The sequence below is a fragment of the Herbiconiux flava genome, assembly GCF_013409865.1.
Lineage (GTDB): Bacteria > Actinomycetota > Actinomycetes > Actinomycetales > Microbacteriaceae > Herbiconiux > Herbiconiux flava.
On the sequence record NZ_JACCBM010000001.1, the window covers coordinates 3,319,397 to 3,431,451 of the forward strand.

General features: G+C 71.7%; 109 protein-coding genes and 1 tRNA gene (2 of these 110 running past the window's edge). 57 read left to right on the top strand and 53 right to left on the bottom strand.

The genetic code is table 11. The annotated features are described in order from the left end of the window. The 3 genes in view from BJ984_RS15835 to BJ984_RS15845 are tightly spaced (at most 30 nt apart) and all read right to left on the bottom strand, a layout consistent with a single transcriptional unit that may run on beyond the window. Positions 1-537: the 5' portion of a TIGR03842 family LLM class F420-dependent oxidoreductase gene (locus tag BJ984_RS15835; protein ID WP_179548807.1), read on the bottom strand. Its footprint begins 480 nt before the window's first position; the window shows 537 of its 1,017 coding nt (coding positions 1-537); it begins with the start codon at positions 535-537; its stop codon lies beyond the left edge, outside the window. Positions 538-567: 30 nt separating this feature from the next. Beyond that, complete coding sequence (gene hydA / locus BJ984_RS15840; protein ID WP_179548808.1) at positions 568-2,001, bottom strand: dihydropyrimidinase; 1,434 nt, start codon at positions 1,999-2,001, stop codon at positions 568-570. Between the two features lie 19 nt (positions 2,002-2,020). Next, on the bottom strand, positions 2,021-2,869 hold the full coding sequence (locus BJ984_RS15845) for a nitrilase-related carbon-nitrogen hydrolase (protein ID WP_179548809.1): 849 nt from the start codon (positions 2,867-2,869) through the stop codon (positions 2,021-2,023). A 151-nt stretch (positions 2,870-3,020) separates the two neighbouring features. Here BJ984_RS15845 and BJ984_RS15850 point away from each other — a divergent pair, with 151 nt between their 5' ends. The 5 genes from BJ984_RS15850 to cofD are packed head-to-tail and all read left to right on the top strand — an operon-like array spanning position 3,021 to position 7,264. Then, positions 3,021-4,370 (top strand): aminotransferase class I/II-fold pyridoxal phosphate-dependent enzyme, encoded by a 1,350-nt coding sequence (locus tag BJ984_RS15850; RefSeq protein WP_179548810.1) that lies wholly within the window; start codon positions 3,021-3,023, stop codon positions 4,368-4,370. A 39-nt stretch (positions 4,371-4,409) separates the two neighbouring features. Continuing rightward, entirely contained in the window at positions 4,410-4,691 is a 282-nt protein-coding gene (locus BJ984_RS15855; protein WP_218870096.1) for a FitA-like ribbon-helix-helix domain-containing protein, read from the top strand. After that, on the top strand, positions 4,688-5,107 hold the full coding sequence (locus tag BJ984_RS15860) for a type II toxin-antitoxin system VapC family toxin (protein ID WP_179548811.1): 420 nt from the start codon (positions 4,688-4,690) through the stop codon (positions 5,105-5,107). Before BJ984_RS15855 ends, BJ984_RS15860 begins: the two co-directional genes overlap by 4 nt. 44 nt (positions 5,108-5,151) lie before the next feature. Beyond that, complete coding sequence (locus BJ984_RS15865; protein ID WP_179548812.1) at positions 5,152-6,246, top strand: hypothetical protein; 1,095 nt, start codon at positions 5,152-5,154, stop codon at positions 6,244-6,246. Positions 6,247-6,271: 25 nt separating this feature from the next. Then, positions 6,272-7,264 carry a 2-phospho-L-lactate transferase gene (cofD, locus tag BJ984_RS15870; RefSeq protein ID WP_271206523.1) on the top strand — a complete coding sequence of 331 codons (993 nt, stop codon included), beginning with the start codon at positions 6,272-6,274 and terminating at the stop codon, positions 7,262-7,264. 31 nt (positions 7,265-7,295) lie between these two features. Here the strand turns inward: cofD and BJ984_RS15875 are convergent, their stop codons facing one another. Together BJ984_RS15875 and guaD are read right to left on the bottom strand one after the other, a co-directional pair. Further along, complete coding sequence (locus tag BJ984_RS15875) at positions 7,296-8,285, bottom strand: antibiotic biosynthesis monooxygenase (RefSeq protein ID WP_218870098.1); 990 nt, start codon at positions 8,283-8,285, stop codon at positions 7,296-7,298. 2 nt (positions 8,286-8,287) lie between these two features. Next, positions 8,288-9,682 carry a guanine deaminase gene (gene guaD, locus BJ984_RS15880; RefSeq protein ID WP_179548814.1) on the bottom strand — a complete coding sequence of 465 codons (1,395 nt, stop codon included), beginning with the start codon at positions 9,680-9,682 and terminating at the stop codon, positions 8,288-8,290. Between the two features lie 211 nt (positions 9,683-9,893). Between guaD and BJ984_RS15885 the strand changes: the two genes are divergently transcribed. Further along, the gene (locus BJ984_RS15885; RefSeq protein WP_179548815.1) at positions 9,894-12,566 is read left to right on the top strand and encodes a bifunctional FO biosynthesis protein CofGH; all 2,673 of its coding nucleotides are present in this window, start codon (positions 9,894-9,896) and stop codon (positions 12,564-12,566) included. A gap of 56 nt (positions 12,567-12,622) precedes the next feature. Here the strand turns inward: BJ984_RS15885 and glpK are convergent, their stop codons facing one another. The 3 genes from glpK to BJ984_RS15900 are packed head-to-tail and all read right to left on the bottom strand — an operon-like array spanning position 12,623 to position 16,757. Further along, positions 12,623-14,146, bottom strand: coding sequence for a glycerol kinase GlpK (gene glpK / locus BJ984_RS15890; RefSeq protein ID WP_179548816.1), 1,524 nt, complete (start codon positions 14,144-14,146; stop codon positions 12,623-12,625). A 57-nt stretch (positions 14,147-14,203) separates the two neighbouring features. Further along, positions 14,204-14,974 carry an MIP/aquaporin family protein gene (locus tag BJ984_RS15895; RefSeq protein WP_179548817.1) on the bottom strand — a complete coding sequence of 257 codons (771 nt, stop codon included), beginning with the start codon at positions 14,972-14,974 and terminating at the stop codon, positions 14,204-14,206. A gap of 40 nt (positions 14,975-15,014) precedes the next feature. Continuing rightward, positions 15,015-16,757, bottom strand: coding sequence for a glycerol-3-phosphate dehydrogenase/oxidase (locus BJ984_RS15900; protein WP_179548818.1), 1,743 nt, complete (start codon positions 16,755-16,757; stop codon positions 15,015-15,017). Between the two features lie 104 nt (positions 16,758-16,861). On the opposite strand from BJ984_RS15900, the gene BJ984_RS15905 reads away from it, so the two are divergent. Continuing rightward, positions 16,862-17,824 carry a sugar-binding transcriptional regulator gene (locus BJ984_RS15905; protein WP_173181563.1) on the top strand — a complete coding sequence of 321 codons (963 nt, stop codon included), beginning with the start codon at positions 16,862-16,864 and terminating at the stop codon, positions 17,822-17,824. Here BJ984_RS15905 and cofC read toward each other — a convergent pair. Next, positions 17,807-18,469: a 2-phospho-L-lactate guanylyltransferase gene (cofC, locus tag BJ984_RS15910; RefSeq protein WP_179548819.1), complete on the bottom strand. Its 663-nt coding sequence runs from the start codon at positions 18,467-18,469 to the stop codon at positions 17,807-17,809. The two genes, BJ984_RS15905 and cofC, sit on opposite strands and share 18 nt — an antisense overlap. An 86-nt stretch (positions 18,470-18,555) precedes the next feature. On the opposite strand from cofC, the gene BJ984_RS15915 reads away from it, so the two are divergent. The 4 genes from BJ984_RS15915 (at position 18,556) to BJ984_RS15930 (ending at position 21,783) form a co-directional block, all read left to right on the top strand. Beyond that, positions 18,556-19,011 carry a hypothetical protein gene (locus BJ984_RS15915; protein ID WP_179548820.1) on the top strand — a complete coding sequence of 152 codons (456 nt, stop codon included), beginning with the start codon at positions 18,556-18,558 and terminating at the stop codon, positions 19,009-19,011. A 138-nt stretch (positions 19,012-19,149) separates the two neighbouring features. Beyond that, the gene (locus BJ984_RS15920) at positions 19,150-19,500 is read left to right on the top strand and encodes a DUF6412 domain-containing protein (RefSeq protein ID WP_179548821.1); all 351 of its coding nucleotides are present in this window, start codon (positions 19,150-19,152) and stop codon (positions 19,498-19,500) included. Positions 19,501-19,654: 154 nt separating this feature from the next. Next, on the top strand, positions 19,655-20,539 hold the full coding sequence (locus BJ984_RS15925) for a YidC/Oxa1 family membrane protein insertase (protein ID WP_179548822.1): 885 nt from the start codon (positions 19,655-19,657) through the stop codon (positions 20,537-20,539). Between the two features lie 95 nt (positions 20,540-20,634). After that, on the top strand, positions 20,635-21,783 hold the full coding sequence (locus BJ984_RS15930) for an epoxide hydrolase family protein (RefSeq protein WP_179548823.1): 1,149 nt from the start codon (positions 20,635-20,637) through the stop codon (positions 21,781-21,783). A 71-nt stretch (positions 21,784-21,854) separates the two neighbouring features. Here BJ984_RS15930 and cofE read toward each other — a convergent pair whose 3' ends face one another. From cofE to BJ984_RS18760, 5 genes are all read right to left on the bottom strand, one after another. Then, positions 21,855-22,784, bottom strand: a complete 930-nt coding sequence (gene cofE, locus BJ984_RS15935; RefSeq protein ID WP_179548824.1) for a coenzyme F420-0:L-glutamate ligase — start codon at positions 22,782-22,784, stop codon at positions 21,855-21,857. A gap of 2 nt (positions 22,785-22,786) precedes the next feature. Next, complete coding sequence (locus BJ984_RS15940) at positions 22,787-23,815, bottom strand: TIGR03557 family F420-dependent LLM class oxidoreductase (RefSeq protein ID WP_179548825.1); 1,029 nt, start codon at positions 23,813-23,815, stop codon at positions 22,787-22,789. Then, positions 23,815-24,306, bottom strand: coding sequence for a pantetheine-phosphate adenylyltransferase (gene coaD, locus BJ984_RS15945; RefSeq protein ID WP_179548826.1), 492 nt, complete (start codon positions 24,304-24,306; stop codon positions 23,815-23,817). The genes BJ984_RS15940 and coaD overlap by 1 nt, the downstream gene beginning before the upstream one ends. 127 nt (positions 24,307-24,433) lie before the next feature. Next, positions 24,434-25,183, bottom strand: a complete 750-nt coding sequence (locus BJ984_RS15950; protein ID WP_179548827.1) for a hypothetical protein — start codon at positions 25,181-25,183, stop codon at positions 24,434-24,436. A gap of 133 nt (positions 25,184-25,316) precedes the next feature. Beyond that, the gene (locus BJ984_RS18760) at positions 25,317-27,878 is read right to left on the bottom strand and encodes an ATP-dependent DNA helicase RecG (RefSeq protein ID WP_179548828.1); all 2,562 of its coding nucleotides are present in this window, start codon (positions 27,876-27,878) and stop codon (positions 25,317-25,319) included. 50 nt (positions 27,879-27,928) lie between these two features. Here BJ984_RS18760 and rsmD point away from each other — a divergent pair, with 50 nt between their 5' ends. After that, the gene (gene rsmD / locus BJ984_RS15960) at positions 27,929-28,507 is read left to right on the top strand and encodes a 16S rRNA (guanine(966)-N(2))-methyltransferase RsmD (RefSeq protein ID WP_179548829.1); all 579 of its coding nucleotides are present in this window, start codon (positions 27,929-27,931) and stop codon (positions 28,505-28,507) included. A gap of 94 nt (positions 28,508-28,601) precedes the next feature. On the opposite strand, the gene BJ984_RS15965 is transcribed toward rsmD, so the two are convergent. After that, on the bottom strand, positions 28,602-29,705 hold the full coding sequence (locus BJ984_RS15965; RefSeq protein WP_179548830.1) for a thiamine-phosphate kinase: 1,104 nt from the start codon (positions 29,703-29,705) through the stop codon (positions 28,602-28,604). Positions 29,706-29,729: 24 nt separating this feature from the next. On the opposite strand from BJ984_RS15965, the gene BJ984_RS15970 reads away from it, so the two are divergent. After that, the gene (locus BJ984_RS15970) at positions 29,730-30,299 is read left to right on the top strand and encodes a DUF3515 family protein (RefSeq protein ID WP_179548831.1); all 570 of its coding nucleotides are present in this window, start codon (positions 29,730-29,732) and stop codon (positions 30,297-30,299) included. 25 nt (positions 30,300-30,324) lie between these two features. On the opposite strand, the gene BJ984_RS15975 is transcribed toward BJ984_RS15970, so the two are convergent. From BJ984_RS15975 to BJ984_RS19130, 12 genes are all read right to left on the bottom strand, one after another. Further along, positions 30,325-31,218: a hypothetical protein gene (locus BJ984_RS15975; RefSeq protein ID WP_179548832.1), complete on the bottom strand. Its 894-nt coding sequence runs from the start codon at positions 31,216-31,218 to the stop codon at positions 30,325-30,327. A gap of 130 nt (positions 31,219-31,348) precedes the next feature. Further along, positions 31,349-32,440 (bottom strand): D-alanine--D-alanine ligase family protein, encoded by a 1,092-nt coding sequence (locus tag BJ984_RS15980; protein ID WP_179548833.1) that lies wholly within the window; start codon positions 32,438-32,440, stop codon positions 31,349-31,351. Further along, on the bottom strand, positions 32,352-33,485 hold the full coding sequence (locus BJ984_RS15985) for an NAD(P)H-dependent glycerol-3-phosphate dehydrogenase (protein ID WP_271206522.1): 1,134 nt from the start codon (positions 33,483-33,485) through the stop codon (positions 32,352-32,354). The genes BJ984_RS15980 and BJ984_RS15985 overlap by 89 nt, the downstream gene beginning before the upstream one ends. Next, a complete protein-coding gene (locus tag BJ984_RS15990; RefSeq protein WP_179548834.1) occupies positions 33,482-34,330 on the bottom strand; it encodes a lysophospholipid acyltransferase family protein in 849 nt (282 codons plus the stop codon). The genes BJ984_RS15985 and BJ984_RS15990 overlap by 4 nt, the downstream gene beginning before the upstream one ends. A gap of 11 nt (positions 34,331-34,341) precedes the next feature. Beyond that, positions 34,342-35,712 carry a UDP-N-acetylglucosamine 1-carboxyvinyltransferase gene (gene murA, locus BJ984_RS15995; protein WP_179548835.1) on the bottom strand — a complete coding sequence of 457 codons (1,371 nt, stop codon included), beginning with the start codon at positions 35,710-35,712 and terminating at the stop codon, positions 34,342-34,344. A 23-nt stretch (positions 35,713-35,735) separates the two neighbouring features. After that, positions 35,736-36,332: a 3-isopropylmalate dehydratase small subunit gene (leuD, locus tag BJ984_RS16000; RefSeq protein WP_179548836.1), complete on the bottom strand. Its 597-nt coding sequence runs from the start codon at positions 36,330-36,332 to the stop codon at positions 35,736-35,738. 3 nt (positions 36,333-36,335) lie between these two features. Beyond that, positions 36,336-37,790, bottom strand: coding sequence for a 3-isopropylmalate dehydratase large subunit (leuC, locus tag BJ984_RS16005; protein ID WP_179548837.1), 1,455 nt, complete (start codon positions 37,788-37,790; stop codon positions 36,336-36,338). A gap of 138 nt (positions 37,791-37,928) precedes the next feature. Next, positions 37,929-39,233: a cell wall-binding repeat-containing protein gene (locus tag BJ984_RS16010; protein WP_179548838.1), complete on the bottom strand. Its 1,305-nt coding sequence runs from the start codon at positions 39,231-39,233 to the stop codon at positions 37,929-37,931. Between the two features lie 31 nt (positions 39,234-39,264). Then, a complete protein-coding gene (locus BJ984_RS16015; protein WP_179548839.1) occupies positions 39,265-40,284 on the bottom strand; it encodes a TerC family protein in 1,020 nt (339 codons plus the stop codon). 160 nt (positions 40,285-40,444) lie between these two features. After that, the gene (locus tag BJ984_RS16020) at positions 40,445-41,035 is read right to left on the bottom strand and encodes a PadR family transcriptional regulator (RefSeq protein ID WP_179548840.1); all 591 of its coding nucleotides are present in this window, start codon (positions 41,033-41,035) and stop codon (positions 40,445-40,447) included. Further along, positions 41,032-41,928 carry a DUF4097 family beta strand repeat-containing protein gene (locus tag BJ984_RS16025; protein WP_179548841.1) on the bottom strand — a complete coding sequence of 299 codons (897 nt, stop codon included), beginning with the start codon at positions 41,926-41,928 and terminating at the stop codon, positions 41,032-41,034. Before BJ984_RS16025 ends, BJ984_RS16020 begins: the two co-directional genes overlap by 4 nt. Positions 41,929-42,027: 99 nt before the next feature. Next, on the bottom strand, positions 42,028-42,756 hold the full coding sequence (locus tag BJ984_RS19130) for a M23 family metallopeptidase (protein ID WP_179548842.1): 729 nt from the start codon (positions 42,754-42,756) through the stop codon (positions 42,028-42,030). Between the two features lie 65 nt (positions 42,757-42,821). On the opposite strand from BJ984_RS19130, the gene BJ984_RS16035 reads away from it, so the two are divergent. The 4 genes from BJ984_RS16035 to BJ984_RS16050 all read left to right on the top strand — a co-directional run bounded on the left by BJ984_RS16035 (position 42,822) and on the right by BJ984_RS16050 (position 46,657). Then, on the top strand, positions 42,822-44,603 hold the full coding sequence (locus BJ984_RS16035) for a glycoside hydrolase family 15 protein (RefSeq protein WP_179548843.1): 1,782 nt from the start codon (positions 42,822-42,824) through the stop codon (positions 44,601-44,603). A 107-nt stretch (positions 44,604-44,710) separates the two neighbouring features. Continuing rightward, on the top strand, positions 44,711-45,886 hold the full coding sequence (locus BJ984_RS16040; RefSeq protein ID WP_179548844.1) for an inorganic phosphate transporter: 1,176 nt from the start codon (positions 44,711-44,713) through the stop codon (positions 45,884-45,886). Next, the gene (locus BJ984_RS16045; RefSeq protein WP_179548845.1) at positions 45,886-46,119 is read left to right on the top strand and encodes a hypothetical protein; all 234 of its coding nucleotides are present in this window, start codon (positions 45,886-45,888) and stop codon (positions 46,117-46,119) included. The genes BJ984_RS16040 and BJ984_RS16045 overlap by 1 nt, the downstream gene beginning before the upstream one ends. A gap of 43 nt (positions 46,120-46,162) precedes the next feature. After that, the gene (locus BJ984_RS16050; RefSeq protein WP_179548846.1) at positions 46,163-46,657 is read left to right on the top strand and encodes an FBP domain-containing protein; all 495 of its coding nucleotides are present in this window, start codon (positions 46,163-46,165) and stop codon (positions 46,655-46,657) included. A 50-nt stretch (positions 46,658-46,707) separates the two neighbouring features. Here BJ984_RS16050 and BJ984_RS16055 read toward each other — a convergent pair whose 3' ends face one another. The 3 genes from BJ984_RS16055 to BJ984_RS16065 form a co-directional block, all read right to left on the bottom strand. Further along, entirely contained in the window at positions 46,708-46,935 is a 228-nt protein-coding gene (locus BJ984_RS16055) for a hypothetical protein (protein WP_179548847.1), read from the bottom strand. A gap of 116 nt (positions 46,936-47,051) precedes the next feature. Next, positions 47,052-47,124 (bottom strand) — tRNA-Glu (locus BJ984_RS16060). Positions 47,125-47,189: 65 nt separating this feature from the next. Beyond that, complete coding sequence (locus tag BJ984_RS16065) at positions 47,190-48,134, bottom strand: diacylglycerol/lipid kinase family protein (protein WP_179548848.1); 945 nt, start codon at positions 48,132-48,134, stop codon at positions 47,190-47,192. Positions 48,135-48,192: 58 nt separating this feature from the next. Between BJ984_RS16065 and BJ984_RS16070 the strand changes: the two genes are divergently transcribed. From BJ984_RS16070 to BJ984_RS16080, 3 genes are all read left to right on the top strand, one after another. After that, positions 48,193-48,843: an MBL fold metallo-hydrolase gene (locus tag BJ984_RS16070; protein WP_179548849.1), complete on the top strand. Its 651-nt coding sequence runs from the start codon at positions 48,193-48,195 to the stop codon at positions 48,841-48,843. A gap of 76 nt (positions 48,844-48,919) precedes the next feature. Further along, positions 48,920-49,426 (top strand): sigma-70 family RNA polymerase sigma factor, encoded by a 507-nt coding sequence (locus tag BJ984_RS16075; RefSeq protein WP_179548850.1) that lies wholly within the window; start codon positions 48,920-48,922, stop codon positions 49,424-49,426. Beyond that, a complete protein-coding gene (locus tag BJ984_RS16080) occupies positions 49,423-50,214 on the top strand; it encodes an anti-sigma factor family protein (protein WP_179548851.1) in 792 nt (263 codons plus the stop codon). The genes BJ984_RS16075 and BJ984_RS16080 overlap by 4 nt, the downstream gene beginning before the upstream one ends. Before the next feature lie 3 nt (positions 50,215-50,217). Here BJ984_RS16080 and BJ984_RS16085 read toward each other — a convergent pair whose 3' ends face one another. Then, entirely contained in the window at positions 50,218-50,997 is a 780-nt protein-coding gene (locus BJ984_RS16085; protein ID WP_179548852.1) for an SDR family oxidoreductase, read from the bottom strand. Positions 50,998-51,085: 88 nt separating this feature from the next. Between BJ984_RS16085 and BJ984_RS16090 the strand changes: the two genes are divergently transcribed. The 3 genes from BJ984_RS16090 (at position 51,086) to BJ984_RS16100 (ending at position 52,601) form a co-directional block, all read left to right on the top strand. Continuing rightward, positions 51,086-51,574, top strand: coding sequence for a MarR family winged helix-turn-helix transcriptional regulator (locus BJ984_RS16090; RefSeq protein ID WP_179548853.1), 489 nt, complete (start codon positions 51,086-51,088; stop codon positions 51,572-51,574). 56 nt (positions 51,575-51,630) lie between these two features. Further along, on the top strand, positions 51,631-52,284 hold the full coding sequence (locus tag BJ984_RS16095) for a class I SAM-dependent methyltransferase (protein ID WP_179548854.1): 654 nt from the start codon (positions 51,631-51,633) through the stop codon (positions 52,282-52,284). 146 nt (positions 52,285-52,430) lie between these two features. Next, positions 52,431-52,601, top strand: a complete 171-nt coding sequence (locus tag BJ984_RS16100; protein WP_179548855.1) for a hypothetical protein — start codon at positions 52,431-52,433, stop codon at positions 52,599-52,601. A gap of 3 nt (positions 52,602-52,604) precedes the next feature. Here the strand turns inward: BJ984_RS16100 and BJ984_RS16105 are convergent, their stop codons facing one another. Then, the gene (locus tag BJ984_RS16105; RefSeq protein WP_179548856.1) at positions 52,605-53,543 is read right to left on the bottom strand and encodes a 5'-3' exonuclease; all 939 of its coding nucleotides are present in this window, start codon (positions 53,541-53,543) and stop codon (positions 52,605-52,607) included. A 118-nt stretch (positions 53,544-53,661) separates the two neighbouring features. Between BJ984_RS16105 and BJ984_RS16110 the strand changes: the two genes are divergently transcribed. Together BJ984_RS16110 and BJ984_RS16115 are read left to right on the top strand one after the other, a co-directional pair. Further along, the gene (locus tag BJ984_RS16110; RefSeq protein WP_179548857.1) at positions 53,662-54,498 is read left to right on the top strand and encodes a class I SAM-dependent methyltransferase; all 837 of its coding nucleotides are present in this window, start codon (positions 53,662-53,664) and stop codon (positions 54,496-54,498) included. Between the two features lie 63 nt (positions 54,499-54,561). After that, complete coding sequence (locus tag BJ984_RS16115) at positions 54,562-55,113, top strand: ribonuclease H family protein (protein ID WP_179548858.1); 552 nt, start codon at positions 54,562-54,564, stop codon at positions 55,111-55,113. Positions 55,114-55,171: 58 nt separating this feature from the next. Here the strand turns inward: BJ984_RS16115 and BJ984_RS16120 are convergent, their stop codons facing one another. Then, positions 55,172-56,062, bottom strand: coding sequence for a helix-turn-helix transcriptional regulator (locus BJ984_RS16120; RefSeq protein WP_179548859.1), 891 nt, complete (start codon positions 56,060-56,062; stop codon positions 55,172-55,174). Positions 56,063-56,163: 101 nt separating this feature from the next. On the opposite strand from BJ984_RS16120, the gene BJ984_RS16125 reads away from it, so the two are divergent. Continuing rightward, entirely contained in the window at positions 56,164-56,856 is a 693-nt protein-coding gene (locus tag BJ984_RS16125; RefSeq protein WP_179548860.1) for an SDR family NAD(P)-dependent oxidoreductase, read from the top strand. Between the two features lie 59 nt (positions 56,857-56,915). Here BJ984_RS16125 and BJ984_RS16130 read toward each other — a convergent pair whose 3' ends face one another. The 4 genes from BJ984_RS16130 to BJ984_RS16145 all read right to left on the bottom strand — a co-directional run bounded on the left by BJ984_RS16130 (position 56,916) and on the right by BJ984_RS16145 (position 60,088). Beyond that, positions 56,916-57,326, bottom strand: coding sequence for a hypothetical protein (locus BJ984_RS16130; protein WP_179548861.1), 411 nt, complete (start codon positions 57,324-57,326; stop codon positions 56,916-56,918). Between the two features lie 74 nt (positions 57,327-57,400). Beyond that, on the bottom strand, positions 57,401-58,999 hold the full coding sequence (locus BJ984_RS16135) for an ABC-F family ATP-binding cassette domain-containing protein (protein WP_179548862.1): 1,599 nt from the start codon (positions 58,997-58,999) through the stop codon (positions 57,401-57,403). An 85-nt stretch (positions 59,000-59,084) separates the two neighbouring features. After that, complete coding sequence (locus tag BJ984_RS16140) at positions 59,085-59,444, bottom strand: SpoIIAA family protein (protein ID WP_179548863.1); 360 nt, start codon at positions 59,442-59,444, stop codon at positions 59,085-59,087. 41 nt (positions 59,445-59,485) lie between these two features. Further along, on the bottom strand, positions 59,486-60,088 hold the full coding sequence (locus BJ984_RS16145) for a uracil-DNA glycosylase family protein (protein ID WP_271206520.1): 603 nt from the start codon (positions 60,086-60,088) through the stop codon (positions 59,486-59,488). Between the two features lie 81 nt (positions 60,089-60,169). Here BJ984_RS16145 and BJ984_RS16150 point away from each other — a divergent pair, with 81 nt between their 5' ends. From BJ984_RS16150 to BJ984_RS16185, 8 genes are all read left to right on the top strand, one after another. Then, positions 60,170-60,505 carry a biopolymer transporter Tol gene (locus BJ984_RS16150; protein ID WP_179548865.1) on the top strand — a complete coding sequence of 112 codons (336 nt, stop codon included), beginning with the start codon at positions 60,170-60,172 and terminating at the stop codon, positions 60,503-60,505. A 48-nt stretch (positions 60,506-60,553) separates the two neighbouring features. Continuing rightward, positions 60,554-61,597, top strand: coding sequence for an NAD(P)-dependent alcohol dehydrogenase (locus BJ984_RS16155; RefSeq protein ID WP_179548866.1), 1,044 nt, complete (start codon positions 60,554-60,556; stop codon positions 61,595-61,597). Positions 61,598-61,640: 43 nt separating this feature from the next. Next, positions 61,641-62,435 (top strand): GNAT family N-acetyltransferase, encoded by a 795-nt coding sequence (locus BJ984_RS16160; protein ID WP_179548867.1) that lies wholly within the window; start codon positions 61,641-61,643, stop codon positions 62,433-62,435. A 33-nt stretch (positions 62,436-62,468) separates the two neighbouring features. Continuing rightward, positions 62,469-63,185 carry an MSMEG_4193 family putative phosphomutase gene (locus BJ984_RS16165; protein WP_179548868.1) on the top strand — a complete coding sequence of 239 codons (717 nt, stop codon included), beginning with the start codon at positions 62,469-62,471 and terminating at the stop codon, positions 63,183-63,185. 88 nt (positions 63,186-63,273) lie between these two features. Next, complete coding sequence (locus tag BJ984_RS16170; protein WP_179548869.1) at positions 63,274-63,849, top strand: DUF3090 domain-containing protein; 576 nt, start codon at positions 63,274-63,276, stop codon at positions 63,847-63,849. A 104-nt stretch (positions 63,850-63,953) separates the two neighbouring features. Further along, on the top strand, positions 63,954-64,688 hold the full coding sequence (locus BJ984_RS16175; protein ID WP_246306828.1) for an SCO1664 family protein: 735 nt from the start codon (positions 63,954-63,956) through the stop codon (positions 64,686-64,688). A 21-nt stretch (positions 64,689-64,709) separates the two neighbouring features. Beyond that, a complete protein-coding gene (locus tag BJ984_RS16180) occupies positions 64,710-66,434 on the top strand; it encodes a cation:proton antiporter (protein WP_179548871.1) in 1,725 nt (574 codons plus the stop codon). 71 nt (positions 66,435-66,505) lie between these two features. Continuing rightward, the gene (locus BJ984_RS16185; RefSeq protein WP_179548872.1) at positions 66,506-67,867 is read left to right on the top strand and encodes an HNH endonuclease signature motif containing protein; all 1,362 of its coding nucleotides are present in this window, start codon (positions 66,506-66,508) and stop codon (positions 67,865-67,867) included. Positions 67,868-67,978: 111 nt separating this feature from the next. Here BJ984_RS16185 and BJ984_RS16190 read toward each other — a convergent pair whose 3' ends face one another. Then, positions 67,979-70,021 (bottom strand): vWA domain-containing protein, encoded by a 2,043-nt coding sequence (locus tag BJ984_RS16190; RefSeq protein ID WP_271206518.1) that lies wholly within the window; start codon positions 70,019-70,021, stop codon positions 67,979-67,981. A 110-nt stretch (positions 70,022-70,131) separates the two neighbouring features. Next, a complete protein-coding gene (locus BJ984_RS16195) occupies positions 70,132-71,514 on the bottom strand; it encodes a magnesium chelatase ATPase subunit I (protein WP_179549521.1) in 1,383 nt (460 codons plus the stop codon). 200 nt (positions 71,515-71,714) lie between these two features. Between BJ984_RS16195 and BJ984_RS16200 the strand changes: the two genes are divergently transcribed. The 4 genes from BJ984_RS16200 (at position 71,715) to BJ984_RS16215 (ending at position 77,013) form a co-directional block, all read left to right on the top strand. Next, positions 71,715-72,737 carry a 3-oxoacyl-ACP synthase III gene (locus BJ984_RS16200; RefSeq protein WP_173181612.1) on the top strand — a complete coding sequence of 341 codons (1,023 nt, stop codon included), beginning with the start codon at positions 71,715-71,717 and terminating at the stop codon, positions 72,735-72,737. Further along, positions 72,734-75,490, top strand: a complete 2,757-nt coding sequence (locus tag BJ984_RS16205; protein WP_179548873.1) for an alpha/beta fold hydrolase — start codon at positions 72,734-72,736, stop codon at positions 75,488-75,490. Before BJ984_RS16200 ends, BJ984_RS16205 begins: the two co-directional genes overlap by 4 nt. Further along, positions 75,487-76,464, top strand: coding sequence for an NAD-dependent epimerase/dehydratase family protein (locus tag BJ984_RS16210; RefSeq protein ID WP_179548874.1), 978 nt, complete (start codon positions 75,487-75,489; stop codon positions 76,462-76,464). The genes BJ984_RS16205 and BJ984_RS16210 overlap by 4 nt, the downstream gene beginning before the upstream one ends. Positions 76,465-76,614: 150 nt before the next feature. Then, positions 76,615-77,013 carry a hypothetical protein gene (locus BJ984_RS16215; RefSeq protein WP_179548875.1) on the top strand — a complete coding sequence of 133 codons (399 nt, stop codon included), beginning with the start codon at positions 76,615-76,617 and terminating at the stop codon, positions 77,011-77,013. Between the two features lie 137 nt (positions 77,014-77,150). On the opposite strand, the gene BJ984_RS16220 is transcribed toward BJ984_RS16215, so the two are convergent. Genes BJ984_RS16220 through BJ984_RS16240 form a run of 5 tightly spaced genes read right to left on the bottom strand, consistent with a single transcriptional unit; the run spans position 77,151 to position 80,183 of the window. Then, positions 77,151-77,483, bottom strand: coding sequence for a hypothetical protein (locus BJ984_RS16220; RefSeq protein ID WP_179548876.1), 333 nt, complete (start codon positions 77,481-77,483; stop codon positions 77,151-77,153). Continuing rightward, on the bottom strand, positions 77,480-78,904 hold the full coding sequence (locus BJ984_RS16225) for a DUF1254 domain-containing protein (protein WP_179548877.1): 1,425 nt from the start codon (positions 78,902-78,904) through the stop codon (positions 77,480-77,482). Before BJ984_RS16225 ends, BJ984_RS16220 begins: the two co-directional genes overlap by 4 nt. Then, positions 78,904-79,251, bottom strand: coding sequence for an SHOCT domain-containing protein (locus BJ984_RS16230; protein ID WP_179548878.1), 348 nt, complete (start codon positions 79,249-79,251; stop codon positions 78,904-78,906). The genes BJ984_RS16225 and BJ984_RS16230 overlap by 1 nt, the downstream gene beginning before the upstream one ends. 3 nt (positions 79,252-79,254) lie before the next feature. Further along, entirely contained in the window at positions 79,255-79,680 is a 426-nt protein-coding gene (locus BJ984_RS16235) for a DUF6325 family protein (protein WP_179548879.1), read from the bottom strand. Between the two features lie 8 nt (positions 79,681-79,688). Then, positions 79,689-80,183, bottom strand: coding sequence for a DUF1269 domain-containing protein (locus tag BJ984_RS16240; RefSeq protein WP_179548880.1), 495 nt, complete (start codon positions 80,181-80,183; stop codon positions 79,689-79,691). Positions 80,184-80,368: 185 nt separating this feature from the next. Between BJ984_RS16240 and BJ984_RS16245 the strand changes: the two genes are divergently transcribed. From BJ984_RS16245 to BJ984_RS16270, 6 genes are all read left to right on the top strand, one after another. After that, positions 80,369-81,091 (top strand): GAP family protein, encoded by a 723-nt coding sequence (locus BJ984_RS16245; RefSeq protein ID WP_179548881.1) that lies wholly within the window; start codon positions 80,369-80,371, stop codon positions 81,089-81,091. Positions 81,092-81,183: 92 nt separating this feature from the next. Continuing rightward, positions 81,184-81,945 (top strand): mechanosensitive ion channel family protein, encoded by a 762-nt coding sequence (locus BJ984_RS16250; protein WP_179548882.1) that lies wholly within the window; start codon positions 81,184-81,186, stop codon positions 81,943-81,945. A gap of 8 nt (positions 81,946-81,953) precedes the next feature. Next, complete coding sequence (locus tag BJ984_RS16255) at positions 81,954-83,615, top strand: SulP family inorganic anion transporter (RefSeq protein ID WP_179548883.1); 1,662 nt, start codon at positions 81,954-81,956, stop codon at positions 83,613-83,615. 22 nt (positions 83,616-83,637) lie between these two features. After that, positions 83,638-84,309, top strand: a complete 672-nt coding sequence (locus tag BJ984_RS16260; RefSeq protein WP_179548884.1) for a GAP family protein — start codon at positions 83,638-83,640, stop codon at positions 84,307-84,309. After that, positions 84,309-85,601: a DUF1254 domain-containing protein gene (locus tag BJ984_RS16265; RefSeq protein ID WP_179548885.1), complete on the top strand. Its 1,293-nt coding sequence runs from the start codon at positions 84,309-84,311 to the stop codon at positions 85,599-85,601. Before BJ984_RS16260 ends, BJ984_RS16265 begins: the two co-directional genes overlap by 1 nt. Beyond that, the gene (locus tag BJ984_RS16270; RefSeq protein ID WP_179548886.1) at positions 85,601-86,422 is read left to right on the top strand and encodes an alpha/beta hydrolase; all 822 of its coding nucleotides are present in this window, start codon (positions 85,601-85,603) and stop codon (positions 86,420-86,422) included. The genes BJ984_RS16265 and BJ984_RS16270 overlap by 1 nt, the downstream gene beginning before the upstream one ends. Positions 86,423-86,537: 115 nt before the next feature. Here the strand turns inward: BJ984_RS16270 and BJ984_RS16275 are convergent, their stop codons facing one another. Both BJ984_RS16275 and BJ984_RS16280 read right to left on the bottom strand, forming a co-directional pair. Beyond that, positions 86,538-87,584: a helix-turn-helix transcriptional regulator gene (locus BJ984_RS16275; protein ID WP_179548887.1), complete on the bottom strand. Its 1,047-nt coding sequence runs from the start codon at positions 87,582-87,584 to the stop codon at positions 86,538-86,540. Between the two features lie 173 nt (positions 87,585-87,757). Next, positions 87,758-88,288, bottom strand: a complete 531-nt coding sequence (locus BJ984_RS16280) for a GNAT family N-acetyltransferase (RefSeq protein WP_179548888.1) — start codon at positions 88,286-88,288, stop codon at positions 87,758-87,760. 182 nt (positions 88,289-88,470) lie between these two features. Between BJ984_RS16280 and BJ984_RS16285 the strand changes: the two genes are divergently transcribed. Continuing rightward, positions 88,471-89,274, top strand: a complete 804-nt coding sequence (locus tag BJ984_RS16285) for an aquaporin (RefSeq protein ID WP_179548889.1) — start codon at positions 88,471-88,473, stop codon at positions 89,272-89,274. On the opposite strand, the gene BJ984_RS16290 is transcribed toward BJ984_RS16285, so the two are convergent. The 5 genes from BJ984_RS16290 to BJ984_RS18435 are packed head-to-tail and all read right to left on the bottom strand — an operon-like array spanning position 89,202 to position 94,957. Beyond that, the gene (locus BJ984_RS16290; protein ID WP_179548890.1) at positions 89,202-90,587 is read right to left on the bottom strand and encodes a hypothetical protein; all 1,386 of its coding nucleotides are present in this window, start codon (positions 90,585-90,587) and stop codon (positions 89,202-89,204) included. The two genes, BJ984_RS16285 and BJ984_RS16290, sit on opposite strands and share 73 nt — an antisense overlap. Continuing rightward, positions 90,584-91,852, bottom strand: coding sequence for a hypothetical protein (locus BJ984_RS16295; protein ID WP_179548891.1), 1,269 nt, complete (start codon positions 91,850-91,852; stop codon positions 90,584-90,586). The genes BJ984_RS16290 and BJ984_RS16295 overlap by 4 nt, the downstream gene beginning before the upstream one ends. Then, positions 91,849-92,718, bottom strand: a complete 870-nt coding sequence (locus BJ984_RS16300; RefSeq protein WP_179548892.1) for a heme ABC transporter ATP-binding protein — start codon at positions 92,716-92,718, stop codon at positions 91,849-91,851. Before BJ984_RS16300 ends, BJ984_RS16295 begins: the two co-directional genes overlap by 4 nt. Continuing rightward, complete coding sequence (locus BJ984_RS18430) at positions 92,718-93,866, bottom strand: FecCD family ABC transporter permease (RefSeq protein WP_373877431.1); 1,149 nt, start codon at positions 93,864-93,866, stop codon at positions 92,718-92,720. Before BJ984_RS18430 ends, BJ984_RS16300 begins: the two co-directional genes overlap by 1 nt. After that, positions 93,863-94,957, bottom strand: a complete 1,095-nt coding sequence (locus BJ984_RS18435) for a heme/hemin ABC transporter substrate-binding protein (RefSeq protein ID WP_271206517.1) — start codon at positions 94,955-94,957, stop codon at positions 93,863-93,865. The genes BJ984_RS18430 and BJ984_RS18435 overlap by 4 nt, the downstream gene beginning before the upstream one ends. Before the next feature lie 109 nt (positions 94,958-95,066). Here BJ984_RS18435 and BJ984_RS16310 point away from each other — a divergent pair, with 109 nt between their 5' ends. The 7 genes from BJ984_RS16310 (at position 95,067) to BJ984_RS16340 (ending at position 103,691) form a co-directional block, all read left to right on the top strand. Then, a complete protein-coding gene (locus tag BJ984_RS16310; RefSeq protein WP_179548893.1) occupies positions 95,067-96,494 on the top strand; it encodes a hypothetical protein in 1,428 nt (475 codons plus the stop codon). Between the two features lie 136 nt (positions 96,495-96,630). After that, positions 96,631-97,692, top strand: a complete 1,062-nt coding sequence (locus BJ984_RS16315; protein ID WP_179548894.1) for a WxL protein peptidoglycan domain-containing protein — start codon at positions 96,631-96,633, stop codon at positions 97,690-97,692. Between the two features lie 50 nt (positions 97,693-97,742). Next, on the top strand, positions 97,743-98,150 hold the full coding sequence (locus BJ984_RS16320) for a DUF1801 domain-containing protein (protein ID WP_179548895.1): 408 nt from the start codon (positions 97,743-97,745) through the stop codon (positions 98,148-98,150). Further along, positions 98,147-99,337 carry a serine hydrolase domain-containing protein gene (locus tag BJ984_RS16325; protein ID WP_179548896.1) on the top strand — a complete coding sequence of 397 codons (1,191 nt, stop codon included), beginning with the start codon at positions 98,147-98,149 and terminating at the stop codon, positions 99,335-99,337. The genes BJ984_RS16320 and BJ984_RS16325 overlap by 4 nt, the downstream gene beginning before the upstream one ends. A 142-nt stretch (positions 99,338-99,479) precedes the next feature. Continuing rightward, a complete protein-coding gene (locus tag BJ984_RS16330; RefSeq protein WP_179548897.1) occupies positions 99,480-100,463 on the top strand; it encodes a M23 family metallopeptidase in 984 nt (327 codons plus the stop codon). 50 nt (positions 100,464-100,513) lie between these two features. Further along, positions 100,514-101,671, top strand: a complete 1,158-nt coding sequence (locus BJ984_RS16335; RefSeq protein WP_179548898.1) for an NYN domain-containing protein — start codon at positions 100,514-100,516, stop codon at positions 101,669-101,671. A 34-nt stretch (positions 101,672-101,705) separates the two neighbouring features. After that, positions 101,706-103,691: a cell wall-binding repeat-containing protein gene (locus tag BJ984_RS16340; RefSeq protein ID WP_179548899.1), complete on the top strand. Its 1,986-nt coding sequence runs from the start codon at positions 101,706-101,708 to the stop codon at positions 103,689-103,691. Positions 103,692-103,768: 77 nt separating this feature from the next. Here the strand turns inward: BJ984_RS16340 and BJ984_RS16345 are convergent, their stop codons facing one another. Continuing rightward, positions 103,769-104,542: a hypothetical protein gene (locus BJ984_RS16345; RefSeq protein WP_173181635.1), complete on the bottom strand. Its 774-nt coding sequence runs from the start codon at positions 104,540-104,542 to the stop codon at positions 103,769-103,771. Between the two features lie 188 nt (positions 104,543-104,730). On the opposite strand from BJ984_RS16345, the gene BJ984_RS16350 reads away from it, so the two are divergent. Next, positions 104,731-106,581, top strand: a complete 1,851-nt coding sequence (locus tag BJ984_RS16350) for an alpha/beta hydrolase family protein (RefSeq protein WP_179548900.1) — start codon at positions 104,731-104,733, stop codon at positions 106,579-106,581. A gap of 27 nt (positions 106,582-106,608) precedes the next feature. Here BJ984_RS16350 and BJ984_RS16355 read toward each other — a convergent pair whose 3' ends face one another. After that, positions 106,609-107,112, bottom strand: a complete 504-nt coding sequence (locus BJ984_RS16355) for a TetR/AcrR family transcriptional regulator (protein ID WP_179548901.1) — start codon at positions 107,110-107,112, stop codon at positions 106,609-106,611. Positions 107,113-107,229: 117 nt separating this feature from the next. Here BJ984_RS16355 and BJ984_RS16360 point away from each other — a divergent pair, with 117 nt between their 5' ends. The 4 genes from BJ984_RS16360 to BJ984_RS16375 all read left to right on the top strand — a co-directional run. Further along, complete coding sequence (locus tag BJ984_RS16360) at positions 107,230-109,329, top strand: DUF262 domain-containing protein (protein ID WP_179548902.1); 2,100 nt, start codon at positions 107,230-107,232, stop codon at positions 109,327-109,329. 134 nt (positions 109,330-109,463) lie between these two features. Beyond that, positions 109,464-110,399, top strand: coding sequence for a cation-transporting ATPase (locus BJ984_RS16365; RefSeq protein ID WP_179548903.1), 936 nt, complete (start codon positions 109,464-109,466; stop codon positions 110,397-110,399). 70 nt (positions 110,400-110,469) lie between these two features. Beyond that, positions 110,470-111,039 carry a hypothetical protein gene (locus BJ984_RS16370; RefSeq protein WP_179548904.1) on the top strand — a complete coding sequence of 190 codons (570 nt, stop codon included), beginning with the start codon at positions 110,470-110,472 and terminating at the stop codon, positions 111,037-111,039. A 94-nt stretch (positions 111,040-111,133) separates the two neighbouring features. Continuing rightward, on the top strand, positions 111,134-112,055 hold the 5' portion of the coding sequence (locus BJ984_RS16375; protein ID WP_179548905.1) for a D-alanyl-D-alanine carboxypeptidase family protein. 62 nt of this gene lie beyond the right edge of the window; only the first 922 of its 984 coding nucleotides appear in the window; it begins with the start codon at positions 111,134-111,136; its stop codon lies beyond the right edge, outside the window.

Sequence of the window (112,055 nt, forward strand, 5' to 3'; positions counted from 1 at the left end):
CTTGGCGATGTCGATGTCACCGCACTGCAGGATGAAGCCGTCGCCGACCTCTCCCGTGAGCTTGAGGGCCAGCGGGCCGTAGGCGGCCACCCACATGTCGAGCGACGAGCCCTTGCTCCACGGGAACTGCAGCGTGGCGCCGTTGTACTCGACCGCGCGGGAGTTGGCGAGCTCGCGGATGACGTGGATCGACTCGCGCAGCGTCTTCAGCGTCGTGGGCGCGCCGTTCGTGACGCGCACCGCCGAGTCGCCGCGGCCGATGCCGCAGATGGTGCGGTTGCCGTACATCTCGTTCAGCGTCGCGTAGATCGACGCCGTGACCGTCCAGTCGCGGGTGGCCGGGTTGGTGACCATCGGGCCGACCTTGATCTTGTTCGTCTCGGCCAGGATCTGGCTGTAGATGACGTACGGCTCCTGCCAGAGCAGGTGCGAGTCGAAGGTCCAGAAGTAGTCGAAGCCGTACTGCTCGCTGAGCTTGGCGAGCCCGACGGTGCGGGCTGCCGGGGGGTTGGTCTGAACGACCGCGCCGAAATCCATGCTGTGTCTCTCTGTCGGTTCTCGGGTGGGTCAGATCAGGTACTGGCTGAGGCCGCGCTTAAAGTACGCGCCGTCGCCCTTGCGGCCGAGGTACGCGTCGTCGTCGACGATCATGCGGCCCCGCGAGAACACGGTGTCGACGTGGCCGTCGATCTCGTAGCCCTCCCAGGCCGAGTAGTCCATGTTCATGTGGTGGGTCTTCTCCAGCCCGATGGAGGTGTGGCCGTTCGGGTCGTAGATCACCACGTCGCCGTCGGCGCCGGGCTGGATGACGCCCTTCTTGCCGTAGACACCGAACATCCGCGCCGGCGTGGTGCTCGTGAGCTCCACCCAGCGGGGCAGCGTGATCTCGCCCATCACGACGCCCTGGTAGATCAGGTCCATCCGGTGCTCGACCGAGCCGATGCCGTTCGGGATCTTCGAGAAGTCGGCCAGGCCCATGTCCTTCTGGCCCTTCATGCAGAAGGGGCAGTGGTCGGTCGAGATGACCTGCAGGTCGTTCGTGCGCAGGCCCTGCCACATGTGGTGCTGGTGACCCTCGTGCTTCGAGCGCAGCGGCGTCGAGCAGACCCACTTCGCGCCCTCGAACTCGCCCCATTCCGGGCTGGATGCTCCGAGCTGGTCCTCGAGCGAGAGGTAGAGGTACTGCGGGCAGGTCTCCGCGAACACGTTCTGGCCGTTGTCGCGGGCGGCGGCGATCTGCTCGACGGCCTGCTTGGCGCTGACGTGCACGATGTACAGCGGAGCCCCCGTGAGGTTCGCGAGCATGATCGCTCGGTGCGTCGCCTCCTCCTCGGCCTGCCACGGCCGCGAGACGCCGTGGTAGTAGGGCGTGGTCTCGCCGCGCTCGAGGTGCTGCTTGACGAGCAGGTCGATGACCGAGCCGTTCTCGGCGTGCATCATGATCAGCGATCCGTTGTCGGAGGCCCGCTGCATCGCCTTGACGATCTGGCCGTCGTCCGACAGGAACACGCCCTTGTAGGCCATGAACAGCTTGAAGCTCGTGACGCCCTCGTTGATCAGCTCGTCCATCGCGGTCAGGGACGAGTCCTGCACGTCGGACAGGATCTGGTGGAAGCCGTAGTCGACCGCGCACTGCCCGGCCGCCTTCTCCTGCCACAGGTTGTACTGGTCGAGGATGTTCTCGCCGGCGTACTGCACGACGAAGTCGATGATCGACGTGGTGCCGCCGTGCGCCGCCGCGCGGGTGCCGGTCTCGAAGGTGTCCGAGGCCTCGGTGCCGCCGAACGGCATCTGCATGTGGGTGTGCGCGTCGATGCCGCCGGGGATGACGTACTTGCCGGTGGCGTCGACGACCTGGTCGACGTTCTGTTCGATGTCGAAGCCGAGCAGCGTGCTGCCCGGGGCGAGCACCGCGGCGATGGTCTCGCCGTCGATCAGCACGTCGGCCGTGGCCGTGCCCGTGGCGTTGACGACGGTGCCGCCCTTGATCAGAGTCTTCATGGCTGCCCCTCCCCGGTGCCTACGGTGCGACGATCTCGTTGTAGGCGTCGGGACGGCGGTCGCGGTAGAACTGCCAGTCGTCGCGGGTGTCGCGGATGGCGTCGAGGTCGAGGTCGCGGATGAGCAGTTCCTCGTGCTCGCTCGATCCGAGTTCGCCGACGTAGTTGCCGCGCGGGTCGACCACGTAGCTCGTGCCGTAGAAGTCGACGGCGAGGTCGCCGTACTCGTTGTCCTCCTTGCCGACCCGGTTGGGCACCAGCACGAAGTACTGGTTCGCGCCGGCGGCCGCGGGGCCCTCGAGCTCCCAGAGGCGGTTCGACAGGCCGGGCTTGGAGGCGTTGGGGTTGAAGACGATCTGGGCGCCGTTCAGGCCGAGCTCGCGCCAGCCCTCAGGGAAGTGGCGGTCGTAGCAGATGTGCACGCCGACCTTGCCGACGGCGGTGTCGAAGACCGGGTAGCCGAGGTTGCCGGGGCGGAAGTAGAACTTCTCGTAGAAGCTCTCGAGGTGCGGGATGTGGTGCTTGCGGTACTTGCCGACGATGCTGCCGTCGGCGTCGACGACCACGGCGGTGTTGTAGTAGACGCCGGTCTGCTCCTCCTCGTAGATCGGGAGGATCGTGACCATGTTCAGCTCCTTCGCCAGCGCGGCGAAGCGCTGCACGATCGGGCCGTCGGCCGGCTCGGCGTAGCGGTAGTACTTCTTGTCCTGCGTGATGCCGAAGTAGGGCCCGTAGAACAGCTCCTGGAAGCAGATCACCTGCGCGCCCTGGGCGGCCGCGTCGCGCATGAACTGCTCGTGCTTGTCGAGCATCGACTCCTTGTCGCCCGTCCAGGTGGTCTGGGATATCGCCGCGCGGATCGTCGTCATCGGTGTTTCCTTTCGAAGCGTGCTGTGCAGCCGGTTTTGTTATTATTCGGCGTGAACATTTCTCGTGTGTTTCAGAGTGTGACGCGAGAGTAAATATGTCAAGACTCCCGGGCACCCCCGTCCGGGCCGACGCACCAAGAACCGGGGCATCATGCTCGAACGGATCGTCGACGCGGTGGAGCACCGCACGCCCGAGGGCATCGCCGCGGCCATCTCCCGCCTCATCCGCTCGGGCTCCCTCGGCGCGGGCGACCGGCTGCCGACGGTGCGCGACGTCGCGTCGACCCTCGGGGTCAGCCCGGCCACGGTGAGCAACGCCTGGCAGGCGCTCTCGGGTGTCGGCCTGATCACCTCCCGCGGCCGGGCGGGCAGCTACGTGCTCCAGGCCGCCACGCCGTGGATGCCGCCGCACTTCGGCGAGCTCGCCGGCTCGCACGTGACGGCCCGGCTCGACCTCTCGACCGGCACGCCCGATCCGTCGCTGCTGCCCGACCTGTCCCACGCGCTCACCAAGGTGCCCACCCGTGCCGACACGGCGAGCTACCTGAGCTCCCCGGTGCTCCCGGGGCTCGAGAAGCACCTGCGCGCATCCTGGCCCTATCCCGTCGCGTCGCTGACGATCGTCGACGGCGCCCTCGACGCCATCTCCCGCGCACTCGAGACGCTGGTGCGCTTCGGCGACCGCGTCGTGGTCGAGAACCCGACGTTCCCGCCGTTCCTCGACCTGCTCGAGACCTTCGGGGCCGAGCGGCTGCCGGTCGACGTCGACGAGCAGGGGATGCTCCCCCGGCAGCTCGCGGACGCCCTCGCCCTGGGGCCCGTCGCCGTCATCCTGCAGCCCCGGGCGCACAACCCCACGGGCATCTCGATGGGCGCGGCGCGGGCGCGGGAGCTCGCCCGGGTGCTGCGGGCGCACGACCACCTCTGTGACCCCGTGGTGATCGAGGACGACCACTCCGGCGAGATCTCCTCGAGCCCCGCGCACAGCCTCGGCACCTGGCTGCCGCACCGCACCCTGCACGTGCGGAGCTTCGCCAAGTCGCACGGCCCCGACCTCCGCATCGCCGCGCTCGGCGGGCCGGAGGCGCTGATCGACCGGATCGTGGCGCGCCGCCTGCTCGGCCCGGGCTGGACGTCGCGGATGCTGCAGACCATCCTCTACGAGCTGCTCACCGCGCCGACCTCGGTCGACACGGTGCACGACGCCAGGCGCATCTACCAGGCCCGGCAGCGGCTGCTCTCGGAGGCGCTGGTCGAGCAGGGGCTGCCGCACGAGCCCTCCGACGGCATCAACACCTGGCTGCCGGTGGCCGACGAGAAGGCGGCGATCCTCACGCTGGCGGCCAGCGGCATCCGCGTGGCGGCGGGCTCCTCGTTCGTCGCCGCGGCCCCGGTTCCGGATGCGCGGCCGCCGCAGTTCCTCCGCGTCACCGCGGGCCGCGTCGTCGACGACTTCGACGCCGTGGCCGCCCTCCTGGCCGCCGCCGCCCGCGCCGAGTAGCCCGGCCGTACTCGACACATCCTCATTCCCTTGCTAGCATTGACAGCAGCGAAGGGCGGCATGATGGCGACGATCACGGTGCGAGATCTCGAAGACGGCACCAGGGAGCGACTGCGCGTCAGGGCGGCCCGCAACGGGAGGTCGATGGAGGCCGAGGCGCGCCAGATCCTCACCTCAGCTGTGGCGAGCGAGCCGGCCGACACGGCCGGGGTGGGCAGCCGCATCCGGTCGCTGTTCGCCGACGTCGGGTACGCCGACGATCTCGCCGATCTGCTGCCCGAGCGCGCCGCACCGGCTGATCGCGTCGACTTCGACCGATGATCCTGCTCGACACGAACGTGGTGTCCGAACTCCTTCGCGCTCAGGCCGCGAGTCAGGTCGTCGACTGGACCGACCGGCAGCCGGCCCACGAGCTGTGCCTCTCGGCCGTCACCCTCGCCGAGCTGCTGCAGGGGGTCGCACTCCTGCCGGCCGGCACGCGTCGCAGCGAGCTCGGCCGCCGGGTCGCGCACCTCGTGACACACGAGTTCGACCGGCGCATCATCCCGTTCGACGCCGAGTGCGCCGTCGAGTTCGCCGACGTGGTCGCCTCGCGCCGCCGTCTCGGCCGCCCCATCACCCCCTTCGACGCCCAGATCGCGGCGAGCGCACGCGTGCACGGCGCCCTCCTCGCCACCCGCAACGAGCGCGACTTCGAGCACACCGGCCTCCCCGTCGTGAACCCGTGGCTCCCCTGACCTCCGAATTGGAACCGGTGGGGCGCGAGCGGACACTAGGGGGTATGACGACGAAGACGAACAGACGGATGCGCGGGGCCGGGGTCGCGGCGGCGACCGCGGCGCTGGCGCTGCTGTTGGCCGGGTGCGCGGGTGCGATGCCGGCCGCCACCACGACCACCGCCGCGCCGGCGACGGACTCCACGGGGGCGGCGAGCACGAGCCCGACGCCGGCGGCGGCGAGCGCGCCGACGGTGCGGGTGCCGGCCAGCTGCGACGAGCTCCAGCCCGTCCCGGCCGGCTTCACTCCGGTCGAGACCCCGCCCACCGGCGACAGCCCCGCCGACTACGCCGCGGCCCGCGCGGGCGTGCTGCAGTGCGCCTACACCGACGCCGCGAACGTCACGCTGACGTTCTCGGTGACGCCCGAGGTGTCGGACGAGGACTACTCGGCCACCGCCGACGGCGTCGACTTCGGCCCGCTGCCCGCCGCGCCCACGATCGGACCGGACGCCCGCGAGGAGTGCCCGCTCTCCTACCGCGCCGACCTCTGCCAGTTCATCGACCTCGAGAACGGCTACGGCATCACCGCGACCGCCTACAGCGGTGATCAGGACACCGCGCTCCCGGCCGACGTCGTCGACGGCTTCGCCGCCGCCGTTCCCCAGCTCGTCGCCGCCGTGACCGCACTGGGCGCCCCCGAGCCGCTCTGGCATCCGAGCGGTGCCGACATCCCCGGCGCGGTCGGCTGCGAGAACCTGATCTCCGACGCGCGGCTGAACGAGATCCTCGGCACCACCCAGGCGTCCGCCTTCAAGACCGACGACGGCGAGTACGCGCGGTTCCCGTTCCGGGTGTCGAAGCAGGTCGGGTCGGAGTGGTGCCTCTGGGGTTCCGAGACCGATGCGGGGGCGGGCGCATCCGTTCTGCCCGGCGGCGCCTCGTACCTGCCCGCGGCGATGGCGGCGAGCGAGCGGTACGAATGGCAGCCCGCCCCCGACTACCCGGGCGAGGCCTACCTGGCCACCGAGGACGGTTCGGCGCAGTCGACGGTGAACATCGCGATCGAAAACGCCTGGGTGCAGGTCAGCGGGCCGGGCGAGGTGCTGCCCGCGTTGGTGGACGAGGTGCTGGGGAACGTGGGGGCGGTCGGCGGGTAGCGCGCGCATGGGATTGAATGGGGGCGTGAAGGTGACGGTTCTCGCAGGCGGTGTCGGAGGTGCACGGTTCCTGAGGGGGCTGCGCACCCAGCTGAGGAAGGCGTACCCGAACGGCGACGGCGGCTCGACCGCCGAGGTCACGGCGGTCGTCAACACCGGCGACGACATGTGGCTGACCGGCCTCCGCGTCTGCCCCGACCTCGACTCGATCATGTACACGCTCGGCGGCGCCAACGACGACGAGCGCGGTTGGGGCCGGAAGGACGAGAGCGAGCGCGTCAGCGCCGAGCTCACCGCCTACGGCGTCGGTTGGCCGTGGTTCACCCTCGGCGACCTCGACCTCGGCACCCACATCGCGCGCACCAGCTTCCTGCGCGACGGCCTCACCCTGACCGAGGCCACCGCCCGGCTCACCGAGCGCTGGAACCCGGGTGTGAAGCTCCTCCCGATGAGCGACGAGCCGGTCGAGACGCACGTCGAGATCATCCTCGACGGCAAGCGCCGCATCGTGCACTTCGAGGAGTGGTGGGTGAAGCACCGGGCGGGCGTTCCGGCGCAGCGCTTCATCCAGGTGGGGGCGGATGCGGCGAAGCCGACCCCGTCGGTGCGGCGGGCGATCGAGCAGGCCGACGTGATCCTGGTGGCCCCGTCGAACCCCGTCGTGTCGATCGGCACCATCCTCGGAGTGCCCGGCATCCGCTCGGCGCTGCACGAGGCCCGCGCCCCGATCGTCGGGGTCTCCCCCATCATCTCGGGCGCGGCCGTGCGCGGCATGGCCGACGCCTGCCTCACGGCGATCGGCGTCGAGACGACCGCCGCGGCGGTGGCGAAGCACTACGGCTCCCGCTCGCGGGGTGGCCTGCTCGACGCCTGGCTGATCGACGAGAGCGACGCGGCGAGCGCCCCGGTCATCGAGTCGGCGGGCATCCGCACCTCGGTGGTGCCCCTCTGGATGCGCGACCCCGACACGAGCGCCCAGCTCGCCGCCGACGCCCTGGCCGCGGCCGCCCGCCGCTAGGCGCCAGCCGTCAGCTGCCGGCCGGTCGCTGCTAGTTCGCCGGGCGGAGCGACATCAGCCAAGCGTAGAGCCCCATCGAGACGAGGTAGCCGGCGACGACGATGGCGTATCCCAGCACGTGCGTCTTCACCGGGACGCCCCGCTTCACCCACCAGCCGAAGAGCTTGAACGCCCACGGCACGAAGAACCAGCCGAGCAGCTGCGTCGAGACCAGGTTGCCGATGAACAGCGAGAGCCAGAACGGCACCCCGTGGTCGGCGAACAGCGGGTCGGCGATGAAGTAGCCCCACAGGAAGACGATGGGGTAGAGCATGAGCAGCACCAGGAGGTTGCTCTTGAAGACCGGGTCGGGCAGCGCATCCGGGCTCGATCGCCCCGACCAGAAGCCGAAGCCGTAGCTGGACCGGGTGAGCTTCAGCTGCTCGTTGTAGGCCGCGCCCTCCTCGAGCAGGGCGGCGCGCTCGGGCGAGTCGAGCCAGGCGTTCAGGTGCGGCTCGCTGTCGAAGCTCAGCACGACGACCCAGTCGTCCTGCACGCCGGCCACCGGGCGCTCGACCTTGTGGCCGACGAAGCCCTCGAAGCGCGACTCGATGGCCGAGATCTCGCGCTGCCACTCGAGGAAGCGCGCCTCGTCCTCGGGAGCGACCCGGCTGGAGATGAGCACCGACGCCGCTTCGCTCGGGTGCTTCGCCTCCTCGGTGAACAGGTGCACGTCGTCGTTGCCGATGAAGCGGTCACCGATCTCGTCGACCAGGTTCTTGCGCTCGGCGCTCTGCAGCCAACCGCGCGCCGAGCCGGCGTCGCGGAAGTGCTGCACGGTCACCCAGTCGACCTGCAGCGGCGGGTTCGGCCGGATCAGCTCGCGCTCGAGGAAGCCCGGCCAACGCGAGACGCTGTCGGCGACCTTCTTCTGCCAGGCCTCGTAGGCCGGATAGTCCTTCTCGGCGAGGCGGCGGTGCACGACGAGGGTGACCCGGCCACCCGGCTCCGTCGTGGTGCCGGGCACCGCCGTCTCGGTCACGCTCAGGCCTTCTGGTAGGCGAGCTCGCCCGCGATCCAGGTCTGGTCGACGGCGCGCTCGTCGCCGACCATCATCACGCCGAAGAGCAGGTCGGAGACGGTCTCGAGCGTCATCGGGCCGCCGCTGTACGACAGGCTCTGGTGCCAGGCCGTGGCGGGGGGCCCGGCGGTCCAGTCGAGGGCGACGAAGTCGGCTTCCTTGCCGATGTCGAACGAGCCGACGAGGTCGTCGATGTAGAGCGCCTCGGCGCCTCCCTTGGTGAGCGAGTAGAAAGCGCGGAGCGGCGAGAGCTTGTTGCGCTCCGACTCGGCGAGGTCCTGGTCGCTCGGCAGGATGCTGCCGTCGAGGATGGTGTTGTTGAGCATCCCCACCTTGTAGCCGTCTTCGAGCGTGTTGAGCAGGCTGAAGCGGTTTCCGCCGCCCATGTCGGTGCCGTACGAGACGAGCACGCGGTGCTCGGGGTCGAGCGCCCGGCCGAGGCGGAACAGGCCCGATCCGAGATAGAGGTTCGACGACGGGCAGAAGGCCACCGAGGCGCCGGACTCCGAGAAGCGGCGGAACTCGCTGTTGGACAGCCAGACGCCGTGGCCGCCCGTGAACTTCGGACCCACCAGTCCGTACTTCTCGTACACGCCGAGGTAGTCGTGGCAGTCGTCGTGGAGCGCCAGCACGCCGTGCACCTCGGCGGGGTTCTCGGAGATGTGGGTGTTGATCCACAGGTCGGGGAACTCCTGCTTGAGCTTCTGGCAGGCGGCCAGCAGCTCGTTGGAGGCGCCGAAGCCGAAGCGCGGGGTGATCGCGTAGAGGTTGCGGCCCTTGCCGTGCCACTTCTCGATCAGGGTGCGGCTGTCGTCGTAGAACTGCTCGGGGGTGTTGGCGAAGTAGTCCGGCACGTGGCGGTCGATGCCGGTGAGGCCGGCGATCATGCGCATGTTGCGGCGGCTGGCCTCCTCGAAGAAGACCTCGTTGCAGGTGAGGTTGCCGGTCGTGAAGGTCTGCGCCGTGGTGGTGCCCGAGGCGAGCAGGTTGTCGAAGAAGTGCTTCGTGCCCTCCTCGGCGTAGGAGCGCTCGGCGTAGCGGTGCTCCTCGGGGAAGACCCACTTCTGCAGCCAGGGCAGCAGCTGCTCGCCGTAGGCGCCGAGCACGCGGGTCTGCGGCAGGTGGATGTGGCCGTCGATGAAGCCGGGGAGGATGATGCGGTCGCGGATCTCGGTGATCTCCACGCCCTCGTGCTTCGAGGCGATGTCGTCGTAGGCGCCGAAGTCGACGATCACGCCGTCCTCGACGACCAGCAGGCCGTCGGCCTGGAACCGCGCGGCGGCCTCTTCGTTGCCGACGTGCTTGTACGGGTCGTCGACGAAGTCCAGGAAGGTTCCGCGCACAGCTGTCTTGGCCAAGATGTTCCCCGATTCGTAGTGGTGACGCCATCGTGGCACACGCGGCGCGCTCGGGGCCCGTCCCCATCAGGGGGAGGCCCGCCGAAGGGGTAGGCGGCTCGGGGGGTAGGCTGTCCTGCAATCAGGTTCTGGGTCTGGCTTTGGGCTCTCTTTTCTTCTCGCGTCTCTTTCGCGTGTCCGCTCGCCGCGCCGACTTCCCCGAGGACAGACCATGCCCGAAGATCTTCCGTTCCCCACGTCCACGGGCGTGCGCGCCACGGGCCGCAGCACGGCCCCCGCCCCCGTCGAGCAGACGTTCGTGCCGAACGCCTCGGCCATCCGCCGTGCGCTGAAGCGCGCCGAGACGGGCGTCGCCCTCGACGCCACCGAGGCCGAGACGCTGCTGCACGCCCGGGGCGACGACCTCGAGCGGCTCCTCACCGCCGCCTCCCGGGTGCGCGACGCCGGCCTCGAGATCGCAGGCCGCCCCGGCGTCATCACCTACTCGCGCAAGGTCTTCATCCCGCTCACCCACCTCTGCCGCGACCGCTGCCACTACTGCACCTTCGTCGAGACGCCCGGTGGTCTCGAGAAGCAGGGCAAGGCGCCCTTCCTCTCCCCCGACGAGGTGCTCGCGATCGCCCGCGAGGGCGCGGCGCTGGGCTGCAAGGAGGCGCTGTTCACCCTCGGCGACCGCCCCGAGGAGCGCTGGCCCGTGGCCCGCGAATGGCTCGAGGCCCGTGGCTACGACTCCACCATCGCCTACCTCCGCGCGGTCGCGATCCTCGTGCTCGAGGAGACCGGCCTCCTCCCGCACCTGAACCCCGGGGTGATGACCTGGGAGGAGATCCAGCGCCTGAAGCCCGTCGCCCCGTCGATGGGCATGATGCTCGAGACCACCGCCGACCGCCTCTGGAGCGAGAAGGGCGGGCCGCACTACGGCTCCCCCGACAAGGATCCCGTGGTTCGCCTGCGCGTGCTCGAGGACGCCGGGCGCTCGAACGTGCCCTTCACCACCGGCCTGCTGCTCGGCATCGGCGAGAACTACGCCGAGCGCGTCGACGGGATGTTCTCCATCCGCTCGGCCGCCCGCCGGCACGGTCACGTGCAGGAGGTGATCATCCAGAACTTCCGCGCGAAGCCCGCGACCGCCATGATGGCCGCCGACGACCTGGAGACCCAGGAGTACGTCGCGGCAGTCGCCGTGGCGCGGCTCGTCCTCGGCCCGAAGGCTCGGGTGCAGGCTCCGCCGAATCTGACGGATGCGCGTGAGCTGGGTCTCCTCGTGCGCGCCGGCATCGACGACTGGGGCGGCGTCTCGCCGCTCACCCCCGACCACGTGAACCCCGAGCGCCCGTGGCCGCACATCGACGACCTGGCCCGCCTCACCGCGGAGGCCGGCTTCGAGCTGCGCGAGCGGCTCACGGCGCACCCCCACTTCGTGCGCGCCGAGGAGCCCTGGATCGACCCCCGCGTCCTCCCCCACGTCCGCGCCCTCGCGGGGCCCGACGGGCTGGCCGTCGAGGGGCGCATCCCGGTCGGGCTACCCTGGCAGGAGCGGGACTGGACCTCCTCGGGCTCCGGCCGCACCGAGCTGCACACCGAGATCGACACGATCGGCCGCACCGGCGACCGCCGCAGCGACTTCGAGGACGTCTACGGCGACTGGGCCGAGCTGCGCGAGCACGTCGGGGCGAACGAGGGCACGGCGCCCCGCGCATCCGGAGACCCAGCGATACGGAGCGCCCTGGCCCGTGCCGCGGAGGACCCGGCCGGCCTGAGCGACACCGACTACCTCACCCTGCTCGGCGCCGACGGCCCCGACCTGGAGGCCCTCGCGGCCCTCGCCGACGACGTGCGCCGGGCGACCGTGGGCGACGAGGTCGGCTACGTCGTGAACCGCAACATCAACTTCACGAACGTCTGCTACACGGGCTGTCGCTTCTGCGCCTTCGCTCAGCGGCGCACCGACGCCGACGCCTACACGCTGTCGATGGAGCAGGTCGGCGACCGCGTCGACGAGGCCTGGATGATCGGGGCCACCGAGATCTGCATGCAGGGCGGCATCCACCCCGACCTGCCCGGCTCGGCGTACTTCGACCTGGCGCGCACGGTGAAGGCGCGGCAGCCCGACATCCACCTGCACGCGTTCAGCCCGATGGAGATCGTGAACGGCGCCTCGCGCACCGGGCTGTCGTACCGCGACTTCCTGCTCGAGGCGAAGGCGGCGGGGCTCGACTCGATCCCGGGCACGGCCGCCGAGATCCTCGACGACGACGTGCGCTGGGTGCTCACCAAGGGCAAGCTGCCGGCCGCCGCGTGGATCGACATCGTCTCGACCGCGCACGACATCGGCCTGCGCTCCTCGTCGACCATGATGTACGGGCACGTCGACAACCCCTCGCACTGGGTCGGGCACCTGCGCACGCTGGCGCGGGTTCAGGACGAGACCGGCGGGTTCACCGAGTTCGTGCTGCTGCCGTTCATCCACATGAACGCCCCCGTCTACCTCGCCGGCGTCGCCCGGCCGGGGCCGACGAGGCAGGAGAACCGGGCCATCCACGCGGTGTCGCGGCTGATGCTGCACGGGCGCATCGACCACGTGCAGACCTCGTGGGTGAAGCTCGGCAACGCGGGCACGCAGCAGATGCTGCAGGGCGGCGCCGACGACCTCGGCGGCACCCTGATGGAGGAGACGATCAGCCGCATGGCAGGTGCCGACAACGGCTCCGAGAAGACGGTCGACGAGCTCGAGCGGATGATCGGGGAGATCGGCCGCGTGCCGGTGCAGCGCACCACGACCTACGGCCGCCCCACGGCCGAGCGCGTCGCGGTCGCCCGCGAGTTCGCCTCGCAGGGCTTCGCGGCCACGGGCCGCACCCTCCACACGAACCTCCTGGCCTGACGACGACGGCCCGCCCCTCGCGTGGAGGGACGGGCCGTCGGGTAGGACGGGGCGGGTTACGCCTCGGTGTCGGCGTCCACCCAGTCGAGGGTCTTCGTGACGGCCTTCTTCCAGTTGCGCAGCTGGCGCTCGCGCTCGGCGTCGTCCATCTTCGGCTCCCAGCGGGAGTCCTCCTGCCAGTTGGCACGGAGCTCGTCGAGGTTCGCCCAGAAGCCCACCGCGAGGCCCGCGGCGTACGCGGCACCGAGCGCGGTGGTCTCGGCGACCACCGGACGGATGACCGGCACGCCGAGGATGTCGGCCTGGAACTGCATCAGCGTGTTGTTGGCGATCATGCCGCCGTCGACCTTGAGCTCGGTGAGGTCGACGCCCGAGTCGGCGTTGACCGCGTCCAGCACCTCGCGGGTCTGGAAGGCCGTGGCCTCCAGCGCGGCGCGGGCGATGTGACCCTTGTTGACGTAGCGGGTGAGGCCCACGAGGGCGCCCCGCGCATCCGACCGCCAGTACGGCGCGAACAGCCCTGAGAACGCCGGCACGAAGTACGCGCCGCCGTTGTCCTCGACGGTGTTCGCCAGGGTCTCGACCTCGGGTGCCGAGGAGATGATGCCCAGGTTGTCGCGCAGCCACTGGATCAGCGAGCCGGTGACGGCGATCGAGCCCTCGAGCGCGTAGTGCGCCGGCTGGTCGCCCAGCTTGTAGCCGAGGGTGGTGAGCAGCCCGTTCTTGGAGTGCACGATCTCGGTGTCGGTGTTGAAGATCAGGAAGTTGCCGGTGCCGTAGGTGTTCTTCGACTCGCCGGCGTCGAACGCCGCCTGGCCGAAGGTCGCCGCCTGCTGGTCGCCCAGGATGCCGGCGATCGGCACCTCGCGCAGCAGGTTGGACGACTCGACGGTGCCGTAGACCTCGGACGACGACTTGATCTCGGGCAGCATCGACTTCGGCACGCCGAAGGCCTCGAGGATGTCGTCGCGCCATTCGAGCGTCTCGAGGTCCATGAAAAGGGTGCGCGAGGCGTTGGTCACGTCGGTGACGTGCACACCGCCCTCGGTGCCGCCGGTGAGGTTCCAGAGCACCCAGGTGTCGGTCGTGCCGAACATCAGCTCGCCGGCCTCGGCCTTCTCGCGGGCGCCCTCGACGTTCTCGAGGATCCAGACGATCTTCGTGCCCGAGAAGTAGGTCGCGAGCGGCAGGCCGACGATCGACTTGAAGCGCTCGGTTCCCTCGTCTCCGGCGAGGCGGTCGACGATCGACTGGGTGCGGGTGTCCTGCCAGACGATGGCGTTGTAGACGGGCTCGCCGGTGTTCCTGTCCCAGACGACGGCGGTCTCGCGCTGGTTGGTGATGCCCACGGCGACGATGTCGTGACGGGTCAGGTCGGCCTTGGAGAGCGCCTGGCCGATGACCTCGCGCACGTTCGCCCAGATCTCCATCGGGTCGTGCTCGACCCAGCCGGCCTTGGGGAAGATCTGCTCGTGCTCCTTCTGACCGGTGGACACGATGGTGCCCTTGTGGTCGAAGATGATCGCGCGCGAGCTGGTGGTGCCCTGGTCGATGGCCAGGACGTACTTTTGTTCAGACATGTCGAACTCCTTTGTCGTTACTGAAAGTCAGTGAGATGAAGCGGATGCGCGGGGCGCTCAGGTGAGGATCGGCAGCAGAGGGATGGCCAGCAGACCGGCCAGCACGCCACCGATGATCGGGCCCACGACGGGAACCCAGGAGTACGACCAGTCGGAGCTGCCCTTGCCCTTGATCGGCAGGAAGGCGTGCGCCAGGCGCGGGCCGAGGTCACGGGCCGGGTTGATCGCGTAGCCCGTCGGGCCACCGAGCGACGCGCCGATCGCGATCACGAGCAGCGCCACCGGGAGGGCGCCGAGAGCTGCGAGGCCGCCCTCGCCCTGTCGTCCGCCGCCGAAGCCGATCACGACGAACACCAGCACGAAGGTGCCGATGATCTCGGTGACCAGGTTCCAGCCGTAGGAGCGGATGGCCGGACCGGTCGAGAACACGCCCAGCTTGTTGGCCGCGTCGGGCTCCTCGTCGAAGTGCTGCTTGTACGCCAGCCAGACGAACACCGCGCCGATGATTGCACCGATCAGCTGCGCGCCGATGTACGCGATGACGGAGAGGGCGTTGACGTCGACCGGAGTGGCCGCCGAGCCGAAGGTCTTCGCGCCGTTGGCGAGAAGTCCCAGGGTGACCGCCGGGTTCAGGTGCGCGCCCGAGGCGTACGACACGATCACACCGGCGAAGACCGCGAGGCCCCAGCCGATGTTGACCATGAGCGTGCCGCCGTTGAAGCCCTTGGTGCGCACGAGCGCCACGTTGGCGACCACACCGCAGCCCAGGAGCACCAGGAGGGCTGTGCCCACCAGCTCCGATACGAAGTCGATACCGAGATTGTCCACGTTGACCTTTCTTCTCTCAGGTGGCGCTGCGCCACCCGACTCAGTTGACGGCTGCTGCCGCCGTGTTCGCCGCTTCCAGCACGATGCCGTGGAAGAAGCGGAGGTTCCGGGCCGCGAGGCGGCGCTCGTCGGCGAGGGTCTCGTCCGACCAGCCCTTCGAGCGCTGCGCCAGGGTGCTCAGCTCATCGAACACCTCCTGGGTCAGACCGCCCACGAACGCGATGATGCTGCGGCGCAGCACCAGGTCGCTGAGGTGCACGGTGTGCTCGCCCATCAGGAAGTCGATCTCGCCGGTGCTGTACCCGGGCAGGGTCTGAAGCGGTGCATCCGTCGCCTCGGTGGCGTTCAGCGCTGCGATGTGGTCGATGACCTTCGCGGCGTTGCTGCCGTAGCGGGCGAGCAGGGTGCGGGTGCGCTCCTGGCCGAGGTCGGCACCGTGCGCCTTGATCCAGGATGCGGTGGCCGCCGGGGTGGTCGGGAAGCCCGCCCCGCCGCCGATCGCCAGGTCGGTGGTGCTGACCTTCCGGGTGCGGCCGAGAAGCGCCAGGGTGTCGTTCGTCAGGTGCTCGGCGAGGGCGCGGAACGTGGTCCACTTGCCGCCGACCAGGCTGAGCTGCTTGGTCTTCGTCGAGGTGCCGAAGGCGGTCTGCTCGATGCGGTAGTCGCGCGACACGAAGCCGGGGGCGGTGTCGCCGTGGCCGGGCAGCGGGCGGATGCCCGAGTAGCGGTAGACGATCTGCGGACGGTCGACCTCGATGGTCGGGAAGACGTGCTTGACCAGCTGGAAGAAGTAGTCGACCTCCTCCTCGGTGCAGACGCTCGGCTCGGTGATGTCGGCCTCGAGGTCGGTGGTGCCGACGAGCACGCGGCCGTTCAGCGGGTAGATCAGCACGATGCGGCCGTCGTTGTTCTCGAAGAAGACCTCGCCGCCGGCGCAGGCCTCGTAGAGCTCTGCGTTGTCGAGCACGATGTGCGAGCCCTTGGTGCCGCCCATCCACGTCGTGGACTCGCCGAGGGCGGCGTTGGTCAGGTCGGTCCAGGGGCCGGAGGTGTTGACGACCACGTCGGCCGCGACCTCGAAGGTCTCGCCGCTGACGAGGTCACGGAGCACCACGGCGTCGCCGTTCGAGCCGACCGCCTCGAGGTAGTTGGCCGTGCGGGCGTGGGAGCCTGTCGCCAGAGCATCCTGAACCAGGTCGAGCGCGAGCCGCTCGGGGTTCTCGACCGCGGCGTCGTAGTAGGTCGCGGTGTACTTCACGTCGCCGCGGAGCTTCGGGAGCTTGGCGAGCGACTTCTTGCGTCCCACGAACTTGTGGCGCGGCACGTTGCCGCCGTCGCGCGAGAAGGAGTCGTAGCCGAGCAGGCCGACCTTGATCAGCAGCGCGCCGCGCTCCTTGGCCTTGCCCTGCTTGTGGGTGAGGAAGCGCAGCGGGGCGCTCAGGATGCCCGAGAAGGTCGAGAAGATTGGGATGGTCGTGGGCAGCGGCTTGACGTAGTGCGGCGCCAGGCGGAGGAGGCGGTTACGCTCCTGCACGCTCTCGCGCACGAGGCGGAACTCGCCGTTCTCGAGGTAGCGCACGCCACCGTGGATCATGTGGCTGGAGGCGGCCGAGGCGCCCGAGGCGTAGTCGCCGCGCTCGACGAGCACGACGTCGACGCCCTGGAGCGCGAGATCGCGGAACGTGCCGATGCCGTTGATGCCGCCGCCGACGATCAGGACCTGGGTCTTGGGGTTGCTGCGGATGGCTTCGACGCTGCTGCGGACATCGTTGGTGCTGGTCACTGTTCACTCGCCTTCGTGCTGGGTTGACTGTCCAGTTCTACGACCGATTTCACATATGATCAAGCTCGTTGCACATATGTGCAGACGAAAGGATGCGAGGACGCATGGCCGACACCGCTGGCGCCGAGAAGGAGCGCGACGCGCTCCGCGCCGCCCACCTCTACTACCTGCAGGATCTGACGATGGAGGCCATCGCCACCGAGCTGCACACCTCGCGATCCTCCGTCTCCCGCCTGCTCGGTTACGCCCGCGACACGGGGCTCGTCGAGATCCAGGTGAAGTCGCCGCTGGACCGGCTGTCGAGCCTGCAGGAGCGGATCCGGGCCCGCCACGGGGTCACGGCGCACGTCGTGCCCGTGCCCGACTCGACCGCCGAGGTCGACCGCCTCGAGCGCGTGGCGATGAGCGCTGCACGGATTCTCGGGCCCTTCTTCGATTCCAACATGACCATGGGCATCGCCTGGGGCTCGACCCTGTCGGCCGTCTCGCGGCACCTGCAGGAGAAGGTCACGCACAACTCGCAGATCGTGCAGCTGAACGGCGCCTCGAACGCGCGCACGACGGGCATCGGCTACGCCAGCGAGATCATGAGCCGCTTCGGCACGGCCTTCGGGGCCTACGTGCAGCAGTTCCCGGTGCCGGCGTTCTTCGACGACCCGCGCACCAAGGAGGTGCTCTGGCGCGAGCGCAGCATCCGGCGGGTGCTCGAGATCCAGAAGCACATGGACATCGCGCTGTTCGGCCTCGGCTCGGCCTACGCCGAGGTGCCCTCGCACGTCTACGTCGGCGGCTACCTCGACGACGACGACTTCCAGCAGCTCGGCCGCTCGCAGGTGGTCGGCGACGTGGCGACGGTCTTCTACCGCGCCGACGGCTCGAGCGAGGACATCCCGATGAACGCCCGCTCCTCCGGCCCGTCGCTCGAGCTGCTGCGCAAGGTCTCGCGGCGGGTCTGCGTGGTGTCGGGGCGCTCGAAGCTGCCCGCCCTCCGCGGCGCACTGGCTGCCGGGGTGATGACCGACCTGATCATCGACGAGACGACGGCGCACTCACTGCTGGAGGACTGAGGCCGCCGGAGGCTTGAGGCTCTCGAGCACTCGGGCGGTGGCGGGGCCGACGCCGCGGCGCCAGGCCTGCTGCAGCTCGGCCTCGGTGTCGACGTCGTGGCGCAGGGTCGAGTCGTCGCCGAGCGCCAGGGCGACGTGACCGGCGGCGCGGTGGCGCCCGGCCGAGCCAGCTCCGAATCGGGGCACGAGTCCGGCGCCGGCCGTGCTCCCGGCCGCGGTGATGAGCGTGGTGCCCGAGCCCTCGGCGTCGGCGACGAAGGCGAGCGGATGCGCGTACGCGGCCTCGAGCGCCTCGTCGACGTCGCCCGCCACGAGCGTGGGCAGGTCGCCGAGCATCGCGGCCGTCGGCCCGTCATCGGCGGCGGCGATGCCGCGGGCGACAGCCGCGTTGAGCCCCTCACCCGGATCGTCGAGCACCTCGACACCGGGCACCGTCTCGCGGAGCCGGGCGGCGATCGACGACCCGGCATCCGTCACCACGATCACTCGGCCGACCGTGCGGGCGGCCCGCAGCGCGGCGACCGCGTCGAGGGTGAACGCCTCGGCGAGCAGCAGGCGCTCTTCGGCGGAGCGCTCGGGCATCAGGCGGCTCTTGCCCTCGGCGGTGCCTTTGACGGGTACGACGAGGGTCCACGGGGAAGTCATTGCTCCGATTATCCCGCACTTCGAAAAGACAGAACGATCGGTACGTTTTCGGGAATGGTCCGGGAGGGTCGTGGGTTGTATACAGCGTGAGCAGAACGTTTCTTGAGATCGAGGGCGAACGCGGAGTCGTGTCGCGGTATCGCCGCCACCCCAATGGAAAGGGTTACGTCGCAGTCGGAGCGGAGGTCGACCCGTCGGCCTACGTCGACCCCACGAGCTATGTCGAGGCCGGCGCCAAGGTCGGGCCTAAGGCGTGGATCGGGTCCGGCAGCTGGATCGAGCACGACGCGATCCTCGGCGCCGGAGTGTTCGTCGGCGCGAACGTGCACGTCGGCGCGTCGGCCGTGATCGGGCGCACGTCGAAGATCGGCAGCCACTCGCGGATCGGCGAGAGGGCGGCCATCTCGGACGCGACGCTGATCGAGAACGACACCACGATCGCGCCCGGTGCGGTGCTGCGGCGTGGGGCGGGGTCGGGTGCCGGGTCTTCCTCGGGTTCGGGCGCGGCCTCGGGCTCGTCCGACTACGTGCGGGCGGCGTGAGCCGATCGTCTCCCGCGGCGCGTCCCCCCTTGCGGGGTGGGCGCGCCTTCGTCGTTCTTGGGCGGCCCTTCGTCGTCGATGAGCTGGCGCGGTCGATCGCCGGTAACCGCGCCGGGCCGGCGCGATAGAGTCGTAGCCATGACGGCCGACAGCACCCGCGCAGCAGCTCGCGCCCTGCTGCGCCTCGCCGCCGTCGCCTCAGGGCTCGGCCTCGTCTGGTTCGTCAGCTCGAGCGGCGCGCTCGACTCCGGCGCAGTGACGGCACTGGCTCTCGTGGCCACCGCTCTCGCAGCGGGGTCGGTCGCCGCGGCGTCCGTCGCATCCGTGCTGCGGGCACTGAGGGCCGTGCTCGCGCGGTTCGTGCGCGCATCCGCTCGCCCGCGCCCCGCCGACGACGTCGACCTGCCGGTCACCGTCGTGCAGAGCCGCCCCGACGCCCCCGGGCGTCCCCGCACGCGCGCACCCGGCCGCCTCCTCGCGGCCGCGTAGCGCAGCTCCCCGCCCCTGACCGGGGCGTCCGCCCTTCACCGAGCACTCCGCCCCTGTCGGCGGTCTGTCCGTAAAGGGCGACCCGCCCCTGCCGGGCGGGAATGCGCTCCTTCGCGGCCATACGGTCCCCCATCCGTATCCCGCAAGGAGTCCCGTGAACATCTATGCCTTCGGCCCCGTCGCGGCCGCGCTCGACGCCGCCTCGACGGTGCTGCAGTTCCTCTCGTCCGTCCTCCAGCCGCTCGCCGGCGGAGCCTCGGCCGCCCTCGCGGTGGTCGCCCTCACCGTTCTGGTGCGCCTCGTGCTGATCCCGGTGGGGGTCTCGCAGGCCCGCGCCCAGCGGATGCGCGCCCGCCTCGCCCCGCGCCTCGCCGAACTGCAGCGCCGGCACCGCCGCGACCCGCAGCGGCTGCAGCGTGAGACGATGGCGCTCTACGCGTCCGAGAACGCCTCGCCGCTCGCCGGCTGCCTGCCCCTGCTGCTGCAGGCGCCCGTGCTCTCGCTGGTCTACGGGCTGTTCATCCTGCCCACGATCAACGGGCACCCCAACGTGCTGCTCACCGAGTGGCTGCTCGGGGCACCGCTCGGCACCTCCTTCGCGGCGGCGCTCAGCGCAGTCGTCTCGGGGCATCCGCTGCAGGCGTCGGCGGGGCTCGCGGTGCTGCCCGGGTCTCCGGATGCTCTGCCCGCGCTCGTGGTGACCGGGATCGTGCTGGTGCTGCTCGCCGCGGTGGCCCTCGTGTCGCGGCGGGTGACGCTGGCGCTGGCACCGGTGCCGGTGGTCGCACCGGTGTCGGGCTCGTCGTCTGGGTCGGGCTCGTCGTCCGCGTCGGCCTCGTCGTCTGGCGGGCCCGGCGCGGCAGCGGGCCTGCCGGCGGCGCTGGCCCCGGGTGGCGGGCTGCAGCGCGCCCTCTCCTGGCTGCCGTTGATGACCGTCGTGATCGCCGCGTTCGTGCCGCTCGCCGCGGCGCTCTACCTGCTCGTCACCACCACGTGGACCGTGGCCGAACGGGCGCTCCTGCACCGCCTCATCCGCTGACTCGTGAAATAGGGCGGATTCCCTAGGTGCACCCGCCGCCTCACGGCGCACGATCATCTGAGACACCCGCCCGGCCGCCCGTCGAAAGGATCACGATGACGACGTCCCCCGATCAGCCGACCCCCGCATCCGCTCAGAGCTCCCCCGTCTTCCCGAGGGCGGGTGACGACGCCCTGCTCGACCTGAGGGAGCGGCTTCAGCGCTTCCGCCCCGTGCCGCAGCTCGACGGCCCCGCCTTCGCCGGATCCGAGCTGGGCGTCGGGCCCGCGCTCCTCGAGCGCCTCGTCGAGCACTGGCGCGACCGCTTCGACTGGCGCGCCCAGGAGTCGCGGCTGGCCGCGCTGCCGTGGCGGCAGACCGAGCGGGCGACGGTTCCGGTGCGGGCGATCGTGGCCGAGGTGCCGGATGCTCCGGTCGTGCTCCTCCTGCACGGCTGGCCCGACTCCGTGCTGCGCTTCGAGCGGCTCCTGCCGCTGCTCGACGACCTGACGGTGGTGGCTCCCGCGTTGCCCGGCTACCCGTTCGCGGCCGCCGCGGATCCCGCCGGGCTGCCACCGACCGCGATGGCGGACGCCGTGGCCGCCGCGATGGCCGAGTTCGGCTTCGACCGCTACGTCGTCTCTGCCGGCGACGTCGGCTGCGACGTGGCGGAGGCGCTGGCCGCGCGGCACCCGTCGGCCGTGTCGGCGCTGCACCTCACGGACGTGTCGCAGCGGCACTTCCTGGACGCCGGCCCCGAGCTGCTCGACGACCTCGACGACGAGGAGCGCGCCTACGTTGAGCACGGGCGTCGCTGGCAGGCGGCCGAGGGCGGCTACATGCACGAGCAGTCCACCCGCCCGTGGACGCTGGCCGCCGGCCTCGGCGACTCCCCCGCCGGACTCGCCGCGTGGATCGTCGAGAAGCTCGTGCGCTGGACCGACTCCGACGGCCGCCTCGAGAACGCCTTCACCCTCGACGAGGCGCTGACCTGGGTGAGCGCCTACTGGTTCTCGGGCGCGATCGGCACCTCGTTCGCGCCGTACGCGGCGAACGACCCGAAGGACTGGCCGCGCATCCAGGCCCCCACCGTGTTCACGGTCTTCCCGCACGACCTCGTGAACGCACCCCGCCGCTTCGCCTCCCGCTTCTTCGAGGTGGCCGACTGGCGCGAGTACGCGCGCGGCGGCCACTTCGCGGCGTGGGAGCAGCCGGCCGACTACGCCTGGGGCATCCGCCGCGCCCTGGAGCTGGCGCAGGGCTGAGCGCGGGCGGCTTCGCGCACGCACCTCGGTCACCGGCCGCGTGGAGCGCCCGGCGGCCGGGATGCGTGCGCCTACCGCCCCCCGTCGCCGCGCAGCGCCAGCAGGGCGGCCTCGAGACGGGCGATCGTGGCCGCCGCCTCGGCGTGGCCTTCGGCCAGGCCCTCGAGGCGACCCTCCGCCCGTCCCTCCTCACGGCCCTCGGCGTGGCCTTCCGCGAGGCCCTCGGCGCGGCCGGCAGCGAATCCCGCCAGGTGCCCCTCCGCGAGCGCCTCGTCGGTGCCGAGCCGGAACATGTCCCCCGGGCCGGTGCGCGAGAGGGCACGCGCGGGCGTGTCGAGGGAGGCCGTCACAGCGTCGGCGGCTCCGCGCACGAGGGCCACGGGCATCCCGCTCGCCTTGCCCTTGACCAGGTCGCCGGCCGACGCCAGCTCGTCGGCCAGCGCGGCCTGCGTGACGGCGAGCTCGTGCCCGAAGGTGTCGCGGGAGCCCCGCAGGTCGTCGAGCACGTGCACGCCGGCCGCCCCGATCGCCTGGTCGATCTGGCCCTCGCGCCAGGCGCGGCCGAGGGTGTCAGAGAGCACGACGCCGAGCTGCACGCCGAAGCGCTCCCGCAGCCCCGCGGCCAGCCCGCGTGCCGAGGCGTCGGGGTCGACGGGCAGCAGCAGCACGGTGCCGGACGGCGTGTTGCTCGCATCCACGCCGGCCGCGGCCTGCACGATGCCCTGCCGGTTCTCGACGATCCGCGTCACCCCACCCGGATGCGCCCGGCTCGCCACGACCCGCACCGTCTCGGCGGTGATCGCGTCCTCGCGGTCGGCCGCGGCGATGCGCCGCCCCTCGGCCTTCGACACGATCTTGGAGGTCACCACGAGGACGTCGCCGTCCACCGGCGCGAGCCCCGCCCCGTCCAGCGCGTCGCCGATCAGCGCCACGAGGTCATCGCCCTCGGATATCTCGGGCAGGCCGCCGAACGCGACCACCCGCAGCTCCCTCGTCGACACGCTCACCGCCTCAGCTTCGGCAGCACGTCGCGGGCGAACACGTCGATCCACTCGCGCTGGTTGCGCCCCACGTTGTGCAGGTAGATGCGGTCGAAGCCGAGGTCGGCGTAGCGCTGCAGGTGCGCGAGGTGAGCATCGGGATCGGCGGACACGATCATCCGGCCCTCGAAGTCGGCGGGCCGCACCATCTTGGCGATCTGCTCGAACTCGAACGGCGAGCGGATGTCGGCCTTCGGGAACCGCATGCCCCCGTTCGGCCACTCGGTCAATGCGTTCACCATGGCCTCCTCGTCGGTCTCGGCCCACGACAGGTGCAGCTGCAGGATGCGCGGCATCCGCGACGGGTCCTTGCCGGCCTCGCGGGCGCCCTCGTCGAACCGCGCGAACAGGCCCGCGATCTTCTCGAGCGGCGCACCGACCGTGATCAGGCCGTCGGCGGTGCGTCCGGCACGCTTGGCGGTCACCGGGCCGGCGGTCGCGACGTAGACGGGCGGCGGGGTCGCGGGCATGGTCCAGAGGCGGGTCGACTCCAGCTTGAAGAAGGTGCCGGAGTGCTTGACGTCGCGGCCGGCCGCCGAGGCGGTGAAGAGCTTGGAGATGACGTCGATCGCCTCGAACATGCGGTTGATGCGCTCGGGGGCCTCGGGCCAGTAGCCGCCGACGACGTGCTCGTCGAGGGCCTCGCCGGCGCCGATGCCGAGCCAGTGCCGGCCGGGGTACATGGCCTCGAGGGTCGCGGAGGCCTGGGCGACCACAGCGGGGTGGTAGCGGTAGCTCGGCGCGGTGACGCCGGGGCCGATGTCGCCGCGGGTGCGTTCGCCGAGCGCGGCGAGCACGTTCCAGACGAACGACGACTGGCCCTGGCGGGGTACGTAGGGCTGGAAGTGATCCGCCGCCATCACGCCCTGGAAGCCACGGCTCTCGGCGTGGGCGGCGTACTCGATCGCGTCGCGCGGGTGGAACTGCTCGAGCTCGGCCGCGTACCCGACCGGCACGGCGGAGGTGGGCAGCTCCGCGGGGCTCGACACCATCAGTCGGCGGTGCGCTCGAGGAAGCGCGCCACCACACCCGGCACGTACGGTGCCACGTCCCCACCGAGCGCCGACACCTGCCGCACCAGCGAACTCGACACGTGGGCGTGCGCCGGGTCGGGCAGCAGGAAGATCGTCTCGACGCCCGCCAGGTCGCGGTTCACGATCGCCATCGGCGTCTCGTACGCCACGTCGACCTGCGAGCGGATGCCCTTGACGATCGCCGTCGCCCCCACGTCGGTGCAGTAGTCGACGAGCAGCCCCATCGCCCATGACGTCACGATCACGTTCGCGCCGACGAGCCCGCGCTCCTCGAGCGACTTCTCGATCAGCGACACCCGGTGAGCGATCGGGATCAGCGCCTGCTTGTCGGGGTTGTGAACCACCACCACGTGCACCTCGTCGAAGATCGACGCGGCACGCTCGATCACGTCGACGTGCCCCAGCGTGATGGGGTCGAACGAACCGGGGACCACCGCGACACTGCTCATGCCGTCCAGGCTATCAACCGGCGCATTTCGGCGACGTTTCGCGAGCGGCGGCAAGGGCGGCCCGGGGCGGGCAGACGGATGCGCGGCGGCGGCATCCCGAGGCCGCCGCCGCGCATCCGCTCGCTTCTCAGACCTGCACGGCCCGGCGCGTCTCGGGCACAGCAGCCACCGGCGCCGCGGCACCCGGCGCCGACGGGGCGGACGGGGCCGCCGCCGCTGCCGCCACGAACCGTTCGCACAGCGCGATCGATTCGGCGAGCATCGCGTACAGCCGGTCGTCGGGCCGCGGCACGCAGGCCGAGCGCACCCCGTCGACCGCCATGGCGATGGTCGTGTGGGTCTGCCGCTCGGTGATCTCGGCGTGCCCCCAGCGCTGGTTGCGGTCGAGGAAGCGCCGTGCCCAGCGCTCGGCCTCGGGCGCAGACGCGAGAGCCTCGACGAACGGCGCGTCGACCTCAACGGGGCCGCCGCCCAGGCGGTGCAGAGCCTCCTGGCAGACGAGGCCGCCGACCGCGAGCGCGTGCTGCCGGTCGAGCGGGGCGTCGGGCAGCGCGACGGTGACCGCGGTGATCGCCAGCACCAGCTCGAGCCTCGGGTCGTCGCTCGTGAGCCCGATCACCGAGGGGATCAGCGTCGACAGCCGGCCGCGCCCCTCGTTCGAGCTCATGTCGTTGACGGCGCGCGCCATCTGCGCCAGCCCCGCGTGCGTGCAGGCCGGATGGTCGCTCCACTTCTCGCCCGCGAGGAACGACGCGAACTCCATGAAGCAGGCCCCCGAGCGGGGCGATCGGTGTCTGCCGGCTGAGAGCACGGGCATGATGTCGGGGCGCAGCTGGGCGCCTCGGCCGGTGTGTCGGAACGACTTCGTGATGTGCATGGGCCACCTCGTCTCCAGTGGCTTCCACAATGCGCCTGCGCCCGCGAATTATCAATGGGTTCGCGGATGCTCGTCGCCCCGATTCCGCTGCGTGTCGCCGTGCGCCTCGCTGTCGCGCGGTGCCGCCCGGCCCTCAGTTCTTGGCGAGGAACTCCCGCTCGCTCTCGCGCAGCCGCCGCTCGAGCGCGCCCCTGATCGCCGGATGCGCGGCGAGCTGCGGATCGGCGTCGACGATCTCGAAGGCGACGGCCCGCGCATCCTGGATCACGTCGGCGTCTTTCACCACGCGCAGCAGGCGGAGGGACGACCGCCCGCCCGACTGGATGCTGCCCAGCACGTCGCCCTCGCGCCGCAGCTCGAGGTCGATCTCGGCGAGCTCGAAGCCGTCGAGGGTGGCGGCGACGGCGTCGACCCGCTCGCGGGCGAGGGTCTCGGGCTCGGCGGTGGTGACGAGGAGACACAGGCCGGGCACGCCGCCCCGGCCGACGCGGCCTCGGAGCTGGTGCAGCTGGCTGACGCCGAAGCGGTCGGCGTCGAGCACCACCATCGTCGAGGCGTTCGGCACGTCGACGCCGACCTCGATGACGGTCGTGGCCACGAGAACGTCGATCTCGCGGGCGGCGAAGGCGCGCATGACGGCGTCCTTCTCCTCGCTCGGCATGCGGCCGTGCAGCGACTCGATGCGGTAGCCCGCGAGGGCGGGCAGGGCGCGGAGGTGGGCGAGGGTCTCGACGACGGTGGCCTTCGGCGGGCGCGGCGCCTCCCCAGCGGCCGACGCGGCGCCGGTCTTCGCGGTGGCGGCAGCCGTCTTCGCGGCGGTGGCGGTCTTGGCGGCGGAGGCAGGCGCCTTCGCGGGGGCGGTGACCTTCGCGGATGCAGCAGCACTCGTTGCGGCAGACCCCGCGCGACCCACCGGCCCCGTCGTCGCGGCCGCCCGCGCGGCCCGGCGGGCTCGAGCCTCCGCGAGGTCGTCGCGCACGCCGTCGAGCTCGCCGCCGCTGTCCCGGGCGCGGTCGTCGTCGTTCTCGGGAGCGTCGGCCGGCTCCACCGGGTCGGCCGGGTCGATCGCGGGGCAGACGACGAACGCCTGCCGCCCCTGCGCGAGCTCCTCGGCGACGCGGGCCCAGATGCGCCCCGCCCAGCCCGGCTTCTCGGCGAGCGGCACGCTGAAGCTCTCGATGCCCTTGCGGCCGGCCGGCAGCTCGGTGATGGTCGAGACGTCGAGATCGCCGAACACCGTCATCGCCACCGTGCGCGGGATCGGCGTCGCCGTCATCACCAGCACGTGCGGCGGGGTCGCGCCCTTCTGTCGCAGGGCGTCGCGCTGCTCCACCCCGAAGCGGTGCTGCTCGTCGACCACCACGAGACCGAGGTCGTAGAACTGCACGACGTCGCTCAGCAGGGCGTGGGTTCCGACGACGAGCTTGGCCTGGCCCGAGACCATGCGCAGCAGCGCCTTCTTGCGCTCGGCGGTGCTGAGCTGACCGGTGTGCAGCGTGGGCACGAGCTCGGCCGCGAGGTCGGGGCCGAGCACCTTCACGATCGAGCGCAGGTGCTGCGCGGCGAGCACCTCGGTGGGCGCCAGCAGGGCCGACTGCCCGCCCGAGTCGGCGACGGCGAGCATCGCCCGCACCGCTACGAGCGTCTTGCCCGAGCCGACCTCGCCCTGCAGCAGTCGCATCATCGGGATGTCGCCGCCCAGGTCGCGCGCGATCTCCGACCCGACGAGCTGCTGGTCGGCCGTCAGCCGGAACGGCAGGCTCGCATCGAAGCGCTCGAGGTAGCCCCCGGGCTTCGGCCGCCGCACCGCCGTCTTCTGCGCGTGCGCGGCCCGGCGCTGGCTGACGAGCGCGGTCTGCAGCACGAACGCCTCGTGGAAGCGCAGCGTCTCGCGCGCCCGCATGTAGTCGGCGTCCTTCTGGGGCCGGTGCATCAGCTCGTAGGCGCGCTGGGCCGTGAGCAGGCGCCGCTCCTCGCGCACCTCGTCGGGCACCGGGTCGGCGATCCGGCCCTTCACGGCGTCGAGCACGATGGCCACCGAGTTGGCGATCTGCCAGCTGGCGACGGATGCGGTGGCCGGGTAGATCGGGATCGGCATCTCCGCCCAGCGCTTGGCCTCCGCGTCGTCGAGCGCACTCGGGTCGGCGAGCCCGTCGCCCAGCGCGTCGAGCGCGTCGGCGCCGAGCCCCTTCGCGTCGCCGAACAGCTCGTAGTTCGGATGCGCGAGCTGCAGCGCCCCCCGGTAGTCGGACACCTTCCCCGCGAAGATGCCGCGCACCCCCGGCCGCAGCTCGCGGGCGCGCCAGGACTGGTTGAAGAAGGTGAGCGAGATGAAGCCCTGCCCGTCACTGATGGACACCTCGAGCAGGCTGCCCCGCCGCGCCCGCATCGGCCGCTCCCGCACGTCGCGCACCTCGGCGACGATCGTGACGTTCTCGTCCAGCGGCAGCTTGTCGATCGCGGTCAGCTCGCCGCGCTTGGCGTAGCGGCGCGGGTAGTGGCTGAGCAGATCACCCACGGTGCGGATGCCGAACGCCTTCTCGAACGCACTCGCCGTGCGCCCGCCGAGCACCCCGGCCAGCTTCGCGTCGAGCGCGTCGGCCCCCGGCGGTACGGCCACCGGCGCCACCGCGTCGGGCGCGCGAGTGCCACCGGGCGCAGTCGGCCCACGCGTGCCGGAGGTGCTGCCGCTCATGCCAGAAGTCTAGGCGGCACGCCCGACACCGCCGCGATAGGGTGCAGGGCGTGACGCGCATCATCGCCGGATTCGCCGGCTCCCTCACCCTCGCCGTGCCCCGCTCGGGCACCCGCCCCACCAGCGACCGGGTGCGCGAGGCCATCTTCTCGGCCCTCGAGGCCCGCGGCGGACTCGACGGTCTCACCGTGCTCGACCTCTATGCCGGCTCAGGCGCCCTCGCCCTCGAGGCCATCAGCCGCGGAGCCGCCACGGCGCTCCTGGTCGAGAAGAACGCCGCGGCGGCAGCGATCGCGAAGAAGAACGCGGCCCGGGTGATCGCGGCCGCGGCTCCGGATGCCCGTCCCCGCGTCGAGGTCGTCACGCAGGCGGTGCTCCCCCGGCTGAGGGCGTCCGCCGCGGTGGCGGGCGCGGGCTACGACGTGGTGTTCCTCGACCCGCCCTACGATCTCACCGACGCGGAGCTCACCGAGACCCTCGCCGCCCTCGTGCCGCTGGTCGCGCCCGACGCGACGGTGCTCGTCGAGCGCAGCATCCGCTCCCCCGAGCCCGCCTGGCCCGCGGGCCTCGAGCTCGACCGCACCCGCGCCTACGGCGAGACCGCCCTCTGGTGGGCCACCCCCGCCTGACCCACCCGACCGACGTCGGTACAGGAGGAGAATCAGCCCCATGGGCCCCTATTCGGGCCATCGGCGTGATTCTCCTCCCGTGCCGGCCTCCGCGTCAGCCGGCGGCGCCGTTCCAGCCGTCGTACGGGTCCCAGCCGCCGAGCTCGGCGTAGGGGGTGTCGCCGACGAGGACGTCGGACGCGGGGCTGCGGTCGAGCACGGTGCCGAGGCGGCGGAAGCCCTCCGGCAGCGGCCCGGGCGGGAAGGCCGCCAGCAGGGCGTGGTCCTCGCCCCCGGCCAGCACGAAGGAGGCGGCCCGGTCGCCCACCACGGGATCGAGCTCGCGCAGCGCCCGCGCCTCGAGCTCGATGGCGGCGGGGTCGAGCTGCACCGAGCATCCGCTGGCCACCGCGAGCCGCCGGGCGTCGAGCACGAGCCCGTCCGAGACGTCGAGCATCGCGGTCGCGCCCCCCACCGCCGCCGGCACCCCGAGCGCGATCGGCACGACCGGCGCCAGCTGAGCCGCCACGAGCTCTGGATGCGCGTCCCGCACCGCAGCGGCCCGCCCCGCATCGGGCACCCGCTCACCCCCTGCACCGTCGGACGCGACGCCGTCGCGGAACAGCAGCCACAGCCCCGCCCCCGCCCGGCCGAGGTCGCCCGCGACCGCGAGCTGATCGCTGGGCCGCGCGCCCGAGCGGGTGACCGGCGCCCGCCCCTCGAGGTCGCCGAACGCGGTCACCGCGATCATCAGCGCCGGCGACGCGGACAGGTCGCCGCCCACCACGCCGCAGCCGGGAGCCGCGAGCGCGCAGCCGTCGCGCAGCCCGTCGGCGATGCCGAGCAGCACGTCGACCGGGGTGTCGAGCGGGGCGGCCAGCGCGACGACGAGCGCCGTGGGCCGGGCGCCCATCGCGGCCACGTCGGCCAGGTTCGTCATGGCGGCCTTCACGCCGAGGTCATGCGCGCTCGACCACGCCGAGCGGAAGTCGGGCCCGTGCACCATCAGATCCGTCGTCACCACGAAGCGGCCGTCGGGTGCGGCCACCACCGCGCTGTCGTCGCCCGGCCCGAGCAGCTCGGCGTCGGCGTGCGGCAGCCGCGGGAAGATGCGCTTCAGCGTCTCGCCCTCCCCCACCTCGGCGAGGGTCGGCCCGGCGGCGACGCCGAACCCGGTCTCAGGATGCTCGTTCGCAGGTAAACCGAAGTCGGAGGCCACGAGCCAACGGTAGCCTGAACCTCGATGCCCCACGCCGCCCGAACTCTAGCCATCCCCCGCCGGCGCCGCGCCGCCCCCCTCGCCATCGTCGCCACCCCGGGCCGGCGCCGCGCCCTCGCGCTCGTCACGGCGGCCGCCGCCACGGCGACCCTGCTCACCGGCTGCGCCAGCACCGTCAGCCTCGAGGCCGCCCCCGACGCGACCGACCCGGCCTGCGCCGACGTGATCGTGCGGCTGCCCGACACCGTCGCGGGCGAGGCGAAGCGCACCACCGACGCGCAGGCGACCGGCGCGTGGGGCGACCCGGCATCCGTTCTGCTGCACTGCGGCGTGCCGCCCTACGGCCCGACCACCCTGCCCTGCGGCAACGTCAACGGCGTCGACTGGATCGTCGACGACTCGAACGCCCCCACCTACGTCTTCACCACCTACGGCCGCACCCCCGCCGTCGAGGTCGTGCTCGACTACGACGTCGTCGGCGGAACCAGCGCGCTCGACGACCTCCGCACGGCGGTGCAGTCGATCCCGCAGGAGGCCCAGTGCCTCGACGCCGACGACGTGCTCAGCACCCCCACCCCCACGCCCGCCCCGTAGGGCAGGGCGCGGCGGCGGGCGCCGATCACGGCCGGACGACCTCGTAGAAGTCGGTGACCACTGCCGAGCGGTTGACCCGGGGACTTCCCACAGAGACCTTGGTCTTCACCAGACCCTGCGAGGCGACCATCACGTCGATGGTGGAAGTCGCGGCGGTGTCGCCGGGTGCGGACAGAATGAGGACCGTGGTCACCGTCTGACCGGGGAGGATGCCGTCCGCCGAGCAGATGAGGCCCTCGACGGGTTCGCAACTCACGTTCCCGGGCAGGGACGGAAACCCCTCCACGGCATAGCCTGCCAGTCCGAGCGCGATGGACGCGAAATTCGTGCTCGAGCCGGCGTTCGTCACGTCGACCCGGAGCAGGTACTTGCCATCAGGCAGTGCCGTCATCGCTCCGCGGGTCTGGACCGGACCTCGCACGGTAGCCGGCACGGTCGGGGATCCCGCGGCGGGCATCACCATCGGGCTTCCGTAGGGAGCCGAGGAGTAGATCGGACCGTCTTTCGACTGCATGCAGTCGAAGTAGGCGAACTCCTCCTTGAGGCCGGCGCGGCCATAGATGCTGATTCCGAAGACGAAGGTGCTCCGAGTCGACCGGAACTGCACTTGTCCGATCGCCCGACCGCTGCGCAGGTACGTGGTTACGCTGACCTTCTCGCCACTGTCGAGCACGTGCGACTCGGAGTGCCAGGTGCTGCCCGCGAGATACTCGAGCATCCCGTCCGGCAATTGGCCCTTCTGCCAGCCGTAGGCACACGCGCCACCGGCCGCGCCCCAGGCCGCTCCACCTCCACCGCCGCCCTCCACGTCGGGGCAGCTGACGCCCGCGGCCTTGGCGGCCGAGGCGAGGCTCGGCCCGAGCACGCAGCCGAGCGCCGACGCCGACTGGGTGGGCGCGACGAACAGCCCGGCGAGCACGGCGGCCGCCGCGATGAGCGAGGCGAACGAGCGCCTCCGTGATGATGTCTTCATGGATCTCCTCGATGATCGAAAGCCGCCCGGGGTGAGGGCGACATTCGACTATACGAGAAATCCTCAGCGAATGGAACTACTCCAGGGCCAGCGCGATCAGCTCGTCGATCAGCTCCGGGTAGCTGAGGCCCGAGGCGATCCAGCACTTGGGGAACATCGAGATCGGCGTGAAGCCCGGCATCGTGTTCACCTCGTTCACCACGAAGCCCTCGTCCGTCAGGAAGAAGTCGACCCGCGCGAGTCCCGCGCCGTCGATGGCCGTGAAGGCGCGAGCCGCGAGTTCCTGCATCGACGAGAGCTCGGCGGGCGTGAGCACGGCCGGGCAGACGAGCTCGACACCGGGCGCGTCGAGGTACTTCGCGTCGAAGTCGTAGAACTCGCGGCCGGTCATCACGATCTCGCCCGCGAGCGAGACCCGCGGCGCCCCGTCTGCCCGCCCGCCGAGCACCCCGCACTCGACCTCGCGGCCGACGACGGCCGACTCGATCAGCACCCGCGAGTCCTCCCGCAGGGCGGTCTCGATGGCGGCCGACAGCTCCGAGGGCGATGACGTGCTGACCTTCGACACCCCCACCGACGACCCGGCCCGCGCGGGCTTGACGAACAGCGGCAGCCCCAGCGAAGACGCGTCGGCGAGAACCGACGACGCCGACGCCGCCCACTGCTGCGCCGTCACCGTCTGCCACGGCGCCACCGCGATGCCCGCGGCCTGCAGCACCGTCTTGGTGAAATGCTTGTCCATCCCGAGTGCCGACGCGAGCACCCCCGAGCCCACGTACGGCAGCCCCACGAGCTCGAGCAGCCCCTGCACCGTGCCGTCCTCCCCGAACGGCCCGTGCAGGATGGGGAACACCACGTCGACGTCACCCAGCACCTCGACCGTGCCGTCGGCCCGCTGAACCGAGAGCGAACGCGAGGCGGTCGACGCCGGCCACAGGATGCGCGTGCCGTTGTCGCTCACGACGGGCATCGCCGAGGGGTCGAGCCGGAACTTCGCGGGCTCGTCGTCCTCGAGCACGAACGCGCCCTCGGCCGTGATGCCCACGGGGATCACGTCGAAGCGCGAGCGGTCGATCGCCTCAAGCACCCCGCCGGCCGTGGCGCAGCTGATCGAGTGCTCGCTGGAGCGCCCGCCGAACAGCACCGCCACCGTGGTCTTGCTTGGCATCGAGTGTCCTTTCGCCCTGGGGGCCGCTGTCGTCATCGGTCGTCAGATGCGGCGCGATGTCCCGAGGATCGAGCGTACCGGCGAGCACCTGGCTCACCTGACGGCAGATCGGCATGTCCACACCCTTGGCCTCGGCCAACGTGAGCACGGGCGCCACCGAGGCGAGCCCCTCCGCCGTCTGCTGCATCGACTTCACCACGTCGGCGAAGCTGTAGCCCTGGCCGAGCAGGCGCCCGGCCGTGTTGTTGCGCGAGAGCGACGATCCGCTGGTGGCGATCAGGTCGCCGAGGCCCGCGAGCCCCGACAGGGTCTCCGGATGCCCGCCGTACGCCACGGCGAAGTCGGTCATCTCGACCAGCCCCCGCGTGATGATCGAGGCCTTGGTGTTCTCGCCGTAGCCGACGCCGTCGACGATGCCGATCGCCACGGCGATGAGGTTCTTCAGCACGCCGCCGAACTCGGTGCCGATCACGTCGGTGTTGACGAAGGAGCGGAAGTAGCGGTTGGTCGCCACCATCGCGACCCTCTCGGCGGTCTCGAGGCTGGCCGAGGAGACGACGGCCGCCGTCGGCTGCTCCTTCGCGATCTCGAGGGCCAGGTTCGGCCCGGAGGCCACAGCGATGCGGTCGGGATCAATCTCCAGCACGGATTCGAGCACCTCGCTCATCCGGAGCCCCGTGCCCTTCTCGACGCCCTTCATCAGGCTCGTGATCGGGATGCCCTCCGGGATGAGCGTCTTCAGTTCGACGAGGTTGCCCCGCAGCGACTGGCTGGGGATCGACACGAACACGAACTGCGCGTCGGCGAGAGCGCGACCGACGTCGGAGGTGGCGGTGATCGTCGGCGGCAGGTTCACGCCCGGGAGGTAGTCGCTGTTGCGCTTGGCCTCGCGGATCTCCTTCGCGAGCTCGGGGCGGCGCGCCCACACGGTGACGTCGGCGCCGCCGTCGGCCAGCACCTTCGAGAACGTCGTGCCCCAGCTGCCGGCGCCGAGCACGGTGACGCGCGGCCGCGGCGGCACCACGGCGCGCGAGGCGCGGCTCACTCGGCGGCCTCCGAGCCGGCGCGCGAGCTGTCGCCCGAACCGGCGACGGGTCCGGCGCCCGGGCCGTCGCCCGGCCGGCCGTCGCGCAGCCGCCCGAACTCGCTCTGGTTGTGCGCACGCGGGTTCCACCGCTCGGTCGGCGCGGTCTCGCCCCGCAGCTCCTCGAGCAGCCCCGTGATCGCCGACATCAGCCGGTCGGTCGCCTCGGTGAGGGTCTTCTGATCGAGCGGATGCCCGCGCAGATCGTCGAGGTCGACGGGCGGCCCGTACGACACCATCACCGGCTTGCGCCCGAACAGCCGCAGCTTCTTCGAGTACCTCGGCATGATCGCCTGCACACCCCAGTGCGCGGCGGGGATGAGCGGGATGCCGTGCTCGAGCGCGAGGCGCACGGCCCCCGTCTTGCCGCGCATGGGCCAGAGCCCCGGGTCGCGGGTGAGGGTTCCCTCGGGGTACACGATGACGCCCTTCCGGTGTTCGAGCAGGGCGGTGGCCGCCGAGATGGACGCATTGCCCCGACCCGGCCCGGATCGCTCGACCGGGATCTGACCGATCGCGCGCAGCAACGCGCCGACGACGGGCACGGAGAACAGCGAGGCCTTCGCCAGGAACCGCGGTGCCCGCTTGAGCTTCCACACCGCCCAGGCCACGACCACGGGGTCGAAGTTCGAGTAGTGGTTGGCGCTCAGCACGAACGGCCCTTCGGCGGGGAGGTTCTCGGTGCCGCGCTGGTCGAGCTTCACGCTGGCCGCCAGGGTGGGGGCGACGAGCGCCTCGACCACCCGGAAGGCCGGGGTCTTCTCGGAGTGTTCGCGGGCGTCGGTGCGAACGGGGGCGTCGGCCATGCGGTCGAGTTCTACTCGGCGAAGTAGAAGTCGGCCCCGAGCTTCTCGAGCTTGCCCACGAAGTCGCCGTAGCCGCGGGCGATCAGGCCCACGTTGCTCACCGACGACTGTCCCTGGGCGACGAGGGCGGCGATCAGGTGGCTGAAGCCGCCGCGCAGGTCGGGCACCTCGAGCTCGGCGCCGTGCAGCTGAGTGGGGCCGGTGATGACGGCGGCCTGCTCGAGCGCGCGGCGCGGCACGCGGCGGTTCGGGTCGGCCAGGCCGTCTTTGTGCACCTCGATGTTCGCGCCCATCTTGACCAGCGCATCCACGAAGCCGAAACGGTTCTCGTAGACGGTCTCGTGCACGATCGAGGTGCCCTGCGCCTGGGTGAGCGCCACGATGAGGGGCTGCTGCCAGTCGGTCATGAAGCCGGGGTGCACGTCGGTCTCGATGACGACGGGCTTCAGCTCGCCACCGGGGTGGTAGAAGCGGATGCCCTCCTCCTCGATGTCGAACGCGCCGCCGATCTTGCGGAAGACGTTGAGGAAGGTCATCATCTCGGACTGCTTGGCGCCCGTGGTGAAGATGGAGCCGCCGGTCGCGAGGGCAGCCGAGGCCCAGGAGGCGGCCTCGTTGCGGTCGAACAGGGCGCGGTGGTTGAAGCCCGAGAGCGAGTCGACGCCCTCGATGAAGATGGTGCGGTTCGGCTCGACCGAGATGATCGCCCCCATCTTCTGCAGCACGGCGATGAGATCCATGATCTCGGGCTCGATGGCGGCGTTCTTCAGTTCGGTCGTGCCTTTGGCGCGCACGCCGGTGAGCAGCACCTGCTCGGTGGCGCCGACGCTCGGGTAGGGCAGCTCGATGTTCGCGCCGCGCAGGCCGTTGGGGGCCGTGATGTTGATGCCGGAGGGCAGCTTGTCGACGACAGCACCGAAGGCGCGCAGGGCGTCGAGGTGGAAGTCGATCGGGCGGTCGCCGATGCGGCAGCCGCCGAGGTCGGGGATGAACGCGTGACCGAGACGGTGCAGCAGCGGGCCGCAGAACAGGATCGGGATGCGGCTCGAGCCCGAGAGGGCGTCGATCTCGGCGGAGGTGGCCGTGGCCACGTTCGTCGGGTCGAGCTGCAGCACGCCGGTCGCGGCCGAGCCGGTGATCTTCACGCCGTGGATCTCGAGCAGGCTCGACACCACGTGCACGTCACTGATGTCGGGGACGTCGCGGAGCGTCGAAGTGGTGTCGCCGAGCAGCGACGCCACCATCGCCTTGGTGACGAGGTTCTTCGCCCCTCGGACGTCGATGGTGCCGCGGAGCGGTCGACCGCCGTTGATGACGATCGTGTCGGACAGCAGTCCGACCCGCTCGGCCGCCTTGCGACCATCCTGTACGAGAGAGTTCACGTGAATCACCTGACTGCTTGAAGCTACTTGACCGGGAGTGTTCGAGGTCTCCAACTCTCCCGGCGGCTCTCGAATTCCGTGATCGCCTCTTCGTCGCGAAGCGTCAACCCGATGTCGTCCAGACCCTCGAGAAGCCTCCACCGAGTGTAATCGTCGATCGAGAAGCTGACTGTGAGGTCGCCGATGGCGGCGGTTCGCGCGATCAGGTCGACCGTGATCTCGACCCCGGGCTGCGCCTCGATGGCAGCCCAGAGACGCTCGATGTCGGCCTCGTCGACCTGCCCGGTGAGCAGGCCCTGCTTGCCCGAGTTGCCCCGGAAGATGTCGCCGAAACGCGAGGACAGCACCGCCGTGAAGCCGAAGTCGCGGAGCGCCCAGACGGCGTGCTCGCGGCTCGATCCGGTACCGAAGTCGGGGCCGGCGACCAGCACGCGGGGGTTCTGGTAGGCGGGCTGGTTCAGCACGAACTCGGGGTCGTTCCGCCAGCCGGCGAACAGCGCGTCCTCGAAGCCGGTCTTGGTGACGCGCTTGAGGTAGACGGCCGGGATGATCTGGTCGGTGTCGACGTTGCCGCGCTTCAGCGGCACGGCCACGCCGGTGAGGATGTCGATCTTCTCCATGGGTCAGACCTCCACGGTCTCTCGAACAGCTGGTTCGGTCAGGTCGGAGACGCTCGAGAGCGTGCCCCGGATGGCGGTGGCGGCGGCCACCAGCGGCGACACCAGGTGGGTGCGCCCGCCCTTGCCCTGCCGGCCCTCGAAGTTGCGGTTGGAGGTGCTCGCGCAGCGCTCCCCGGGTGCCAGCTGGTCGGGGTTCATGCCGAGGCACATGGAGCAGCCGGCGAAGCGCCACTCGGCGCCGAACTCCTCGACGATCTTGTCGATGCCCTCGGCCTCGGCCTCGATGCGCACGCGCGCGCTGCCCGGCACCACCATGACGCGCACGCCATCCGCCTTCTTCCGGCCCTGGATGACCGAGGCGAAGGCCCGCAGGTCTTCGATGCGGCTGTTGGTGCACGAGCCCATGAACACGGCGTCGACGCGCACCTCCTTCAGCGGGGTGCCCGCTTCGAGGTCCATGTACTCCAGGGCCCGCTCGGCGCTGGCGCGCTCGTTCGGGTCGATGATGGTCGACGGGTCGGGCACGCGCTCGTTCAGCGAGACGCCCTGGCCGGGGTTGGTGCCCCACGTGACGAAGGGTTCGAGCTGGTCGGCGTCGAGGAACACCTCGGCGTCGAAGACCGCGTCGTCGTCGGTCTGCAGGGTGCGCCAGTACTCGACCGCGGCGTCCCAGTCCTCGCCCTCGGGGGCGTGCGGGCGGCCCTTCAGGTACGCGAAGGTGGTCTCGTCGGGCGCGACCATGCCGGCGCGGGCACCGGCCTCGATCGACATGTTGCAGATCGTCATGCGCCCGTCCATCGACAGGCTCCGGATGGCCGAGCCGCGGTATTCGAGGACATACCCCTGCCCGCCGCCTGTCCCGATCTTGGCGATGACGGCCAGGATGATGTCCTTCGCGGTCACACCCGGACGCAGCGTGCCCTCGACCGTGATCGCCATCGTCTTGAACGGCTTCAGCGGCAGGGTCTGGGTGGCGAGCACGTGCTCGACCTCGCTGGTGCCGATGCCGAACGCCATGGCGCCGAAGGCACCGTGCGTGCTGGTGTGGCTGTCGCCGCAGACGACGGTGATGCCGGGCATGGTCAGGCCGAGCTGCGGGCCGACGACGTGCACGATGCCCTGCTCGACGTCGCCGAGCGAGTGCAGGCGCACCCCGAACTCCTGCGCGTTCCGGCGCAGCGTGTCGATCTGGGTGCGGCTCGTCAGGTCGGCGATCGGCTTGTCGATCGCGAGCGTGGGGGTGTTGTGATCTTCGGTGGCGATCGTCAGATCGGGGCGGCGCACCGGACGGCCTTCGGCCCGCAGGCCGTCGAAGGCCTGCGGGCTCGTCACCTCGTGCACCAGGTGCAGGTCGATGTAGAGCAGGTCGGGGCTGCCGTTCTCGCCCTTGGCGACGAGGTGGTCGTCCCAGACCTTTTCAGCGAGGGTGCGCGGGCGGACGGTGGGTTCGGGGCTCATTGCGTGTCCTTCTGAAGTAGGGGGTCAGCCATCGACAGACTCCGCGACGAGGGAGGCCTTGGGAACTAGGACTCGTCGCGGCAGCTAAGAAGGAGCAGACCGAACAGCACGCCACGATCGTACCACCGCCCCCGCCCCTCAGCGGAGGTGCGCCGCGAGCGCCGCTTCGACCGCCGGAGAGATCACGGACGAGCCTCCGACAACGACGATCCGGTTCGGATTGAAGGCGTCCAGGGCGTCGGCGATTACAGCGGGGATCGACTCACGCGCCACGAGCAGCACCGGCGCTCGGTTGTGGCCGGCGACCGGGGCCGCCGCGAGTGCGTCCGGAAAGTTGTCACCCGCCGCGACGTACACCGTGTCCACGTCGGCGGGCTCAAATGAGTCGAGCATCAGTGCGGCCGACACGGCGTACCGGTCTGCTCCTATGACTCGGGAGACCGCCGGAGCCAGCTTCTTCAGCTCGTCCACTACAGACGGTGCGATAGCAGCCTCTCCCCCGATTACTACGATTGCGTTCGGCTCCAGCCTGGTCAGCGCCTCTTTCACGGGTTCGGGCAGTCCGGTCCTGCGGGTCAGAAGGACGGGACTCTCGAGAGCATCCGTGGTCGCGGTTGCCGAGAGCGCGTCCGGGAAGTTCTCGCCCGACGCGACGTAGACCACCGAGCGGTAGGGGGCGAACGTGCGCCGGGACACCTCGGCCGACACAGCGAACCGGTCGCTGCCACCCATCCGAGTCACCTCGGCGGCTCCGTAACCTCTTAGGGCCGTCTCGACCGATGCCGACACAGCGCGCTCTCCACCGACGATGACGATCCGTTGTGCGTTCAGGCGCCGCAGCGCAGCATCGGTCTCCGACGGGATAGTCGATCCGGTCACGAGCAGGATCGGACCGCTCCGCCCACCAGCCGCGGAGGACGCCGACAGTGCATCGGGGTAGGTCACGCCGGACGCGACGTAGACCGTGTCGATCTGCGACGTGAACTCCGACGCCGAGAGGTCGGCCGCCGTCGCGAACCGATCTGCGCCCCCGATTCTCTCGACAGACGATTCGACTGTGATTGTCACAGTGGCCGCCGCAATCTCGCAGAGGTGCGTCGTCGGCGACGCGAGACAGTACGTGAACGAGTCGGTACCGACGAAGGATTCCTCCGGACGGTAGGTGAAAGCGCCATACACATTCGCATTCATACCTCCGTTGGCGACGTGCAAGAGCAACGCGATCTCGGAGTTCGCCGGCACATCCACATCATTGGCCAGCACTCCCTTCTCAGCGCCGACCGAGAGGACGCCCTGGGCCAGGACGGAATAGGCGTCATCGACCGGGATCGGAGCGGCGGCCTGGGCAGGCGTGGCCATCGTCGGCACGACGATTGCCACTGCCACGAGCACCAGACTCACGGCAACAGCTTTCATCAGCTGGTGCTTCGGAGTTATGAGCATGTCTCATTATAGAGACGGGGGCGACGAGAAGCTAGTGGTCGGACTCGGGGTCGGCGGCCGCCTTCAGCTCCTCTTTCACCGAGACGCCGCGGCGGCGCATCACGATCAGGGAGGCGATCGTCGCGACCGCCATCGAGAGGATGATGACCGCCAGCGAGGTCCAGGTGTCGATCTCGGGGATCCACTCGATCGGGTGGCCGCCGTTGATGAAGAACACCTCGTTCGCGTGCAGCGCGTGGAAGACGAGCTTGACGCCGATAAAGGCGAGGATGAACGCGATGCCGTACTTGAGGTAGATGAGCCGGTCGAGCAGCCCGCCGAGCAGGAAGTACAGCTGGCGGAGGCCCATCAGCGCGAAGACGTTCGCGGTGAAGACGATGAACGGGCTCTGCGTGATGCCGAAGATGGCCGGGATCGAGTCGAGTGCGAACAGCAGGTCGGTGGAGCCGAGCGCGATGAACACGATCAGCATCGGCGTGAAGACCTTCTTGCCGTCGATCACCGTGCGCACCTTGGCGCCGTCGAAGTCGGGGGCGATGCTCATCCGCTTGCGGAGGAAGGTGACGAGGCCGTTCTCGCCGTCACCCTCGTCCTCCTTGCCGAAGGCCTGCCGGAACGCGGTGACCAGGAGGAACGCGCCGAAGATGTAGAAGATCCAGCTCAGCGACTCGATCAGCTGCGCGCCGATCAGGATGAAGATGCCGCGGAGCACCAGGGCGATGATGATGCCCACCATCAGCGCTTCCTGCTGGTACTTCCTCGGCACGTTGAAGCGCGCCATGATGATGACGAAGACGAACAGGTTGTCGATCGACAGGCTGTACTCCGTCAGCCAGCCGGCCAGGAACTGACCCGCCGGCTCGCCGCCGGCGAAGACGAGCATCAGCGCCGCGAAGACCAGCGCGAGCGCCACGTAGAACACGACCCAGAGCGTCGCCTCCTTGAACGAGGGCACGTGCGGACGCTTGAACGCGATCAGCAGATCGGCGGCGAGGATCAGCACGAGCACCACGAGCGAGGTGATCTCGAAGGCGATGGGGAGTTCTAGCACGGGGGCCTCTCGACAGCGGCGCCCTCTTCAGGGCAGCACGATGACCGAAAGTCTCTCCCGTGCAGGCCGCCGTGGCAACCGCACCGCTCCCCCGGGCACACGTCGGAGTGGGCCGTGATGACGATGACAGCGAGGTGGGATACTCCCCTTCCCTGCAATGCTACTGCCGGCGGCCGAGCTCCTCGCGCACCTCGAGACGCACCTGGGCGAGGCGCTCGCGCAGCCGGCCGATCAGCGCGGGGTCGATGCCTTTGGCCGAGGCCTTGCGGAGGTCGGTGCGCAGCTGCTGGCGGAACTCCGTCAGCGCCACGTCGGCGTCACGCAGAGCCTCCGCCGACTCGGCGCGGGAGCCGGCGGGCGGCGTGCGGGCCTCCCGCTTGGCCGAGGCCAGCTCGGCCTTGAGGCTCTTCATGGCCTGGTCGACACCCGAACGCACCTCGTCGGCCAGCCGGCGAACCGAGTCGGAGAGGTCGGACTCGATGTCGGCCAGCTCGCCGCGGCGGCTCTCGAGCTCGGCCCGGCCGGCGTCGGTGATGGAGTAGACGGTCTTGCGGCCGTCGGCGGTCTTCGTGACGAGTCCCTCGTCCTCCAGCTTCGCCAGGCGCGGGTAGATGGTGCCGGCGCTCGGGCTGTAGGTGCCGCCGAAGCGGTCGGCGAGCGCCTGGATCAGCTCGTAGCCGTGCTTGGGCGACTCCTCGAGCAGGTTCAGCAAATAGAGGCGGAGGTGGCCGTGGCCGAACACGGGGCTCATACCGAGGCCTCGGCATCCGAGGGGGTGTCCGCCGTGCTGTCCGGCGTGCCGTCCGAGGGGGCGGATGCGCGAGCCGAGCCCTCGGCGGAGTCCGCCGTCCCGCGGTACAGCACCGTGATGTCGCCCGACACGGAGTTCGCCCGGAACTCGGTCCAACTGCCGTCGAGCTCGCCGGTCTGGCCGTTGTAGCCGCCGCCTCGCGGCCCCTTGATCGTGTTCGGGCCGAGCTGGAGCGTGCCCGACACGGAGTTCACGTTGTAGCGCGCGGCGGTCGACGCGTCGAGGCGCACGGTGAGGTCGCCCGAGACGGTGTTGTTCTCGATGGCGGTGGGCACCCCGGTGGAGTCGACGAAGACCTCTCCCGAGACGCCGTCGGCCGAGAAGCGGCGGATCTCCCCCGCCGCCGCGATGTCTCCGGAGACGGTGTGGGCGCTGACGAGACCGACGTGGTCGCGGATCGAGATCTCGCCCGAGACCGTGTTGACGTCGAGGTCGCCGTGCACCGCGTCGATGACGACGTCGCCCGTGACCGTGCTGATCCGCGCATCCGTCACCAGGCCCGAGATGAGCGCCGAGGCCGAGATGACCCCGAACTTCAGCGCCGCGTCGCGCGGCACCATGATGCTGATGTCGGCCTTGGCGTTGCCGCGCCACGACTTGAAGACCTCGACGAAGTTGTCCCAGCGCAGCTGCGGGTGGTCGATCCCGAGGCGGTCGCCGTCGATCGAGACCTTCAGGTCTTTGCCCGAGACGGAGTGCACCTCGATGCGGGCGCCCGGCTCGTCGTGGCCGATGATGTCGACCTGCCCGCCGATGAGGCCCACCTTGAGCGAGCGCACCAGCTCGATGTCGATGACTTTCGGACCGGTGACGATCCATTTCTCCAAGACCACGATGTTCTCCTGCCTCGCGCTATATCGCGTGTTCGGAGATCAAGCTATAGCTCGAACCGTTGCGAAGTCAAGATATATCGCGAGCGGCCCAGGCAAGGCTCAGGCGGCCCCGTGCTCGGCGAGGAACGGCATCGGGTCGTACCGCACGCCGTCGGCCCCGTAGAGCTCGAAGTGACAGTGCTCGGTGGTCGCGTTGCCTGTGCGCCCCGTGAGGCCGATCACCTGGCCCGCCGCGACGGTGTCGCCGACCCCGACCGTGAGCGAGGAGTCCTGGAAGTGCATGTACATGCTGCACACGGCGACGCCTGCCACCTTGTGCGCGATGGACAGGTAGACACCGCCGGTGCCCCCGTTGCCCGAAGCGGCGATGACGACGCCGTCGGCTATCGCGTGCACCGGCACGCCCGGCCCGTTCAGCATGTCGACGCCCTTGTGGAAGCCTTCGGCACGCGGGCCGAACGGGTCGGACATGCGGTAGCCGTCGGGGTAGACCGGCGAGAACGCGGCCGACTCGACCGCCGCGTCGGCCCCGGCCTGGCACTGCGCTCCCCCGTAGCCGCCCTGGTTCGACGAGACCGCCGCGGGCTTCGGGGTGGGGGTCGGCGTCGGCGTGAAGGTGTGCACCACGTAGCCGTCACGGGCGACGGATGCTCCGGCCCCCTCGTCCTCGGAGGAGAAGCTCTGAGCGGCCCCGGCCTCGGCCGAGAACTGCTGGGGGTCGAAGCTGCCCGCCGAGGTCAGGGAGGCGGCGGGGACGCTCGTGGCCACCGCCACGCCGACCACGAAGGTCATGGCGAGCACTCCGAGCAGCTGACCCTGGTACTTCACCGGCCCTATTGTCCTTGGCGGCCGGGGTGAGCACAACCGGGGGCGCGACAGGGCAGAATCGGCACATGGCTCTACCCATCGAGGACTACGCGATGATCGGCGACTGTCACACTGCTGCCCTGGTCGGCCGCACCGGCAGCATCGACTGGCTCTGTCTGCCCCGTTTCGACTCGCCGTCGACCTTCGGCGCACTGCTCGGCACCGAGGAGCACGGGCGCTGGCTGCTGGCTCCGACGGATGCGCGGTCGACGTCCACGCGCCGTTACCTCGACGGCACCTTCCTCCTCGTCACCCGCTGGGACACCCCCGACGGCATCGTGGAGGTCACCGATCTGATGCCGCACGGCGACCGGCGGGCCGACGTGATCCGGCGCATCCGGGGCATCTCGGGGAGCGTCGAGCTCCGTCAGGAGCTCGCCATCCGCTTCGACTACGCCGACGCGATGCCGTGGATGCGGCAGGCCCCGGAGTACGGCAGCAACGCCGTGATCGGCATCGCCGGCCCCGACGCCGTGATCGTGCGCGGCCCCGCCCTGCACGCCACGAACCACTACCACGAGTCGGTCTTCACGGTCGCGGCCGGCGAAACCGTCGACATCGTGCTCACCTGGTACCCCTCGCACCGCCCCGCCCCCGGGCCGCTCGACGTCGACGAGCAGATCGACGACACCACGGCCTGGTGGCGGGAGTGGGCCTCGCGGAGCGAGCCGCCCGCGCTCTACCGCCGCGAGGTCGAGCGCTCGCTGCTCGTCCTGCGCGCCCTCACCCACGAGGACACCGGTGGCATCGTGGCCGCCGCCACCACGAGCCTCCCCGAGGAGTTCGGCGGCTCGCGCAACTGGGACTACCGCTACACCTGGATCCGCGACGCCTCCCTGACGCTCTCGGCGCTGATGCTCTACGGCTACGAGGACGAGGCCGGCCACTGGCGGCACTGGCTGCTGCGGGCGATCGCGGGCGACCCCGCAGACATCCAGATCATGTACGGGCTCTCCGGCGAGCGCCGGCTGCCCGAGAGCGAGCTGACGAGCCTGCCGGGATACAACGGCTCCTCCCCCGTGCGCGTCGGCAACGGCGCCTCCGACCAGTACCAGGGAGACATCTTCGGCGAGTTGATGATCGCGCTGCGCGAAGCCCGGCGGATCGGCGTCGACGAGGACCAGTACTCCTGGCCGCTGCAGCGTTCGCTGCTCGGGTTCCTCGAGGAGACCTGGCAGCGCCCCGACAACGGCATCTGGGAGATCCGCGGCCCGCAGGTGGCCTTCACGCACTCGCGCGCGATGATCTGGGCGGCCTTCGCCTGCGGGGTCGAGGCCGTCGAGACCTACGGGCTCGACGGGCCGGTGGAGCGCTGGCGCGAGCTCCGCGACACCATCCGGCACGAGATCGAGACCGAGGGCTACGATCCGGAGCGAAACACCTTCCGGCAGCACTACGGCACGAGCGAGGTCGACGCCTCGCTGCTGCTGCTGTCGCAGATCGGCTTCGTCTCGGCCGATGACCCGCGGATGCTCGGCACGGTCGCCGCGATCGAGGAGGACCTGCTGCGCGACGGTCTGCTGCTGCGGTACCGCACCGAGTCGGGGGTGGACGGGCTGCCGGGCGGCGAGCATCCATTCCTCGCGTGCTCGTTCTGGCTCGTGCAGCAGTACGCGCACTCGGGGCGGCTCGACGACGCCATCGCGCTGATGGACCGGCTCGTCGGCCTCTGCAACGACGTCGGCCTGCTCTCGGAGGAGTACGACGTGGAAGGGCACCGGCAGGTCGGCAACACCCCGCAGGCCTTCTCGCACCTCGCCCTGGTGCGCTCGGCCGACGCGATCGCCCGCGCCACCGCCGTGCGGTAGGGCCCGGCCACCGCCGTGCGTCAGGGCCCGGCCACCGCCGTGCGTTCGGGCACTGTTCACCGCCGCGCAACCGCGGGCCCCGGGACCACGGGCGTAGACCAGGGGGCATGGATGCACTCGTGCCCGTACTGCTCGTCATCGTGGTGGCCCTGGTGTTCGACTTCACCAACGGCTTCCACGACACCGCCAACGCCATGGCGACCTCGGTCGCCACGGGAGCGCTGAAACCGAAGGTCGCCGTGACGATCTCGGCCGTGCTCAACCTCGTGGGCGCGTTCCTGTCGACCGAGGTGGCGAAGACCATCTCGGGCGGCATCATCAACGAGGGCGACAACGGCCTCGAGATCACCCCGATCATGATCTTCGCCGGGCTCGTCGGGGCGGTGCTCTGGAACCTGACGACCTGGTACCTCGGTCTGCCGTCGAGCTCCACGCACGCGCTGTTCGGCGGGCTGATCGGCGCCGCCGTGATCGGTGCGGGGTTCGGCGCCGTGAACTTCTCCGTGGTGCTGACCAACGTCGTCGTGCCGGCCCTGCTCTCGCCGCTCGTCGCGGGGGTCGTGGCGCTCGTGGCGACGTTCGCGGCGTACCGCCTCACGAAGCAGGCGACGGCACGCGGCTCCGACACCGGGTTCCGGCACGGGCAGACGGTGTCGGCCTCGCTGGTCTCGCTCGCGCACGGCACCAACGACGCCCAGAAGACGATGGGCGTGATCACCCTCACCCTGATCGCCGCCGGCTACCAGGACTCGGGCTCCGGCCCGCAGTTCTGGGTGATCGCCGGCTGCGGCCTCGCGATCGCGCTCGGCACCTACCTCGGCGGCTGGCGCATCATGCGCACGGTCGGCAAGCGGATCACCGACATCCAGGCGCCGCAGGGCTTCGCGGCGGAGACCAGCTCGGCGGCGACCATCCTCGTCTCCTCGCACCTCGGCTTCGCGCTCTCCACCACGCAGGTCACCTCGGGTGCCGTCGTCGGCGCCGGGCTCGGCCGGAAGCTGGCCTCGGTGCACTGGGGCGTCGTCGGGCGCATCGCGATCGCCTGGACCGTGACCCTGCCGGCCGCCGCCCTGGTGGGCGGGCTTGCCGCCTGGGCCGCGTCGTCGAGCGTGCTGGGGCTCGGGATCGTCATCGTGCTGGCGCTGGCCGCCGGGGTGACGCTGTATCTGCTGTCGCGGCGTCATCCGGTGACGCACGACACCGTGAACGACGAGCCGGAGCCCGCGACCGCGGGAGCCCGGGCGGGCGCCGTCGGCGCCGGCGACCAGGAAGGGGCACGCTGATGGAGGGCTTTCTCGGAGTGGACTGGGGCGCCTTCGTGGTGGTGTTCCTCGTGGCGTTCACCGCGAGCATCCTGGTGGTGGGGTCGTACGCCGTGGGGCTGCGGCTGCTGTCGACCGGGGCGTCGGTGAAGGAGCGGCCGCTGCCCGCGACGGCCGGAGCGATCGTGTGCTTCGCCATCGGGGTGGCGGCGGTGCTCTACGGGCTGTGGCTGATCGTCCCCCAGTTCCACTGAGGCAGCGGCCGCACGGGCCTCGAGTGCGATTAGGCTCGATCCGATGCAGGCACTCACCGAGGCTCAGATCCGCGAGTCGTTCACCAACATCACCGAACTCGAGCTCGAGCGCATGACGCTGCCGGGTCTGCACGAGATCGTCTGGGAGGACCGCGAGTTCCTCGGCTGGCGGGATGTGCACGCCATCCACCGCGGCTACATCGTCTACTGGCGGGCGGGGCGGCCCATCGGACTGCTGATCAAGGCGGCCGGGTCGCACACCCGCCCGGGCATCTCGGCGATGTGCACCCTGTGCCGCACCCCGCGTCCCGGCGTGCAGGTCACGCTGTTCACGGCGCCGCGCGCCGGGCAGGCCGGTATCGACGGGTCGACGGTCGGCACCTACATCTGCAGCGACCTGGGCTGCTCGAACCTGATCCGCATCGTGCCGCCGAAGTCGGCGATGCAGCCCGATCCCGACGCGCTGATCGCGGCGCGGGCCGAGGGGCTGACCACGCGGCTCGAGTCCTTCACGCAGAGCGTGCTGCGCGTCGGCTGAGCCGGGCCGCCGGGTCGTCGGCTGAGCCGGGCTGCCGGGTTCAGGATGCTCTAGCCGTCGTTCTCGACGATGGTGTCCTCGTCGGTCGAGGCCGCCTCGGGGTCGTCTCCCGGCTCGGGCTCGTCGGCCACGGTCGGGTCGACGCCGGAGGGCACGGCGTCGGTCGTGGGGCCGTTGCCCACCATGCCCTCGCCGTCGGGGTATCCGGAGTAGTCGGGGTACTCGATGTCGCTGAGGTCGACGGACGCGGGGTCGACGGGCTCGTTCTTGTCGGTCATGCCCCCAGTCAACACCTCCCCGGCGAGGGCTGGAAGTGCAGGGGCTCGGTCGTGCCCGGGTACAGCAGAAGCCCCCGGTCTGCGCTCGCGCACATTCCGGGGGCTTCGTGATGCTGTGACCCCAGCGGGATTTGAACCCGCGTTACCGCCGTGAGAGGGCGACGTCCTAGGCCGCTAAACGATGGGGCCGTTTTTGCAACTCCACGAGTATGCCATACGAAAGCGGCACGCTCAAATCGAGCCCCGTCGGCGCGTCAGACGAGAACGCTCAGCGCCCCTGGAACGAGCTCGACGGTGAGGGGCAGGGCGCCGAAGCGCTCCCCGTCGGCGTAGCCGGCGATGCCCTCGGCGGCCACCCGCACCACCCGCGCCCGGCGGAACTCCACCACGGGCAGCGACGAGTGCGTGCCCGAGAACACCTTCGGGAACAGCCTGACGAAGCGGATGCGCGACACGGGCTTCACGATGAACACGTCGAGCAGCCCGTCGTCCAGCTGCGCATCCGGGGCGATGCGCATGCCGCCGCCGATCGTCGTGTTGTTCGCGACCGAGAGCAGGGGCGAGTCGACGTGCAGCACCTCGCCGTCGAGCTCGAGCTCGTAGGAGCGGGTGCGCAGGGTCGCGAGCTCGGCGACCAGCGCCAGCACGTAGCGCGACGCTCCGCGGGGGCGGCGCATCCGATTGGCCCGTTCGTTGACGGCTGCGTCGAAGCCCGCCGAGAGCACGCCCGCGAACCAACGGTGCGGTTCGTCGCCCTCGGGCCGGCCGGCGTCGAGGGCGGGGTCGGGCTGCACGCCGGTGACCCGGGCCGCGTCGATCACCCGGGGTGCGCGGCCGAGAGCCGCGACGAGCACGCGGATCGCCTCGTCGGAGTCGCCGGTGGGCAGGCGGAGCCCGGCCGCGAAGTCGTTGCCCGTGCCCGCGGGCACGATGCCGAGCGGGATGCCCGTGCCCGCCACGAGGTTGACGCCGAGGTTCACCATGCCGTCGCCGCCCACCACCACGAGGGCGCCGGCGGGTTCCTCGAGGGCCCGCCGGGTGATGCGCACCAGGCCGGCGTAGTCGGGCGCGCTCAGCGGCACCACGTCGTGGCCGGCGGCGCGCAGGGCGGCGACGACGGCGGGGCCGACGTGACGGGTTCCCCCGAACGACGCGTTCGGGTTGATCGCGACGACGACGCGCTGCGCTGGGGAGGCCATGACGACCGATTATCCACGACGTTGCACTTCGGCGGGTGCGGGTGTTGAGTCGGGGATCATGAGACTGACGAAATTCGAGCACGCGGCCCTCCTGATCGAGCAGTCGGGCAAGAAGCTGTTCATCGACCCGGGCATGTTCACCACGGCGATCACCGATGCGGTGAACACCGCCGCGGTCGTGATCACGCACGAGCATCCCGACCACTGGACCCCGGAGCAGCTGCGGCGCATCCTGGAGGCCTCCCCCACCGCCGTCGTCTACGGGCCGGAGGGGGTCGTGAACGCCGTGCGCGAGGCCGACGCCTCGATCGCCGTGACCCGCGTCGACCCGGGCGACGCCGTCGAGGCCGGGCCGTTCTCGCTGCGGTTCTCGGGTGGGCGGCACGCGGTCATCCACTCGTCGATCCCCGTGGTCGACAACGTGGGCGTGCTCGTCAACGACGTGCTCTACTACCCGGGCGACTCGTGGGCGGTGCCCGAGGGCGTCGAGGTCGACGTGCTGGCCGTGCCCGCGGGTGCGCCGTGGCTGAAGATCGCCGAGGCGATCGACTACGTGCTCGAGGTGAAGCCGAAGCGGAGCTTCCCGACGCACGAGATGGTGCTGTCGACGGCGGGCAAGAACATGGCGGGCGACCGCATCCGCTGGGCGACCGAGCAGGGCGGCGGGGAGTTCTTCCCGCTGCAGCCCGGCGACGCACTGGATCTGTGAGCCGCCTCGTCTGAACGTTCCGGGCCCGGGCTGAACGTTCCGGGCCCGGTCTCCGTTGCATCAAGATGGAGGCCTCATGAACGACGAGCACGCGGAGCTGCTGCGCGCGGCGCACGACGCGCACGCCGGGGCGCTGTTCCGTTACGTCGTGCGCCTCACCCGCGACCCCGCGATGGCGGAGGACGTGGTGCAGGAGACGCTGCTGCGCGCCGGCCGGAAGCCCTCCATCCTCGAGCAGGGTGACGAGGAGGCGCGGGCCTGGATGTTCACCGTCGCCCGCAACATCGTGATCGACGACCGGCGGAGCGCCCGGCACAGCCGCGAGTTCGCCACCGACGAGCTGCCCGAGCGGGCGCAGAGCGACCGCACCGACGCCGTGCTCGACACCTGGCTGGTGTCGGATGCTCTGCTCTCGCTCTCGTTGGAGCACCGCACCGCGATCGTGCGCTCGTACTACCTCGGCGAGACCGCCGTCGAGATCGCCGCCGCCGAGGGCGTCCCCGTCGGCACCGTGCGCTCGCGCATGCACTACGCACTGCGGGCCCTCCGGCTCGCGCTGCAGGAACGGGGGGTGACGGAATGACCTCCGCCGACGAGTACCGCGACTGGGATGCCGCCTACGTGATGGGCATGCTCTGCCCCGAGGAGCGCCGTGAGTACGAGCGCCATCTCGCCGACTGCCACGAGTGCTCGCACGCCGTCGCCGAGCTGGCGGGCATGCCGGGCGTGCTCGGCAGCCTGAGCGCGAGCGAGGCGTCGGCGCTGCTCGCGCCTTCGGTGCCGGACGGCGCACCGGCGGTTCCTCCGGTGACCTCTTCGGCAGGCCCTCCGGCCGGCAGCGTGCAGCACCTCGCCCGGGCCGTCGGCCGTCGTCGGCGCACCGTGCGGCGACGGATGGCCGCGGCCGTCGTGGGCACCGGCCTGCTGCTGGCAGGCGCCGGGGTGCTCACCGGTCTCGCGCTCGGGCAGTTCGCCCCCGGTCCGGCCGCCACGGCCGAGGCGGGCGGGGCTCCCGGCGGAACGCCGGGCGTCGACGCGACGCCCGCCGGGCTGCGGCTCGCGATGGGCCAGGTCGAGCCTGGCTACATCGACGCCGAGCTGCGGGTGTCGCCGAAGGACTGGGGCACCCGCTTCGACTGGGACTGCAGCTACAGCGAGAAGCTCCAGTCCGCGCTCGACGGCCCGGTGCCCTACGACCTCGTCGTGACCGACCGCTCGGGCGTCGAGACGACGGTGGCGAGCTGGACCGCCGAGAAGGGCGCCGCCGCCGGCAACCTCTCGGCGTCGACGAGCATCCCGGCCGCCCAGATCGCGTCGGTCGACATCCGCATCACGGGCAGCGACCAGCCGATCGTGCGCACCGAACTGTAGGTCCTACCAGGTCGAGTCACCCCGGATCACCGCGTCCGAGCCTCCGTCGACGAAGATCACCTGCCCGCAGAGGTGCGTGTTCTCCTCGCTGACAAGCCACGCGAGCAGGTGCGCCGGCACGATCGCCTCGGCGAAGCCGTTCAGCGGCATGGGCACCCCCGCCCGGATCTGCTCGCGCCCCTCCTCGGTCTCGAGCAGCGGCGCCGTCATCGGCGTCACGATCACGCCCGGCGCGATGGCGTTCAGCGGGATGCCCGCCCCCGCCCAGTCCTCACCCGGAGCGGCCCGGCGAACCCATTGCGCGAAAGCCTTCTTGGTCGAGGCGTAGATCAGGTGCCCCGTCGACGGGTCCCCCGCCAGCACCTCGGCCCGCGCCAGGGCCCCGGGCTCGTCGCCCGCGGTCAGCAGCGCCACCAGCTCGTCGTCGTGCGGGTGCAGGCTCGCCATCGAGGCGATGCCGACGGCCCGCGGCGCCTCCGAGCCCGACAGCAGCGGCCGCAGTCCTTCGAGCGTCGCCACCATGCCGAAGAAGTTCACGGCGACGGTCGCGGGGATCGGCGCGGCGAGCCCGGCGATCGCGAGGATGCCGTCGATCCGGCCCCCGCTCGCCTCCCGTACCTGCTCGATGAGGCTCGCCCGCCCTTCGGCGGTGCTGAGGTCGGCGGTCACGTCGGCGTCGCGCAGATCGACGCCGATCACGGTGTCGCCGCGCTCCCGCAGCAGCTCGGCGGTCGCCTTGCCGATGCCCGAGGCGGCCCCGGTCACGATCATGGTCCTGGTCATGGCTGAACTCCTTCGTTCGCACAACTGCTCGGTGGTCGCGCAGTTGCTTTCCCTGAGAAACTACATGGCCACGGCTACTCTGGGAAGCATGAGCGCGGATGAGCGTCCCCTGCACTACCGGTCGCCCGTCGTCGAGACGATGACGTCGCTGCTCACCGTCTGGTGGTCGCCGCAGTTCCAGCGCGACATTGTGGGCGACGACGGGCGCGACCTCAGCACCATCGAGATCCGGATGCTCTGGACCCTCGGCTCGCAAGGCCCCTCCCGCGGCGCGGAACTCGCCGAAGCACTCTCGGCGAGCGCGCCGAGCGTCAGCAAGGCCGCGGCGAAGCTGCACCGGGCCGGCCTCGTGACGAGGGAGCCGAGCCCGAGCGACCAGCGCTCTCACACCCTTCATCTCACCGCCTCCGGACGGGCGGTGGCTCAGCGGTTGTATGACGTGGGCGACGACACGGTGACCGAGATCTTCGCCTCGTGGCCGGTCGCCGACGTCGAGGCGCTGAGCGGGCTGCTCGAGCGGTTCGCGAGCGACTCGCAGCAGTACGCCCGTCGGTTGAGGCGCACGCGCGGCGAGTAGCGTGCCGGATCGGCAACGGGTCTTGCGGCGGCGACGGCGGGCGGCAGGCTGGGGGGATGGCGCACATGAGTCCCGACCCGAACACCGATCCGACCGCGTTCTGGGAGGAGCTGTACCAGCAGCGCGAGCGGGTGTGGAGCGGGCGGGCGAACGCGGCGCTCGTCGCGGTGGCCGGTGAGTTCGCGCCGGGGCGCGCGCTCGACCTGGGCTGCGGCGAGGGAGGCGACTCGATCTGGCTCGCCGAGCAGGGCTGGACGGTGACCGGTGTCGACATCTCAGCGACGGCGCTCGCCCGGGCCGCCTCGCACGCGGCCTCCCGGGTCGTCGATGCGGACCGCATCGAGTGGACGCAGGCCGACCTCTCCGAATGGCGACCCGAGGGCGAGTACGACCTCGTCTCGGCCTGCTTCCTGCACTCCCCTGTCGCGTTCCCGCGCGAGCAGGTGCTGCAGCGGGCCGCGCTCCCCGTCGCGAGCGGAGGCCACCTGCTGGTCGTCGGTCACGCCGAGTTCCCGAACTGGTCGGGCACACGGGAGGGCGGGCACGAGCATCCGGAACTGCCCACCGCGCAGGAGGTGTTCGACTCGCTCGAGCTGCCGGAGGACGAGTGGGAGGTCGTGGTGGCCGAGCCCCGCTCCCGGGACGCCGTCGGCCCCGACGGTCAGGAGGCGGTGCTCGTCGACTCGGTGCTGCTGGTCAGGCGTCGCTGAGGCAGCTGGCGACTCGGTCAGGATGAGGCGCACGATCGCCGAGGAGCGCCGGGCGGCTGGGAAGAGCATGGGGGCCCGGGCCGGCATGCCGCCCGCGGCATAGGGTTGGCCGCATCACCCACCGGATCGACCTGAGGACGTGCACCATGACCGACTCCCCCACCGAAGGCACCCGTCAGCAGGACGGCGACGCCGAGAACCTCGGCGGCGACAAGACGATCCCGAACGACCCGAACGGCCTGGCCGCGGGCCACGACCCCGACGGCTCGCACTTCAACCCCGAGGAAGACACCGACCCCGACGCCGATTCGGAGTAGTCGTCAGTCGGCCGCCCTCGCGTCGAGGGCGGCCAGCAGCCGTTTCACCGAGCCGCCGAGGTTCCACTCCTCGGCCAGCGCCTCGAGCGAGGCGCGATCGTCGCCCGTCACGGCCCGCAGCGTCGCCCCGACCTCGTCGGGTGCCGGCACGTCGAGGTCGCGTACGACCGACACCACCGTCGGCGCCACCGTGAGGTAGTCGGCCGCGGCCTCGAGCTTCGCCTGCACGGACGGCGACGGCTCGCCTCGCTTCGCCGCGGCGAGCAGGCCCTCGAGCGTGCCGTACTCGCCGAGCAGCCCGGCCGCCGTCTTCTCGCCGATGCCCGCGACGCCCGGCAGGCCGTCGGAGGTGTCGCCGCGCAGGGTCGCGTAGTCGGCGTACTGCTCGGGCAGCACGCGGTACTTGCCCACCACGACCGCGTCGGTCACGAGCTCGAGGTTCTTCATGCCCCGCGCGGTATAGATGATCCGGATGCCGCGGCCGTCGTCGACCAGCTGGAAGAGATCGCGGTCGCCGGTCACGACGTCCACCGGCCCGTCTGCCGTCACCGCGTAGGTGCCGATGACGTCGTCGGCCTCGTGCTCGGGGGCGCCCACCACGGCGATGCCGGCGAGCCCGAGCACCTCCCGGATCAGCGGGATCTGCTTCGTGAGCCCCGGCGGCACGGTCTCGATGTCGGGCCCGCTCGCCACCTCGCGTTCGACCCGGTGCGCCTTGTAGCCGGGGACGAGTTCGACTCGCCAGGCCGGTCGCCAGTCGTCGTCCCAGCAGGCGATCAGCGAGGTCGCCTCGAACTCGGTGACGAGACGCGCGATCATGTCCATCAGCCCCCGCACGGCGTTGACGGGGGTGCCGTCGCTCCGCCGGATGGTGTCGGGCACGCCGTGGAAGGCGCGGAAGTAGAGCGAGGCGGTGTCGAGCAGCATCAGGCGCGGGGGCATGGTCGATGGTGGCACGGATGGGGGCTCGGCCGGTATCCTGATCGGCTGCCCGGACAAGGCGGCGGCCTCGTAGCTCCCTGCGCGTGAGGTCACGAGCCCGCAGAACGGATCGACCGCCATGGACAGCCACCTCGACGCCAACCGCGCCAACTGGGACGACCGCGCATCCGTTCACGCCGCCCGCACCGGCCTCGGCTACGGGGTGCAGCGGTACGTCGACGACCGGGCGCTGCTGTCGGACGTCGTGACCTTCGACCGGCCGCGGCTCGGCGACGTCGCGGGGCTGCGCGCCGTGCACCTGCAGTGCCACATCGGCACCGACACCCTCTCGCTCGCGCGGCTCGGCGCCCGCGTGACCGGGCTCGACTTCTCGCCGGTCGCCCTCGCCGAGGCGCGGGCGCTGGTGGCCGAGACGGGGGACGACGCACTGGTCGACTTCGTGGAATCCGACGTCGACCACGCGCTGGACGTGCTGCCGGCGGGCGGCTTCGACCTCGTCTACACGGGGATCGGGGCGCTCTGCTGGCTGCCGAGCATCACGCGCTGGGCGGCGGTCGTGGCCGCGCTGCTGAGGCCCGGTGGGCGGCTGTTCATCCGGGAGGGGCATCCGATTCTCTGGGCGATGGACGAGACCGTCGGCGACGACCTGGCGCTGCGGCTCCCGTACTTCGAGCAGGCCGAGCCGCTGGAGTGGGACGACGCGTCGAGCTACGTGCCCACCGACCGGCCGCTCACGGCGACGAAGACGTACGAGTGGAACCACGGGCTCGGCGAGATCGTGACGGCGCTGCTCGACGCCGGGCTCGAACTGCGGATGCTCGTGGAGCACGACAGCGTGCCCTGGGAGGCGCTGCCCGGGCAGATGGTCGAGCGGCCCGACGGGGAGTACGCCCTGGGGGCCCGGGCCGGGGTGGCGCCGTTGAGCTACACGGTGCAGGCGGCCAAGCCCGGCTGAGCGGTCCCGCATGGCGGCGCCCGGTCGGTGGGGCGGAGGCCGGGCCGGTAGCCTTGACGGGCTATGACCATCACCGCATCCGCCGACGGCTCCGCGCTCGGCAACCCCGGCCCGGCGGGCTGGGCCTGGTACATCTCCGACGACGTCTGGGCGGCCGGCGGCTGGCCGCACGGCACGAACAACATGGGCGAGCTGAAGGCGGTGCTCGAGCTCTTCCGGGCGACCGCGCACGTCGACGACGATCTGCACGTGCTCTGCGACAGCCAATACGTGATCAACACGATCACCAAGTGGATGCCCGGCTGGAAGCGCAAGGGCTGGCGGAAGGGCGACGGCAAGCCCGTCATGAACCTCGAGCTGATCAAGGAGATCGACGAGGCCGTCTCCGGTCGCCGCTACCGCTTCGAGTGGGTCAAGGGCCACGTGGGTCACGTGCTCAACGAGGCGGCCGACGTGCGCGCCCGGGGTGCCGCGGAGGCCTTCGCGGCGGGACGCGCCCCCGACACGGGCCCGGGCTTCCCGGGCGCCGCCCCCGCGCTCCGCGCCGAGACCCCGGCCGCCGCTCCTTCCGCGGCCGCCGCTCCCCCGCGCACCGCCCCCGACCCCCTCTTCTAGCCAGCCGTCGGCCGGCGCCATGGCCGGGTCCAGCCGTCGGCCGGCGCCATGGCCGGATCTAGCCGTCGACCGCTGCCCCGGCGGGGGTGGGGGTGGTGACCGCGGAGACGCGGAGGAAGTCGAGGGCCGCCGCCGCGGGCGTGCCGGACGCCGCCGTGTAGGCGACGATGCGGAGGTCGGTGCCCGCGACGGTGAAGACGTCGCAGTCGAGCTCGACGTCGCCGACGAGGTCGTTCTCGACGACCTTGCGCTCGGACTGGTGCTCGCCCACGGCGCCGCAGGCCCAGAGCCCGTTGAAGCGCGGGCTGCCGGCGAGCAGCTCGGCGACCAGGGCGTTCACGCCGCGATCGTCGGGGTACTGCCCGTGCACCCGCCGCAGGTCGCCGACGAGCGAGCACTCGAAGGCGTCGACGCCGTTGGAGCGGCTGACGATGCGGCGCTCGTGCATGATCGGGTCGGCCCCGAGGAAGTGCGAGCGCAGGAGGTTGACGCGTCCCGTCGCCGGGCGGGACGGCTCGCCGAACAGGGCACCCCAGAGGGGGCTGTAGCTGAGCAGGTCCCAGGATGCCGTGAAGACGCCGAGCGGCGTCTCACCCAGCCGGGCGATCAGCCGCTGCACCCCCGGCGGGATGTGCGTCGGCACCTCGCGGCGCGACGGGGGCAGCAGCCCGGCCACCGTGAAGAGGTGGTCGCGCTCGGCGTCGTTCAGCTGCAGGGCCCGGGCGACGGAGGCCGCCACCTGCGCCGAGGGGTGGCGGGCGCGGCCCTGCTCGAGGCGCACGACGTAGTCGACGCTGAGGCCGGCGAGCATCGCCAGCTCCTCTCGGCGGAGGCCGGCTGCGCGGCGCGAGTCACCGGCGGGCAGGCCGACGTCGATCGGCGAGAGGCGGTCGCGCCAGGTTCGGAGGAGCTCGCCGAGCTCTCCGGCGGAGGTGGGGCAGGCATCCATTCTGCAAGTCTCGCACCGGCTCACGCCGCCAGGGTGGTACTGGCGTTCCTCCCGTCGACGGGCACCTGGCCCGACCCGGCGGGGGCGCGCAGACTCGGCGCATGACAACGACACTCATCACCGGGGCCAACAAGGGCCTCGGCTACGAAACCGCCCGCCGACTCATCGAGGCGGGCCACACCGTCTGGGTCGGCTCCAGAGACCCCGAGCGCGGTCGGCGGGCAGCGGATGCGCTGGGAGCGCGATTCGTGCAGCTCGACGTCACGTCCGACTCGTCCGTCGCCGCTGCCGTCAGCACGATCGCGGGCGACGGCGGGCTCGACGTGCTGATCAACAACGCGGGGATCTCCGGGCCCATGGCGCCGATTCCCGAGCTGACCGCCGATGACGCCACCGCCGTGTACGCCACGAACGTCGTGGGGATCGTGCGGATGATCCAGGCGTTCGTTCCACTGCTCGAGCGTTCGGAGGCACCCACCATCGTGAACGTCACCAGCGGGCTCGGCTCGTTCGACGCCGTGCACGACTCCTCGCGGGTCGAGTCGCAGGTGGTCGCGCCGCTCTACACCTCGTCGAAGTCGGCGGTCACGATGCTCACCGTGCAGTTCGCGAAGGCGTACCCCGCGATCCGCATCAATGCGGCCGACCCGGGTTACACGGCGACCGACTTCAACGGGAACAGCGGGCACCAGACGGTGCAGGAGGGGACGGACGCCGTGGTCGAGCTCGCGACCCGCGGCGGCTCGGGCCCCACGGGCACCTTCGTCGACCGCTCGGGCGTCGCGCCGTTCTGAGCGCGTGGGGCCGGCCGGCGTGCGTGCGCCGGCCGGCCGCGGTGGTCGCGCCGTTTCGCCTACTTCGCCGTGACGACCACGGAGAACGTCAGCGGCTGGATGCCGCCGGCCTCGTTGGTCATGGTGACCTCGGTCTCGCCCGGGCCGACCGCGGTGACGCCGGGGTTGGTCTCGGCGCTGCCGCCGGTGGTGCCCTTCACGAAGGTGGCGACCGCGGTGTCGGCGACCTCGCCGGTGTAGCTGTCGGTCGCCAGGTCGCCCGTGGTGATGTTCAGCACCTGCCCGACCACGAGGTCGACGGTGCCACCCTGCAGGTCGTTCGCCTCCCTGGTCACGGGCGCCACGATGTCCCCGCCGATCGGCGTCGTCGGCGCCTCGGCGGGGCTCGCCGCGCATCCGCTCAGCCCGACGGCCAAGGCCGAGGCGGCGACGGTGATCACGACGGCGGCGAAGGCGCTGGTCAGTCTCATGGCGCCAGTATCCCAGCCCGCCGCCTCCCCCTCCATCACGATCCGGCAACGCACCCGAACGGGGGTGGCCGACCTCAGAGGGCGCCGGAGGCGGCGCGGAGGGTGACGGCGGGGGTGCCGTCGAAGACGAGGAGGCGGTCGGCGAGCTTGTCGACGAAGAAGCGGTCGTGCGAGACCACGAGCACCGCCCCCGGGAAGTGCGTCAGCGCCCGCTCCATCACCTGCGTGCTGGTGATGTCGAGGTGGTTGGTCGGCTCGTCGAGCACGATCACGGCGGCTCCTGAGAGCAGGCACTGCGCGATCGCGACCCGCGCGCGCTGGCCGCCCGAGAGGGTGCCGATCTTCTGCTTCAGTTCCGCCTCCGAGAACTGCAGCATCGCGAGGAAGCGCCCCACGCTCTTCTTCGTCGCCGAGAACGCCAGCGAGTCGGGGTAGGCGTTGACCGCGTGCCCCACGGTGTCGGTGAGGTCGAGCGCGGCGTACACGTGGTTGTACGAGACGAACCGCGCGCCCTTCGCCCACCTCACCTGCCCGCTGTCGGCCTCGGTCTCGCCCGTCAGCACGTCGAGCAGCGTCGACTTGCCCGAGCCGTTCGAGCCCACGACGGCCACGCGGTCGCCGCGATGCAGGCTGAACGTGACGTCGGTGAAGAGCGGATGCCCGCCGAACCCCTTGCTCAGCCGCACCACCTCGAGCAGGTCGTTGCTCACGCGCAGACCGCTGTAGATGTCCGTGATGATCTGGTCGATCGGCCGCGGCGCCTGCTTCTTCTTGATGTCGGCGAGCCGCCGGGCGACGAAGGAGTCGTCCGAGCGGTTGCGCGCCGCCTCGCGCCGGGCGGCGGAGGCGGCCTGCTCGTAGGCGAGCAGCTCCTCCTCGTGGGCGAACTGCCGCTCCAGCATCCGGAGCCGGGACTGCTTGGCGTGCACGTAGGCCGCGTAATCGCCCTCGTACTCCTGCAGCCGGTGGTTCTCGATCTCGACGATCCGCGTGACGACCCCGTCGAGGAACTGCCGGTCGTGCGAGACGACGAGCACCGCGCCCTGGTAGCGGCCGAGCCAGGTCTCGACCCAGCGCACCCCGTCGAGGTCGAGGAAGTTCGTCGGCTCGTCGAGCAGCAGCACGTCGGGCGCCTGCACGAGGATCTGCGCCAGCGCCGCCCGGTTGCGCCAGCCACCCGAGAGACGGTCGACGGGCAGCTCGCGGCGCGACTCGTCGAAGCCGAGGCTGGTGAGCACGGTGTCGATCGTGTTCTCGTACGACCAGCCGTCGATCGCGTCCATGCGCTCGAACAGCTCACCCTGCTCGGTCAGCAGGGCGGTCATCCGCTCGTCGTCCACCGGCTGGGCGAGCTGCTCGCCGATCGTGTCGAGCCGGGCCTGCGTCTCGTGCACGGCGGCGAAGTGGTCGCCGAGAATGCTCCGGATGCTCCGGTCGCCATCGAGCTCCGAGAACTGGGAGAAGTAGCCGATCGTGGTGCCGAGCGTGACGTCGACGCTGCCCGAAGACGGCTCGATGCGCCCCAGCACGAGCTCGAGGAACGTGGTCTTGCCCGTTCCGTTCTTGCCGATCAGGCCGACCCGGTCGCCGCCGCGGAGCTTCAGGAACGCCTCGCGCAGCACCGTGCGCCCGTCGAACTCGATGCTCACGTCGTTCAGGCGGATCAGGCTCACGGATGCTCGTTCTGTCGCGGTCGGTGCCGGCCTCCTGGCCGACGCCCCAGCCTACGTGCTGCCACCGACGCCCATCTTCGGACGGTCAGCGCTGCAGCCAGGCGAGCGCCTCGGCGCGTTCGGCGGTGCCGAACACCTCCACGTCGGCGTGGATGAAGTGGCGCGCCGTCTTCGCGAGGGTGCGCAGCCACCCCTGGTCGGTGAGCAGGGCGGCGCGGCGCACCTTCTTCTCCAGTCCGGCCGAGCGGAGGTCCTCCCAGAGCGCCTTCGGCTCGATCCCGCCGAGGTCGATGTCGCCGTAGACGGCCAGCAGGTCGGCCGGGTCGTTGGCGTCGAGGAATGCCTCGAGCTGATCGCGCAGGGCCTCGAACTCCCCGGCGGTGAGGGCGCCCGAGTAGGTGATCTCGAAGATGTGGGTGTCGGGCAGCTGGTTTCCGGTGAGCATGGGGCCATCCTGCCGCCGCTTCGCCGCGAAGTGGTTGTGAATCAGGCGGGCGGGTCGTTCGGGGAGCGATCCAGGGCGTCGCGCACGAGCGCCGCGAGACGGGGCGTCGTCTCGGCCTCGAACCAGGGGTTGCGCATCCGCCAGCCCTGCGTGAGCGGGGAGGGGTGCACGATCGGGAAGAGCGGCAGGTACGTCGGTGCGGCGCGCACCGTGTCGGTGAGGGTGCGGCCGCGTCGCGGGCCGAGGTAGAGGCGCTGGGCGTGGGCGCCGATCAGGATCGTCAGCCGCACCTCGGTGAGCGCGGGCAGGATGCGCGGGTGCCACTCCTCGGCGAAGCCCCGCCGGGGCGGCTGATCGCCCGAGGCCGCCTTGCCCGGGTAGTAGAAGTCCATCGGCACGATCGCGAGGTTCGCGGGGTCGTAGAACTCGGCGTCGGTCATCCCGAGCCAGGAGCGCAGGCGCACCCCGCTGGCGTCGTTCCACGGGATGCCCGTCTCCTGCGCCTTGCGCCCCGGAGCCTGGCTGATGATCAGCACGCGGGACTCGGGGGAACCCACGACGAGGGGCTGCCATCCGGCCGCGGTGGCCCAGGCGTTCGAGGGATGCGCGGCGACCTCGGTGCGCAGGTCGTCGAGCACGGTCACTTCCCCAGTGTGCCACCGGCCGGGCGGGGTAGCGTCGAGCATCCGGGGCCTTCTTCGAGGTGGCTCGGGCTCGACGAGAGGATGCGCGTGACCGACGACGAGCGCTGGTTGGTGGTGAACGGGCGGCGGTGGCGGCGCACCGACCCGTGCCTGCCCGAGGACGTCGCGGCGGCCCTGCGCTCCCACCTCGGCCGGGGGCGCAGCGCGGTCGGGGCGGGGAAGCGCAGCGGCGACGACGAGCGGGTGGCGGATGCGCGGCGGCGCGTCGGGCTCGCGAAGCACGGTCTCGGCGAGCGCGGGCCGCGGTGGTGGGAGCAGCCGGAGCCCGAGCGCATCGAGCGGGCGCGCGCGGCGCTGCGGGAGCTCGAGGCGCTGGATGCCACGGACGGCCACGACGACCGACCCGCCGCATCGTGAGGTCGAGGGGGCAGGCGGCTGTCGGCGGCCGGGCGTAGCGTCGAGGACATGAAGGCACTCCAGTACACGCGAATCGGCTCCCACCCCGAGATCGTCGAGATCCCGAAACCCGCACCCGGCCCCGGCCAGGTGCTGCTCAAGGTCACCGCTGCGGGCGTGTGCCACTCCGACGAGTTCGTGATGGGCCTGTCGGAGGAGGAGTACACGGGCGGCGGCTACCCGCTGCCCCTCACCCTCGGACACGAGGGCGCCGGCATCGTGGAGGAGCTCGGCGAGGGCGTCGAGCACCTCTCGGTCGGCGACGCGGTGGCGGTCTACGGCCCCTGGGGCTGCGGCCGCTGCCAGAAGTGCGCCGAGGGAAAAGAGAACTACTGCCTGAACGCCGCCGCCGAGGGCATCAAGCCGCCCGGGCTCGGCGCGCCGGGCTCCATGGCGGAGTACATGCTCGTCGACGACGCCCGGCACCTCGTGCCGCTCGGCGACCTCGACCCGGTGCAGAACGTCTCGCTCACCGACGCGGGCCTCACGCCGTACCACGCCATCAAGACCTCACTGCCGAAGCTCGGCGCCGGCTCCTTCGCCGTCGTCATCGGCACGGGCGGGCTCGGGCACGTGGCCATCCAGATCCTGCGGGCGCTCAGCGGCGCCACGGTGATCGCGCTCGACGTGAACGACGAGAAGCTCGCCCTCGCGAAGGAGGTCGGCGCGCATCACACGGTGATCAGCGACGCCTCGGCGGCCGAGGAGATCCGCCGCCTCACCGGTGGACGGGGCGCGAATGCGGTGTTCGACTTCGTCGGCGCCGAGCCCACCATCGCCACCGCGGTCGCGTCGGCCGCGACGGAGGCCGACGTCACGATCGTCGGCATCGGCGGCGGCACCGCCCACGTCGGCTTCGGCTCGATCGCCTACGACGCGGCGCTGCGCGTGCCCTACTGGGGCACCCGCGCCGAGCTCATCGAGGTGCTCGAGCTGGCCCGCTCGGGGCAGGTGAGCGTCGAGGTGCAGCGCTACTCGCTCGACGACGGGCCGAAGGCCTACGAGGCGCTGGCGGCAGGCACGGTGCGCGGGCGCGCGGTCATCGTTCCGTGACCCCGGGCCGCCGCCGCGGCGGGCTGCGTGCGAGGCTGGTGCGATGACCGACGACATCGCCATGTACCTCCGCGCCTACGACGAGCAGCTGCGCGGCGACGCCGAGACACCGAGTGCCGTGCACGTCGAGCGGCTCGGCCCGCTGCGGCTCGTCACCTTCGCGGGCGGCCGCGGCTTCATCAGCTACCGCGATCTCGGCGGGGCCGACGAGGCGGCGATCCGGGCGATGGTTCCGGATGCTCTGCAGCACCTCACCGCCGACCCCGCCATCCGGCGCGTGGAGTGGAAGACCCGCGGCCACGACGACGCCCCGGGCCTCCACGAGGCGCTGCTCGCGGCTGGCTTCGAGGCCGAGGATCCCGAGTCGATCGTGGTCGGCCCGCTCGAGGCCCTCGCGGCGCTCTCCCCCGAGCCGCCCGTCGGGGTGACGGTGCGCAGGGTGACCGAGGAGTCCGAGGTGCGCGCGATGAGCGCGGCGGTCGACGAGGCCTTCGGTGAGGAGGTCGACACGGCCATCGCCGACGCACTGGTGGCTCGCCTCGCCCGTGGCGACGGCATGGAGCTCTGGGTCGCCGAGGCCGACGGGCGCATGGTCGGCGGCGGGCGCCTCGAACCGGTGGCCGGCACCGAGTTCGTCGGCATCTGGGGCGGCGCCGTGCTGCCGGCCTACCGCGGCCGGGGCATCTACCGCGCGCTGACGGCGTCCCGCGCCCGATCGGCCCTCGCCCGGGGCGCGCGGCTCGTCCACAGCGACAGCACCGAGTACTCCCGGCCCATCCTGGAGCGGTCGGGCCTCGTGAAGGTGTCCACCACCACGCCCTATCGCTGGGTGCGCTGACAGGGGGTCGTCGGGACTGTCTAGGCTGGCCCGATGGCCACAGTCATCCTCGTGCGGCACGGACGCACCACCGCCAACGCCTCCGGACTGCTCGCGGGGCGCACCCCGGGCGTGCGCCTCGACGAGGTCGGGCAGGAGCAGGCCGCCCGCACAGCCGAGCGGCTCGCCGTCGTGCCGCTGGTCGCCGTCGTCTCGAGCCCGCTGGAGCGATGCCGGCAGACGGCGACGAGCATCCTGGACCGGCAGGTCGGCGGAGCGGCCGGGGCCGGCGCGCGGCCAGGTGAGCTGCGCATCGAGGACGATCTCACCGAGTGCGACTACGGCGACTGGCAGGGCCGCACGCTGAAGGAGCTGGCGAGCGAGCCGCTCTGGTCGGTCGTGCAGCGCCAACCCTCGGCCGTCACCTTCCCGGGCGGGGAGTCGATGGCGACGATGCAGCTGCGCGGGGCGTCCGCGGTGCGGCGGCTCGACGCGGCGTTCGAGGCCGAGCACGGCCCCGGCGCGGTGTGGGTCGCGGTGAGCCACGGCGACATCATCAAGGGCATCCTGGCCGACGCGCTCGGCATGCACCTCGACCTCTTCCAGCGCATCAGCGTGAGTCCCGCCTCCGTCTCGATCGTGCGCTACGGCGCCGACCGGCCCGACGTGGTGGCGACCAACACCGAGGCCGGCGAGCTGGGCTGGCTGGCGGCCGCCCCGCCCATGGCCGACGCGCCGGTCGGCGGCGGCGCCGGCAACGCGCCGGTCTGACCTGCGGAGCGCGAGCGCGGAGTCGGATCGGAGCAGGGAGTCCGACCGGATCCGAGCGGCACGGGCATCCGGTCAATAAAATAGGTGCATGCCCACAATCGTTCACGACTTCGCCTGGCCCGACCGCGTCGTGGTCGGCACCGTCGGCCACCCGGGGTCGCGCACCTTCTACCTGCAGGCCCGCACCGGCGCGCAGCTCGTGAGCGTCGCGCTCGAGAAGGAGCAGTCGGCGGTGCTCGCCGAGAAGATCGACGAGATCCTCGACGAGCTGATGGTGAACGACGGCAACCGCTTCAGCGTGCCGAGCACCATCCCGGTCGAGCTGGTCGACAACGAGCCGCTCGAGCCGGTGTTCGAGCAGTTCCGCGCGGGGGCGATGGGGCTCGGGTGGGACCCGACGACGGCCCAGCTCGTGGTCGAGGCGTACCCGCTCATCGAGGCCGAGCCCGTCCCCGACGACCCGGCGGCCGAGCTCGAGTGGGAGACCGGCGAGCCGATGATCGAGCCCGCCGAGCTGCTGGTGGTGCGGATGCCCGTGGGCACCGCTCGCGCGTTCGCCAAGCGCACCCGGGAGATCGTCGGCGCGGGCCGACCCCTCTGCCCGCTCTGCGGCAGCCCGATGGACCCGGAGGGCCACGTCTGCCCCGTCGGCGACGACGTCTGACCGTGCCTTCGCAGCCGGCACCCGACGACGCCCCCGTCGGCGCGCCCGCCGGCCCGGCCGACAGCTCGCTCGCCGGCCCGCCCGACGACTCACTCGAGCTCGAGTTGATCGGCCGCATCACCACGGCCTCGAACGCGACCTTCCTCGCCCGCCTGGGCGACGTCGAGATCGTCTACAAACCCGTCTCGGGCGAGAAGCCGCTCTGGGACTTCCCCGACGGCACCCTCGCCGACCGTGAGGCCGCGGCCTTCATCGTCTCGGAGGTGCTCGGCGGCGGGGTCGTGCCCCGCACCTGGCTCCGTGACGGACCGCTCGGGCCCGGCATGGTGCAGCTCTGGCAGACCGTCGACCCCGAGCAGGACGCCGTCGACCTCGTGGCCGCGAACGCCGTGCCCGCGACGGGCTGGCGCCGGGTCTTCGACGGCCACGACGACGAGGACCGGCCGGTCGCGCTCATCCACGAGGACACCCCGGCCCTCCGCCGCATGGCGGTCTTCGACGTCATCGCGAACAACGCCGACCGCAAGGGCGGGCACGTGCTGCCCCTCGCGAACGGCCACCGCCACGGGGTCGACCACGGCCTCACCTTCCACGCCGAGCACAAGCTGCGCACGGTGCTGTGGGGCTGGATCGACGAACCGCTCTCCGGCGACGAGCTCGCCGGGGTCGAGCGGGTGCTCGCGGCGCTCACCGACGGCGGCCTGGTCGACACCCTCTCCCCGCTGCTCACCGACGACGAGATCGTCGCGCTCGCCGACCGCTGCGAGCGCCTGCTCGGTGAGGCGCGCTTCCCCGCGCCCGACGGCTACATGCCGGCCGTGCCCTGGCCGATCTTCTGACCCCGGTTAGGGTCGACGAGTATGGAGCTGGGCATCTACGGGATCATCGCGGTCGCGGTGATCGTCGCGGTCGCCGCGTTCTCGAAGCGCCTCGGCATCGCCGCGCCCATCATCCTGGTCGTGGTCGGTGTCGGCCTCTCGTACCTCCCGGGGGTGCCCGAGATCGAGGTGCCGCACGAGATCATCCTCGACGGCCTGCTGCCGCCCATCCTCTACGCCGCGGCGGTGGCCGTGCCGGTGGTCGACTTCCGGCGCAACCTCGCGCCGATCGCGAGCCTCTCGGTGGTGCTCGTGATCGTCACGGCCTTCGCCACCGGGTTCCTGCTCTACGCGCTGCTGCCCGATCTCAACTTCGCGGCGGCTGTGGCACTCGGCGCGATCATCAGCCCTCCGGATGCGGTGGCCGCCACCTCGATCGGACGTCGCCTCGGCCTGCCGCCACGCCTGCTCACGCTGCTCGAGGGCGAGGGCCTCGTCAACGACGCGACCGCCCTGGTGCTGCTCCGCTCGGCCGTGGCCGCCGCAGCCGGAGCGATGACCACGCCCTGGGCGGGCGTCACCGACTTCCTGTTCGCCGCCGCCGTCGCGGTGCTCGTCGGTCTGGCGGCCGGTGCCGTCACCGTGTTCGTGCGCTCGAAGCTGTCCGACCCGGTGCTCGACACCGCGCTGTCGCTCGCCGTTCCCTTCGTCGCATTCGTACCGGCGGAACAGCTCGGAGCATCCGGCGTTCTCGCCGTCGTCGTCGCCGGCCTGTACACCGGGCACGCCTCTCCCACGAAGTTCTCGCCGCAGTCGCGGATCAGCGACCGGATCAACTGGCGCACGATCCAGTTCCTGCTCGAGAACGGTGTATTCCTGCTGATCGGGCTCGAGATCCGCACCCTGATCGAAGACGTGCAGCCCGAGATCCTCACGGTCGAGGCCTCGTTCGGCATCGGGTTGCTCGCCACCGTGGCGCTGGTGCTCATCCGCTATCTCTGGATCGGGCCGCTCGTCTTCGGGCTGGCCCAACGCGAGAAGCACAACGAGCGCCGCACCTACCAATCGCTGCTCGCCCTGTACTACTACCGGAGCCATCCCGTCTCGACGAAGCGTCAGGCCCGCACCCGCAACCGGCTGGAGCGGGACTACGAGCGTCGCCGAGCAGATCTCGAGCAGCAGCGGCAGGAGCGGATCGACTGGCGCGGCGGCATCGTTCTCGGCTGGTCGGGCATGCGCGGTGTGGTGACGCTCGCGGCCGCCCAGTCGCTGCCCGAGGACACCCCCTACCGGCCGCAGCTGATCCTGATCGCCTTCACGGTCGCGGTGACGAGTATCGTGCTGCAGGGCGGCACCCTGCCGTGGCTGATCCGGCTGCTCGGCGTGGAGGGCATCGACGCGAAGGAGGATCGCAAGGAGCTCGCGCAGCTGCTGGAGACCATCAGCAGCGCGGGGCTCGAGAAGCTCGACGAGCAGGTGGCGGAACGCAGCGACCTCATCGACCCGGAGGTCGTGGAGCGTGCCCGCCAGGCTACGTTCTTGCGCACCGAGGCCGCCTGGGAACGGGCCGGGCGACGCGAGCAGCCCGACGAGACCCCGCATCGGCTCTACCGCGAGCTGCGACTCGCGATCGTGGCGGCCGAGCGGGAGAAAATGCTCGAACTGCGGGCCGTCGGCACCTACCCCTCGCGCATTCTGGCCGAGGCGCAGGCGCTGCTCGACCAGGAGGAGACGCGGCTGCAGCGGCGGCCGGGCGGGGCCCACTAGGCGACGGAATCGGGCAGCGCCGCCTTATAGATAACCGAGCATTCATCAGCTGTTTCTGATAGAATCTCAGTATGAGTTCAGCCTCCCGCATCCTTGAGATGGCCGCCGCCGTCTGCGGCCGTTCCGGCGCGGGTCTGGCCGGTCTCGGTGATGACGAGTTGCTCGAATTGATGGCCGCCTACGAGACTCTCGGGCGCGCGGTGTCGGCGCAGCAGGTTCGGTTTGCGGGTGAGGTCGGGGTGCGGTCGCGCACCGAGCTGGGCGACGATGGGCTGAGCCGGTCGCAGAACTTCACCAGCCCCGTCGCGCTCATCGCGAAGGTCACCGGGGCATCGGCGCGGGCGTGCAAGGCGCGGCTCGAGCTCGGGCGGAAGCTGCGCGGTGCCGTGCTGCTGGGTGGGGGCGAAGGGCCGGCACCGTTCCCGGCGGTCGCCCGCGTGCTCGATGAAGGCGTGCTCGGCGTCGAGGCAGCGGCTGCCATCATGAAGCAGTGCAGTGCGCTCGCCGACCGTGGATGCTCCCCCGAGGTTGTGAGCCTCGCCGAGGAAACACTCGTCGACCAGACCATCTCGTGCCGGCTCACCGCCGATGAGACGTCCAGAGCTGCCATTCACCTGCGCGAGGTGCTCGACCCCGACGGTGCCGAACCGCGCGACGAGGTGCTGCAGATGCAGCGGTCGCTGACCATCGCGCTGGCCCCGGATGGGATGTACCGGGGGAAGTTCGCGCTCACGCCCGAGCAGGGCGGAGTGTGGTTCTCGAGCATCCAGGCGCTGCAGAGCCCCCGCATCACTGGCCCCCGGTTCGTCGATGGAGACGAATACGCGATCGCCGATGGTCGCACGCAGGCGCAGAAGAATGCCGACACGGTGACCGAGTTGATTGCCCGCGCTGCTGGGGCCGAGGACATGCCGCGTATCAACGGTGCCATCGCCACCGTCAACGTGCACATGACCCTCGACGACCTCGAGAAGGGGCGGGGTGTCGGGTGGATCGATGGCATCGATCAGCCCGTCCCCGCCTCCACCATCGCCCAGCTGCGCTGCTCATCGCCGGTCGCGGCGACGCTGTTCGGTGAGAAGGGCGAGGTGCTCTATCACGGCAAGGCCAAGCGGCTCTTCACGGCGGCGCAGAACCGGGCACTAGCCGCCCGAGACGGCGGCTGCGTCTGGCCCAGCTGCGACCGGCCACCCTCATACTGCGAAACACACCATGCGAACGAGTGGGTTTCGGACGATCATCCGCCCGGCCGCACTGACATCGACAACGGCGTTCTGCTCTGCCACTTCCACCACTCACATCTACACAAATCGCCGTGGAAATTGACCATGCACGATGGGGTGCCCCACCTCATCCCACCCAGATGGGTAGACACGGAACAGAAGCCAATTCCGACCACCGGGCGTCGCACCATTCAGCGACCCGCCGCTTAGCCAGCCACCGCATCCGAGGGCAAGCGCGAAGCGCGCGGCAGCACACACGGCTGCCGCGCGCTGACGCGCTTGCCCGAGATGGACATGGCTGGGTTCACGAGGTGGGACTGATCACCAGAGGCCGCCTAGACGCCGGGCTCCTCCGCCGAAGTCGTCCGCTGCGCCCGGGGTGCTGCCGCGTGATCCGAGGTAGGAGCCCACGACGGCCGCGCCCAGGTCGTCGGCTTCCGGTGCCACCACGGAACCGTCGACCCTCCGGGCCATCGAGTCGATGAAGCGCGCCAGCCCCGGGTCGTCGCCGAGGCGGAAGAAGGTCGTTCGGGCGCCGAGGCGCAGCGAGTTGTCGAGCTCCCGCACGGCGTACGCGATCGTGAGCGGATGCGGCGGGTAGCTGAAGAACACCTCCCCGTTCGCCTCGAGGTGCGAGGTCGGCTCGCCGTCGGTGACGATGAGCAGCACGGGCTGGGCGTTCGGGTGCTTGCGGAAGTGCCGGTTCGCCAAGAGCAGCGCGTGGTGCAGGTTCGTGCCCTTGTCCCACTCGGCCTCGAGCCCGGTGAGCTCCTCGATCGGCATCACCTGCGCCGAGCGGCCGAAGGCGATCAGCTGCAGGTCGTCACCGCGGAAGCGGCTCGTGATCAGGGTGTGCAGCGCGAGCGCGGTGCGCTTCATCGGCACCCACCGGCCGTCCATCGCCATCGAGAACGAGGTGTCGACGAGCAGCGCGACGGCCGCTTGCGTGCGCGCCTCGGTCTCCTGCACCTCGACGTCGCCGATCTCGATCCGCACGCCGTTCGCCGTCGACCCGCCCGAGCCGGCGACCCTGGTGACTGCGTTCGTGATGGTCCGGGTGACGTCCCACGGCTCGGTGTCGCCGAACGCCCACTCGCGGGTCGAGCCCGACCGCTCCCCCGCGGCTCCGGCCTGCCGCACGTCGCGGGCGCCCTGGCGCCCCGAGAGGCGCTGGGCGACGTCGCGCAGCAGCGCCTTGCCGAGCTGCCGCATCGCCTTCGGGGTCATCCGCAGCTGCCCGTCCGAGCCCCGCTTCATCGTGCCGGTGTCGCGCAGGGCCTTCTCGAGCTCCTGCAGCGTCCGGGCGTCGACCACCGCATCCGCCCCGAGCTGACGCGAGAGCGCATCGAGGTCGAGGTCGTCGAGCCGCGAGCCGTTGTAGGACTGGGCCAGCTGCTCGCTCAGCTCGTCGAGGTCGGCCAGGTCCTGGAAGACGCCGGTGCCGTCGCCGAGCCCGAGGCCCTGCTCGCCGTCCATCCGCTCCGAGCCGCCCCAGTCCTCACCGGGGCGGAGCGAGCGCAGCGTCTCGTCGAGCCGGCCGAGGCCCTGCATCAGCTCGGGCGAGCCGAAGGCCTGCTGGGCGAGGGCGTCGAGCTCGTCGCGCTGCTCCTGGGTCATCGAGTTGCGCATCCGCTGCGCCGCGGCGGCCCGGGCGGCGAGGGCGTCGAGCAGCTCGTCGATGGTCTCCGGATGCTCGGGGAAGAACTCCCCGTGCTTCGCCATGAACGCGTCGAACTGCTCGGGGGTGTCCTCGCCGCGGGCGTGCGCCTCCAGCAGTTCGTTAAGGTCGCCGAGCATCTCCGTGATCGCCTCGCGGTCGGCGTCGCTCGCGTTCTCGAGGGCGTTCTTCATGCCGGCGAAGCGCTGGTCGAGCATCTCGCGGCCGAGCAGGTCTTTGATCTTCTCGAAGTCGGCGCGGGCCTCCGAGCTCTTCCAGTCGTAGCCATTGAGCTCATTGACGGCAGCTGCGGCGGATGACGGGAGGTTGTCGAGCTGCATCTGCGCGAGCGCGCGGTCGCCCTCGTCCATCAGCGCGTCGCGGGCGAGCTGCTTGCGCTCGGACAGCACCGCCTTGTCGAGCAGGTCCTTGATCTCCTGCAGGGTGCCGTCGAGGTTGTGCTCGCGGGTGAGATCCCGCCGACGCTCGGCCACACGCCGGGCCAGGTCGTCGAGGCCGTTCTGGTCGCGGCCTCCGCGGCGGAGGAACTCGCGGAGCGCCTGCTCGGGCGAGTAGCCCGCCATCACCTCCTCGCCGATGGCGTCGAGCGCCTCGGTGAGGTCGACCGGCGGCGCCAGAGGGTCGGGGCCGTCGACGTACCGCCCGTAGCGGGCGGCCCGGGTGAGGCGGCGGTTCGCCCTAGGCACGGTCGCGCATCCGCTCGTCGTGAACGGATGCGCGGCGAACGGATGCGCAGCGAACAGATGCGCGGTGAACGGATGCGCACACGGCAGCCGCCCCCTCAGCCACAGCCCGCTCAGCCATAGATCGTCTCGCCGCCGCCCGACTCCTTGCTCACCCGGCGGGCGAGGTAGAGGCCCTCGAGGGCGAGCTCGATGGCGCCGGCGCGCTGGCCGTCGTTCGTGGCGCCGAGGCGGTCGCCGATCTCGTCGTAGAGCTCGGACTCGCCGAGCGAGGGCAGGCCCGCGAGGAAGTCGCGCGCGGCCACCTGCTCACCCGTGGTGACGAGCGAGCCGCTCTCGAGCGCGTCGACCAGCAGCGCGAAGTCGACGCCGCGGAAGTGCGCGCGCACGGTCTCGGCGGTCGCGGTGCGGAGCAGGTGGTCGAGGATCTCGTCCTCCCGGCCCTCCTCGCCCGACTCGAACTCGATCTTGCCGCCGAGCACGTCGACCGCCGTCTCGAGGTCGACCGGGCGGGCCACCGCCTCCTGCTCGCCCTGGCGGGTCGCACGGTGGATGGCGGCCGCCGCGATCGTCTCGGCACCGGCGATCGAGAAGCGGGCGCTGACGCCGCTGCGCTGGTCGACCGACGCCGACTCGCGGAGGTTGCGGGTGAAGCGGGCGAGGATCTCGATCAGGTAGTCGGGCACGTCGGCGACGAGCTCGGCCTCTTGGCGAATGACGGCGATCTCGTCGGCCAGCTCGGTCGGGTAGTGGGTGCGGATCTCGGCGCCGAAGCGGTCCTTCAGCGGGGTGATGATGCGGCCGCGGTTGGTGTAGTCCTCGGGGTTGGCGCTCGCGACGACGAGGACGTCGAGGGGCAGCCGCAGCACGTAGCCGCGGATCTGGATGTCCCGCTCCTCCATCACGTTGAGCATCGCGACCTGGATGCGCTCGGCGAGGTCGGGCAGCTCGTTGATCGCGACGATGCCACGGTGGCTGCGCGGGATGAGGCCGAAGTGGATGGTCTCGGGGTCGCCGAGCGACCGGCCTTCAGCCACCTTCATCGGGTCGACGTCGCCGATCAGGTCGGCCACGCTCGTGTCGGGGGTGGCGAGCTTCTCGACGTAGCGCTCCTCGCGACGGCGCCAGGCGATGGGAAGCTCGTCGCCGAGCTCGGCCGCACGGCGGAGGCTGACGCTGGTGATCGGCTCGTAGGGGTGCTCGCCGAGCTCGGATCCCTCGATCACGGGCGACCACTCGTCGAGGAGGCCGGACAGGGTGCGGAGCAGCCGGGTCTTGCCCTGGCCGCGCTCGCCGAGCAGCACGATGTCGTGCCCCGCGATGAGCGCGCGCTCGAGCTGCGGGATGACCGTGGACTCGAAGCCGTGCAGGCCCGGCCAGGGGTCGCGGCCCTCCCGGAGGGCGTCGAGGAGGTTGTCGCGGATCTCGGTGCGGAGGGTCTTCTGCACGTGCCCGGAGGCACGCAGTTCGCCGACCGTCGTCAGGGTTGGGCGCATCACGCGGGCAATGCTACGCCCGCTTTCCGGGGGTGATGTCAGGGGTTCGGCAACCCCTCGGAAGGCCTCCGTGTGCAGTCGAGGGCACGGCGTGCCTAGGATGCGAGGATGACCGGTTCAGCGTCCGCCCAGCGCACTCCCTGTAGATTACTGGTCTCGCGCGTGCGATCACGCGCGTTCTGGAGAGCCGCGGAGGATTCGTGACCGGCAATTCGACTACCCGATTCCGTAACGTGGCACTGCTGTCCGTTGCGAGCACGATCCCGTCGAGGGTGACCACCTCCGACGAGATCGAGCAGAAGCTCGCCGTGGCGCTCAAGCGCCTCAAGCTGCGGAGCGGTCTGCTGCGCCGCGTGGCCGGCGTGCTCGAGCGACGCAACTGGGGCCCCGGCGAGAGCTCCGACGCCGCCACGATCTCGGCCGGGCGCCGCGCACTGGCCGAGGCCGGCATCGACGCCTCCGAGATCGGGCTCATGATCAACACCTCGGTGACCCGCCAGCACCTCGAACCCTCGGTGGCCGTGCGCATCCACGACGGGCTCGGGCTGCCCAGCTCGGCCATCAACTTCGACGTCGCGAACGCCTGCCTCGGCTTCGTGACCGGGATGACCCTGGCCGCCGCGATGATCGAGTCGGGCCAGGTGAAGTACGCGCTGATCGTCAACGGCGAGGACGCCGACGAGATCCAGGTCAACACGATCGAGCGGCTGCTGCGCGACGACATCGACCGCGAGGCCTTCATGAGCGAGTTCGCCTCGCTCACCCTCGGCTCGGGAGCGGCGGCCGCCGTGATCGGGCCGGCCGACGCGCATCCGTCCGGCCACCGCATCCTGGGCGGGGTCACCCGGGCCGCCACGCAGTTCCACGAGCTCTGCGTCGGCAGCGTCGACGGCATGTTCACGGATGCGCGGGCACTCCTGAAGGGCGGGCTCGACCTCGTGCTCTCCGCCTGGAAGGAGGCGCAGACCGAGTGGCGCTGGGGCAAGATGGACCGCTACATCACCCACCAGGTCTCGTCGGTGCACACCGACTCGATGGTGCGGGCCGCGACGCTCGACAAGAGCCGCGTGCCGGTGACCTACCCGCATCTCGGCAACGTGGGGCCGGCGTCGATCCCGATCACGCTCGCCGAGGAGCAGAAGACGCTGAAGAACGGCGACCGCGTGCTGCTGATGGGCGTGGGGTCGGGGCTGAACACGGCTCTGATGGAGATCGCCTGGTGACGGCCTCGCCGTCTCCCGCCCGTTCCGCCGCCCGCCCCGCCGTCGCTCCTGCCGCGCTGCCTCCTGCGGGGCTCGACGGGTTCGACACCGCCCACTCACGGCTGCTCAGCGTCGGCGACGACTCCTGGCACTACGTCGACACAGCGGATGCGCTGGCCGCCCTCGGGGTGGAGCCGGTCGGCACCGTACTGGCGGTGCACGGCAACCCGACGTGGTCGTACCTCTGGCGGCACGTCGTAGCCGCGACTCTCGACGCCGCCCGCTCGGGCGGGCCGGCCTGGCGCGTGGTCGCGGTCGACCAGCTCGAGATGGGCTACTCCTCGCGCAGCGGCTCAGCCCGTACGCTGCCGCAGCGCATCGACGATCTCTCGGCATTCACCGACGCCCTCGGCCTCACCGGGCCGGTCGTCACCCTCGGGCACGACTGGGGCGGGGTGATCTCGCTCGGCTGGGCGACGACCCACCCCGAGTCGCTGGCCGGCGTGATGCTGCTGAACACCGCCGTGCACCAGCCCGCCGACGTGCCCATCCCGGCGCCGCTCCGGCTCGCCAGGGCGCGCGGGATGCTCGGGGCCGGCTCCGTGCAGACCACCGGGTTCCTCGACGTCACGCTCTCGCTGGCCGCGCCGCCGCTGGCCCCGTCGGTGCGCGCGGGGTACCGCGCGCCGTACCCGACGGCCGCGCGCCGCCGTGGGATCGGTGCGTTCGTCGCCGACATCCCCGTGGACGCCTCGCACCCGAGCCACGCGCGGCTGACCCGGCTCGCCGCCGACGTCGCCGCGCTGCGGGTAGCGGCGCTGATGCTCTGGGGGCCGCGGGATCCGATCTTCAGCGACCGGTACCTCGACGACCTCGTCGGGCGGCTGCCGCACGCGCAGGTGCACCGGTTCGAGGGTGCGGGACACCTCGTTGCCGAGGACGCGCCGGTGGCGGAGTCGGTGCTGACGTGGCTGGGCGAATACGTTCCGGCGTCGGGCTCGGAGGGGGCGTCGGGCTCGGAGGGGGCGTCGGGCGCGGACGGGGCGGCGGGGGCCGACGGCGACCGTGCGGATCGCGCATCCGTCGACTTCGCACCGCTGTGGGCGCGGCTCGAGGAGCGGCGCGACGACCCGACCGACGCCGTGATCGAGCTGCGCGGTGAGGGCGTGCGGCGCGTGTCGTGGCGAACCCTGAACGACCGCGTCACCCGCCTGGCCGCCGGACTGCACCGCCTGGGCGTGCGGAAGGGCGACCGCGTCTCGCTGCTGACGATCCCGGGCGCGACCCTCACAGCCGTGGTCTACGCCTGCCTGCGGCTCGGTGCCGTCGTGGTCGTGGCCGACGCGGGCCTCGGCGTGCAGGGACTCGGCCGGGCGCTCCGCGGCGCCTACCCCGACTACGTGATCGGCGAGACCCGTGGGCTGGCGGCGGCGCGGGCGCTCGGCTGGCCGGGCATCCGCATCTCGACCGCGCGGTTGCCGCGTGCCTCGGCGCGGGCGCTGGGTGTGACCGTCAGCCTGCGCGAGTTGCTCGACTGGCCGTCCGTCGCCGTTCCGCCGGCGCCCGGGCCCGACGAGCCCGCCGCGATCCTGTACACCTCCGGGTCGACCGGCCCCGCGAAGGGCGTCGTCTACACGCACGCCCAGCTGTCGGCGGTGCGGGATGCGCTGGGTGAGCACTTCGCCGTCACGCCCGACTCGGGTCTCGTGACGGGATTCGCGCCGTTCGCGCTGCTCGGGCCCGCACTCGGCGCCCGGTCGTCGACCCCCGAGATGGACGTCTCGGCACCGCGCACGCTGACCGCCCGCGCGGTGGCGGCAGCGGTCGCCGCGGCCGCGGCCGACATCGTGTTCCTCTCCCCCGCGGCCATCCTGAACGTGGTGGCGACAGCGGGCGAGCTCGAGTCGGGCGAGCGCACCGTGCTCGAGGGCGTGCGCACGGTGCTGTCGACCGGGGCGCCGGTGAGCGAGCGGATGCTCTCCGACCTCGTCGATCTCATGCCGAACGCGACGGCGCATGCCATCTACGGGATGACCGAGTGCCTGCTGGTGTCGGACATCACGCTCGAGGAGGTGCGGTCGGTGCGGTCGGTGCGGGCGGTCGGGTCGGTTGGGTCTGCCGCGGTGTCGGCTTCGGGTGGTTCGGCGTCACGTGACGAGGGAGTGTGCGTCGGGCATCCGATCGCCGGGGTCGAGGCGCGGATCAGTGCGCTCGATGCCCTCGGACGCGCCACCGGCTCGCCGTCGACGGCGGCCGGCGTGCTCGGTGAGGTGCTGATCTCGGCGCCCCACCTCAAGAGCGGCTACGACCGGCTCTGGCTGACCGACCGCGAGGCCGAGCGCGACACCCCCTCTGGTGGACGGTGGCATCGCACCGGCGACGTCGGGCACCTCGACGCCGACGGGCGGCTGTGGATCGAGGGGCGGGTGCCGCACGTGATCGCGACCACCGACGGGCCGGTCGCCCCGGTCGGCGCCGAGCAGGCAATCGAGACCGTCGAGGCGGTGCGCCGCGCGGCGGTGGTGGGGGTGGGTCCGCAGGGCCTCCGGCAGTTCGTCGCCGTCGTCGAGGCGGAGCCCCGCGCGCGCCGGGCCTCGCTCGCCGCGCCCGAGCTGGCGCGGGACGTGCGGGAGTCGGTCGGGCATCCGCTCGTCGCGGTCTTCACGGTCGCGCAGCTGCCGACGGACATCCGGCACAACTCGAAGATCGACCGGGCGGGGCTGTCGCTCTGGGCCGAGGCCGCGCTCGAGGGCCGGCGGCTGAGCGCACCGTGACCGTTCTCGTCACCGGAGCGAGTGGCCTGCTCGGGCGGGCCGTCGCGGCGGAGATCGTCGCGCGCGGGCAGACCGTTCGCACGCTGCAGCGACGGCCGTCGGGACTGGCGACCGTCACCGATCTCGCGGGGTCGGTGACGGATGCCGACGCGGTCGCGCGGGCGGTCGAGGGCGTCGATTCCGTGGTGCACCTGGCTGCCAAGGTCTCGCTCGCGGGTGACCCCGAGGAATTCACGGCGGTCAACGTCGAGGGCACTCGCCTGCTGCTCGAGGCCGCCGAGCGGGCGGGCGTCGAACGCTTCGTGCAGGTCTCGTCGCCGTCGGTGGCCCACGCGGGTCACTCGCTCGTCGGTGCCGGCGCCGACCCGGCCGACCCGGCGAGGGCGCGGGGTCTCTACGCGCGCACGAAGGCCGAGGGGGAACTGCTCGCGCTCGCCCGCGACCGGCCGGGCTTCGCCGTGATCGCCGTGCGGCCGCATATCGTCTGGGGGCCGGGCGACACCCAGCTCGTCGAGCGTGTCGTCGACCGCGCCCGGCACGGCCGCTTGCCCCTGCTCGGCGACGGCACCGCCCTCATCGACAGCACCTACGTCGACAACGCCGCCACGGCGATCGCGTCCGCGCTGGAGCGGGCCGCGCATCCGGACGCCCACGGCCGCCCCTTCGTCGTGACCAACGGGGAGCCGCGCCCCGTGGCCGAGCTGCTCGCGGGGATCTGCCTCGCGGCGGGCGTGCAGCCCCCGCGCTGGAGCGTGCCGGCCGGTCTCGCCCGGGCCGCGGGCGGCGCCGTCGAGCGCTGGTGGGCGCTGCGCCCCGGCGCCGACGAGCCGCCCATGACGCGCTTCCTCGCCGAGCAGCTCTCGACCGCCCACTGGTTCGACCAGCGCGCGACCCGCCACGCGCTCGCCTGGGCCCCGGCCGTCCCCCTCGACGAGGGCTTCCGCCGCCTCGCGGCCCACTACGCCCGCCCCTGAGCCCCGCTGCTCCACTGTCGACTCCGCTCGGCCCAGTCGATGCTCGCTGCGATCCGTGACCGGTGCAGCAGGGGTCGACCGGTTTCGCATTGTGGACAGCGAGCCGGTCGGCCCCTTCTCTGCGCGGCAGGCGCGCCGGAGGCTGGAACGATGGATGGTGAAGCCGAACGCGACGGCTATGGCGAACTGTACGAGCAGTTCGTCAGCAGCCGGGGCATCGATCACGATCCGGCCGGCTGGAACGACGAGGACGTCGTGGCCTGGCGGCACCAGTACCGGCGCTGGGAAGAACGCGACCGCGAGGTTCCGGCCGGGCTCCCCTCGCCTCTGGGAGGCTCGGCGACCTTCGAGTCGGGTGCGCTGCCACTGAAGGTCTCCGCGGTCGGGCCTGGCGTGTGGTCGATCCGTCGGCCAGGTGCCCGGGCGACCCTGGCCATCCTGACCGAGACCACGTCGGACGACGCCCAGCACTTCTCTCTGCTCGGCCCCGGCATCGAGGTGTCAGGCCCGGACTGGCGCGAGCTGCTGGCGGCCATCTCCGGCGACTGAATCGGCTGAACCGGTCGAACCGGCTGAATCAGCTGAATCGGCTGCAAGAGCGTGCGCCCGCCCGGCCGGTGGCGCGACGCGGAGCCCGGCGCGCAGCGACACGGAGCCCGGCGCGCGGCGACCCGGCACCCGGCGGATCAGTAGACGAACAGCTGTGCCAGCACCACGACCACGATCACGAGCAGCGCCACCACCGCGGCCACGACCTGCAGCCCGCGGCGGTCGAGCTTCGCGATGGCGAAGCCCGCGGCGACCGGGAGCGCCGCGAGCAGGATCGCGATCAGCCACCAGAACGCCTGGAACCCACCGCGGCTCGCGTCGTCGAGCGCGTCGCCGAACAGTCGCTGCGTGCGCGGGTGGGTCGCGAAGGCGACGGCCGCCGACAGCGGGTACGCGATGACCGCGGCCAGGATGATGCCGGCGAACAGCCCCCACCAGCCGCGCTCGCGCACCAGCGGTCTCTCGGTCACGACCGCGCCTCCACCGCGGTGATGTCGCCGAGCTTCCAGCTCCGGTCGAGGTAGGGCTCGAGCGGCCCGTAGAACCGGAAGTACGAGAACCAGTGCCGCCCGGGGATGGTCTGCACCCAGTTCGCCTCGCCCGACGCTGGCGCCGAAGGACCGAAGTACAAGTCGACCGACCCGTCCTCGTTCACCACGAGCTCCTCGTCGCGCGAGCCGCGGTCGCCACGCTGTTGCTCGTTGTCGATCAGGCACCGCGTCGTGACGTCGTACACGGTCGCCGACCAGAACAATTTGGCGGGCACTTCGGCCGGCACGTGCAGGGTGTAGTCCCGGCCTCCGTCGAGCCACTCGCCCGCCGCGTCGGTGTACGAGCCGAGGTAGGCCTGGCCGACCCCCGGCGTCGTGCTCTTCATGGCCTCCGAGAAACTGACCGCCTCGTAGAACCAGGATGCACGCTCGAGCAGTTCGTCGTAGCCCTCGCCTCGCTGCGCAGAGTCGTCCAGCACGATCGCCTGCTCCCAGGCCCGGTCGGGCCAGTACGATCCTTGCTCGAAGCGCTTGGCGAAGGTGTTCGCCTGGGCCATCAGCTCGCCCGCCGCGGCGCCCTGCTCCAGGATGCCCTGCAGCCGCGCATCCGGAGCGAAGGGCTTGCCCTTCTCGATGCCGAGCTGCTTCAGCATGGCGAGGTAGAAGCGGTCGCGCTCGTCGACGATCTCGCTCTGGTAGATCTCGTGCAGGCGCCGCCAGTAGTCGAGGCCCCGCGGTTGGTCGCCCGTCCAGGGGCGGCCGTCGGGTGAGACGATGCGGGTGGGGCGGGGATCGGCACGGTCGGCGTACGGGTGGATGCGCACGGCGTGCACCAGGGCGTCGGCACGGGCCGGATCGGGGTCGAGGGTGCGGAACCCGAACATGATGTTGACGCCGGAGGACCGCAGCGTGCGGTAGTCGGCCTCGATCCCGTCGGGAGCATCGACCCCCGGCGCGAGGATGACGTACTTGCCACCCTCACCGTGATCCGGCCCCATCTCGCCCATGGCCCCGACCTCACGCTGCCAGAAGTCCGAGACTCCGCCCGCGGTCGGCCCGGCCGGCAGCTCGACGACGAGCGGCCCGGTCTCGGCGAGGTCGAAGAAGTTCAGGATGTACGGGGTCGTCGCATTGGCCGTGATCAGCCCGAGGCGGTCCTGGTAGGACAGATACCGCACGAGGTCGCTGCTTGTCGCTCCGAAGACGTCGTAGTGCTGCGTCTTCCACTGCGCATACGAGACCAGGGGCAGCGCCCAGAGGTAGGCCTGGCAGGCGAACTGGTAGTCGAGCTCGTCGAAGACGACGGCGACGGATGTGCGGGCCGGCAGCTCCCCGTCGAACTCCACCCCGGCGAGCCGACCGGGCAGCCCGACCTTCGGGGTCGTGTCGTCGCCGGCCATCAGCCTAGGATCCGGGCCTTGGCGGCGGAGAACTCGGCGTCGGTCAGGGCGCCGGCGGTGTGCAGGGCGGCTAGACGCTCGAGCTCGGCGATGGTGTCGCCGCCGGAGCCGGCGGAGGCGGCGGGCGGCGGGGCGGCCTGCTGGGCAGCGGCCTGCTGGGCCGCCGCCTGCATCGCGGCCTGCTGCTGCTGGGCCTCGTAGTCGGCTGCCTCGGCCGACTGCTGGGCGCGGCGCTGCTGGGCGTTGCGCATGCCGCCGGAGACCGCGGAGGCGGTCCCGGCGACGACGGCGGTGCGGGCGGCGAGCCCGAGGAGGCCGGGCCGGCCGAAGCGGTTGAAGAGGGGCATCGATCAGCTCCGGAGTTCGGTGAGGAGGTCGTTGACGACGGGCGCGGGGATGCGTTCGGCGGCGAGGACCTCGCCCCCCGACGCGGCGAGCGCCGATCCGAGCCGGCGGGCCCAGACGTGCTCGAGAACGACGACGGCGGCCGAGGTTCCCGGCGGCACCTGCTCCGCGAGTTCGTCGAGGTCCTCACCGCCGGCGATGCCGGACGCCTCGAGCTCGACGGTGCCGAAGCCGTACTCGTCGGAGACGTCCTCGATCTCCTGCGCCGTGAGCACCCCGTCGGTGTCGCGTCTGAGGAACACGATGTCGATCAGGCGCACGGCCTGGGTCTCGAGCGTGTCGGTGAGGGCGGTGACGAGCCCGGGGTCGGGCCGGTCGCTGCCGAAGCCGACGAGCAGGATCTCGACCGGCCCGAAGTGCAGTTCGGTCATCCGCTCGGCTACTTCTTCTCGGCGAGGTCGTGGATGAGGGTCTTCTCGTCCTCCTCGGAAAGCGAGGTCTGCACCACGGTGCCCTGGTAGGGGGCGAGGGCGGCGGCGAACTTGTCCTCGGTGAGCTTCACCGCGTAGAGCACGACCGCGGACTTGCCGGCGGTGACGGTGCTCTTCACCCGGTCGCGGAACTCCGCGTCGAGGCCGGTCTTGTCGATGCCGGCGAACAGCGCGCCGAACAGGCCGCCGAAGACGAGCCCGGCGAACGGGATGAAGAACAGGATGCCGATCAGCGCGCCGAAAAGAGCTCCACCGGCTGCGCCGATGCCGATCTTTCCGACCGTTCCCGGGTACTCGACGTGGGTCTTGCCCTCGCCGTCGACCTTCACCAGCGCGAGGCCGGCGAGCTCGACCACGAGGTCGTTCTGCAATGCCTGAATCTGGTTGTAGGCCTCTTCGGCCTGGGTCTCGGAATCGAACGCGATGACGATCAGATCGGCCATGGCCGGCACTCCCCTGTGAGCGTGGGTGGGAGCCTGTCGCCCACCATCTCCACGAGATGCGACCCCCCGGGCCCCACCTTGCGACGACTCTAAACGCGACCACCGCATGAGGGCCAGCAAATTCTTCGTGACAGGCGAACTTATGTAGACCATGATGAGGACACGAGCGGAGGTTGGGAGCCGAAGTGGGGGATCTGGTCGCGTCGCTGCTGCCGCTTTCGCTCGGGATCGTGATGAGCCCGCTGGCGATCATGGCGCTCGTCGCGGTGCTGCTGTCGGGCCGTCCGAGGCAGAACGGCGTCGCGTTCCTGCTGGGCTGGGCGGTCGCGATCGTCGTCGCGCTCGGGGTGAGCTACACCGTCTTCGGGCTGCTGGAGCTGCGGGAGCGAACCGCCCCTCCCGTGTGGGTGCCCACCGTGCGACTCGTCCTCGGCCTGCTGCTGGTCGGGGGTGCCGTCTGGATCTACCGGCGAGGCCGCGCCCATACGCGCGCCATGGCCGAGGCGCAGTCGCCCGCCGAGGTGGCGGCGGCCGCACCGCAATTGCCCGGCTGGCTGCAGAAGGTGAGCACGTTCTCGCCCGGCCGCTCGTTCCTGCTGGGGCTCGGCATCTTCCTCCTCAACCCGGTCGACGCCTCCTGCGCCGTGCTGGCCGGGCTCGACGTGCGGCTGGCCGAGGTGGAGCCGTCCGCCGGTGTGGCCGCGCTGGTGGTGTTCGGCATCGTCGGGGTGCTGCCGATCGGGACACCCGTCGTGCTCGTGCTCGTGCGGGGCGAGTCCGCCGCTCCGGTGCTGACGCGCATCCGCACTTGGATCGCCTCGCACACGAGTGTGCTCAACGCCGCGCTCGTGCTCGTCATCGCGGTGCTGCAGCTGCAGAAGGCGGTGTCGACATTCCTGGCCTACTGATCCTGCCTGGCCCGCCCGCCGCCGTCACCCCGCCCGATCTGAGCGGGCTGCTCGCCTCGCCCTCGATCAGCGGTTGGGACATCGGCTTCGCCGTGGCGTCGATCGTCGCCGCCTGGATCCTGTCGGTGTTCGCCAAGCGGGGCGTGCTGGCGGTGCTGCGGAGGATGCAGGGAATCGGTGAGGGGGCGGCCATCCTCACCGCCCGGATCGTGCGCTACGCGATCCTGCTCGTCGGCATCGGGGTGGCCTTCGCGTTCCTCGGCGCCTCCGTCCAGCCGCTCATCGCGGTCGCCCTGATCGTCGGCGCCGTCGTCGTGCTCGCACTGCGGGGCATCTCCGCGAACTTCGCGGCCGGCCTCGTGCTGCAGACCCGGCACCCGATCAAGGTCGGCGACGAGATCGAGGTGGGCGGGTACGTCGGAGCCGTCAGGGAGCTGAACGGACGCAGTGTCGTGATCGTGACGCGCGACGGACGCAACGTCCACATCCCGAACTCCCAGGTGCTCGAGTCGCCGCTCGTCAATCACTCCGAGCTGGGCCTCCGCCGCTCCGACGTCGAGGTGCGCGTGCAGGCCGGTGCAGAGGGGGCGGAACCCGTCCGGTCGCTGATCGCCGAAGCGGTGGCGTCGGTCGAGGGCGTCGACAAGGCCCGCGCCGGGACTGTTCTGCTGCAGAGCAGCGAGCCCGATCGCGTGGTGCTCCTCGTGCGCTTCTGGCACCACCCCCTGGCGGCTCCGGCGATCTGCTCCCCGGTCGTGCAGGCCATCGCCGACGCGCTGCACGGCGCCGGGCATCCGGCCGTCGTCACGTCCGCCCTGCCGGCCGTCGCCCTGACCCCGCCCCCGAGGATGTGAGCGCCGCCATGGCATCGACGCACCCGACACGACCGATCCGGCCGCTCACCGGGCTGAGCCTGCGGAACGCCGCGACCGAGGTCGTCGCCGGTGTGACGCTGCTCGCGATCGCGGTGCCGCTCAACATCGGCTACGCCCAGATCGCGGGGCTGCCGCCGACGGCCGGGCTGTACGCCCTGGTGCTGCCCGCGATCGTCTACGCGATCGTCGTGTCGTCCCGTCAGCTGGTGGCGTCCCCGGATGCCGCCGCGGCCGCCCTCGTCGCGTCGTCGATCGGCGGGCTCGCGGTGGCGGGCAGCGCCGACTACCTCACGATGGCTCTCGCGCAGGCCATCATCAGCGGCGTGCTGTTCGTGCTCGCGGCCGTGTTCAAGCTCGGGTTCCTGGCGAACTTCCTGTCCAAACCCATCCTGATCGGGTTCGTGGGTGGGCTCGCACTCGACATCCTGGTCAGTCAGCTCGCCAAGATGCTCGGCGTGAAGATCGACTCCGGCGGCGAGTTCATCGACAAAGTCGTGGGGCTCGTGACGGGGCTGCCGGGTCTGAACGGGTTGTCGGTGCTCATCGCGGCGCTGGCGGTCGCTGTGCTGCTCGTGGGGCGCCGGCTTGCCCGGGCGGTGCCGTGGGCTCTGATCGTGCTGATCGTCGCGACGGTGGTCACGGTCACGACCGGGCTGGAGGAACAGGGAGTCTCCGTGCTCGGCCCGGTCGACGCCGGGCCGCCGGTTCTCACGTGGCCGATCCTGAGCTGGGGCACCTGGCTTGCGCTCGTGCCCTCGGCCATCGCCCTGACCATGGTGACGATGGCCGAGGGTCTGCTGGTGGCGCGCAGCTACGGCGAGAAGCACCGCTACGAGACCCGCCCGAACCGCGACCTCCTCGCCTTCGGAGCCGCGAACATCGCCTCCGGCGCGTCGGGCGGCTTCGCCGTCGGTTCCTCGACATCCCGCACCGCGGCAATGGACCAGGCCGGGTCGCGCACGCAGCTGCCGAGCCTCGTCGCCGCCGTCGGCACCCTGCTGCTCCTGCTTTTCGGCACCGGGCTGCTCGAGCACATCCCCTCGCCCGCGATCGGGGCGATCGTCGGTGTCGCGATCCTCCCGCTCCTCGGCATTCGCGAGTTCCGGACTCTCTGGCGTCAGGACCGGTTCGAGTTCGCGGTCGGTGCGGTCTGCTTCCTCGTCACCCTGTTCGTCGGCGCCATCCCGGGCATCGTGGTCGCGTTCGTGCTGGCCCTGATCAATTTGGCGCGGCGCGCCTCCTCTCCCGCGATCGACGTGCTCGCCGCCGACGGCGACCCGGAGTCCTCGCTGCTGAATGCCGCGCCGCCGGGCACGTCCACCGCTCCAGGAGTGGTCGTGATCCGGCTCGCCGCGCCGCTGTTCTTCGCGAACGGGTCGGTGTTCGCCGATGCGGTGAAGCGGGTGGTGACGGCCGGAACGGACATCCGTCATGTCGTGCTCGACCTCGAAGCGGTCTCGGACGTCGACGTCACCGGCGCCGAGACCTTCGAGGCGCTGAAGACCTGGCTGGGCGACAACGACGTCACCTTGTCGTTCAGCCGCCCGCGGGCCGAGATCGTCGAGCGGATGCGCGCCCTCGGCCTGATCGCCGACGAGACCCTCTACCCCACGAACCGGGCCGCCCTCCAGTCCCTCAGCCCGCAGTAGAACGACAGGAAACGAGGATCCCATGGGTTCAGTCACCGGCGAGATACTCCCGCTCGCACTCGGCATCGCGATCAGTCCGATCCCGATCATCGCGGCCATCCTGATGCTGTTGTCCCCGAAAGCCCGCGGCACGAGCCTCGGATTCCTCCTCGGCTGGCTGCTCGGCATCGTCGTCGCGGTCGTGCTGTTCACGCTGCTGTCGTCGGTCATCCCGCAGGGCGACGCCGACGACCCGAAGCCCGTCGCCGGGGTCATCAAGATCATCCTCGGGGCGGCGCTGCTGCTGCTCGCCGTGAAGCAGTGGCGCGGCCGCCCGAAGGAGGGTGCGGAGCCGGCGATGCCGAAGTGGATGTCGGCCATCGACACCATGACGCCGGGGCGCGGCCTCGTTCTGGGCTTCCTGCTCTCGGGGCTGAACCCGAAGAACCTGCTGATGGGCGTCGCCGCCGGCGTCGCCATCGGGTCGGGATCGCTCGCCGTCGGCGAGATCGTGGTGTCGGTCGTCGTGTTCACCGTGATCGCGGCGTCGACCGTCGCCGTGCCGGTGATCGCCTACCTCGCCGCGACCTCGCGGATGACCGGCCCGCTCGAGTCGCTGCGGAAGTGGCTCGTGCACAACAACGCCACGGTGATGGCCGTGCTGCTGCTCGTGATCGGCGTCGTGCTGATCGGCAAAGGGATAGGGAGTTTCTGATGAACGACGAACGACGATCGATCGCCCGCGACGCGTACATCTTCGGGTACGCGATGGTCGAGAACTATCGCACGCTCTACGAGCAGGCGGTCGACAGCGACGACTCGCGCTACACCGGTGGGTTCGGCGGGTTCCGGCACTACTCCGAGCCGTTCACCCCGGAGAACACCGACATCGTCACGCCGAACAACGACACTCCCTACTCGTGGGGGTGGTTCGACCTGCGGGCCGAGCCGGTCGTGATCACGGTTCCGGCGATCGACCGGTTCTACATCCTGCCGTTCCACGACCTGTACACGGTGTACGCGGGCTACGTCAGTGCGGCGACCACCGGCACCGGGCCGGGTCGGTACCTGCTCGCCGGGCCGTCGTGGACCGATGACACCCCGGAGGGCTTCGACGGCGTCATCACCGCCTCGACCGACTTCGTCGGCTGCCTCGGGCGCACCGCATTCACCGACGGCGACGTCGAGGAGCTCAAGCGGATCCAGCACTCGTACGCGGTGGCGCCGCTGCACGAGGTGACCGGAAGCGCGGCGCCGGTGGCGGCACCCGACCCCGATTGGCCCGTCTGGGACGAAGCGGCGGCCACGGACATCCGCTTCTTCGACGTGCTCGACTTCCTGCTGCGCTTCGCACCGGTGCTCGAGGAGGACCGTGGTATTCGCGACCGGCTCGCGAGCGTCGGCCTGGACGGCAGCGGAACCTTCGCGACGAGCGGACTCGACGCGGATGCGCGGGCCGACTTCGAGCAGGGACTCGCCGACGGCATCGCCCACCTCGACGACATCGCCGAGCACACCGCCAGCTCGACCGGTCTCTTCGGCACCCGGGAGGAGATGTCGGGCGCGTACGACAACCGGAACGTCGGCGCCAAGAAGGGGCTCTACGGCCTGCCTCCGGCGATCGCCTGGTACGGCGGATGGCTGGTCGATTCGGCCGGCAACCGGATCGTGGGCACGACCGACTACACGATCACCTTCACGGCCGAGCAGCTTCCGAAGGCGCGGTTCTTCTGGTCGGCGACGCTGTACACGCTGCCGCAGCGGCTGCTCAGCGCGAACGAGATCGACCGCTACTCGATCGGCGACCGCACCGAGGGAATCCGCTACGGCGACGACGGGTCGTTGACGCTGTTCGTGCAGCACCGTCGGCCTGCCGACGAGACGGAGGCGGCGAACTGGCTGCCGTCGCCGGAGGGCCCGTTCACGGTGATCATCCGCGCGTACGGAGGGGACGAATCGATCGCGGAGGGCCGGTACCGGTTGCCGGCGATCACCCCTCGGGCGTGATGTCCGCGGATCCGCCGCTGGGGTTCTGGCCCGGGCTGCCCTACGCCGATCGCCCCGAGGGCACGCTGCGGCTCGACGTCCTGGCGCCCGCGGGAACGGGCGGCGGGGCGGAGAGGGCCGGGAGCCGGGTGCCCGGAGCATCCGCTCGGCCTCACGCCCCGGTCGTGGTCTTCCTGCACGGCGGGGGCTGGCACGAGGGCGACCGGGGGGCGGCGCTGCACCCGTGGCTGAACCCGCTGCTCGCTGCCCGGGGGTTCGTGACCGTCGCGCCGACGTACCGGCTGAGCGGAACGGCGGTGTGGCCCGCCGCCTTGGAGGACGCGCGGGCCGCCGTGGCCTGGACGATCGAGCACGCCGAGGAGTTCGGCGGCGACCCCGCGCGCGTCGGCGTGTGGGGCTTCTCGGCGGGCGCGCAGCTCGCGGCGCTCGTCGCGCTGGAGGCGTCGAGCGGGGTGCGGGCCGCCGCCGTCGCCGCGTGCCCCGCCGATCTGCGCGACGCTGACGTCGCCGGGGACAACGAGGTGACGCGACTCCTGGGGGTGCCGGCGACGCCCGAGCGGCTGGCTGCGCTCAGTGCCGTCACGCTCGTGCGAGCGCCGACGGTGCCGTTCTCGATCGTGCACGGCACGGCCGACGAGGTCGTGCCGTTCTGGCAGGGGGTGGCGCTGCGGGACGCCGTCCGGGCGGCGGGCGGTGTCGCCGAGTGGCACGCCGTCGAGGGCGGCCGCCACGACTGGGCCGACACCCCGTCAGCGGGGCTCGACGAGGGGCCGCCGAGCTTCGGCTCGCTCGCGGCCGACTTCTTCGAGCGGATGCTCTGACCGCCGCCGCCCCATCGGCCGGCGCCGCCCGCGCCGGAGCTCAGCGCGAGTGGGTCTTCGGGCCGGCCAGCTCGGTGGGCCCTCCGGTTCGCCGGGGAGTGGCGGGGCGGGCAGGTCAGGAGGCGGCGGGGAGGGCTGCGTGACCGGCGGCCGCCGCGCGGTCGAGGTAGGCCGCGAAGTCGTCGGGGGCGAGGAGTCGTTTGGGGGGCTCCGGTGGCAGGGCGGTCGGGGTGGCGGCGGCCGGAGCCGGGGCGGCGGTCGCGGTGCAGCCCGGCGCGGCCTCGACAGCAGTGGCCGCGGTCGGGGCGGCGCGGAGGGTGCGGCGGAGGTGGGCGATCGCGCGGGACGCGAAGGTGCCGGGCGGGTCGAGCCAGACGAGCAGGAAGTGGCCGCCCGGGACGTCGAGGCACTGCCAGGGCATCTCGCCGAAACCGACGCCCTCGACGAAGGCGGGTGCTTCGCCGAAGGTCAGCGGGCGGGCGTCGAGGCTCGCCCACATCTCGCGGAAGTCGGCGTCGCGCACCGAGAGGTCGCCGACGATCTCCTGCAGGCGGGGGTCGTTCGGGTCGCCGTGGTACCGCAGGGCCGCGACGGCGGCACGGGCGGTGCGGCGCCAGCCCTCGAGTCCGCGTCCCTCCGGCGGGGCGAGGAATGCGGCCGCGACGCAGTTGCCCCCCGCGACCGCGAAGCTCGGCTGCAGGGCGTGGGCGAGATCGTTGGCGACGAGCAGGTCCTGGTTGCGGTCGAGGACGTAGACGGGCGCATCCGACCACTGCTCGACGAGGCGGTGCACCAGATCGCTCACCGGCGGAACCGGGCGGGCGAGCGACGTCGGCGGGGCCGGCAGGGCGAGGCGGTAGAAGTAGGCGGCCGCGTCGGCGTCGAGGCGGAGGGCCCGGGTGAGGGAGGCGAGCACCTGCTCGGAGACCTGGTGGTGGCGGCCCTGCTCGAGGCGGATGTAGTACTCGCGGCTGATCCCGGCGAGGTCGGCGACCTCTTCGCGGCGGAGTCCGGCGACGCGGCGCCCGGGTTCGGCGACCAGGCCGACGTCGGCGGGCTGGAGTCGGGCGCGGCGGCCGCGCAGGTACTCGCCGAGGGTGGGCGCCACCGAGGCGGGCTGGGGGCCGCGGCGGGCCGACGGGAGGGCGGGAGCTGCGCGCATGTCGTTCCTTCGGGATCGCATCCGGAGTAGCGGTGCTCGAATCCTATTGGATTTCGACGGCCAGCGCAGGGGGGTAAGAGAGCGCTCTCGAAGCGGCCGGGCTGAGCTCCCGGTCAGTGCGTGTCAGAGCGCGTCAGAGCGCGTCAGAGCGCGTCAGAGCGCGTCAGAGCGCGTCAAAGCGCGTCAGCCCGTTCCCGCACCGCATACTTGAACCCTCGGTGCGAGCCCACGAAGCCGAGGCGCTCGTAGAAGCGGTGCGCGTCGGTGCGCGCCTCGTCGGAGGTTAGCTGCACGAGCGCGGCGCCCAGGGCCGGGGCTGCGACGTCGGTGGTCCACCGCATCAGGGCCGAGCCGATGCCCGACGACCGCCGCGCGCTGCTTACCCGCACCGCCTCGACGAGCAGCCGGGTCGCACCGCGCCGCGAGAGGCCCGGGATGCGCGTGAGCTGCATCATCGCGATCACCACCCCGTCCGGTCCGACGGCGACGACGAGGTCGTTCGAGGCGTCGGCGAGGGTCTCGACGAGCCCTGCCCGGTAGGCCGCGGTGTCGGACTCGTCGGCCTGGTCGCCGCGCGAGGCGCTGATCGCGTCGTCGGCGAGCAGCCGCATCAGCGCGTCGAGGTCCTCGACGTCGGCACGGCGGAGGGTGACGGCGCCGCCCGGAGTCTCGAGCGGCACGGGCAGGGCGAGGGAGGCGATCACGGATCCAGTCTCCCATCGCACGAGCGAGCGCAGGCAAGCGCAGCCAAGCGCAGCCAAGCGCAGCCGAGCGGAGGCGTGCGGCGCAGCCCGCCGCGGCACGTGCGACGCGGCTCGACAGACGTGGGAGGAGGTTGCGACGCGGGTCGTGCCGACACGGGCATCCGGCTGCGTAGCCTCGCTGCATGCCGAGCCAGAAGAACCCCGCCCACGTCCCCTCCGGTGCGAGCGCGCTGCGGAGGGCCGCCGCCGAGGCGGGTGGGACGTTCCTGCTCGTCTTCGGCCTGATCGGAGCCGCCCTGCTCACCTCCCCCGACTCGAACGGCGTCGCCGCCCAGCCCGGCACGGGGCTGCTCGGCGTCGCGGTCGCCCTCGGGCTCACCGTGGCGATCGGCGCCGCAGTGGTGGGGCCGGTGTCGGGAGGGCACTTCAACCCCGCCGTCACCCTCGGGGTCGCGGTGGCCGGGCGGCTGCGCTGGGGGCTCGTGCCCGTCTACGTCGCCGCTCAGGTGGTGGGCGGAGTCACCGGCGCGGCGCTCGTGCGGGCCCTGCTGCTCGGCAGCGGCGACGGCGGGGCCGCGGCGGTTCGCTCGGGCTTCGCCTCGACGGGCTACGGGATGCTCTCCCCCGGCCATTTCGGCCTGCTCCCCGTCGCGGCCGTCGAGCTGATCGCGACCGCGGTGCTGGTCGTCGTGGTGCTGACCACGACCCACCCCACGACCGGCACGCCGCTCGCCCCGCTCGTGATCGGCGGCACGCTGACGCTGATGCTGTTCGTCGCGCTGCCGATCGACAACGCCTCGTTGAACCCGGCCCGCTCGCTCGCAACCGCGGTGTTCGGCGGCGGCGACTGGATGGCGCAGCTCTGGGCCTTCATCGTCTTCCCCGTGCTCGGCGCGGTGCTCGCGGCGGGGCTCTACCGTGTGGCGGTGGCGGGACGGGCGTCCGCTGCGCCGGAGCCCGCGCCGGCCGCCTCCACCCCCGCCTGACCTCCGCGCGCCCACGGCAGCGGCAGCCGCCCGGCCAGCTGCAGCACGCTCAGCGTGCTCACGAGCACCGCCAGGGCGAGGCCGACGAACGGCAGCAGCAGGCCCTCGGGGTCGGTGAGGGCATCCGGAACCAGACCCGGCTCGTCACGGGCCGCCGTCAGCGCGGTGGCCGCCGGAAGCGCGGCAGCAGGCGCCCCGGCAGCAGGAGCCGCACCACCCCCGGGCGAGGGCGGAGCAGGCGGTCGGGCGACTGCGGTGTTCGAGGGGTCGGCACCGCTCGGAGCCGCCGGCGCGGGGGGAACGATCGCGGGGGCGGTCGCGTCGTAGTTGACGACGAGCGGGGTCGCCGGCTTGGCGGGGTCGCGCTGCCCGCCCGAACTGAACCAGTACGCGGCCTGCCCGGTGAGCTGCTGGAAAGCCACGAAGTCCGCCGGGAACGACCCCCAGTACGCCTCGTTCAGCGGGCTCGGCGCGACCTGCGCCGGGTCGCCGCTCCGCACGCCGAGGTAGTCGGGCTGGGCGGTGAATCCGCCGGCGGTGCCGAGGTCGACGCCGCGCAGCTCGGCGAGCACGACCTCGCGGGCCGGCAGGGCCTCCCACTTCGTGAGGTCGTCCATGCTCGTGCCGTAGCCGCCGAGGGTCGCGACGAGGCGGCCCGTGCCGTCGGGGGCGATGGTGAGAGTGGGGTCGGTGGCGGTCCAGTAGGTCATGCCGCCGTAGAAGGCGACGGTGAACGAGCCTGACCAGCGGATGCTCGCCCCACCCGGCCCGACCTCCCCGACTCCCCCGTCCACGACGACCTGGCTGCTCGTCGAGGCGGTGAGCGAGCCGGCGCTGACCGGGGCGCCGCTCGGGTCGAGGCAGCGGCTCGCGAAGTCGGCGGTCTGCCAGGTTCCGGATGCGGTGGCCTTCTCGATCCGCACCGCCCCGCTCTCGGCGGCGTACAGCCCGTCGTCGGCGCCCCACACCCGCGCGCCCCCGGCGTCGCCCGCGGCTGCGGCGCTGAGGAAGTTGCACCCGCCGGCGAACGACCCGCTGCTCGCCTCGCGGTTGAGGCCCCACCGCAGCTGCGCGTTCGCGACCTGCCCCGCGCCGCCCTCGCCGCCCTCGGGCACGGTGACGGTGATGGGCTGGTCGCCGTCGGGGGTGGTTCCGGATGCGGTGGCCGGCACGGCCGGGCCGGATGCGGTGGCCGGCATGGCCGGGCCGGATGCAGTGGCGGGCACGGCCGGGCCGGCTGCGGCGAGCAGGGCGCCCGCCCCCACCGCGAGGGCGAGTGCGGCCCGGATCGCGGCCCTTCGCGCCGCCCTCACCGCCGCACCGTCTCGAGCACCTCGGTGTCGGCCGCCGCAGCGACGGCCCCCGCCGTCGTCGGGGTTGCCGCGGGCGGGGTGGGAACGACGGGAGCGCTGGCGGCCCCGGCTCCCGAGGCACTGCGAGCGGCCGCGCGGCGGGCGCGGCGGCGGCGGGACGCGCGGACGAGGGCCGTGACGAGGCTCGTCAGCAGCAGCACGGCCGTCACGAGGACGGCCACCGCGAGCACGATCCAGAGCCACGGCGGCACCGCCGGCGACGCCGTCGCGGCCGGGAGGAGCGGTGCGGCAGCGTCGGCCGCCTGCACCGTCACCTCCGTCTGCGCCACCGCGCCGGAGGCGGCACCGGTGAGGATGAGCACGTGGGTGCCGGCCCGAAGGTCCGCCGGAACGTCGAGCACCGCCGCGACCTCCCCCGCCGCGCCCGCGACCAGCGGACCGACCGCCGCGACCCCGTCGTCGAGCGTCGCCACGACCTGCTCGCCGGGGGCGAAGCCGCGGCCGGCGAAGCTGAGCGCGTTGCCCGCGATGGCGGTCGAGGCCGTGTACCCGACGCGCGCCGCCGACGCACCCGAGGCCGGAGCGGCGGCGGGCGCATCCGCCGAGCCCGCCGCAGCACCCGCCCCACCGGCAGCGGCCCCCGCACCCGCACCACCGGAAGCACCGGCCCCCGCCGCGAACGTGATCGGCGTGAACGTCTCGTTCCCGGCGTTCTTCACCCCGTGCGCCCCGATCGTGATGATCCCGCACTGCACCTCGCGGCAGTCCACCGAGCCGACGTCGCCGTTGCGGTCGCGGCTCTCGAAGCTCGCCCCGGGGATGACGAGGTCGACGGTCCAGCCGCCCGCGGCGTCCATCACGGCGTTCGCGGCGTCGGCCGTGTCGCTGCCGGGGAAGGCGACAAAGCGCTGGAATCCCGCGTTGTCCTTCGCCTCGCTGTCGGGCACGTAGCGGTAGTCGGCGCCGACCTCGCCGCCCTGGCTCGGCCGCCACGAGGCCGGGTCGACCCAGCCGAAGAGCACGTACACGCCGCCGAAGCCGCCCGTGATCGACTGGAACCCGCTGCCGGTGACCGTGACCGGCGTCGCATAGTCGGGATCGGCGGTCGCGGTGCCCTCGGCGTTCGCGACCTTCACCGAACCGGCCGCGTGCGCCGCCGGGGCGCTGAGGGGCGCGATCACCGCGGCCGCGACGAGAGCGCCGACGAGTGCGACGCCGGCGACGACGCCGGGAAGAACCGGCCGGCGGGAGCGGATGTCGGTCATGGGCGATTCCTCCGAGGAGACGTAGGGAGCGGGCCGGGCGACCGGGCCGGGCGCACGAGCAGCGTCCCGTCGACCCGGTGCACGAGGATCGGGTGCCGGTACACCGCGCTCAGCAGCGCCGCGTCGAGCGCCTCGACGGGCGCCCCGTCGGCCCGCACGCGCCCGCTCTCGAGCACGACGACGCGGGTGGCGTGCGCGGCCGCCAGGTCGAGGTCGTGCAGCACGACGACGGCCGATCCCCCGGCGTCGGTGTGGGCACGCAGGTGGCCGAGCAGCCGCTCCTGGTGCCGGATGTCGAGGCTCGCCGTCGGCTCGTCCAGCAGCACGAGCTCGCAGCCCTGCGCCCGCACCCGGGCCCACGCGGCGCGGGCCTGCTCGCCGCCCGAGAGCTCGGGCAGCCGGCGGTGCTGCAGCGCGCCGAGCTCGGCGTCGTCGACGGCGGCGTCGACCCGCTCCGACTCCTCGACCGGCGCGAGCGACGGCCACGGCGCGAGCCCCATCGCGACGACCTCGCGCACGGTGAACGGGAACGAGACGTCGTTCGACTGCGTCAGCACCGAGCGGATGCGCGCCAGATCCCCCGCCCGCCACGACGCCACGGCGCGGCCGTCGACCGCCACCCTGCCCGAGGTCGGCGTGACGTCGCCCGCCAGCACGTGCAGCAGCGTCGACTTGCCCGCCCCGTTCGGCCCGACGAGCGCGACGAGCTCGCCCGCGCCGATCCCGAGCGACACCGAGTCGAGGATCGCGCGCCCCTCCACCTCGAGCCCCACCCCGTCGGCCACGATCCGCGGCGCGACCGATGCCGCGCCGCCCCCGACGACCTCGGCCCCTGCTGCAGAGCGCGCCGCCACCACCCCCCGCATCACGCCCACCCGCCCGACCGCCGCCGCGTGCGCCGGATCAGCCAGAAGAAGAACGGCCCGCCCACCAGCGCGGTGAGCATCCCGAGCGGCAGGTCGGCGTACGGCACCGCCGTGCGCGCCACCAGGTCGGCCGCGAGCAGCAGCAGCGCCCCGCCCAGCGCGCTCGCCACGATCAGCCGTCGGTGTCCCGGGCCGAGCAGCATCCGCATCAGGTGGGGCACCACGAGCCCCACGAATGCGACGATCCCGCAGAGCGCCACGGCCGCGGCCGTCAGGATCGCGATCACCACGATCGCGATCACCCGCGTCGACTCCACCTTCACGCCCAGGTGCCTGGCCTGCCGCTCGCCCAGCGCCATCAGGTCGAGGCGCCGCGCCAGCAGCAGCGCGAACACCGTGCCGGCCAGGCAGATCGGCAGCACGATCGCCACGTCCTGCCAGCGGCTGCCGTTCAGCGAGCCGAGCTGCCAGAACACGATCTGCTCGCGCTGCTGCGTCGACGCGGCGAACATCAGGAACGCGATGCCGGCACCCGCCACCGCCGTCACCGCGATGCCCGTCAAGAGCAGCGTCACCACCTCAGTGCGCCCCCGCGACCGCGCGGTCAGGTACACCAGCAGCGTCGCCGCGAGCCCGCCCGCGAAGGCGAAGACCGGCGCGGTCAGGATGCCGAGGAACGTCGCCCCCAGCACGATCGCCGTGCTCGCCCCGAGCGCCGCCCCGGCCGACACCCCCACCACCCCCGGCTCGGCGAGCGGGTTGCGGAACACCCCCTGCATGACGACCCCGCCCACCGCGAGCGAGGCGCCCACGACCGCCGCCATGGCGATCCGCGGGAAGCGGATGGCCCACAGCGTGGCATCGGCGTTCGGATGCACGGGCACCGCCGCCACGGGCAGCACCGCCGGGGCGCCGACCCCGGTCAGCAGCTCGTTGCCGTGCAGCGCGAGCGACCCCACGATCTCCGGCACCGGTACCGGCAGCTGCCCGATGCCCGCCGAGACCACCGCGAGCACCACGACGCCGACGCCGAGCAGCAGCACCGTCAGCCGGTACCGGGCAGCGCGGGGCCCGGTCGGGACGACCCGGGGCCCAGGCGGAGGCGGGGGCGTAGTCGACACCGCCACCGGGGCGACCGTGGCGGTCACCGGGCGGCATCCGGAGCGTAGAGCCCGACGGCGAGCGCCTCGAGCACCCGCGCGCTGTCGGGCCCGAAGCTGAGGATCTGCGAGTCGGGCATGTCGACGACCCGTCGGTGCTGCCCGGCCGGCGTCTGCTGCAGGGCGGGCACCGCCTCGAGCAGCCCGTCGACCCCGTCGACCGACTCGAGGCCGCCGGTCATCACGAGCACGAGGTCGGGCGCGGCCGCCACGAGCCCCTCGTCGGTGAGGGGCCGCATGCCGTTCCAGCCGATCTCGGCCGAGACGTCGATGCCGCCGAGCGCCGTGACGAGGTCGTCGGCGCCCGAGCCCTGGCCGAACAGGTAGTAGACGCCGGCCTGTCCGCGCACGTAGAGGAAGACGATACGCAGCCGCTCGGCGGGATCGGCGGGCGCGACGGCGGCGATGGCCGCGACGGCGGCGTCGATCTCGGCCCCCGTGCGGGCGGCGAGCTGGTCGCCCCGCTCCGGCACCCCGAGCCCCGCGGCGACCTGCCCGATCAGCTCGCCGGTGCCCGCGAGCGAGCGGTGCGAGTCGACCACGACCACGGGCACCCCGGTGTCGCGCAGCTGCAGGATCGTGTCCCACGGACCCAGGCTCGTGTCGGTGACGATCACGGTCGGCGCCAGCGCGAGGATCGCCTCGGCGTTGAGGTCGTGCCCGTTCTGCGTCACGAGCGGCCGGTCGGCGATCTCGGCGAAGCCGCTCGAGACGTCGCGCCCCACGACCTGCTCGCCGAAGCCCAGCTCGAACACGATCCGCGAGAGCGAGCCGTAGATGTCGAGGGCCAGGATGCGCGAGGTGTCGCTGACGGTGACGGCCGTCCCCTGGGCATCCGTCACCGTGTCCGGCAGCGCCTGCGCGGGCTCGGTGATCGCCTCGACGGGGCTCGCCGGGGCCGCGACGCTCGAGGGCCCCTCCCAGGCCTTGGGGCTCGCGACCGGGGTGACGTCGGCGAGGGCGGGAGTGGCCCGGCCGGCGTCGGTCGAGCCGTCGGCCGCGGTCGAGCATCCGGAGAGCAGAGCGAGACTCAGAACGGCGCCGGCGACGGCGAGGAGGGGGCGGGGCAGGGAGGTCACGGAATCCACTCTAGCTTTGGTTAGGCTTAACTTACTATGGTTAGGCTGTCCTAACTCAGGACGATCGTCAACCGTTCAGAAAGGCAGCACTGTGGTTTCACGCAGCACTGTGGATTCGACCATCCCGAGGCGGGGGCGCACCGCCCTCCGCCGCTCCCTCGCCGTCGTGGCGGCATCCGCGCTCACCGCCGGCTTCGCCCTCACCGCGACCACCGCGGCGAGCGCCGCCCCCTCCGAGGGCACCATCACCGACGCCTCCTTCACCTGGGGGCTCAGCAACGAGGCGGGCGGCGGGGCGTTCTTCGGCGGCTGCAACTTCCTCAGCGCGGGCACCGCGGGCGACACGGGCAGCTCGCGGGTGTGGACCGAGGCCGACGGCTTCTACTCCGCCTCCAGCGGCGACGTGAGCATCGTGAAGCCGGATGCGACGGGCGCCCTCGTGCCCACGAGCTGGGCCACCAAGTGCCAGACGCCCGCCGGCACCCCCGTGTCGGCCGCCAGCACCTCGTCGCTGACCAAGAACGCGGTCGTCTTCGGCGGCGGCACCGGCACCGCGGCGGCGGACGGATCGGTGGAGGTCTCCTGGAACGGCTCGTTCACCGTCGCCTTCTACGGCGGCCTGACCTACTGGACGGCGTCGGACCCGGTGCTGACCCTCGACGCGGCCGGCAACGGCGAGCTCACCGCCACCGCGAGCGGCTACGGCACGAGCATGGAGGACCAGACCCAGTGGGTGCCGGTCGCCGCCCAGGAGATCGTGCTCGCCGACATCGCGGGCGCCTCCGTCGGCGACGAGGGCCTGACGGTCACCCCCGCCTACCTCGGCGTGCCGGTGACCACGAGCGGCACGCCGCAGGCGACCACCGGCGCGAGCTGGGGATCGTTCCCGCAGAGCTTCGTCGACTTCCAGAACCTGACCGGGCAGTCGAGCTACTGGTACAGCTCGGGCGGATCGCGTGACGCCGCGAAGCCGGCCAGCCCGCTCGCGGTCGACTGGACGGTCGAGGGCGCGGTCGTGACCCCGCCCGAGGAGCCGGCTGCGGACGAGCGCGACATCGAGGTGACGGTGCCCACCGTCGTCACGCCCGAGCCCGAGGACGGCTCGTTCGGCTGGAGCTTCGCCGGCGGCGACGCGATCGCGCTCGGCACCGCCACCCAGGCGGGCAGCACCTTCGTCGCCGAGGGCGCGATGACCCCGATCACGGTGACCGACACCCGCACCGGCGGCGCCTCGGCGTACCAGTGGAGCATCTCGGGCCAGGTCGCCGGCTTCACCTCCGGCACCGGCACGGCGGCCTTCGGGGCCGACGCGCTGGGCTGGACGCCGAGCGTGACCGGCGCGGGCACCGGAGTCGCAGCGGGGGCCGCCGTGGCTCCGCAGCTGCAGGGCGGCCCCGGGCTCGCCAGCTCGGGCATCCTCGCGTCGAGCTCGGCCGCGTCGGGCGCCACCATCGGGGCCGACCTCCGTCTGGTCATCCCGAGCTCGACCCCGGCGGGCGACTACACCTCGACGCTGACCATCACGGCGCTGAGCTAGCCGCTCGCATCTCTCGGCCCGTCTCGGGCCGACCGGCAGGGGGCGGATGCGCGTTCCGCCCCCTGCCTCACCCCCACCTGCCCTGCCCCATTCCTCCCCCGCTCAGTCAGCCCAGTCAGCCCAGCCCAGGATGCCCATGCCCTCGCTCCCGTTCCGCCTCGCCGTGGCGGCCCCCGTCGCCGCCCTCCTTGTGGCGGCCGCCCTGGCGCCCTCCGGCGCCGTCGCGGCAGCCGCGCCGGCCACCCCCGCCGCCGCACCCGTGGCGACCGCCGCCGACGCCGGCCCCAGCTGGAGCGTCGCCCCCGCCGACCGCCCCCTCCCCGACGGCACCGCCGAGACCGGACGCGCCAACTTCGACTACGCCGTCGAACCCGGAGCCGTCATCGACGACGCCTTCGAGATCCGCAACGACGGAGCCGTGCCGCTCGAGCTGCAGGTCTACGCGGCCGACGCCTTCACCACCCGCGAGGGCAGCATCGACCTCCTGCCCGCCGGCGAGCCCTCGGTCGACGCCGGCACCTGGATCACGGTGGCCGTGCCCCAGGTCACCCTCCAGCCGGGCGAGACCACGGCGGTGCCCTTCCGCATCTCCGTGCCCGCGGATGCCCGTCCCGGCGACCACCCCGCCGGCCTGATCTCCTCCGCACTGACCGCGTCCGACTCGGCCACCGTGCAGGTCGACCGCCGGCTCGGCAGCCGCGTCTACCTCCGCGTCGACGGTGAGCTCACCCCGGCCGCGACGGTCACCGGCGTCAGCGTCGACTACTCCGGCAGCTGGAACCCGCTCGCCGTGGGCGCGCTCAACGTCGTCTACACGCTCGAGAACACCGGAGACACCCGGGTCACCGCGGTCTCCTCGGTCGCGGCCGGCGGACCGTTCGGCCTCGCGGGGGTCGCCGCGAGCGAGCAGCTCGCCGAGGTGCTCCCCGGCTCCGCGATCGAGGTGCGGCAGCGGCTCGAGGGCGTCGCGGCACTCGTCTGGCTGAGCGGCGCCGTGCGGGTGCAGCCGGAGGGCGTCGGTCTCGGCGGCGGGACGCTCGCACCGATCGAGGCGCCGTTCTCGTTCGCCGCCCTGCCGTTCGTTCCGCTGATCGCGCTGCTCGTCGTCGCGGTGCTCGTGCTCGTGCTCGCGATCCTGCTGATCGTGCGCACCCGTCGTCGCCGGGATCGGGGCCGGATGCCGGGAGAACCTGTCTAGCGGCATCCCCCGGCGGTACTGTGGGCCCACCCGCAACGGAAGGATCCGGCATGACCGCCAGCGACGAGATCGACCAGCTGATCGCGAAGCACCCCGACTGGCGCGGAGCGAAGCTCGCGGAGATGCGCCGGATCATCCTCGAGGTCGACCCCGGCATCGTCGAGGAGTGGAAGTGGATGGGTTCGCCCGTCTGGGAGCTCGACGGCATCCTGATCGTGGGCGACATCTTCAAGGCGAAGGTCAAGCTGGGCTTCCTGTACGGCGCCTCGCTGGACGACCCGCAGGGGCTCTTCAACGGCGAGCTCGGCGGCAACCAGCGCCGCAGCGTCGAGTTCGCCGAGGGCCACTCGGTCGACGAGCAGGCCTTCAAGGACCTCGTGCGCGCGGCGATCGAGCGCAACCGGGCCAAGCCCGCCAAGCCCGCCAAGGCCAAGACGTCCAAGACCACCGGCTCATGACGCGGGACCTCACCCGCCGCACGCTCTTCGGCGCCGCGAGCGGCGCTCTGACGCTGTCCGCCCTGGCGGCGTGCAGTCCGCGAGGCGGCGAGGGAATGGGCGGGCCGGCGTCGACCGTCACGCCGACGGCGCAGCGCGCATCCGGTCTCGAAGCCGCCTTCGACAAGGCCTTCACCGCCTCGGGGCTCGCCGGCTGCGCCGTGCGCGTGAGGCTGCCGAACGGGGCGCTGTGGCTGCGCACCGCGGGCGTCGCCGACCTCGACACCGAGGAGCCGTACCGCGCGGGCGACTCCGTGCGCATCGCCAGCATCACCAAGACGTTCACCGCGACCGCCGTGCTGCGCATGGTCGACGAACGGATGCTCGCCCTCGACGACACCCTCGACCGCTGGTATCCGCAGGTGCCGAACGCCTCGGAGATCACGCTGGAGCAGATGCTGGGCATGCGCTCGGGGATCGCCGACTTCACCGCGGACGCCCGCTTCGACGAGCGGTTCGCCGCCGACCCCGCGATGCCGTGGAGCCTGGAGCAGACGCTGCAGGTCATCCTGCGGAACCCGCCCTCCTTCGCGCCGGGGGCCGAGGTGCAGTACTGCGACTCGAACTACGCGCTGCTCGGAGCGATCGCCGCCCGGGTCGACGGGGCCTCGCTCGCCGAGGTGATCGCCCGCCGCGTGATCGAGCCCGCTGGACTGTTCGACACGTACTACCCCGACGACGACGCCATCCGCTCCCCTCACCCGCAGGGATACGTACCCGAGGTCACGAGCGCCGGAGCGATCGACCCGACGGTGCCGCCGACCGTGGTGAACGAGGTGAACCCCGCCGTACCGGCCGGGGCCGGGGCGCTGATCTCGACGCTCGACGACGTCGCAGCGTGGGGCGACGTGCTCGTGGACGGCCGGCTGCTCGGTCCGCTCACGCAGGCCCGGAGGCTGCAGACGCAGCGCTTCGAGGGCCAGACGCTCGACTTCGGCTACGGACTCGGCATCACGAACTTCAACGAGTACCTCGGGCACGACGGGGCGATCTTCGGCTTCAGCTCGGTGGTGCTGACGAGGCCCGAGACGGGCACGCAGATCGCGATGGTGGGAAACACCTCGACGAACTCGACGACGCCGACGCTGTCGATCGCGGTGGCGCTGATCGACGAGATCGACCCCTCGCAGGGCCCAGCCGCCGGCTGATCGACAGCAGGTTCGCGACTCGGCGGGGCATTTTCAGGTGTTACCTATGAGTCGTTTGTAGAGTTGTCTTCGACGATCGGTGCGGCCTGAGGCCGCGCGTGCGCCGCCGGCCCCCGCGGCGCGAGACGAAAGCGAAACCCGAGTGACCCTGACTCCCCCCTCCGACACCCCGTCGGCGCCCCTGACGCGCCGCGCCCTGCGTGAGCAGGAACGGGCTGCCGAGGCGGCTTCGAGCCGCCGACCGCTCGTGCGCGCCGCCGAGACCGCTGTCGTGCGGCCCAGTGCCGCGCAGGCCGACGTCGTGACCCGCACGCCGGCCGTCTCGACCGCGGTCGTGGCGCGCGCGGCCACCCCTGCCGGGGCCTCGGCCGGTCCGGCCGCCGCCTCGCGTCCGGTGCCGCGCCGGCCGCGGTGGAAGGCCGCTGTCGCCCTGTCGTTCGCCGCGCTGCTGGCCGCCGCCACGTCGCTCTCCGCGATCGAGACCAGCGATTCGTTCGCCTACGCCCCCGAGGTGCAGGCGGCACCCGCCGCGCAGGAGCTGCTCACCGCATCCGGAACCGCCGCCTCGGTCTGGCGCGACGGCTACCAGGCCACCACGCCCGAGGAGCTCGCCGCCGCCAAGGCGGCCGCCCGCGCCGCCGAGGTGGCCGCGAAGGTCGCCTCGATCGGCTTCCGCACCGCCTCGACCTACTCGAACAACCCCGACAGCGCCGTGCAGTGGCCCTTCCCCGTCGGCGTGCCGATCAGCGACGGCTTCGGCCCCCGCTCCTCCCCCGGCGGCATCGGCAGCACCAATCACAAAGGCGTCGACTTCACCCCCGGCCAGGGCAAGCCGATCTCGGCCGTCGCCTCGGGCGTCGTGCGGCTGGTCAACGGCTCCGACAACGGCGGCCTCGGCGTCTACGTCGTGGTCGACCACGTGATCGACGGCCAGAACGTCAGCAGCTGGTACGGGCACATGCTCTCCGGCTCCCCCGTCGTCACCGAGGGTCAGGCCGTCGTGGTCGGCCAGCAGCTCGGCTCGGTCGGCAACACCGGCACCTCAACGGGCGCCCATCTGCACCTCGAGATCCACCTCGACGAGACCCCCGTCGACCCCATCGCCTGGCTGACCGCGCACAACTAGCGCCACAGGCGTCACACTGGGGGTCACCCCCGATCGGAATGAGCACGTCCATGACCGAATCCGCCGACGCCCGCGTGGCCGTCTACATCGACTTCGACAACATCATCATCTCGCGCTACGACCAGGTGCACGGGCGCAGCCAGTTCATGCGCGACAAGTCGCGGGGCTTCGGCGGCGGCGACGCCGAGAACACCGAGAAGCTGCGCCGCGCCACCGTCGACATCGGCGCCGTGATCGACTTCGCCTCCTCCTTCGGCACCCTCGTGCTGACCCGCGCCTACGCCGACTGGTCGGCCTCCGTGAACGCCGACTACCGGGGCCAGCTCGTGGGGCGGGCAGTCGACCTGGTGCAGCTGTTCCCGGCGGCGGCCTACGCGAAGAACGGCGCGGACATCCGCCTCGCCGTCGACGCGATCGAGGACATGTTCCGCCTGCCCGACCTCACCCACGTGGTGATCGTCGCGGGCGACTCCGACTACATCGCGCTGGCGCAGCGCTGCAAGCGGCTCGGCCGCTACGTCGTGGGCATCGGCGTCGCGGGCTCGACGAGCCGCTCGCTCGCCGCGGCCTGCGACGAGTTCGCCACCTACGACGCGCTGCCGGGTGTGAAGCCGGTGCCCGAGCTCGAGCCGGCCGCCGCCGCCCCTGAGGCCGCCCCTCGCTCCTCGGGCGGCTCGCGCCGGGGGCGCAAGAGCCCGGTCGCCGCCGAGGCCGAGCCGTCCGCGGCGCCCGCGGCGTCGAGCACCGCTTCCGACGGTTCTGCCGACACCGCCGCCGACAGCGCCGCCACGACCGACGCGGTGGCCGCCGACGTCGCCGCTGCCGAGCGACTGCTCCAGGATGCGCTCGAGCAGGTCGCTCCCCCGGCCGCCAAGAAGCGGGGCCCGCGCCGCGCGAAGTTCCCGCCCGAGATCATCGAGGACGAGCCGGAGGCCGAGCCCGAACCCGAGCCCGAGGACCCGCAGGCGCTCGCCTCGAGCCTGCTCGAGCGCGCCCTCCGCCTCGGCCACGAGAAGGACGACGACGAGTGGCTGCACAGCTCGCTCGTGAAGACGCAGATGAAGCGCATGGACCCGTCGTTCAGCGAGAAGGCCCTCGGCTTCCGCTCCTTCTCCGACTTCCTGAAGTCCCGCGACGCGATCGCGGAGCTCGACGACTCCTCGACGGCGAACCTGGTGCGCCTGACCCCGGCACTCGCCGACGCCTGAGCATGAGTGAGTAATCCTCTGCTATTGTGAGAGGATGTCTCAACTTCGCAGTCGACGCATCGTGGTCGCCGTGGCTGGTGGCACCGTCGTCCTGGCGTGCGCGTCGCCCCTCGCGGCGAGCAGCGCCTCTGCCGGCAACGCCGTCTCCGCTCTGATCTCGATCGCGACTCCGGTGATCCCAGACCCGGCGCCCGTCGCGGTCATCGTCGACGGCGCGACCGGGCAGGCGTACGTCGCGAACACATTCGCCGACACCGTTTCCGTCATCGACACCATGACGCGGGAGTTGACGCAGGTCATCGTCGCCGGCCCGACTGGCATCGGGAGGGGCCCGAGCGGGCTCGCCAGCGATCCGGCTCATCATAAGGTCTACGTCGCCAACTACAACTCCGACAGCGTCTCGGTGATCGACACGTCGACGAACGCGGTGGTCACCGTGATCCCCGCATCTGCGAGCGGCATTGGTGGCGGCCCCTCGGGGATCGTACTCGATCAGGAACTCGACAAGGCGTACGTCACCAACCTGAAAGACGGCACGGTCTCGGTCATCGACACGACTCGGGACAAGGTGACCCAGGTCCTGCCGCACGACTCCAAGGGGGGTATCGGCCGAGCGGCGAGCGGCATCGCCATCGACACCGACCTGCACCGCGCCTACGTCGCCAACCTCCAGGACAACTCGGTCTCGGTCATCGACACGCGCGATGATGGTGTCATCTCCGTGATCCCACAGGCCGCCATGGGGATCGGTAAAGCTCCCCGACAGATAGCGGTCGACTCGTCACTTCATCGCGCCTTCGTGACGAACTCCGAAAGCGGCAGCGTTTCAGTCATCGATACGACCTTGAACACGGTCATCTCGGTGATCTCCACTGGCGTCGGGCCGAATCCCGACAGCATCTCGTTCGATCCGGTCGGCGGGCAGGTGTGGGTCGATTCGGAGTCGCAGATCGCTGCGATCGACACGCGGTCGCTCGAGATCACCGGCACGATCAGGAACGGCGGAGAGAGCTACTTCGGAACGGGAATCCAGTCGATTGCGGCCGACACGGCGCACCGGAGGGCGTACGTCACCGGGAGCCGGTCGGCCACGGTGGCGGTGCTGGATCTGGACGTGACCGCGCCGCTCGCCCGACGGAGCGGTGACGACCGGTACGCGACCGCGGCTGGCGTATCGGCGTCCGAATTCGCACCCGGGGTCGCGACCGTCTACATCGCGTCCGGCGAGAACTTCCCCGACGCGCTCTCCGGGTCCGCGGTCGCGGGCAGTCGAGGTGTGCCGGTACTGCTCGCGACGAAGAACAGCATCCCGACAGCGACCGGTGCCGAGCTCGCCAGGCTCAAGGCGAAGCAGATCGTCGTGCTCGGCGGCACTGCGGCGGTCAGCGAGTCGGTCGAGCAGGCCCTCCGCTCCTACGGCCCGGTGACAAGAATCGGCGGCGACGATCGGTTCGCGGTCTCGGCCGCGATCTCCCGGGAGAACTTCTCGGTCAATCAGCCCGTCGTGTACATCGCCTCCGGCGAGAACTTCCCCGACGCGCTCTCCGGGGGCGCCGCCGCCGCGAACATCGGGTCGCCCGTGCTCCTGGTGAATCGCGGCGCGATCCCGAAGCCCGTCGCCGACGAGCTGACGCGACTTCAACCGGGCCGCATCGTCGTTCTGGGCGGAGAGAATGCAGTCGCACCTGCCGTCGAAACCGCGCTCCAGGCGATCTCGCCGACCACCCGGATCGCCGGCGCCGACCGGTTCGAGGTCTCGGCGGCGATCTCGAGGACGACCTTCACAGCCGGAGCCGACGTGGTCTACCTCGCGTCGGGAACCGGCTTCGCCGACGCACTGGCCGGCGGCCCAGCGGCCACCGTGAACGGCGCACCGATGCTCCTCGTCCGACCCGACGCCGTCCCGCCGGCGATCGCGGCCGAGGTGAAGCGCCTCGACCCCACCCGGATCGTCGTACTGGGAGGAACCCAAGCGGTTTCGGCTCAGCTCTCCACCCAGATCCGCGAGCTCCTGTACTGACAACGGCAGCGCGCGGGGCGCACGAAGAAGGGCCCCGACGTGGTGACGTCGGGGCCCTTCGTGCAGGATGAGGGGGCTTACGCCTCGCTCATCACCGCCTTCTCGGCCTGGCCGCGGGCCGCGAGGGCGGCGGCGCGGGCGGCGATGCGACGGGTCTGCTCGGCCTGGCCGGCGTCGAGCACGTCCTGCTCGACCTCGACGCTCGGCACGTGCTCCTGGCCGTTGTACTTCGCGATGTACTCGTCGAGCTGGGGGCCCGACTCCCACGAGGTGATCAGGCAGTAGCGGGGCTCGGTGCCGTAGTGGGCGGCCGCGTGCCAGAGGCGCTGCGTGTCGACGATCAGCTGCGCACCGGCGGGGAGGGCGATGCGCACCTCGCCCTCGGGGTCGGTGCGGTTGTGCCGCAGCACGAAGTAGCTGTCCTTGTCGTCGGTGAGGTTGAAGAAGCCGCGCACGACCCAGCCGGTGCCGTCGGGGTTCAGGCGGTTGTTGTCGTCCTGATGCAGGTTGTACAGGGCGTCGGCGTAGGTGTTCGGCTGCAGCTCGATCACGCGGCAGCGGCCGACGTTGGAGCCGGGCTCCTGGGCACGCTCGGTGAGGGTGGGAGCGATCGCGGTCTGCGAATCGATCCAGACGCCGTCCTTGTCGGTGCGCGGCGGCTTGTGGTTCCAGAACCCGTTGCACTCGATCTCGCCCTTGGCGCTGGCGAGCGGAGCGAACCGGGTGTCACCCGAGGACTTCCAGTCGACGTACTCGATGTCGAGCCACTCCTTGGGGTCGATCTCCTTGTTGTAGCGGTCGAGAACCACGTAGCCGGTCTCTTCGAGAGCGGCGGACTTGATGTAACCCATGACGCGAATCATGTCCTTTCGTAAGTGGGCCAGCACGTTTTAACAGGCCCAACTTAGGCAAGGCTAACATCCGGCCCCGAGGACGGCCTGACGACTCTGCACAGATGTGCAGATCAGGCCGATCCGACGGCGACCGATGCCGAGGGCGCGTTAGGTTAGCGACCAGTCACTACCGTGAAGGAACAGCAATGAAGCACATCACACCGCGCCGCAATGCGCTCTGGCTGGCGATCGCACTCGCCCTCTGCCTGATCTCAGCCATCGGAGCCTCCCTCGTCCAGACCGCCGGCGGCCACGTGGCCGTGAAGGACCTGAGGTGGGAGACGTCCTCGGGCGAGACCCTGAGCGCCCTGCTCTTCAAGCCCGACACCGCCACCGCCGACGACAAAGCCCCCGCCATCGTCGTCAGCCACGGCTGGTGGAACAACCGTGAGATGCAGGACGCGAACTACGTCGAGCTCGCCCGCCGCGGCTACGTCGTCGTCTCGATCGACATGTACGGGCACGGCAACTCCGAGCCGCTCGCCAACGCCGACATCCCGGTCAACGGCACCGGCATGTACGACGCCGTGACGCTCGTCGCCGACCTCCCGTACGTCGACACCGACCGCATCGGCGTCACCGGCCACTCCAACGGCGCCCGCGCCGCGAACTACAGCGTCGTCGCCGACAACGAGGCGCCCACCCCGCTCATCTCCTCGGTGCTGCTGGTCGACAACGAGGCCTTCTACGCCGACGCCGACGGCGCCTACACGAACATCTACGGCGGCCGCGACGTCGGTCTCGTCGCCGACCAGTACGACGAGTTCTTCTTCCGCAGCTACGACGAGAACGGGGTCGCCCTCACCGCTCCCCGCGACTTCGTCGGCACGCCGAACGCCCAGTCCTTCCTGAACTTCGGCGCCGACCCGGCCACCGCCGGCGAGACCCGCGAGGCGGGGCAGTTCTACACCGAGTCGGTCGACGGCACGGATGCTCGGCGCATCCTCTACACGCCGGCCCAGACCCACCCGTGGGGCCCGTTCTCGAAGCAGACCACGAGCGACGTCATCGCCTACTTCGACGCCACCCTCGGAGCGCCGGAGGCCATCGACCCGGCCGCGCAGGTCTGGCAGTGGAAGGAGTTCTTCAACGCCCTCGGCCTCGTGGGCTTCGGCATCTTCCTCGTGGCCTTCGCCCGGGCGTTGCTCGTCACCCGCGCCTTCGCCGGACTCCGCCGCAACGAGCTGCCCGAGGCGACGCCGCAGACCCGCACCGGTCTCGTCTGGTTCTGGGCGTCCATGGTCGTGTCGGCCCTGATCTCGGGCGTGACCTACGTCGCCCTGTCGCAGAACGAGGCGATCGGCTCGCTCGCTTTCAACTCCGTGCCCTCGCTGTTCCCCCAGGGCGCGGTGTTCTTCATCGCCCTGTGGGCCGCGATCAACGGCGGCGCCGCCCTGCTGATCATGGCCGTCTCGTGGTTCGCGATCGGCCGGAAGTCGGGCATCGACCTTCGCGCCGGCGGCATGCTGCCGGGCTGGAGGAGGTTCTTCCAGGCGATCCTGCTCGGGCTCGTGGTGGTGGTCGCCGCGTTCGGCATCGTCGCCGTGGTCGACTACTTCTTCACCACCGACTTCCGCATCTGGGTGCTCGCGGTGAAGTGGTTCACGCCCGACAAGATCCCGCTGGCCCTGCTGGTGCTGCCGTTCTTCCTGCTGTACTTCTTCGCCAATTCGCTCGCCGTGAACGTCTTCAACCGCTTCACCCTCGGCGGCCGCGAGTGGATCAACACGGCCGTGCTGGCGCTGTTCAACGCGCTCGCCCCGATCGTGCTGGTCGTCGTGCAGTACACGACGTTCTTCGCCAGCGGCGAGCTCGTGCCCGGGTTCGGCGGCATCTACAGCATCTGGCTGTTCCCGGTGATCGTCATCCTCGCGGTCGCGGCCGTCGTGTCGCGGAAGCTCTACCGGGCGACGGGCAACCCCTACCTCGGCGGGTTCATCATGGCCGCGACCGTGAGCCTGGTCTCGGTGACCAACACGCTCACCGTCACGGGTTAGCGCCCGCGGGCATCCGTCAGCCGCCGGCTACGTCAGCAGCTGGATGCCGAGGGCCGTCGAGACGACCAGGCGGGCGCCACGGGCGAACATCTCGTTCACCTCGTCGGCGCTCGCCCCGGTGAGCTCGCGGCTCAGCTCGAGCGAGCGGCTGAAGCGGGCGGCCACCACCTCCCGGATCTCGGGATGGGTGGCCGACGCCGCCCAGGCCTGCAGCTGGAAGCGCAGCAGGTCGGCCTCGGCGATGGTGTGCCGGAAGGCGTGCCCGATGTCGTCGAGGGTGCCGGGGCGGCCGGCCGCCTCGCTCTCGGCCAGGCGGGCGCGCGCGTTCTCCTCGATCAGGTCGTAGCAGAGGTCGACGCAGGCGATGAACAGCCCGGTCTTGCTGCCGAACAGCTTGAACAGGTAGGGCTGGGAGACGCCGAGCGCCTCGGACACCACGCCGACGGGAGTGCCGTCGTAGCCGCCGCGGGCGAACTGCGTCATGGCCTCGCGGGCCGCCTCCGCGCGCCGCACCTCGGCCGTGCTTCTCATGATGCGACCGTAACGCACCAGGCCTCTGCCCCGCCCCGTCTCCCTGTCGCAACCGGGTGCATCACGTAAGCTCGTGTGCTGCGCACCACGGCGATCCGAGAGGCGAAGCGAATACACATGGTCACTGCTACGAACGTCGATGCGACCGCGGTCAACACCATCGCCTGGCTGTCCGATCCCGGGACGACGATCGTGGTTCCGGTCTACCAGCGGCAGTACCGATGGGACATCGGGGGCTGCGAGCAGCTGCTCGGCGACATCCGGTCGGTGGCCAGGAGCGACGACGGGCAGACGCACTTCATCGGGTCGATCCTCAGCACGGCGAACACCGCGGCGGCGAGCACGGGCGACAGCAACGGCGCCAGCGCCATCGACGGCAGCAGCAGCAGCGACGACGCCGCCCTGGTGCTGATCGACGGGCAGCAGCGCATCACCACGCTGATGCTGCTGATCGCGGCCCTGCACCACACGGTGCGCGACGAGCAGCCGGGCCTGGCCGCCGAGCTCGAGCGGGTGCTCGTGCGGGAGACGGCGGATCGCGCATCCGGAACCCTGCGCCCGCGCACGAAGCTGCGGCCGCACCGGGCGTGGGCCGAGGTGTTCGAGAGCGTCGTGCTCGACCGCCGCGAGCCGGGCGAGGAGCTGCGGGAGTCGCGGTTCGACGACAACTACGCGTTCTTCCGCAGCCAGGTGCGCGCCGAGGAGGTGCCGGCGATCTGGCGGGGGCTGCAGAAGCTCGAGCACGTCGCCATCACGCTCGGCGCCGAGGCGAACGCCCAGCAGATCTTCGAGAGCCTGAACTCCACGGGCGAGCCACTGCGCGACCACGAGCTGATCCACAACTACGTGCTGATGGGCCTCTCGCACGCCGAGCAGAGCGAGATCGAGGACGAGTACTGGCTGCCGATCGAGCAGAACACGGGCGAGTCGATCGCGAGCTTCTGGCGGCACTACCTCGTGATGACGACCGGGCGCGAGGTCGTGGTCGCCGGCGAGCGCGGGGTCTACGACGCGTTCCGGCAGGAGTTCCCGCGGCTCGACCTGGCGACCCTGCGGCGGCACGCAGCGGAGTGGCGCGAGTTCTCGGCGGCCTACCGGGTGCTGCTCGATCCGGCGCTCGAGCCCGAGCCGGCCGTGGCACAGCAGCTCGGCTGGCTGAACACCTTCGGCCGCGGCATGTATCCGCTGATCATGCGCGCCTACCGCGATCGCGCGCAGGGGCTGCTCGACACGTCCTCGTTCGTCGCGCTCGCCGAGGCCCTGCAGTCGCTGCAGCTGCGCCGCACGATCGTCGGTCTCACCAACGACCGCCTGGTGGCGCGGCTCTGCCGGGCCCGCGCCGAGGGCGGAGACGGCCTCGAGCGCGCGCTGTCGCGCATCACCCCCTCGGATGAGCGCGTGAAGGTGGGCCTGAAGTACACCGAGCTGCCGCATGCCGCGTACGTGCTCGGCCGGCTCGCCGGGGTGCCCGCGCCGGCCGGGGGCACCTGGCTCGCCGGGCTCGAGATCGAGCACGTCGTGCCGCTCGCCCCCGGCGACAGCTGGAGCGGCGACGGGGTGCGCGAGTGGGCCGACTACAGCGACGACGAGCAGAACAGCCACCGCGCCCTGGCGGAGACGCTCGGCAATCTGGCGCTGCTCGAGCATCCGCTGGCCGAGCGCGCCTTCGACCAGTCCTTCCCGGCGAAGCTCGGCCTGTACGCCGCGAGCGAGGTGCCGCTCACGTCCGAGCTCGCGTCGCTCGAGTCGTGGGGCACGGCCGCGATCGCCGCGCGCACCGTCGAGCTGACGCGGGCGTTCCTCGCCGTGTGGAAGCGACCCGGCACCGCGCTGATCGACGACGACAACCTCACGCCCATCCTCGACGCGGTGCGCCGCCGGGGCTGGCCGCGCGGCTGGGAGCGCGAGTTCGAGTACGTCGAGTACCGCGGCGAGCACTGGGAGGTCTACGACGTCAAGTACCTCTTCAACCGCGTCTTCAAACGGCTGTGGGCGGATGCTCGGCCGGCGGTCGTCGCGTTCAGCGAACGCCGCGGCGGCCCGATCTACGACGCCCGCGCGTGGACGGGGCACTGGGACGAGCTCGACGAGACGCACTTCCTCTACATGGGGTGGGACTCGAAGTACATGCTGACCGCGGTGCAGGGCGTGCTGGAGGAGGCGGGGATCGCCTCGGAGGTGTTCGTGAAGTACTCGTACTTCGGGGCGGTGATGTAGGGGCGTTCTCGTCGGGCCGTCGTTCCGCGGCCCGGTCACGGGGTTTCCGGATGCTCTGCCGGGCTTCTCCACATGAACGACGGTCAGGATGAGAGGAAGTCACCGCCCGATCTCACCCGAACCGGAAGGCCCCCGTGAGCAACCTGCAGCGCATCCTGAACCTGGCATCGAAGGCCCTCGACAAGAAGGGGTCGGCCGGCAGCGGATCGGCCGGTGCGGGCGGTTCCCGCTCGGGCTCGACCGACTGGCGTGACCTCGTGCGCACCGCGGCGGACAAGGTGACGGGCACGCCCTCGGCGCCGGCCGCGCCGGCCCCCTCACCCGCGCCGTCGTACCGCACGCCCGCGGCGCCGGCCGGCGCGACCGGTTCCGGCGCCAGCGTGCCCGGCGCTGCCGCCGGTGCGGCGCTGAGCGCCGAGGACCGCGGCGCCATCGCCCGCTACGACTACCTGCTGAAGACCGCCGACCCGGCGCAGCTCGAGCAGGTGCACCGTGAGGCGTTCGCCCGCCTCACCCCGGCTCAACGCGGCGAGGTCGAGAACCGGTTGCGCGCGGAGCTGCCCGCCTACGAGCAGCCGGCGTCGTCGTCGGCCGACGACCTCGCCCGGGCGGCGACCCGCGGCGAGGCGCACAAGCCCGGCTTCCTGCGCGGGATCTTCGCGAAGGCCGCGCCCGCTGCCGGTCGCGGATCCGGGCGCGGTGCGGGCGCGGGCGCCGCCCTCGGCGTCGCGGGCGCCGGTGCCGTCGCGGGTGCGGGCCTCGGCGTGGCCGGCGGCCTGCTGGCCGCGGTCGCCGGCGGCGCGATCGTGAGCAGTGTCGCCGCTCCCCTGCTGGAGCAGGCGGCGAGCCTCGGCACCGACTTCGAGGCCCTCAGCGGCGGCCTCGGCGAGTTCGCCGCCGGCGGCCTCGGCGAGTTCGGCACCGGAGCGGAGGATCTCGCCGCCGGAGCGGGCGACGCCGTCGCGGGCGTCGGCGAGCAGGCCTCGGGATTCGGCGAGCAGCTCTCGGACTTCGGCTCGAACTTCGAGATCCCGGGCCTCGGCGGGCTCGGCAACCTGTTCGACCGGTAGGCCGAGGCGCGAACCGCAAAGAGTCCTGAAAGCAGCCCACCGGCGCCGACGGCTGCGGTTGGCTGGATCGATGGCACACCTCACCAGATCCACCCGCACGGTCACCATCGCCACCGGGCTCGCCGTCGCCGCGCTCCTCGCCGGGTGCACCGCCGACGGTCCGGGTGCGGCGACGCCGAGCTCCGCCGCCCCGGGCGCGACGACAGCCACATCCACGGCGACGCCGACCCCGACGCCCCGCGCGCTCTCGGCCACCGACCCGACCGCGCCCTTCGACCAGGTCGAGGCGGCGCGCTGGTTCGACGGCGTGGCCGACGACGTCACCACGCTGCTCGGCCTCGACAGCACTCCGCCGGGCATGACCGTGCACCTCGACGCGGAGACCAGCCAGAACCACCTCGTGACGCTGAAGAGCCTCGCCGCGGGCGATTACTCCTTCCATCTCGCCTGCCGCGGCGGCGGGACGCTCGAGCTCGCCGTCACGAGCGGCGGCACCGCCTCCCTCGTGATCGACGGCCCGTGCACGGGCGAGCTCACCTCGGGCGATTTCACCGCGGCCGAGGGCGGCACCGAGTTCCGCTTCACGGCCACCGGCGACCCGATCGACGTGGCGCTGCACTACTCCCCCGCCGCCCCGTGACCGCCGCCGCGAGGTAGGCCGTCGGGCCCACGCCGCCCGGGCCCACGCCGCCCAGGCCCACGCCGCCCAGGCCCACGCCGCCTAGGATCGACTGATGCGATCCGTGCGTTCCCTTACCCTCGGAGCAGCGGTGCTGGTCGGCCTGACGGCTCTGAGCGGATGCACGCCCGAGCCCACGCCGTCGGCAGCCCCGGCGACGACCGCCCCTGCGACCGCACCGGTCACGGCCGAGGCCACCGCGACGGCCGAACCGACGGCCCCCGCCCCACCGAGCGTGGATCCCGCTGCCCTCGTGTGGCCCGCGGAGGGTCAGGGCGCGGTGGGCATCGCCGCGGCCGACGGCACCGTGCAGGTGCTGGGCCAGAGCCCGAACGCGGCCGGCACGCCGGTGCCGATCGCGAGCATCACGAAGGTGGTCACGGCGCTCGTCGTGCTGGACGCGCATCCGCTCGCCGACGCCGCCGACCCCGGTCCCACGATCACGCTCGGCCAGACCGACCTCGACATCACCGCCGCCGTCGAGGCCGAGCAGCAGTTCACCGAGCCGATGTACGACGGCCAGCAGGTCTCCCTGCGGGACGCCCTCGCGATCACGCTGCTGACCAGCGCCAACAACTACGCCGAGTCGGCGGCGCGCTGGGCCTACGGATCGCAGGAGGCCTTCCTCGCGGCCGCGCGCGGCTGGCTCGACGAGCACGGGCTGACGAGCACCACCCTCGCCGACGCCAGCGGGCTGAACCCGGGCAGCGCCTCGACCCCGGCCGAGCTGCTGCGGGTCGCGGCGCTCGCGCACGCCGATCCGGCTCTCGCCGCGATCGCCGGCACGGCCTCGCTGGAGCAGGCCGACCTCGGCACCATCGCGAACCAGAACGTCCTGCTGGGCGAGAACGGCGTCGACGGGCTGAAGACGGGGTCGACGAGCTACGCCGGCTTCACCCTGCTCACCTCGGCGCAGCGCACGATCGGCACGACCCCGGTCACGCTCGTGGCCGTGGTGCTCGGCACCCCGTCTCTCG

Excerpts from the sequence above, each read along its gene's own strand:
- hydA (WP_179548808.1), bottom strand. The coding sequence starts at position 2,001 with ATGAAGACTCTGATCAAGGGCGGCACCGTCGTCAACGCCACGGGCACG.
- BJ984_RS15845 (WP_179548809.1), bottom strand. The coding sequence starts at position 2,869 with ATGACGACGATCCGCGCGGCGATATCCCAGACCACCTGGACGGGCGAC.
- BJ984_RS15850 (WP_179548810.1), top strand. The coding sequence starts at position 3,021 with ATGCTCGAACGGATCGTCGACGCGGTGGAGCACCGCACGCCCGAGGGC.
- BJ984_RS15860 (WP_179548811.1), top strand. The coding sequence starts at position 4,688 with ATGATCCTGCTCGACACGAACGTGGTGTCCGAACTCCTTCGCGCTCAG.
- BJ984_RS15865 (WP_179548812.1), top strand. The coding sequence starts at position 5,152 with ATGACGACGAAGACGAACAGACGGATGCGCGGGGCCGGGGTCGCGGCG.
- BJ984_RS15885 (WP_179548815.1), top strand. The coding sequence starts at position 9,894 with ATGCCCGAAGATCTTCCGTTCCCCACGTCCACGGGCGTGCGCGCCACG.
- glpK (WP_179548816.1), bottom strand. The coding sequence starts at position 14,146 with ATGTCTGAACAAAAGTACGTCCTGGCCATCGACCAGGGCACCACCAGC.
- BJ984_RS15905 (WP_173181563.1), top strand. The coding sequence starts at position 16,862 with ATGGCCGACACCGCTGGCGCCGAGAAGGAGCGCGACGCGCTCCGCGCC.
- cofC (WP_179548819.1), bottom strand. The coding sequence starts at position 18,469 with ATGACTTCCCCGTGGACCCTCGTCGTACCCGTCAAAGGCACCGCCGAG.
- BJ984_RS15920 (WP_179548821.1), top strand. The coding sequence starts at position 19,150 with ATGACGGCCGACAGCACCCGCGCAGCAGCTCGCGCCCTGCTGCGCCTC.
- BJ984_RS15930 (WP_179548823.1), top strand. The coding sequence starts at position 20,635 with ATGACGACGTCCCCCGATCAGCCGACCCCCGCATCCGCTCAGAGCTCC.
- BJ984_RS15940 (WP_179548825.1), bottom strand. The coding sequence starts at position 23,815 with ATGGTGTCGAGCCCCGCGGAGCTGCCCACCTCCGCCGTGCCGGTCGGG.
- coaD (WP_179548826.1), bottom strand. The coding sequence starts at position 24,306 with ATGAGCAGTGTCGCGGTGGTCCCCGGTTCGTTCGACCCCATCACGCTG.
- BJ984_RS15950 (WP_179548827.1), bottom strand. The coding sequence starts at position 25,183 with ATGCACATCACGAAGTCGTTCCGACACACCGGCCGAGGCGCCCAGCTG.
- BJ984_RS18760 (WP_179548828.1), bottom strand. The coding sequence starts at position 27,878 with ATGAGCGGCAGCACCTCCGGCACGCGTGGGCCGACTGCGCCCGGTGGC.
- BJ984_RS15970 (WP_179548831.1), top strand. The coding sequence starts at position 29,730 with ATGCCCCACGCCGCCCGAACTCTAGCCATCCCCCGCCGGCGCCGCGCC.
- BJ984_RS15980 (WP_179548833.1), bottom strand. The coding sequence starts at position 32,440 with ATGCCAAGCAAGACCACGGTGGCGGTGCTGTTCGGCGGGCGCTCCAGC.
- BJ984_RS15990 (WP_179548834.1), bottom strand. The coding sequence starts at position 34,330 with ATGGCCGACGCCCCCGTTCGCACCGACGCCCGCGAACACTCCGAGAAG.
- leuD (WP_179548836.1), bottom strand. The coding sequence starts at position 36,332 with ATGGAGAAGATCGACATCCTCACCGGCGTGGCCGTGCCGCTGAAGCGC.
- leuC (WP_179548837.1), bottom strand. The coding sequence starts at position 37,790 with ATGAGCCCCGAACCCACCGTCCGCCCGCGCACCCTCGCTGAAAAGGTC.
- BJ984_RS16010 (WP_179548838.1), bottom strand. The coding sequence starts at position 39,233 with ATGCTCATAACTCCGAAGCACCAGCTGATGAAAGCTGTTGCCGTGAGT.
- BJ984_RS16020 (WP_179548840.1), bottom strand. The coding sequence starts at position 41,035 with ATGAGCCCCGTGTTCGGCCACGGCCACCTCCGCCTCTATTTGCTGAAC.
- BJ984_RS16035 (WP_179548843.1), top strand. The coding sequence starts at position 42,822 with ATGGCTCTACCCATCGAGGACTACGCGATGATCGGCGACTGTCACACT.
- BJ984_RS16040 (WP_179548844.1), top strand. The coding sequence starts at position 44,711 with ATGGATGCACTCGTGCCCGTACTGCTCGTCATCGTGGTGGCCCTGGTG.
- BJ984_RS16045 (WP_179548845.1), top strand. The coding sequence starts at position 45,886 with ATGGAGGGCTTTCTCGGAGTGGACTGGGGCGCCTTCGTGGTGGTGTTC.
- BJ984_RS16050 (WP_179548846.1), top strand. The coding sequence starts at position 46,163 with ATGCAGGCACTCACCGAGGCTCAGATCCGCGAGTCGTTCACCAACATC.
- BJ984_RS16055 (WP_179548847.1), bottom strand. The coding sequence starts at position 46,935 with ATGACCGACAAGAACGAGCCCGTCGACCCCGCGTCCGTCGACCTCAGC.
- BJ984_RS16065 (WP_179548848.1), bottom strand. The coding sequence starts at position 48,134 with ATGGCCTCCCCAGCGCAGCGCGTCGTCGTCGCGATCAACCCGAACGCG.
- BJ984_RS16070 (WP_179548849.1), top strand. The coding sequence starts at position 48,193 with ATGAGACTGACGAAATTCGAGCACGCGGCCCTCCTGATCGAGCAGTCG.
- BJ984_RS16075 (WP_179548850.1), top strand. The coding sequence starts at position 48,920 with ATGAACGACGAGCACGCGGAGCTGCTGCGCGCGGCGCACGACGCGCAC.
- BJ984_RS16080 (WP_179548851.1), top strand. The coding sequence starts at position 49,423 with ATGACCTCCGCCGACGAGTACCGCGACTGGGATGCCGCCTACGTGATG.
- BJ984_RS16085 (WP_179548852.1), bottom strand. The coding sequence starts at position 50,997 with ATGACCAGGACCATGATCGTGACCGGGGCCGCCTCGGGCATCGGCAAG.
- BJ984_RS16090 (WP_179548853.1), top strand. The coding sequence starts at position 51,086 with ATGAGCGCGGATGAGCGTCCCCTGCACTACCGGTCGCCCGTCGTCGAG.
- BJ984_RS16095 (WP_179548854.1), top strand. The coding sequence starts at position 51,631 with ATGGCGCACATGAGTCCCGACCCGAACACCGATCCGACCGCGTTCTGG.
- BJ984_RS16100 (WP_179548855.1), top strand. The coding sequence starts at position 52,431 with ATGACCGACTCCCCCACCGAAGGCACCCGTCAGCAGGACGGCGACGCC.
- BJ984_RS16105 (WP_179548856.1), bottom strand. The coding sequence starts at position 53,543 with ATGCCCCCGCGCCTGATGCTGCTCGACACCGCCTCGCTCTACTTCCGC.
- BJ984_RS16110 (WP_179548857.1), top strand. The coding sequence starts at position 53,662 with ATGGACAGCCACCTCGACGCCAACCGCGCCAACTGGGACGACCGCGCA.
- BJ984_RS16115 (WP_179548858.1), top strand. The coding sequence starts at position 54,562 with ATGACCATCACCGCATCCGCCGACGGCTCCGCGCTCGGCAACCCCGGC.
- BJ984_RS16120 (WP_179548859.1), bottom strand. The coding sequence starts at position 56,062 with ATGGATGCCTGCCCCACCTCCGCCGGAGAGCTCGGCGAGCTCCTCCGA.
- BJ984_RS16125 (WP_179548860.1), top strand. The coding sequence starts at position 56,164 with ATGACAACGACACTCATCACCGGGGCCAACAAGGGCCTCGGCTACGAA.
- BJ984_RS16130 (WP_179548861.1), bottom strand. The coding sequence starts at position 57,326 with ATGAGACTGACCAGCGCCTTCGCCGCCGTCGTGATCACCGTCGCCGCC.
- BJ984_RS16140 (WP_179548863.1), bottom strand. The coding sequence starts at position 59,444 with ATGCTCACCGGAAACCAGCTGCCCGACACCCACATCTTCGAGATCACC.
- BJ984_RS16150 (WP_179548865.1), top strand. The coding sequence starts at position 60,170 with ATGCGCGTGACCGACGACGAGCGCTGGTTGGTGGTGAACGGGCGGCGG.
- BJ984_RS16155 (WP_179548866.1), top strand. The coding sequence starts at position 60,554 with ATGAAGGCACTCCAGTACACGCGAATCGGCTCCCACCCCGAGATCGTC.
- BJ984_RS16160 (WP_179548867.1), top strand. The coding sequence starts at position 61,641 with ATGACCGACGACATCGCCATGTACCTCCGCGCCTACGACGAGCAGCTG.
- BJ984_RS16165 (WP_179548868.1), top strand. The coding sequence starts at position 62,469 with ATGGCCACAGTCATCCTCGTGCGGCACGGACGCACCACCGCCAACGCC.
- BJ984_RS16170 (WP_179548869.1), top strand. The coding sequence starts at position 63,274 with ATGCCCACAATCGTTCACGACTTCGCCTGGCCCGACCGCGTCGTGGTC.
- BJ984_RS16180 (WP_179548871.1), top strand. The coding sequence starts at position 64,710 with ATGGAGCTGGGCATCTACGGGATCATCGCGGTCGCGGTGATCGTCGCG.
- BJ984_RS16185 (WP_179548872.1), top strand. The coding sequence starts at position 66,506 with ATGAGTTCAGCCTCCCGCATCCTTGAGATGGCCGCCGCCGTCTGCGGC.
- BJ984_RS16195 (WP_179549521.1), bottom strand. The coding sequence starts at position 71,514 with ATGCGCCCAACCCTGACGACGGTCGGCGAACTGCGTGCCTCCGGGCAC.
- BJ984_RS16215 (WP_179548875.1), top strand. The coding sequence starts at position 76,615 with ATGGATGGTGAAGCCGAACGCGACGGCTATGGCGAACTGTACGAGCAG.
- BJ984_RS16225 (WP_179548877.1), bottom strand. The coding sequence starts at position 78,904 with ATGGCCGGCGACGACACGACCCCGAAGGTCGGGCTGCCCGGTCGGCTC.
- BJ984_RS16230 (WP_179548878.1), bottom strand. The coding sequence starts at position 79,251 with ATGCCCCTCTTCAACCGCTTCGGCCGGCCCGGCCTCCTCGGGCTCGCC.
- BJ984_RS16235 (WP_179548879.1), bottom strand. The coding sequence starts at position 79,680 with ATGACCGAACTGCACTTCGGGCCGGTCGAGATCCTGCTCGTCGGCTTC.
- BJ984_RS16240 (WP_179548880.1), bottom strand. The coding sequence starts at position 80,183 with ATGGCCGATCTGATCGTCATCGCGTTCGATTCCGAGACCCAGGCCGAA.
- BJ984_RS16255 (WP_179548883.1), top strand. The coding sequence starts at position 81,954 with ATGGCATCGACGCACCCGACACGACCGATCCGGCCGCTCACCGGGCTG.
- BJ984_RS16260 (WP_179548884.1), top strand. The coding sequence starts at position 83,638 with ATGGGTTCAGTCACCGGCGAGATACTCCCGCTCGCACTCGGCATCGCG.
- BJ984_RS16265 (WP_179548885.1), top strand. The coding sequence starts at position 84,309 with ATGAACGACGAACGACGATCGATCGCCCGCGACGCGTACATCTTCGGG.
- BJ984_RS16270 (WP_179548886.1), top strand. The coding sequence starts at position 85,601 with ATGTCCGCGGATCCGCCGCTGGGGTTCTGGCCCGGGCTGCCCTACGCC.
- BJ984_RS16275 (WP_179548887.1), bottom strand. The coding sequence starts at position 87,584 with ATGCGCGCAGCTCCCGCCCTCCCGTCGGCCCGCCGCGGCCCCCAGCCC.
- BJ984_RS16285 (WP_179548889.1), top strand. The coding sequence starts at position 88,471 with ATGCCGAGCCAGAAGAACCCCGCCCACGTCCCCTCCGGTGCGAGCGCG.
- BJ984_RS16295 (WP_179548891.1), bottom strand. The coding sequence starts at position 91,852 with ATGACCGACATCCGCTCCCGCCGGCCGGTTCTTCCCGGCGTCGTCGCC.
- BJ984_RS16300 (WP_179548892.1), bottom strand. The coding sequence starts at position 92,718 with ATGCGGGGGGTGGTGGCGGCGCGCTCTGCAGCAGGGGCCGAGGTCGTC.
- BJ984_RS16315 (WP_179548894.1), top strand. The coding sequence starts at position 96,631 with ATGCCCTCGCTCCCGTTCCGCCTCGCCGTGGCGGCCCCCGTCGCCGCC.
- BJ984_RS16320 (WP_179548895.1), top strand. The coding sequence starts at position 97,743 with ATGACCGCCAGCGACGAGATCGACCAGCTGATCGCGAAGCACCCCGAC.
- BJ984_RS16325 (WP_179548896.1), top strand. The coding sequence starts at position 98,147 with ATGACGCGGGACCTCACCCGCCGCACGCTCTTCGGCGCCGCGAGCGGC.
- BJ984_RS16335 (WP_179548898.1), top strand. The coding sequence starts at position 100,514 with ATGACCGAATCCGCCGACGCCCGCGTGGCCGTCTACATCGACTTCGAC.
- BJ984_RS16340 (WP_179548899.1), top strand. The coding sequence starts at position 101,706 with ATGTCTCAACTTCGCAGTCGACGCATCGTGGTCGCCGTGGCTGGTGGC.
- BJ984_RS16345 (WP_173181635.1), bottom strand. The coding sequence starts at position 104,542 with ATGGGTTACATCAAGTCCGCCGCTCTCGAAGAGACCGGCTACGTGGTT.
- BJ984_RS16350 (WP_179548900.1), top strand. The coding sequence starts at position 104,731 with ATGAAGCACATCACACCGCGCCGCAATGCGCTCTGGCTGGCGATCGCA.
- BJ984_RS16355 (WP_179548901.1), bottom strand. The coding sequence starts at position 107,112 with ATGAGAAGCACGGCCGAGGTGCGGCGCGCGGAGGCGGCCCGCGAGGCC.
- BJ984_RS16360 (WP_179548902.1), top strand. The coding sequence starts at position 107,230 with ATGGTCACTGCTACGAACGTCGATGCGACCGCGGTCAACACCATCGCC.
- BJ984_RS16370 (WP_179548904.1), top strand. The coding sequence starts at position 110,470 with ATGGCACACCTCACCAGATCCACCCGCACGGTCACCATCGCCACCGGG.